At 73.8% G+C, this 104,987-nt stretch carries 88 protein-coding genes and 5 pseudogenes (1 of these 93 running past the window's edge); 52 read left to right on the top strand and 41 right to left on the bottom strand.

The genetic code is table 11. From position 1 onward, the window contains the following. Positions 1–114: 114 nt before the first annotated feature. The 5 genes from ACFWTC_RS14130 to ACFWTC_RS14110 all read right to left on the bottom strand — a co-directional run bounded on the left by ACFWTC_RS14130 (position 115) and on the right by ACFWTC_RS14110 (position 3,527). A complete protein-coding gene (locus tag ACFWTC_RS14130) occupies positions 115–813 on the bottom strand; it encodes a DUF4191 domain-containing protein (RefSeq protein WP_267720805.1) in 699 nt (232 codons plus the stop codon). 9 nt (positions 814–822) lie between these two features. Continuing rightward, positions 823–1,020, bottom strand: coding sequence for a hypothetical protein (locus tag ACFWTC_RS14125; protein WP_383922370.1), 198 nt, complete (start codon positions 1,018–1,020; stop codon positions 823–825). Between the two features lie 247 nt (positions 1,021–1,267). Further along, positions 1,268–2,221 (bottom strand): lipoyl synthase, encoded by a 954-nt coding sequence (gene lipA / locus ACFWTC_RS14120; protein WP_384027840.1) that lies wholly within the window; start codon positions 2,219–2,221, stop codon positions 1,268–1,270. Positions 2,222–2,332: 111 nt separating this feature from the next. Next, positions 2,333–3,130: a lipoyl(octanoyl) transferase LipB gene (gene lipB / locus ACFWTC_RS14115; protein ID WP_383922375.1), complete on the bottom strand. Its 798-nt coding sequence runs from the start codon at positions 3,128–3,130 to the stop codon at positions 2,333–2,335. 76 nt (positions 3,131–3,206) lie between these two features. Beyond that, entirely contained in the window at positions 3,207–3,527 is a 321-nt protein-coding gene (locus ACFWTC_RS14110) for a hypothetical protein (protein ID WP_383922378.1), read from the bottom strand. 172 nt (positions 3,528–3,699) lie between these two features. Here ACFWTC_RS14110 and ACFWTC_RS14105 point away from each other — a divergent pair, with 172 nt between their 5' ends. Then, positions 3,700–5,139 carry a regulator gene (locus ACFWTC_RS14105; protein WP_383922381.1) on the top strand — a complete coding sequence of 480 codons (1,440 nt, stop codon included), beginning with the start codon at positions 3,700–3,702 and terminating at the stop codon, positions 5,137–5,139. Between the two features lie 61 nt (positions 5,140–5,200). Here ACFWTC_RS14105 and ACFWTC_RS14100 read toward each other — a convergent pair whose 3' ends face one another. From ACFWTC_RS14100 to ACFWTC_RS14090, 3 genes are all read right to left on the bottom strand, one after another. Further along, positions 5,201–6,472 (bottom strand): NAD(P)/FAD-dependent oxidoreductase, encoded by a 1,272-nt coding sequence (locus ACFWTC_RS14100; protein WP_384027841.1) that lies wholly within the window; start codon positions 6,470–6,472, stop codon positions 5,201–5,203. A gap of 246 nt (positions 6,473–6,718) precedes the next feature. Further along, entirely contained in the window at positions 6,719–7,606 is an 888-nt protein-coding gene (locus ACFWTC_RS14095; protein WP_383922386.1) for a TIGR01777 family oxidoreductase, read from the bottom strand. A gap of 238 nt (positions 7,607–7,844) precedes the next feature. Then, positions 7,845–8,606 (bottom strand): VIT family protein, encoded by a 762-nt coding sequence (locus ACFWTC_RS14090; protein ID WP_383922389.1) that lies wholly within the window; start codon positions 8,604–8,606, stop codon positions 7,845–7,847. Positions 8,607–8,779: 173 nt separating this feature from the next. Here ACFWTC_RS14090 and ACFWTC_RS14085 point away from each other — a divergent pair, with 173 nt between their 5' ends. Both ACFWTC_RS14085 and ACFWTC_RS14080 read left to right on the top strand, forming a co-directional pair. Beyond that, on the top strand, positions 8,780–9,949 hold the full coding sequence (locus tag ACFWTC_RS14085; protein WP_384027842.1) for a PP2C family protein-serine/threonine phosphatase: 1,170 nt from the start codon (positions 8,780–8,782) through the stop codon (positions 9,947–9,949). Positions 9,950–10,058: 109 nt separating this feature from the next. Beyond that, positions 10,059–10,307 (top strand): hypothetical protein, encoded by a 249-nt coding sequence (locus ACFWTC_RS14080; protein WP_384027843.1) that lies wholly within the window; start codon positions 10,059–10,061, stop codon positions 10,305–10,307. A gap of 57 nt (positions 10,308–10,364) precedes the next feature. Here ACFWTC_RS14080 and ACFWTC_RS14075 read toward each other — a convergent pair whose 3' ends face one another. Further along, the gene (locus ACFWTC_RS14075; RefSeq protein WP_383922398.1) at positions 10,365–10,616 is read right to left on the bottom strand and encodes a hypothetical protein; all 252 of its coding nucleotides are present in this window, start codon (positions 10,614–10,616) and stop codon (positions 10,365–10,367) included. A 107-nt stretch (positions 10,617–10,723) separates the two neighbouring features. Between ACFWTC_RS14075 and ACFWTC_RS14070 the strand changes: the two genes are divergently transcribed. The 4 genes from ACFWTC_RS14070 to ACFWTC_RS14055 all read left to right on the top strand — a co-directional run bounded on the left by ACFWTC_RS14070 (position 10,724) and on the right by ACFWTC_RS14055 (position 14,040). After that, positions 10,724–11,095, top strand: coding sequence for an ArsC/Spx/MgsR family protein (locus ACFWTC_RS14070; protein ID WP_383922401.1), 372 nt, complete (start codon positions 10,724–10,726; stop codon positions 11,093–11,095). A gap of 297 nt (positions 11,096–11,392) precedes the next feature. Continuing rightward, positions 11,393–11,854, top strand: coding sequence for a MarR family transcriptional regulator (locus ACFWTC_RS14065; protein WP_384027844.1), 462 nt, complete (start codon positions 11,393–11,395; stop codon positions 11,852–11,854). Beyond that, positions 11,851–13,362 (top strand): PLP-dependent aminotransferase family protein, encoded by a 1,512-nt coding sequence (locus tag ACFWTC_RS14060; protein ID WP_384027845.1) that lies wholly within the window; start codon positions 11,851–11,853, stop codon positions 13,360–13,362. Before ACFWTC_RS14065 ends, ACFWTC_RS14060 begins: the two co-directional genes overlap by 4 nt. Before the next feature lie 144 nt (positions 13,363–13,506). Continuing rightward, on the top strand, positions 13,507–14,040 hold the full coding sequence (locus tag ACFWTC_RS14055; protein ID WP_383922406.1) for a hypothetical protein: 534 nt from the start codon (positions 13,507–13,509) through the stop codon (positions 14,038–14,040). A gap of 42 nt (positions 14,041–14,082) precedes the next feature. Here ACFWTC_RS14055 and ACFWTC_RS14050 read toward each other — a convergent pair whose 3' ends face one another. Then, complete coding sequence (locus ACFWTC_RS14050) at positions 14,083–15,057, bottom strand: Gfo/Idh/MocA family protein (RefSeq protein WP_383922409.1); 975 nt, start codon at positions 15,055–15,057, stop codon at positions 14,083–14,085. Between the two features lie 195 nt (positions 15,058–15,252). On the opposite strand from ACFWTC_RS14050, the gene glnII reads away from it, so the two are divergent. Both glnII and ACFWTC_RS14040 read left to right on the top strand, forming a co-directional pair. Further along, positions 15,253–16,272 (top strand): glutamine synthetase, encoded by a 1,020-nt coding sequence (gene glnII / locus ACFWTC_RS14045; RefSeq protein WP_383922412.1) that lies wholly within the window; start codon positions 15,253–15,255, stop codon positions 16,270–16,272. A 537-nt stretch (positions 16,273–16,809) separates the two neighbouring features. Beyond that, positions 16,810–17,403 (top strand): winged helix-turn-helix domain-containing protein, encoded by a 594-nt coding sequence (locus tag ACFWTC_RS14040; RefSeq protein WP_384027846.1) that lies wholly within the window; start codon positions 16,810–16,812, stop codon positions 17,401–17,403. Between the two features lie 88 nt (positions 17,404–17,491). Here the strand turns inward: ACFWTC_RS14040 and ACFWTC_RS14035 are convergent, their stop codons facing one another. Together ACFWTC_RS14035 and ACFWTC_RS14030 are read right to left on the bottom strand one after the other, a co-directional pair. Continuing rightward, on the bottom strand, positions 17,492–19,024 hold the full coding sequence (locus tag ACFWTC_RS14035; RefSeq protein WP_384027847.1) for a PepSY-associated TM helix domain-containing protein: 1,533 nt from the start codon (positions 19,022–19,024) through the stop codon (positions 17,492–17,494). 86 nt (positions 19,025–19,110) lie between these two features. Then, positions 19,111–19,935 (bottom strand): hypothetical protein, encoded by an 825-nt coding sequence (locus ACFWTC_RS14030; RefSeq protein ID WP_383922420.1) that lies wholly within the window; start codon positions 19,933–19,935, stop codon positions 19,111–19,113. A gap of 65 nt (positions 19,936–20,000) precedes the next feature. Here ACFWTC_RS14030 and ACFWTC_RS14025 point away from each other — a divergent pair, with 65 nt between their 5' ends. From ACFWTC_RS14025 to ACFWTC_RS13995, 7 genes are all read left to right on the top strand, one after another. Continuing rightward, the gene (locus tag ACFWTC_RS14025; protein ID WP_384027848.1) at positions 20,001–20,612 is read left to right on the top strand and encodes a rhomboid-like protein; all 612 of its coding nucleotides are present in this window, start codon (positions 20,001–20,003) and stop codon (positions 20,610–20,612) included. A 65-nt stretch (positions 20,613–20,677) separates the two neighbouring features. Further along, positions 20,678–21,472, top strand: a complete 795-nt coding sequence (locus ACFWTC_RS14020; RefSeq protein WP_384027849.1) for a tyrosine-protein phosphatase — start codon at positions 20,678–20,680, stop codon at positions 21,470–21,472. Positions 21,473–21,532: 60 nt separating this feature from the next. Beyond that, on the top strand, positions 21,533–23,449 hold the full coding sequence (locus ACFWTC_RS14015; protein WP_383922429.1) for a hypothetical protein: 1,917 nt from the start codon (positions 21,533–21,535) through the stop codon (positions 23,447–23,449). Positions 23,450–23,542: 93 nt separating this feature from the next. Continuing rightward, on the top strand, positions 23,543–24,439 hold the full coding sequence (locus tag ACFWTC_RS14010; protein ID WP_383922432.1) for a metal-dependent hydrolase: 897 nt from the start codon (positions 23,543–23,545) through the stop codon (positions 24,437–24,439). After that, the gene (locus ACFWTC_RS14005) at positions 24,436–25,482 is read left to right on the top strand and encodes a PDR/VanB family oxidoreductase (protein WP_383922435.1); all 1,047 of its coding nucleotides are present in this window, start codon (positions 24,436–24,438) and stop codon (positions 25,480–25,482) included. Before ACFWTC_RS14010 ends, ACFWTC_RS14005 begins: the two co-directional genes overlap by 4 nt. 86 nt (positions 25,483–25,568) lie before the next feature. Beyond that, positions 25,569–26,279 (top strand): TetR/AcrR family transcriptional regulator, encoded by a 711-nt coding sequence (locus tag ACFWTC_RS14000; RefSeq protein WP_383922438.1) that lies wholly within the window; start codon positions 25,569–25,571, stop codon positions 26,277–26,279. Positions 26,280–26,422: 143 nt separating this feature from the next. Next, on the top strand, positions 26,423–26,959 hold the full coding sequence (locus ACFWTC_RS13995) for a GNAT family N-acetyltransferase (RefSeq protein WP_383922441.1): 537 nt from the start codon (positions 26,423–26,425) through the stop codon (positions 26,957–26,959). Between the two features lie 40 nt (positions 26,960–26,999). Here the strand turns inward: ACFWTC_RS13995 and pulA are convergent, their stop codons facing one another. Together pulA and ACFWTC_RS13985 are read right to left on the bottom strand one after the other, a co-directional pair. Further along, the gene (gene pulA, locus ACFWTC_RS13990; RefSeq protein ID WP_384027850.1) at positions 27,000–32,354 is read right to left on the bottom strand and encodes a pullulanase-type alpha-1,6-glucosidase; all 5,355 of its coding nucleotides are present in this window, start codon (positions 32,352–32,354) and stop codon (positions 27,000–27,002) included. Positions 32,355–32,446: 92 nt separating this feature from the next. Then, a complete protein-coding gene (locus ACFWTC_RS13985) occupies positions 32,447–34,177 on the bottom strand; it encodes a carbohydrate-binding module family 20 domain-containing protein (RefSeq protein ID WP_384027851.1) in 1,731 nt (576 codons plus the stop codon). A 187-nt stretch (positions 34,178–34,364) separates the two neighbouring features. Between ACFWTC_RS13985 and ACFWTC_RS13980 the strand changes: the two genes are divergently transcribed. After that, complete coding sequence (locus ACFWTC_RS13980) at positions 34,365–34,820, top strand: VOC family protein (protein WP_384027852.1); 456 nt, start codon at positions 34,365–34,367, stop codon at positions 34,818–34,820. On the opposite strand, the gene ACFWTC_RS13975 is transcribed toward ACFWTC_RS13980, so the two are convergent. Genes ACFWTC_RS13975 through ACFWTC_RS13955 form a run of 5 tightly spaced genes read right to left on the bottom strand, consistent with a single transcriptional unit; the run spans position 34,769 to position 40,666 of the window. Next, positions 34,769–35,860, bottom strand: coding sequence for a LacI family DNA-binding transcriptional regulator (locus tag ACFWTC_RS13975; RefSeq protein WP_383922453.1), 1,092 nt, complete (start codon positions 35,858–35,860; stop codon positions 34,769–34,771). The genes ACFWTC_RS13980 and ACFWTC_RS13975 overlap by 52 nt on opposite strands. After that, a complete protein-coding gene (locus ACFWTC_RS13970; protein WP_383922456.1) occupies positions 35,848–37,449 on the bottom strand; it encodes a glycoside hydrolase family 13 protein in 1,602 nt (533 codons plus the stop codon). Before ACFWTC_RS13970 ends, ACFWTC_RS13975 begins: the two co-directional genes overlap by 13 nt. Before the next feature lie 47 nt (positions 37,450–37,496). Continuing rightward, positions 37,497–38,336, bottom strand: a complete 840-nt coding sequence (locus tag ACFWTC_RS13965) for a sugar ABC transporter permease (RefSeq protein WP_384027853.1) — start codon at positions 38,334–38,336, stop codon at positions 37,497–37,499. A gap of 2 nt (positions 38,337–38,338) precedes the next feature. Then, positions 38,339–39,379, bottom strand: coding sequence for a carbohydrate ABC transporter permease (locus ACFWTC_RS13960; RefSeq protein ID WP_383922461.1), 1,041 nt, complete (start codon positions 39,377–39,379; stop codon positions 38,339–38,341). 6 nt (positions 39,380–39,385) lie between these two features. Next, positions 39,386–40,666 (bottom strand): extracellular solute-binding protein, encoded by a 1,281-nt coding sequence (locus ACFWTC_RS13955; RefSeq protein WP_383922464.1) that lies wholly within the window; start codon positions 40,664–40,666, stop codon positions 39,386–39,388. Between the two features lie 222 nt (positions 40,667–40,888). Here ACFWTC_RS13955 and ACFWTC_RS13950 point away from each other — a divergent pair, with 222 nt between their 5' ends. The 3 genes from ACFWTC_RS13950 to ACFWTC_RS13940 all read left to right on the top strand — a co-directional run bounded on the left by ACFWTC_RS13950 (position 40,889) and on the right by ACFWTC_RS13940 (position 44,617). Beyond that, the gene (locus ACFWTC_RS13950) at positions 40,889–42,568 is read left to right on the top strand and encodes a glycoside hydrolase family 13 protein (protein WP_383922467.1); all 1,680 of its coding nucleotides are present in this window, start codon (positions 40,889–40,891) and stop codon (positions 42,566–42,568) included. A gap of 25 nt (positions 42,569–42,593) precedes the next feature. Beyond that, positions 42,594–43,625: a LacI family DNA-binding transcriptional regulator gene (locus tag ACFWTC_RS13945; RefSeq protein ID WP_383922470.1), complete on the top strand. Its 1,032-nt coding sequence runs from the start codon at positions 42,594–42,596 to the stop codon at positions 43,623–43,625. Positions 43,626–43,717: 92 nt separating this feature from the next. Further along, positions 43,718–44,617, top strand: a complete 900-nt coding sequence (locus tag ACFWTC_RS13940; protein ID WP_384027854.1) for a phosphatase PAP2 family protein — start codon at positions 43,718–43,720, stop codon at positions 44,615–44,617. 62 nt (positions 44,618–44,679) lie between these two features. Here ACFWTC_RS13940 and ACFWTC_RS13935 read toward each other — a convergent pair whose 3' ends face one another. The 3 genes from ACFWTC_RS13935 to ACFWTC_RS13925 form a co-directional block, all read right to left on the bottom strand. Beyond that, positions 44,680–46,749, bottom strand: a complete 2,070-nt coding sequence (locus tag ACFWTC_RS13935; RefSeq protein WP_384027855.1) for a phosphocholine-specific phospholipase C — start codon at positions 46,747–46,749, stop codon at positions 44,680–44,682. A gap of 336 nt (positions 46,750–47,085) precedes the next feature. Continuing rightward, positions 47,086–48,684, bottom strand: a complete 1,599-nt coding sequence (locus tag ACFWTC_RS13930; protein WP_384027856.1) for an amidohydrolase — start codon at positions 48,682–48,684, stop codon at positions 47,086–47,088. Then, positions 48,606–50,306, bottom strand: a complete 1,701-nt coding sequence (locus tag ACFWTC_RS13925) for an APC family permease (protein ID WP_384027857.1) — start codon at positions 50,304–50,306, stop codon at positions 48,606–48,608. Before ACFWTC_RS13925 ends, ACFWTC_RS13930 begins: the two co-directional genes overlap by 79 nt. A gap of 119 nt (positions 50,307–50,425) precedes the next feature. On the opposite strand from ACFWTC_RS13925, the gene ACFWTC_RS13920 reads away from it, so the two are divergent. Continuing rightward, entirely contained in the window at positions 50,426–51,136 is a 711-nt protein-coding gene (locus tag ACFWTC_RS13920) for a TetR/AcrR family transcriptional regulator (RefSeq protein ID WP_383922485.1), read from the top strand. Here ACFWTC_RS13920 and ACFWTC_RS13915 read toward each other — a convergent pair. Continuing rightward, positions 51,107–51,523 carry a hypothetical protein gene (locus ACFWTC_RS13915; RefSeq protein WP_383922488.1) on the bottom strand — a complete coding sequence of 139 codons (417 nt, stop codon included), beginning with the start codon at positions 51,521–51,523 and terminating at the stop codon, positions 51,107–51,109. The genes ACFWTC_RS13920 and ACFWTC_RS13915 overlap by 30 nt on opposite strands. A 175-nt stretch (positions 51,524–51,698) precedes the next feature. On the opposite strand from ACFWTC_RS13915, the pseudogene ACFWTC_RS13910 reads away from it, so the two are divergent. After that, positions 51,699–52,381, top strand: a pseudogene (locus ACFWTC_RS13910) (serine/threonine-protein kinase); the annotation flags it as partial. Positions 52,382–52,424: 43 nt separating this feature from the next. Then, on the top strand, positions 52,425–53,201 hold the full coding sequence (locus ACFWTC_RS13905; protein ID WP_383922490.1) for a hypothetical protein: 777 nt from the start codon (positions 52,425–52,427) through the stop codon (positions 53,199–53,201). Between the two features lie 39 nt (positions 53,202–53,240). Here the strand turns inward: ACFWTC_RS13905 and ACFWTC_RS13900 are convergent, their stop codons facing one another. Continuing rightward, positions 53,241–53,507, bottom strand: a complete 267-nt coding sequence (locus ACFWTC_RS13900) for a DUF397 domain-containing protein (RefSeq protein WP_383922493.1) — start codon at positions 53,505–53,507, stop codon at positions 53,241–53,243. Next, positions 53,504–54,258 (bottom strand): annotated as a pseudogene (locus tag ACFWTC_RS13895) (helix-turn-helix transcriptional regulator). Before ACFWTC_RS13895 ends, ACFWTC_RS13900 begins: the two are co-directional and overlap by 4 nt. A gap of 582 nt (positions 54,259–54,840) precedes the next feature. On the opposite strand from ACFWTC_RS13895, the gene ACFWTC_RS13890 reads away from it, so the two are divergent. Continuing rightward, on the top strand, positions 54,841–55,671 hold the full coding sequence (locus ACFWTC_RS13890) for a helix-turn-helix domain-containing protein (protein WP_384027858.1): 831 nt from the start codon (positions 54,841–54,843) through the stop codon (positions 55,669–55,671). On the opposite strand, the gene ACFWTC_RS13885 is transcribed toward ACFWTC_RS13890, so the two are convergent. Then, on the bottom strand, positions 55,659–58,646 hold the full coding sequence (locus tag ACFWTC_RS13885) for a bifunctional [glutamine synthetase] adenylyltransferase/[glutamine synthetase]-adenylyl-L-tyrosine phosphorylase (protein ID WP_383922499.1): 2,988 nt from the start codon (positions 58,644–58,646) through the stop codon (positions 55,659–55,661). The two genes, ACFWTC_RS13890 and ACFWTC_RS13885, sit on opposite strands and share 13 nt — an antisense overlap. Positions 58,647–59,649: 1,003 nt before the next feature. Here ACFWTC_RS13885 and ACFWTC_RS13880 point away from each other — a divergent pair. Beyond that, positions 59,650–61,803, top strand: a complete 2,154-nt coding sequence (locus tag ACFWTC_RS13880) for a PIG-L family deacetylase (protein ID WP_383922502.1) — start codon at positions 59,650–59,652, stop codon at positions 61,801–61,803. A gap of 437 nt (positions 61,804–62,240) precedes the next feature. On the opposite strand, the gene glnA is transcribed toward ACFWTC_RS13880, so the two are convergent. After that, positions 62,241–63,602, bottom strand: a complete 1,362-nt coding sequence (glnA, locus tag ACFWTC_RS13875) for a type I glutamate--ammonia ligase (protein WP_073914665.1) — start codon at positions 63,600–63,602, stop codon at positions 62,241–62,243. Between the two features lie 218 nt (positions 63,603–63,820). Here glnA and ACFWTC_RS13870 point away from each other — a divergent pair, with 218 nt between their 5' ends. The 4 genes from ACFWTC_RS13870 to ACFWTC_RS13855 all read left to right on the top strand — a co-directional run bounded on the left by ACFWTC_RS13870 (position 63,821) and on the right by ACFWTC_RS13855 (position 66,202). Beyond that, positions 63,821–64,147, top strand: a complete 327-nt coding sequence (locus ACFWTC_RS13870) for a hypothetical protein (protein ID WP_383922505.1) — start codon at positions 63,821–63,823, stop codon at positions 64,145–64,147. 53 nt (positions 64,148–64,200) lie between these two features. Continuing rightward, a complete protein-coding gene (locus ACFWTC_RS13865; protein ID WP_383922508.1) occupies positions 64,201–64,881 on the top strand; it encodes a DUF3105 domain-containing protein in 681 nt (226 codons plus the stop codon). Beyond that, positions 64,878–65,627: a DUF305 domain-containing protein gene (locus ACFWTC_RS13860; RefSeq protein WP_384027859.1), complete on the top strand. Its 750-nt coding sequence runs from the start codon at positions 64,878–64,880 to the stop codon at positions 65,625–65,627. Before ACFWTC_RS13865 ends, ACFWTC_RS13860 begins: the two co-directional genes overlap by 4 nt. 155 nt (positions 65,628–65,782) lie before the next feature. Beyond that, positions 65,783–66,202: a CBS domain-containing protein gene (locus ACFWTC_RS13855; RefSeq protein WP_383922513.1), complete on the top strand. Its 420-nt coding sequence runs from the start codon at positions 65,783–65,785 to the stop codon at positions 66,200–66,202. Here ACFWTC_RS13855 and ACFWTC_RS13850 read toward each other — a convergent pair. Further along, positions 66,187–67,059 (bottom strand): alpha/beta fold hydrolase, encoded by an 873-nt coding sequence (locus tag ACFWTC_RS13850; protein ID WP_384027860.1) that lies wholly within the window; start codon positions 67,057–67,059, stop codon positions 66,187–66,189. The two genes, ACFWTC_RS13855 and ACFWTC_RS13850, sit on opposite strands and share 16 nt — an antisense overlap. Further along, on the bottom strand, positions 67,056–67,757 hold the full coding sequence (locus tag ACFWTC_RS13845) for a DUF998 domain-containing protein (RefSeq protein WP_383933480.1): 702 nt from the start codon (positions 67,755–67,757) through the stop codon (positions 67,056–67,058). Before ACFWTC_RS13845 ends, ACFWTC_RS13850 begins: the two co-directional genes overlap by 4 nt. 364 nt (positions 67,758–68,121) lie before the next feature. Here ACFWTC_RS13845 and ACFWTC_RS13840 point away from each other — a divergent pair. From ACFWTC_RS13840 to ACFWTC_RS13830, 3 genes and pseudogenes are all read left to right on the top strand, one after another. Then, positions 68,122–68,500: pseudogene (locus tag ACFWTC_RS13840) on the top strand (multicopper oxidase domain-containing protein); the annotation flags it as partial. Positions 68,501–68,725: 225 nt separating this feature from the next. Further along, positions 68,726–70,009: a DUF4190 domain-containing protein gene (locus tag ACFWTC_RS13835; protein WP_384027861.1), complete on the top strand. Its 1,284-nt coding sequence runs from the start codon at positions 68,726–68,728 to the stop codon at positions 70,007–70,009. A gap of 63 nt (positions 70,010–70,072) precedes the next feature. Then, positions 70,073–71,827 carry an NAD+ synthase gene (locus ACFWTC_RS13830; protein WP_383924951.1) on the top strand — a complete coding sequence of 585 codons (1,755 nt, stop codon included), beginning with the start codon at positions 70,073–70,075 and terminating at the stop codon, positions 71,825–71,827. Between the two features lie 86 nt (positions 71,828–71,913). Here ACFWTC_RS13830 and ACFWTC_RS13825 read toward each other — a convergent pair whose 3' ends face one another. Continuing rightward, complete coding sequence (locus tag ACFWTC_RS13825; protein WP_384027862.1) at positions 71,914–72,942, bottom strand: endonuclease/exonuclease/phosphatase family protein; 1,029 nt, start codon at positions 72,940–72,942, stop codon at positions 71,914–71,916. 287 nt (positions 72,943–73,229) lie between these two features. Here ACFWTC_RS13825 and panB point away from each other — a divergent pair, with 287 nt between their 5' ends. The 3 genes from panB (at position 73,230) to ACFWTC_RS13810 (ending at position 76,120) form a co-directional block, all read left to right on the top strand. Beyond that, on the top strand, positions 73,230–74,099 hold the full coding sequence (panB, locus tag ACFWTC_RS13820; protein WP_383924957.1) for a 3-methyl-2-oxobutanoate hydroxymethyltransferase: 870 nt from the start codon (positions 73,230–73,232) through the stop codon (positions 74,097–74,099). Between the two features lie 165 nt (positions 74,100–74,264). Beyond that, positions 74,265–75,275, top strand: coding sequence for an ATP-binding cassette domain-containing protein (locus ACFWTC_RS13815; RefSeq protein WP_383924960.1), 1,011 nt, complete (start codon positions 74,265–74,267; stop codon positions 75,273–75,275). Beyond that, positions 75,272–76,120, top strand: a complete 849-nt coding sequence (locus ACFWTC_RS13810) for an ABC transporter permease (RefSeq protein ID WP_383924963.1) — start codon at positions 75,272–75,274, stop codon at positions 76,118–76,120. Before ACFWTC_RS13815 ends, ACFWTC_RS13810 begins: the two co-directional genes overlap by 4 nt. 56 nt (positions 76,121–76,176) lie before the next feature. On the opposite strand, the gene ACFWTC_RS13805 is transcribed toward ACFWTC_RS13810, so the two are convergent. Next, positions 76,177–79,737, bottom strand: a complete 3,561-nt coding sequence (locus ACFWTC_RS13805; RefSeq protein ID WP_383924966.1) for a BTAD domain-containing putative transcriptional regulator — start codon at positions 79,735–79,737, stop codon at positions 76,177–76,179. Here ACFWTC_RS13805 and ACFWTC_RS13800 point away from each other — a divergent pair. After that, positions 79,736–80,536 (top strand): site-2 protease family protein, encoded by an 801-nt coding sequence (locus tag ACFWTC_RS13800; protein ID WP_383924969.1) that lies wholly within the window; start codon positions 79,736–79,738, stop codon positions 80,534–80,536. The genes ACFWTC_RS13805 and ACFWTC_RS13800 overlap by 2 nt on opposite strands. A 23-nt stretch (positions 80,537–80,559) precedes the next feature. Here the strand turns inward: ACFWTC_RS13800 and ACFWTC_RS13795 are convergent, their stop codons facing one another. Then, complete coding sequence (locus ACFWTC_RS13795; protein ID WP_383924971.1) at positions 80,560–80,751, bottom strand: hypothetical protein; 192 nt, start codon at positions 80,749–80,751, stop codon at positions 80,560–80,562. A gap of 232 nt (positions 80,752–80,983) precedes the next feature. Between ACFWTC_RS13795 and ACFWTC_RS13790 the strand changes: the two genes are divergently transcribed. Both ACFWTC_RS13790 and ACFWTC_RS13785 read left to right on the top strand, forming a co-directional pair. After that, positions 80,984–81,160: a TerD family protein gene (locus tag ACFWTC_RS13790; protein WP_383924974.1), complete on the top strand. Its 177-nt coding sequence runs from the start codon at positions 80,984–80,986 to the stop codon at positions 81,158–81,160. A gap of 47 nt (positions 81,161–81,207) precedes the next feature. Continuing rightward, positions 81,208–81,447, top strand: a pseudogene (locus ACFWTC_RS13785) (hypothetical protein); the annotation flags it as partial. Between the two features lie 77 nt (positions 81,448–81,524). Here ACFWTC_RS13785 and npdG read toward each other — a convergent pair. Then, positions 81,525–82,241, bottom strand: a complete 717-nt coding sequence (npdG, locus tag ACFWTC_RS13780; RefSeq protein ID WP_384027863.1) for an NADPH-dependent F420 reductase — start codon at positions 82,239–82,241, stop codon at positions 81,525–81,527. A gap of 113 nt (positions 82,242–82,354) precedes the next feature. Here npdG and ACFWTC_RS13775 point away from each other — a divergent pair, with 113 nt between their 5' ends. Continuing rightward, entirely contained in the window at positions 82,355–82,960 is a 606-nt protein-coding gene (locus ACFWTC_RS13775) for a hypothetical protein (RefSeq protein ID WP_383924980.1), read from the top strand. A 153-nt stretch (positions 82,961–83,113) separates the two neighbouring features. On the opposite strand, the gene ACFWTC_RS13770 is transcribed toward ACFWTC_RS13775, so the two are convergent. Continuing rightward, complete coding sequence (locus ACFWTC_RS13770; protein ID WP_383925061.1) at positions 83,114–83,359, bottom strand: hypothetical protein; 246 nt, start codon at positions 83,357–83,359, stop codon at positions 83,114–83,116. 71 nt (positions 83,360–83,430) lie between these two features. Between ACFWTC_RS13770 and map the strand changes: the two genes are divergently transcribed. Continuing rightward, the gene (map, locus tag ACFWTC_RS13765; RefSeq protein WP_383924982.1) at positions 83,431–84,288 is read left to right on the top strand and encodes a type I methionyl aminopeptidase; all 858 of its coding nucleotides are present in this window, start codon (positions 83,431–83,433) and stop codon (positions 84,286–84,288) included. Between the two features lie 135 nt (positions 84,289–84,423). After that, entirely contained in the window at positions 84,424–85,071 is a 648-nt protein-coding gene (locus tag ACFWTC_RS13760; RefSeq protein ID WP_383924984.1) for a heme oxygenase (biliverdin-producing), read from the top strand. 281 nt (positions 85,072–85,352) lie between these two features. Here ACFWTC_RS13760 and ACFWTC_RS13755 read toward each other — a convergent pair whose 3' ends face one another. From ACFWTC_RS13755 to ACFWTC_RS13745, 3 genes are read right to left on the bottom strand one after another with little or no spacing between them, the layout of a single operon-like run. After that, positions 85,353–86,012, bottom strand: a complete 660-nt coding sequence (locus ACFWTC_RS13755; protein WP_383924987.1) for a PhzF family phenazine biosynthesis protein — start codon at positions 86,010–86,012, stop codon at positions 85,353–85,355. Positions 86,013–86,031: 19 nt separating this feature from the next. Then, positions 86,032–87,549 (bottom strand): HtaA domain-containing protein, encoded by a 1,518-nt coding sequence (locus ACFWTC_RS13750; RefSeq protein WP_384027864.1) that lies wholly within the window; start codon positions 87,547–87,549, stop codon positions 86,032–86,034. Positions 87,550–87,598: 49 nt separating this feature from the next. Beyond that, positions 87,599–89,035 (bottom strand): HtaA domain-containing protein, encoded by a 1,437-nt coding sequence (locus ACFWTC_RS13745; protein ID WP_384027865.1) that lies wholly within the window; start codon positions 89,033–89,035, stop codon positions 87,599–87,601. 143 nt (positions 89,036–89,178) lie between these two features. Between ACFWTC_RS13745 and ACFWTC_RS13740 the strand changes: the two genes are divergently transcribed. The 6 genes from ACFWTC_RS13740 to efeU all read left to right on the top strand — a co-directional run bounded on the left by ACFWTC_RS13740 (position 89,179) and on the right by efeU (position 96,045). After that, positions 89,179–90,207, top strand: a complete 1,029-nt coding sequence (locus ACFWTC_RS13740; protein WP_383924995.1) for a hemin ABC transporter substrate-binding protein — start codon at positions 89,179–89,181, stop codon at positions 90,205–90,207. A 100-nt stretch (positions 90,208–90,307) separates the two neighbouring features. After that, positions 90,308–91,507 (top strand): iron chelate uptake ABC transporter family permease subunit, encoded by a 1,200-nt coding sequence (locus ACFWTC_RS13735; protein WP_383925063.1) that lies wholly within the window; start codon positions 90,308–90,310, stop codon positions 91,505–91,507. An 8-nt stretch (positions 91,508–91,515) separates the two neighbouring features. Continuing rightward, positions 91,516–92,463 (top strand): ATP-binding cassette domain-containing protein, encoded by a 948-nt coding sequence (locus tag ACFWTC_RS13730; protein ID WP_384074200.1) that lies wholly within the window; start codon positions 91,516–91,518, stop codon positions 92,461–92,463. A 177-nt stretch (positions 92,464–92,640) separates the two neighbouring features. Further along, positions 92,641–93,777 (top strand): iron uptake system protein EfeO, encoded by a 1,137-nt coding sequence (gene efeO, locus ACFWTC_RS13725; protein ID WP_383924997.1) that lies wholly within the window; start codon positions 92,641–92,643, stop codon positions 93,775–93,777. 34 nt (positions 93,778–93,811) lie between these two features. After that, entirely contained in the window at positions 93,812–95,137 is a 1,326-nt protein-coding gene (gene efeB, locus ACFWTC_RS13720) for an iron uptake transporter deferrochelatase/peroxidase subunit (RefSeq protein ID WP_383925000.1), read from the top strand. A 26-nt stretch (positions 95,138–95,163) separates the two neighbouring features. Next, entirely contained in the window at positions 95,164–96,045 is an 882-nt protein-coding gene (gene efeU, locus ACFWTC_RS13715; protein WP_383925003.1) for an iron uptake transporter permease EfeU, read from the top strand. Positions 96,046–96,066: 21 nt separating this feature from the next. Here efeU and ACFWTC_RS13710 read toward each other — a convergent pair whose 3' ends face one another. Both ACFWTC_RS13710 and ACFWTC_RS13705 read right to left on the bottom strand, forming a co-directional pair. Beyond that, positions 96,067–96,927, bottom strand: a complete 861-nt coding sequence (locus ACFWTC_RS13710) for a PhzF family phenazine biosynthesis protein (protein WP_383925006.1) — start codon at positions 96,925–96,927, stop codon at positions 96,067–96,069. 57 nt (positions 96,928–96,984) lie between these two features. Then, the gene (locus tag ACFWTC_RS13705; protein WP_384027866.1) at positions 96,985–97,746 is read right to left on the bottom strand and encodes an SDR family oxidoreductase; all 762 of its coding nucleotides are present in this window, start codon (positions 97,744–97,746) and stop codon (positions 96,985–96,987) included. 107 nt (positions 97,747–97,853) lie between these two features. Here ACFWTC_RS13705 and ACFWTC_RS13700 point away from each other — a divergent pair, with 107 nt between their 5' ends. Both ACFWTC_RS13700 and ACFWTC_RS13695 read left to right on the top strand, forming a co-directional pair. Then, entirely contained in the window at positions 97,854–99,155 is a 1,302-nt protein-coding gene (locus tag ACFWTC_RS13700; protein ID WP_383925012.1) for a Bcr/CflA family multidrug efflux MFS transporter, read from the top strand. Positions 99,156–99,297: 142 nt separating this feature from the next. Further along, positions 99,298–100,308 carry a small ribosomal subunit Rsm22 family protein gene (locus ACFWTC_RS13695; RefSeq protein ID WP_383925014.1) on the top strand — a complete coding sequence of 337 codons (1,011 nt, stop codon included), beginning with the start codon at positions 99,298–99,300 and terminating at the stop codon, positions 100,306–100,308. Between the two features lie 90 nt (positions 100,309–100,398). Here ACFWTC_RS13695 and ddaH read toward each other — a convergent pair. Next, positions 100,399–101,229, bottom strand: a pseudogene (gene ddaH, locus ACFWTC_RS13690) (dimethylargininase); the annotation flags it as partial. A gap of 124 nt (positions 101,230–101,353) precedes the next feature. Between ddaH and ACFWTC_RS13685 the strand changes: the two are divergent. Further along, complete coding sequence (locus ACFWTC_RS13685; protein WP_383925016.1) at positions 101,354–101,965, top strand: TetR/AcrR family transcriptional regulator; 612 nt, start codon at positions 101,354–101,356, stop codon at positions 101,963–101,965. 175 nt (positions 101,966–102,140) lie between these two features. Next, positions 102,141–102,893 carry a bifunctional DNA primase/polymerase gene (locus ACFWTC_RS13680; RefSeq protein WP_383925019.1) on the top strand — a complete coding sequence of 251 codons (753 nt, stop codon included), beginning with the start codon at positions 102,141–102,143 and terminating at the stop codon, positions 102,891–102,893. Between the two features lie 105 nt (positions 102,894–102,998). On the opposite strand, the gene yaaA is transcribed toward ACFWTC_RS13680, so the two are convergent. Continuing rightward, the gene (gene yaaA, locus ACFWTC_RS13675) at positions 102,999–103,802 is read right to left on the bottom strand and encodes a peroxide stress protein YaaA (RefSeq protein WP_383925022.1); all 804 of its coding nucleotides are present in this window, start codon (positions 103,800–103,802) and stop codon (positions 102,999–103,001) included. A 102-nt stretch (positions 103,803–103,904) separates the two neighbouring features. On the opposite strand from yaaA, the gene ACFWTC_RS13670 reads away from it, so the two are divergent. Further along, positions 103,905–104,987: the 5' portion of an RNB domain-containing ribonuclease gene (locus tag ACFWTC_RS13670; RefSeq protein ID WP_383925023.1), read on the top strand. Its footprint extends 360 nt past the window's final position; the window shows 1,083 of its 1,443 coding nt (coding positions 1–1,083); the start codon lies at positions 103,905–103,907; its stop codon lies beyond the right edge, outside the window.

Here is a 104,987-nt window from a genome sequence, read left to right as displayed (position 1 = left end):
AATTCTCTTCCTCCCCTTTTCTATCCCCCACCGGCCTCGGGCCCCCCCCCCGACCCCGGCGCCGGGGCCCCGCCCCCGTGTCGTATACGAAAAGCGGGTGAGCGGCTGATCCGCTCAGCGCATCTTTCCGCCGCGCGGCATCTTCATGCCCTTGGGCATGGGGCCCTTCGGCAGCGGCATGTTGCTCATGAGGTCGCCCATGGCCCGCAGCTTGTCGTTGACCTGGGTGATCTGGGGGCCGGCCAGCACGCGCGGCAGCTTGAGCAGCGTGGTGCGCACCTTCTTGAGCGGCACCTCGTTCTCGCCCGTGCCCACGATGAAGTCGTGCACCGGCACGTCCGGCATGATCCGGGCCATCTTCTTCTTCTCGTTCGCGAGCAGAAGCTTGACCCGGTTGGGGTTGCCCTCGCCGATCAGCACCACACCGGCCTTGCCCACGGCCCGGTGGACGATGTCCTGGCTCTTGTTCATCGCGATGGCCGGGGTGGTCGTCCAGCCCCGTCCCACGTTGTCCAGTACGGCCGCGGCCGCGCCCGGCTGTCCTTCCATCTGCCCGAAGGCAGCGCGCTCGGCCCGTCGCCCGAAGATGATCGCCATTCCGAGGAACGCCACCAGGAAGCCCAGGATGCCCAGGTAGACCGGGTGGCCGATCAGGAAGCCGATCGCGAGAAAGACACCGAAGGTGACGATTCCCACGCCCGCGACGATCAGACCGACCTTCGGGTCGGCCTTGCGCGTCATCTTGTACGTCAGGGCGATCTGCTTCAGTCGCCCGGGGTTCGCAGCAGTCTCTGCGTTTGACTTCCTCGCCATAGGGCGAGTTTACGTGGCCTGAGGGGTACGGGTCGCCGCGGCCTCAAGTACGTGTTCGGTTTCGACCCGGTCCTTGGCCCGGCGGCGGTCCTCCAGGACGGCCGTCCAGGCGTTGCGGCGGGCACCGCTCATGAGCAGGGACTCGACGCCCCGGAAGGCGTCGGTGAAGGAGGGAATGGCGATGGCGCGTACGGGCGCGGCCTGCATGATGGCGATCCCTTTCACGGAAACACGTCGGCAGAACGGTTGCGGTGCGTGGGTCCAGCGTCACTGACTGGTGTTACCAGGGCGTGACCGGCCCGTCAAATGTGATGGACACGTTGCAAACACGCAGACGCGGCCCGCCGGGCACTCTTCCCTGAAAAGAGCCTAGGGGCCGCGTCGATGCGGTGTTACTCCTTGGTAAGACTTTGTGCGCGAATTCACACAGTCCGTGTGGTAGCGCGCGTCACACCTACACCTCGGCGTGGCTGCGCTTCTCCATCGCCTGCTGGTACAGGCGCCCGGCCCGGTACGAGGACCGGACCAGCGGGCCGGACATCACGCCGGAGAAGCCGATCTCCTCGGCCTCCTTGGCCAGCTCCACGAACTCGGCCGGCTTCACCCAGCGCTCGACGGGGTGGTGCCGCGGCGAGGGCCGCAGGTACTGGGTGATGGTGATGAGCTCGCAGCCGGCCTCGTGCAGGTCCTTCAGGGCCTGCGAGACCTCCTCGCGCTCCTCGCCCAAGCCGAGGATCAGGTTCGACTTGGTGACCAGGCCGTACGCGCGGGCCCGGGTGATCACGTCGAGCGAGCGCTCGTAGCGGAAGCCGGGACGGATCCGCTTGAAGATGCGCGGCACGGTCTCGACGTTGTGCGCGAAGACCTCGGGGCGGGAGGCGAAGACCTCCTCCAGCAGCTCCGGGACCGCGTTGAAGTCGGGGGCCAGCAGCTCGACCTTGGTGTGGCCGCTCTCGCGGCCCGCCGTCTGCTCGTGGATCTGGCGCACGGTCTCGGCGTACAGCCACGCGCCGCCGTCGGCCAGGTCGTCGCGGGCGACGCCGGTGATGGTGGCGTAGTTCAGGTCCATCGTGACCACGGACTCGCCGACACGGCGCGGCTCGTCCCGGTCCAGGGCCTCGGGCTTGCCCGTGTCGATCTGGCAGAAGTCACAGCGCCGGGTGCACTGGTCGCCACCGATGAGGAAGGTGGCCTCGCGGTCCTCCCAGCATTCGTAGATGTTCGGACAGCCGGCCTCCTGGCACACCGTGTGCAGTCCTTCGCCCTTCACCAGGGCCTGCATCTTGGTGTACTCGGGGCCCATCTTCGCCCGGGTCTTGATCCACTCGGGCTTGCGCTCGATGGGCGTCTGGGCGTTACGGACTTCCAGGCGCAGCATCTTGCGTCCGTCGGGTGCGACTGCGGACACGACCGGCTCCCTGTGACTTCGATTCTTCGGCGCCCACCAGGGTACGCCCGTAATTTCGTACGCTCTTCATTCCGCCAACCTGGGGGCTGCCGGACGCATTCCCGCGGGCGGTCAGCCGGCGGCGGGCTCGATCTCGCGGGGTCGCAGCTCGGCGTGCCGCAGGACGTCCTTCAGGTGCCGCTCGATGACCGGCAGCACCTCGGCGATGGTGATCTCGCGGCCCAGTTCGTACGAGAGCGAGGTCACACCGGCGTCGCGGATGCCGCAGGGCACGATCCGGTCGAACCAGGTGTTGTCGGGGTTCACGTTGATCGCGAACCCGTGCATCGTGACGCCCTTGGCGACGCGGATGCCGATGGCGGCGAGCTTGCGGTCCTCGCGGCGCTGGCCGGCGTTGGACGGGGCGTACTCGGGGCCGTTCAGCCGGGCGTCGAACTCGTCGTCGTGCAGGCGCGGGTCGAAGTCGAGGGAGAGCCCGCCGATCCTCGGGCGGTCCTCCACCGGGTCGCCCAGCACCCACACGCCGGAGCGGCCCTCGATGCGGGTGGTCTCCAGCCCGAACTCGGCGGCGGTGCGGATCAGCGCGTCCTCCAGGCGGCGGACATGGGCGACCACGTCCACCGGGCGGGGCAGCTTCATGATCGGGTAGCCGACCAGCTGCCCGGGGCCGTGCCAGGTGATCTTGCCGCCGCGGTCCACGTCGACGACGGGGGTGCCGTCGAGCGGGCGCTCGCTGGGGTCGGTGCGCCGGCCCGCGGTGTAGACCGGCTGGTGCTCCAGCAGCAGGCAGGTGTCGTCGACCTCGTCCGCGAAGCGGGCGGCGTGCACCCGGCGCTGTTCCTCCCAGGCCGCGGTGTACTCGACGGCTTCCGGCCCGAAGCCCAGATGGACAAACCCAAGCTCAGCCACCGCGGCGCCTCCTCGTTGAACCTGCTGTGTGCACGTATCGCACCAGCCAAGGGTACGGCGGCCCGCGCGGGCCCCTTCAGGGCCCCGGCCCGCGCCCCGCACGCACCGGTGCGACGGCCGGTGCGGGCGCCTCCGGCGGGGGTCCCGGGAGCTGCCGGGGCCGGCGGCGGCCCTTCGGCGGGCGGTCCGGGTCCTCGTCGGCGCGCGGCAGCCGGCGGTGGCCCTCGGCGTGGTCGTTCACCCAGCCGCACACCCCGCACGCGTACCGCCCGTCGAGCCCCGCGATGTAGGTGCCGCAGCGGCGGCACTCCGCCTCGGTCAGCTCGGGCGGCGGCAGCGGAGCGGTGGACTCGGGGCGCTCCGCGGCGGGGTGGGCCCCGAGGGGCCGGCGGGTCATGGGCGCAGCGTACGCGGACGAAAGGGTCCAGTCCGTAAAGGGACCCACCGATTCTGCACACGATCGGATGAATGTGGGGCAGACAGGGCGGTCTGAGGGGAGTTCGCCGCTACATTCACGCCGTTCACAGGGCCGGGACCCCGGTCCGTCACGTCAGGAGACCGTGGAGCCGATGACGGAACGACCTGCCCAGCGCGTCCCCAACCGGCAGCTCGCGGCGCTGATCGAGGAGGCCGGGTTCTCCAACGCCGGGCTCGCCCGCCGCGTGGACCAGCTCGGTCTGGAGCACGGTCTCGATCTGCGGTACGACAAGACCTCCGTGACGCGGTGGCTGCGCGGGCAGCAGCCCCGCGGCACCACCCCCGCGCTGATCGCGGAGGTCTTCACCCGGCGGCTCGGCCGGCGGCTGTCCGCCCAGGACCTGGGGCTGGACGCCTGCGCACCCGTGTACGCGGGGCTGGAGTTCGCCGCCACCCCCGAGGAGGCCGTGGACATCGCCGCCGGCCTGTGGCGCAAGGACTCCGGCTCGCACGCCGAGCTCCGGAAGATCGCCTTCACCCCGGCCGGGCTGGTGGTGCCCAGCCGGGACTGGCTCATCGGGAGGGCGGACGAGCGGGTGGGCCGCGGCGCGGACCCGGCGGCGGCCCGCGTCCCGGTCCAGGGGCGGGCCTCGGTGCCCCGGCAGCGGCAGATCGACCGCGGGCCCGGGCAGCGGGTGACCGGCGGCGACATCGCGGCGCTGAGATCGGTGAGCGAGCTGTTCCGCAGCCTGGACCACGCGTACGGCGGCGGCCACGCCCGGCAGGCGCTGGTGCGCTACCTGGAGCACGAGGCGGAGCCGATGCTCCGCGGGACCTACGGGGAGACGACCGGGCGGCGGCTGTTCTCCGCCGCCGCCGACCTGACCCGGCTCGCGGGCTGGACCTCCTACGACATCGCCGCGCACGGCCTGGCCCAGCGGTACTTCGTGCAGGCGCTGCGGCTGGCCCAGGCCGCCGCGGACCGGCCGTACGGGGCGTACGTGCTGGTCACGATGAGCCGCCAGGCGGTCTACCTCGGCCACGGCCGCGAGGCGGTGCAGCTGGCCCGGGTGGCCCAGCAGGGCGTCGGCTCGGGCCCGCCGCCGGTGGTGCAGGCGCTGCTGCACTCGGCGGAGGCGCGCGGGCACGCGGTCCTCGGCGAGGTCCGGGCGGCGACGGCGTCGCTGGTGCGGGCCGAGCGGGCCCTGGGCGCGGCGCGGCCGGGGGACGACGTACCGCACTGGGCGCGGTTCTACGACGAGGCGCAGCTGGCGGACGAGTTCGGGCACTGCCACCGGGACCTCCAGCAGTACCGGGCCTCGGCCCAGCACGCGGAGCGGTCCCTGCAGCTGCGGGCGCCGGGGTACGCCCGGTCGCGGCTGTTCTGCCGGGTGGTGCTGGCCACGGCCCGGCTGGGCCTGGGCGAGCTGGACCAGGCGTGCGCGCTGGGGGCGGAGGCGGCGCAGCAGGCGAGCGAGATGCGGTCGGTGCGCGCGGTGGAGTACGTACGGGACTTCGAGCGGCGCCTTGAGCCGTTCCGGGACGCCTCGGCGGTGCGGACGTACCGGGACCGGGTGGCGGCGCTGTCCTGATCCGGCGGCGCCCCTCCGGGGTCCGGGCCCGGGTCGGGCCGGGCCCCGGAGGGGCGGTGGCTCAGGCCGCCACCCGGAGCGCGCGCTCCGGGGCGGCCGGGACCGGGATGCCGAAGTCCCGCAGGACGGCGGTGGCGGCGCGGCGGGCCGAGTGCAGGGCGCCCTGGACGGTGTTGGTGTCGCGGTGGTCCCCGCACACGTACAGCCCGGCGAGGACCCGGACCGGGCGGCGGGCGTCGTACGGCGGGGGCATGGCGGGGACGGCCTCCGGGGTGTGGTGGACGGCGAGCAGTTCCCAGTCGCGGGTCGGGGTTTCGTAGAGCCGGGCCAGGCGCGAGGCAATGGTGCGCGGGGGCGGCGGCGGGCCGAGCACGGTGGTGGTGACCAGGCTCCGGCCGGCCGGGGCCCGGGTCGGGTCGACGGCGCTCATCACGGCGGTGTGGGAGACGGGCCACTCGCGGGCGGCGTCGAGGAGCAGCGAGCCGTCCCAGGGCAGCGCTCCGGCGGTGGCGTGGTGCAGGACGGTGACCTCGTGGAAGGCGGGCACGCGCAGGCCGGGCAGGAGCCCGGCGGCGGCGCGGGCCCCGGTGGCCAGGACGACGGAGCGGCAGCTGAACTCGCCGTGCTCCTCGGTGGTGACCAGGTTCGTCGCCACCGACCGGACCCGGACCCCGGTGTGCACGGTGCCGGGCGGCAGGGCGGCGGCGAGCAGGCCGGGCAGGGCCGCGGCGCCGCCCTCGGGCACGGCGAGCCGGCCGCGGGCGAAGGTGCGCAGGGCCAGGTCGGCGACGCGGCTGGACGTGGTGAGCTCCGGATCGCGGAGCAGGGCGGCGAGCAGCGGCCGCAGGACGCCGTTGACCGTGCGGGGCGGCAGGCCGCGGGAGCGCAGGGCGGCGTGCGCGGTGCGTTCGGGACGGGCGAGCAGCTTCTCCTCGGGCAGGGCGGCGAGCCGGCCGAGGGCGGCGCTGAGCCGGGCCTGGTCGAGGGAGCCGCTGGCCAGGGCGCGGGCCGGGGTGAGGGCTCCGGCCCGCAGCTGTTTGCCGTCGGTGTGGACCAGGACGCCGGGCGCGAACGGGCGCAGGGTCAGGGTCTCCAGGCCCGGGGTGCGGGCCAGTTCGGTGTACGAGGTGTTGAGCAGCTGGCCGATCCGGTCCAGCCGGAACCCGTCGGCCGACGTGGTGGCCATCCGCCCGCCGGGGTCGCCCGCGGCCTCCAGGACGGTGACCGTGACCCCCGCTGCGATCAGGTGCTGCGCGGCCGCGAGTCCTGAGACCCCGGCTCCTACGATGACGACGTCCGCATGGTGTGCGGCATGGTGTGAGCTGCTGAGCACGTGCCCCTCCCCGAGGTCGGCGCGGCTGTGTCTCACCGTCCTTCCCCCAACCGGCTCCAGCGGAACCCAAGTTGGTTGGGGTATTACGGTCAACTCCGGTCGCACAGCGGTCGCATACGGGTCACGAACGGTCGCACGACGGTCGCGCACCGGTCGCGGGGCGAAGGCCCGGGCCTGGGCCCTCGCGGGGCCTGGGCCCGCGCTTGCGCTTGCGCCTGGGGGCTGCGCCCGGCCCCGAGTTCGGGCCTAGAGGGCGGCGCGGATCGCCTGCTCGATGCTCGGGTCGCGGAAGACGAAGCCGGACTCCAGCAGCCGGGCCGGCCGCACCCGCTGGCTGCCGAGCACGTCCTCGGCGAACTCCCCGAGCACGACGCGCAGGGCGACGGCCGGCACGGGCAGTACCGCGGGCCTGCGCAGCACCCGGCCCATGGCCTCGGTCACCTGGCGGTTGGTCACCGGATCGGGGGCGGTGAGGTTCACCGGGCCGGAGAGGGACGGGGTGTCGATGATGTGGCGCAGGGCCGCGACCTCGTCCCGGAGGGAGAGGTACGACCAGTACTGGCGGCCGTCGCCCAGCCGGCCGCCGATGCCGGCCCGGAAGATCGGGAACAGCCGCCCCCACGCCCCGCCGTCGCGGGCGACGACCAGGCCGGTACGGGCGTACGCGGTACGGATCCCCGCCGCGGCCGCGGGCTCGGCGGCCGCCTCCCACTCCACGCACACGGAGGGCAGGAACCCCTGCCCCGCGGGGGCGTCCTCGTCGACCGCGCGCCGGCCGGTGTCCCCGTAGTAGCCGATGGCGGAGCCGCTGACCAGCACGGCGGGCGGCTCGTCGAGGGCGGCCGCGGCCCGGGCGATCGCGGCGGTGCCGAGGACCCGGCTGTCGCGGATCTCCCGCTTGTAGGCGTCGGTCCAGCGGTGCTCGCCGACCCCGGCCCCGGCCAGGTGGACGACGGCGGAGCACCCGGCCAGCCCGGCGGGGTCCACCTCGCCCCGGGCCGGGTCCCAGCGCGCCTCGTCGGCGGCGGCGGGCGCGCGCCGTACGAAGCGGACCACTTCGTGGCCGTCCGCCCGGAGGGACTGTACGAGGGCCTTGCCGATGAGGCCGGTGGAACCGGTGACCGCGATGCGCATGCCCCCATCCTGCCGGGTCGCCCCGCCGACCCGTCCGAACCGGGCCGCACCGCTCCCCGCCCCCGGGCCGAATCAAGCCCCGCCGGCGTTCGAGGCGCGGGGCCCGGGGCGGGGCCCCATGGTGCGGAGGAGGGGCCGGTCCGGGCCGGTCCCGGTGGCGGGGGCCGGGCCGGTCCGGGTGGCGGGGGCCGGGGCCGGGCCGGTCCGGGTGGCGGGGGCCAGGGGCAGGCCCCGGTGGTCAGGCGGAGGTGCCGAGCCAGGTGCCCACCGCGTACGTGACCGCCATGGCCAACGCCCCGCCCCCCACGTTCCGCAGGACCGCCCGCCCCTTCGGCGCCCCGCCGAGCCGGGCGCTGACCACCCCGCACAGCGTGAGCGCGGCCAGCACCGCCGCCACCGTGACCGGCACCCTTGCCGACGGCCCCGGCAGGATGATCGCCAGCAGCGGCAGCAGCGCGCCGACGGTGAAGGCGACGAGGCTGGCGAGGGCCGCGTGCCAGGGGTTGGCGAGCTCGTCGGGGTTGATGCCCAGCTCCACCCGGGCGTGCGCCCGCAGCGCGTCCCGCCGCGTCAGCTGTTCGGCGGCCTCCCGGGCCAGACCGCGGCTCAGCCCCCGGGCCGCGAGCAGGTCGGTGAGCTCGTCGAGTTCCGCCTCGGGCTCCTCGGCCAGCTCGCGCCGCTCCAGGTCGAGCGCGGCCTGCTCGGAGTCCCGCTGGGAGCTGACGGAGACGTACTCCCCCGCCGCCATCGACAGCGCGCCCGCCAGCAGCCCGGCGATGCCCGCCGCGAAGATCGCGGGGCGGGAGGTGGTCGCTCCGGCGACGCCGACCACCAGACCCGCGGTGGAGATGATCCCGTCGTTGGCGCCGAGCACCCCGGCGCGCAGCCAGTTCAGACGCGTGCTGATCTCCGCGCTCTGCGAGCCGCCCGCGCGCCCGCCGCCGTGGGCCTCGATGTGGGCCCGCGTCGGCGGCCTGCTCGGGACTTCGTCTTCCGTCACGCCCCCACTGTCCCCGCTCCGGGCCGTACCCGGCCACCGCACCGCCGGTCCCGGGCGTACCTGCGCCGGGCCGCGGGTCGGCGCGTGCTCCCGGCCGCCCGTACGGAGCCGGACGGCCCACCCGGCCGCCGGTCCGGGGTGCGCGGGTCCTGCGCCGGTACCAGGGTGGAGGGGTGAGAGGCCGAAGCGAGCAGCCGGGCTGGTTGCGGGGGCAGCCGCCGCCGGTCTGGGCCCGGATCGCCCCCGCGGCGGCCCTGGTCGTGCTCGTCCTCGCCCAGGCCCTCACCCCCGGGGACGTGGAGCTGGGGTACTTCCTCGCGGCCCTGCCCCCGGTGGCCGCCTTCGCCTACGGACCGGCCGGGACCGCCTGCTTCGCCGCGCTGGTGCTGGTCCTGCTGGGCGCACCGAGCATCGGCGTCGCCCACGCCCGCGGGTCGGACCTGGCCGCCGTGGCCGCGGTCGGGCTGCTGGGCGTGGTGATCGCCTGGGTGCGCCGGCGCCGCGACGCCCAGCTGGTCACCGTACGGACGGTGGCGGAGGCGGCGCAGCTCGCCATCCTCCCGCCGCTTCCGGAACGGGTCGGCCCGGTGCGCTGCTCCGCGCTCTACCGGGCGGCCCAGCGCGGCACCCTGGTCGGCGGCGACCTGTACGACGTACGGGCGGGGCCGTACGGCGTACGGGCGCTGATCGCGGACGTGCAGGGCCACGGGCTGGCGGCGGTCGGCACCGTGGGGGCGCTGCTCGGCGCCTTCCGCGAGGCGGTGCTCGACGACCCGGAGCCGGCGGCGGTGGCGGCCCGGCTGGACCGGCGGCTGCTCGCAGACACGGCGCACGCGACGGACGCCTCCGCGGAGCCCCCGGAGCTGTTCGCGACGGCGGTGCTGCTGGAGTTCCCGCCCGGGCTGGACCTCGTACGGATCGTGTCGTGCGGGCATCCGCCGCCCCTGCTCGTGCACGGATCCGCGGTGGACGAGGTGGTCGTGGAGCCGGGTCCGCCGCTGGGCCTGGGCGTCGCCGGGCCGGCCGAGCCGGTGGCGGTCGAGCTGCTGCTGCGGCCCGGGGACCGGCTGCTGCTGTACACCGACGGGGTGACGGAGGCCCGGGACCGGGCCGGGTACTTCTACCCGCTGGCGGCGCGGGTGCCCGTGCTGGCGCGGGACCCGGAGGGACTGGTCGAGGCGGTGTGGCGGGACCTGGCGGCCTTCACGGACGGCGGCCCGCGCGACGACGTGGCCCTGTTGCTGCTCTCCCTGGACGGGGCCGGCCCCGCCGGTCCCGACGCCGGTCCCGACTCCGGCAGCGGCCCCCGACGCGGCGACGGATCCGGCCCCCGCCCGAGATGACCGCCCCGTACGGATCATGTGACCGAACAATGACAAGGGACCCATTTGCCCGGTTTCTGTGGTGTGCTCGGCCCTGTCGTTCCTGTACCCGACGGAGAGGAGCCCCCCGGTGCGCGCACCGCGCAAGCACCGCAGGCGGATAGCTGCGATCACGACGGCGGCGGTCGTGACGGCCGCCGCCGGCCTGTTCTCGGCCGCCGTCCTCCTCGGCTCGCCGCTCGACGGGGCCGGTTCCGGCGCCGGGACCGGCGGGCGCGTCGCGATCGAGGCACCCGCGCGGCCGGCGGTGGACGGCGGCGACCCGGCCCCGCCCGCCGGTACCGGAACCGTCGAGGCCTTCGGGGAGCCGCTGCCGTGACCCGCCGGCCCGGCGCACAGCACCCCGCCGGGCCGGGCGAACGGCCGCCGACGCCCCCTACGCCTCCTTGATGAAGTTGCGCACCAGCTTGCAGGTGACGTTCGAAGGGCGGTGGATGCCCGTCCGGACGGCCATCGTCCGGATCTTCCGGTTGGTGGCGCGCCGTGCGTCGTACGTCCCCGAGTCGAGCAGGAATATCGCCAGCCGCATCGCCTTCAGACGGCGGTTGTGGCTCTCGTACCACTCGCGGGGCAGGCCCGCCGGCAGCGGCTTCTTCTTGACGTGCTGAATGGTTGTGGCAGTGGCCATCTACAGCCTCCCAAACGGTAGTTGGCTTCCTGTCGTTCTCCTTCGATTTTACCGGGGACCACTGACAAAAGCCCCTGGCCAGACCAGTCCTGGTTAGGGTTTGCGGCATGGAGATCTGGATCAATCCCGCCTGTTCCAAGTGCCGCGCCGCGCTGACGCTGCTGGACGCGGAGGGCGCCGACTACACCGTGCGCCGCTACCTGGAGGACGTGCCCTCCGAGGACGAGATCCGCACGGTGCTCGGCCGGCTGGGGCTGGAGCCGTGGGACATCACGCGCACCTCGGACCCGCTGGCGCGCGAGACGGGCGTACGGGACCTGCCGCGCGAGGCGACCGAGGCGGCCCGGGGGCGCTGGATCGCCCACCTGGCGGCCCACCCGAAGCTGATCCAGCGCCCGATCATCACCGCGGAGGACGGCACGGCCGTGATCGCCCGCTCCGACGAGGCCGTACGCGAGGCCCTGTCCCGCACGGCCTGAGACCGCGGCCGGGCGGATACCCCGCTCAGCCCCGGCCCGGCGGCGCCAGCTCCGGGGCCTCGGCCGGGCCGCGGCGGTTGACGCGCGCGGAGCCTTACGGGATGGGCACGTCGGCGGCGTCCACGGGTCGGGCCATCCGCCGAGCACCTCGTCGCAGGCGGGCCCGGAAGGACGCGGCGGAGGACGCCGGGGACGGTTTCGGGGACGTATTCGGGAACGGCTTCGGCACGACGGCCCCGCTTCACTGCCTCGTCGGGCGATAATCTCGCTGAGCGAGAGATCCTGGGCGGAGGCGAAGTGAACGACAGCCGGCGGGGCGAGCATGCCGGACTCGTGCACCTGTTGCGGGCGGTGACCGTGGAGTTCGGGCTGCGCCAGGCGGAGTTCGCCGCCCGCAACGGCATGCACCCCACCGATGTGCGCGCCCTGATCTGCCTGCTGGACGCGGCCCGCGCGGACGAGCCCGCCACGGCGGGCCTGCTGGGGGCCCGGCTGGGCCTCAACTCGGCGGGCACCACGGCCGTCATCGACCGGCTGGAGCGGCTCGGCCACGTGGCGCGCGTCCGCGACGACCGCGACCGGCGCCGGATCCTGCTGCGCGTGGAGCCGGAGGCGGTCCGGCTGGGGCGGGAGTTCTTCGGCCCCCGGACCGACGCGGTGCTCGACGTGCTGGACGCCTTCGACCCCGCCGAACGGGACGCCGTGCGCCGCTTCCTGACGGCCGCCCTCGGCGCGTTCGCCCCGGAGCCCCGCGCATGACCGCCCCCCGCACCCCCTCCGGAACCCCGCACACGCCCCCCGCCCGCGCGGTCCCGGCCGCCGACCGCCCCGCCCCCGGCACCGACCTGCACCTGGAGCTCCCCGCCGGGGGCGCCCGGCGGACCGCGCTCGCAAGGGCACTGCGCGACGCCGTGCGCAGCGGACGGCTGGCCGGCGGGACCCTGCTGCCGCCCTACCGGGCGCTCGCCGCCGACCTGGGCCTCGCCCGCAACGCCGTCGCCGACGCCTACGCGGAGCTGGTCGCCGAGGGCTGGTTCACCGCCCGCCAGGGCTCCGGCACGCGGGTCGCCGAGGGTGCGGCGGCCGCCGCCGCACCGGCCGGCCCGGGCGGGCCCGCGCCCCAGCCGGCGCTCCACGACCTGTTGCAGGGCAAGCCCGATCCCGCGTCGTTCCCCCGGGGTCCGTGGGCCGCCAGCGCCCGCCGGGCCCTGGCCGGGGCCCCAACCGAGGCCTTCGGCCCCGGTGACCCGCGGGGGCGCCCGGAACTGCGGCGCGCGCTGGCCGCGTACCTCTCCCGGGCGCGGGGCGTGCGGACCGGCCCCGAGAACGTCGTGGTCTGCTCCGGCTTCGCGAACGGGCTGCGGCTGCTCGCCGCCGTACGGCCCCGGGAGTGGGCCGTGGAGGCGTACGGACTCCCCTTCCACCACGGCATCCTCGACGCCGCCGGGGTCCGCCCGTACCCCGTCCCGGTCGATGACGACGGTGCCCGCACCGGTCAACTCCCGGACCGGGCCCGTACGGTGCTGCTCACCCCGGCGCACCAGTTCCCGACCGGCGGCCGGCTGCTGCCCGCACGGCGCGCTGCGGCGGTGGAGTGGGCCCGGCGCACCGGCGGGATGATCGTGGAGGACGACTACGACGGGGAGTTCCGCTACGACCGCAAACCGGTCGGGGCCGTCCAGGGGCTGGCTCCCGGGCACGTGGTGTACGCGGGCTCGCTCAGCAAGAGCCTCTCCCCCGCGCTCCGCCTCGGCTGGCTGGTCCTGCCGGACCACCTGGTCGAGCAGGTGCTGGCGGCGAAGGGCCTGCGGGAGTCCTGGGCGAGCGCGCTGGACCAGCTGGCGCTGGCCGACTTCATCGAGTGCGGTGCGTACGACCGCCACGTCCGCCGGATGCGCGGGCGCTACCGGGACCGGCGCGACCAGCTCGTCTCCTTCCTGGCGGAACGGGTCCCGCAGGCCCGGGTCACGGGCATCTCGGCCGGGCTGCACGCGGTGGTGGAGCTCCCGGCGGGCGGCGAGGCCCCGGCCCTGGCGGCGGCCCGCGCGGCGGGCCTGGCACTGGACGGCCTCTCCTCCTATCGGCACCCGGCCGACCCGGCCCCGGCCCGCGAGGGCCTGGTCGTCGGCTACGCGGCGGCGCCGGACGCGGCCTTCGCGCGGGCCCTGACGGCGCTGGCGGACGTACTGGCCACCCCACCGGCGGAGCCATTGACGGGGTCACGGGCGGGGGCGCCGGGCGGCGCGGGCGGCACGCCGGGCGGGTGAGTGCGGGCGCGCCGGCCGGCCCACACCGACAGCGCACTGCACCGCATCGCACTGCACCGGGCTGCACTGACAGCGCCCTCACACGGGATCTCTATAGGGTGATCACATCAATATACCCCCCTATACCGCATCAAAGGACCCGGAGTGAACGAGCATCAGCACCCGCAGCCCCTGCCCGGCGGGGCGCCGCTCCCGCCACCGCGGCGGGGCGCCGACTGGATGTTCGGCGGGGTCTACGGAACGGTCCTGGCCAGCGGCCTGCTCGCGGCCCTGGACCAGAAGGGCGGGGAGTACACGCCCTTCTACGACGCCAGCTGGGTCCTCGTGACCGCCGTCACGGCCGGCGCCGCGCACGGCTACGCGCACCACATGGCCACCCATCGGGACGGCGGACCCGGTCACCGGTGGCGGCTGCTCGCGCTGGCGCTGTGGAACGAGTGGCCGATGGTCGTGGCCACCCTCCCCACCGTCCTGCTCCTGGTCTGCGCGGGCCTCGCCGGCTGGGAGTCGTACGGGGTGACCGCCGTCGGGCTCGGCCTGAACACGGCGCTGCTGTTCGGCTGGGGCGCCTTCGTGGCGATCCGGGTCGGCTACCGGCTCCGCTCCGCGCTGCTCATCGGGCTGGCGGACGCCACGATCGGCCTGGCCGTCATCGTGGCGAACGCCCTGATCAAGTAGCCCGTGCCGGGGCGCCCGGGCCGGGCGCCGCGCCGGCGGCCGTCATTGCGCCGGGAGCTGCTCCTCCGCCTCGGCCAGGATCTCCGTCAGCCGGGCCCCGAATTCCGCCCCGCGCGCGTCCGGCACACCGGTGCGGGCGGCGGTGAGCAGCGCGTCCAGGGCCCGCCCGTAGGCGGCCGGAACGTCGCTCCAGCCGGGCAGCTCGTACACGCCCCCGGTCCCGCGCAGTTGCAGCCCCACCCCGGCGGCGGCCTGCGGCGCGCCCAGGCTTAGCACGGCGGTGCTGGACGCGCCGGAGCTGTGCCGCAGGGCCAGTTGGACCACGTCGGAGGGCCCTCGGGTGGCGCTGACGGCGGTGACGTCGCCCAGGATCGGGATCAGGACGGACAGGGCGTGCGGGCCGACGTCCCACAGCCCGCCCTTGGACTTGCGCCAGGGCGAGTCGGCGTACGCGCTGGGCGAGCCGTCGGGCGGGAAGACGGCGCCGAGCCAGTGGGCTGCGGCGGTGAACCAGCCCGGCCGGGCGGCCTGTTCCCCGACCCAGCCGGCGGTGGGCTCGGCGAAGCGCAGGGTGAGGAAGACGACGGAGGCGACTTGGTGGAGGCGTACCGCGTCCGCGACGGCCCGGGCGTCCCCGGGGGTCGTCGCTACGGGCTTGTCGAGCAGCAGGTGGCAGCCGGCGGCGGCCGCCCGCACGGCGAGCGGGGCCTGCACGTCCGGCGGCAGGGCGAAGGCGACGACGTCACAGTCGGCGAAGAGCGCGTCGGGGTCTTCGTACACCTTCACGCCGTGCGCGTGCGCCAGCTCGGCGGCGGCCTCCGGGCGCCGGCCCCACACTCCGGCGAACTCGGAGCCGGGGTGCGCGGCGAGCGCGGGGGCATGGGTGCGGTGCGCCCAGGGACCGGTGCCCAGCAGTCCGACCCGGGGTCGGCGGCCTGCGGGGGCCTGGTCGGCGGCACGTTCGGCGGGGCCCTCTGCGGGGTCTCCGGCAGGGTTCACATCAGACAAAATGCTCACCCGACCAGTCTGCCCCACCCGAGCGGTCGCGCTGCCACCAACCCGCACAACCCGCCCGACCTGCGGGGTAAACCTCGGTAACACGGGGTTCACACACGGGCAACGGAAGGGAAATCGCGGGCGGGCACGCTGCGGTCATCACCGCAGCGATGAAGCAGCGACCAGCAGCACCCGCAGAGTCTGAGGATGGGGCCCGTGAGCTACAAGGCTGAGTACATCTGGATCGACGGCACCGAGCCGACGGCGAAGCTTCGCTCCAAGACGAGGATCCTCGGCGACGGCGACGCGCTGCCGATCTGGGGCTTCGACGGATCGAGCACGAACCAGGCCGAGGGCCACGCCTCCGACCGCGTGCTCAACCCGGTGTTCTCCTGCCCGGACCCGATCCGCGGCGGCGACAACGTCCTCGTCATGTGCGAGGTCCTCAACATCGACATGACCCCGCACGAGTCGAACACCCGGGCCCTGCTGCGCCCGGTCGCGGAGAAGTTCGCCGGCCAGGAGCCGATCTTCGGCATCGAGCAGGAGTACACCTTCTTCGACGGCGCCCGCCCGCTCGGCTTCCCCGTCAACGGCTTCCCGGCCGCGCAGGGCGGCTATTACTGCGGCGTCGGCTCGGACGAGATCTTCGGCCGCGACATCGTCGAGAAGCACCTCGACCACTGCCTCGCGGCGGGCCTGGCCATCTCCGGCATCAACGCCGAGGTCATGCCCGGCCAGTGGGAGTTCCAGGTCGGCCCGGTCGGCCCGCTGGAGGTCTCCGACCAGCTGTGGATCGCGCGCTGGCTGCTCTACCGCACCGCCGAGGACTTCAACGTCTCCGCGACGCTGAACCCGAAGCCGGTGAAGGGCGACTGGAACGGCGCCGGCGCGCACACCAACTTCTCCACTAAGGCGATGCGCGAGGACTACCGCGCGATCATCACCGCGTGCGAGTCGCTGGGCGAGGGCAGCAAGCCGCTGGACCACGTGAAGAACTACGGCGCGGGCATCGACGAGCGCCTGACGGGTCTGCACGAGACCGCCCCGTGGAACGAGTTCAGCTACGGCGTCTCCGACCGCGGCGCCTCGGTCCGCATCCCGTGGCAGGTGGAGAAGGACGGCAAGGGCTACATCGAGGACCGCCGCCCGAACGCGAACGTGGACCCGTACGTGGTGACCCGCCTGATCACGGACACCTGCTGCACGGGTCTGGAGAAGGACGGCCTGGCCTGATCCCGTCGGCCCGCCCGCTCAAGGGTGGGGCCGGACCGAACGCCCGCCGCGTCCGAGAGGAGCGGCGGGCGTTCGGCGTTGCCCGCGAGCGCGACCACGACACTGCCCAGGCCCCTGCCCACGACCCTGCCCACGACCCTGCCCACGATGCGGTACTAGGGGCGGCCGCGGGCACGCGGAAGCCTGTGTCTATGTCGGGAATGTGACGGTGTGACGTCACGATGAACGCTGAACATGAGATTCCGCTCCACGAGGTGAGACGGGGTCTGCCCCGGCGGGCCGTCATCTGCTTGAATGGGCGCATGGCCAGCCACTCGTACACCTCGTCAGGTCGCAGCGACCTCGAGCCGTTCTGGCCGTCTCGTCAGCATGACGATTTCGACCGGGTGTGTTGCCGCGCGAAGAACGCGCCGGCCCTCTAAAGCCTCCGGGATCTCCCACCAGAACTCCCCCGAGGCCTTCGGTCTGTGCGGTACCGACATCGATGACGTATGTGCGTCTCCTGCCGACTACTCCGCGTGAAAGAGCTGACCACTCATGGCGAACACCCGAACCCTCACCTCTGCCGCGACCGCCGCTCCCCTGACCTTCCCCCCCAGTCCGCGCCACCGGCTGCGCGCCGTGGACCGGGACGAGGTCGCGCGGGTCGTGGACCTGCTCCCGCCGGGCGCCACCTGGCTGCCCGCCCCCCAGCACACGCTGCCCACCCTGCCGGGGCAGCCCCCGATGGTCGGCTACCTGGTCCTCGTGCCCGCCGACCAGCAGCCGCAGATCGCCTTCGCCCCCCACGCCGTCGCCGCCCCCGCCCCCGCCCCGCAGGCACCCGAGGGCGGGGCCGGCACGAGCGGTGACGCGCTCGTACGGATCGACTCGGCGCAGCGCACCGCCGAGGTGGACGGCGAGGTGCTCGACCTGACGTACCTGGAGTTCGAGCTCCTGGCGCACCTGGTGAAGCACCCCCACCGGGTGCACAGCCGGGACCAGTTGGTGACCACGGTCTGGGGATACGGCCACGTCGGTGACGGCCGGACCGTGGACGTGCACATCGCCCGGCTGCGCCGCAAGCTCGGCGCGGCCCACCGCGGTGCTATCCAGACCGTGCGCCGGGTGGGCTACAAGTACGCGCCGTGACCGGCGGGTGCGCGCCCCGACCGGCCCGGCGAACGCGCAGCGGGGCCCCTACCCACGAGGGGTACGGGCCCTTCGGCCGTCCGGTCGGCTAGACCGCGCCCGGGGCGGTCTTCGCGGCGGCCGCGGCCCGGCGTCCGGCAGCGAAGCCGAGGACGGCGTCGAGCACGAGGAAGGCCACCAGGCTGATCCCGAGCATCGGGACGAACCAGCCGACCACGGCGGTCACCGCGGCCAGCGGCAGCAGCACGGTCACCGGCAGCTTCCGCCAGGCTCCGCGCGGCTGGGCGCGGCCCACGGAGAGCGCGCGGTCCTTCGTCGGCCGGCGCAGCCACCACATCCGGTAGCCCCAGAAGACGAGGAGCATCACCGCGACGGCGAGCGCGGCCAGCGCGAGCTGGTTGGCGAGGCCGAAGGTCATGCCCATGTGCAGGTCGATGCCGAAGCGGGTCAGCTGGGCGAGCAGCGGGTAGTCGGCGAAGCGGAGTTCGTCCATGACGCGGGCGTCGGCGGGGTCGACGGAGACGGCGTCCAGGTGCACCGGCACCAGCTTGTCCTTCTCCTTGACCACGTACCCCTTGCCCTGGGACGGGAGCGTCACCTGGAGGGACTCGGTGACCCCGGCGGCCCGGGCGGCCTCGACGGCGCGGTCGATGCCGAGGTCGGCGGAGGGCGCGGGCGGGGCCATCTGCGTGCCGTCGGGCATGACGTGGCCCGCGTGCTCGTCGGCGCCGCCGTCCGGCCCGCCGTTCACCGAGGCGGAGACGGCGGGGGTGGCGCCGCCGAGGCGGTCCTGGAGCTGCCCGATGTTCTCGCCCGCGTACCGCGACCAGGTCAGACCGGTGGCGGAGAGCACCACGAGGCCGGCGACGGCCCAGAGTCCGACGGTGCCGTGCCAGGACAGGGTGCGGCGCCGGCCGGTGGCCGTGCGGTCGGGGACGACCAGGTCCGACGCCCGCTTGCGACGGCGGCCGATCCACAGGGCGAGGCCGCCGAGGGCCACCACCCACAGCCAGCTCGCGGCGAGCTCGCTGTAGTTCCTGCCGATCTCGCCCAGGTGGAGGCTGGAGTGGAACTCGCTCAGCCAGGCCCGCAGCGGGAGCGCGTCGCCCACGGTGGTGAGCTGCCCGCGCACCTCGGCCGTGTACGGGTCGACGAAGACGGTGAGGGTCTCGCCCTCGGGGAGCCCCGGCCTCTCCATGATCACGCGGGTGGTGGCCTCGGCGTCCGGCGCGGGCCACACGGACACGATCTCGCCCCGGGGCGCGGCGTCCTTGGCCGCGGCGACCTGGGCGCTGAGGGCCAGCGGGCGGTCGTCGACGCGGTCGACGGTCAGCTCGTCGGCGTAGACGATCGCCTCGGCCTGCCAGGAGGCGGCGTAGAGCAGCCCGGTGGCGGCGGCGACGAACAACAGCGGGGCGATGAGCAGGCCCGCGTAGAAGTGCATGCGCAGGAGCAGCGGGCGCAGGGCGGCCCAGCCGCTGCCGGGGCGCTTGCGCGCGGCGCCGGTGGTGGCGCTGTCGGTCCCGGTGCCGGTGTCGGCGGTGGTGCCGGCGGCAGCGGTTCTGTCGGCGGCGGTGTCGGCGTCCGGGGTGCGGACGTCCTGAACCTCTTCAAGGGACATGGGGGTCCTCGGTGTTGGCGGAGACATGGGGAAATCGGCCCCGGGTCCCGCTCCACCGCCGGCGCGGGGCCGGGAAGGCGCGCCGGTCAGGCGCGGGCGGGACGGCCGGGGGCCGTGGTGCGGAAGGCTCGGCTCCCCGGCGGCCCGCGCCGGACCACGGCGTGGGCGTGCACCGCCCCGCGCAGGCGGCGCGGTCGTACGTGCGCGGGGCGCGGGGCGGGCGGAGCCGGTACGGGTACCACCCGCGCCCGCACCAGGGCGACCGCGCGGGCCAGCGGGCGGGCGGCGTGCAGCGCGGCGGAGCCGAGCACCCGGGCCAGCCGGAACACGGCGGCCTCGCCCCGGGCCAGCCAGAGGGCGCAGAACAGCCCGGCGAGCACGTGCGCGGCCAGCATCCCGAACCCGCCGTGCCCGGCCATCGCGACCATCCCGGCCACGCCGTCCATCGCCCCGGCGCCGGCCGTGGAACCCAGGTCGGCCACGCCGGCCGTGTCGGCCATGCCGTCCATCGCCCCCGCGCCGGCCGCGCCCGGCGTCCCCGGCATCCCGGAGGTTCCGGCCGCGCCCGTGGCGTCGGCCGTCACGGCTGCCGTCGGGGCGGCGGCCGCCGCGTGGTCGTGGCCGTGGCCCGGCGCCGCCGCGGGCGGCGCCTGTGCGGTCTGGCTGCCGCTGAAGACGAGGTGCAGGACACCTTGCACGGCGAGCAGCGCGGCGGTGATCCCCACCGGGCCCCGCCGCCGTCCGGCTCCGAGCCAGGCGAGTCCGGCGGTCACCCCGAAGGCCCCCAGGAGCCCCGCGATCGGCACGTCCGTGCCGGACATGTGCGCGTGACCCGCCGCGCCCAGCGCCACGCACACCGCCGCGAACAGCGCGGCTCGGGTGGCGCGCATCGGCGCGGGGTTCTCTGACATGGCCGGGCCATGTTCCCACGGGCCCCGGTGATGCCCCCACGGGGGCGGTATCCGATCATGGAAGCGTGAATCCATTGCCATGGCCGTCGCCCCTGAGCACGGTGTACGCGGCCGGGGTCCAGCTCGGGGCGTACGCCCTGGAGCGAATGGGGACGGCCGAGCGGGAGCAGCTGCTGCGCGGATGCTCGACGAACGTCGACAACCTTGCCGCCGGCCGCTGGGAAACGCTGCTGACCAGCGCCTTCGTGGTCGAGGAGCCGATGCCCCTGCCGTACGCGCTGCTGCTCGTCGCCGTGCTCGGGTACGCCGAGTACGCGTACGGGGCCTGGTGGACCGCCGGGGTGTTCCTGCTCGGGCACGCCTCGGCGACCCTCCTCGTGTACGGCGTGCTGCGCAGGACGGCCGAACCCCGGACCCGGCAGGCCCTGGACGTGGGGACCAGCTACGGGTTCAACGCCGTCCTCGGGGCGCTGACCTCGGCCCTGCCGCGCGGGACGGTGCGCACGGCGGCCCGGGCGGGGCTCCTGGCGCTCGCCGCGGCCCCGGTGCTCAAGCGCGGGCGGACCTTCACCGACGCCGGGCACTTCGCGGCGCTCGGGATGGGCATCGGGATCTCGCTGGCCGTCGATTGTCTTTCCGCGCCGACCCGTCGGAAGATGGCCCGAATCACCGCATGACACGAGTAACCACGACCGTCCGGTCCCGTTGCCCACACCCTTCGCCGACCGCTGGAGCCGACACGATGACCGCCACCCCGTCCACCACCGTCGCCAACCTCCGCGACCTCGGCGGCACCCCGCTGTCCGGCGGCCGCACCGTCCGGCCCGGTCTGCTCCTGCGCTCCGGCCAGCTCGACCGGCTCGACCTCGGAGCCGACCCGGCGGTCGCCGCGCTGGGCCTGCGCACGGTCATCGACTTCCGCACCGACGCCGAGCGCGCCGACCACCCCGACCGCCTCCCGGCCGGTGCCCGGCTGCTGGTCGGCGACGTGCTCGCGGACAAGGTGAACTCCGGCAGGATGCCCGCCGCCGCGCAGCTCAAGGACCTGCTGTCCGACCCGGTGGTCGCCGAGGAGCACCTGGGCGGCGGCAAGGCGCAGGCACTGTTCGGGGACGTCTACCGGTCCTTCGTGCACTCCGGGTCCGCGCAGGCCGCGTACCGGATGCTGCTCACCGAGGCGGCCGACCCCGCGTCCGGCCCCCTGCTCTTCCACTGCACGGCCGGCAAGGACCGCACCGGCTGGGGCGCGACGGTGATCCTGTCGCTGCTCGGCGCGGACGACGACACCCTGATGGCCGAGTACCTCTCGGTGAACCCGGCGGTGAAGCGCGCCTTCGCCCCGATGATCGAGGGCTTCACGGCGGCGGGCGGCGACCCGGACATCGCGCTCGCGCTGATCGGGGTCTTCCCCTCGTACCTGGAGGCCGCGCTGGACGAGGTCGCGACGCGCTACGGCTCCGTGGAGAAGTACGCGCGCGAGGGCCTCGGCGTCCCCGACGAGACGGTCGGGGCGCTGCGCGCCCGCCTGGTGGCCTGAGGCCCGAACGTGTGCGCTGGCGACGGGTGACCATCCGACGATTCGCTCGTTCTGCTGAACGTGACTGCGCCGGATACCGCCACCCGCCCCCTGTCTCCCGACGTCGAACAGGCCGAGGCCGCCATCGTCGAGCACTACCCGCGGCTGGTGCGGCTCGCCTACCTGGTGCTGCCGCCCGCCCTGGGCCGCAACCGGCGGGTGCTCACCGCCCATTCGCTCACCCAGCGGGCACTGCCCCGCGGACGGCGGGAGACGACGGCCGCCGTCCGCGGCGGGGTCCCGGGCCAGCGCGACGGGGCCGCGGGGGACTCCGGTTACGCCTACGTCCGGCTGCGCGTGCTGCGCGCGGCCCTGGAGGCCGGGGTCCCGCTGACCTTCCGCGCCCTCCCCCGGCGCGCGCAGCTGCCGCCGGCCCTTCCCCAGGTGTGGGGGCTGCGGCTGTTCCCCCGCTCGGGCGGGGCCGAGGAGCTCGCCCTCGACCAGTGGCTGGCCACCCTCGGCGGGCCCGGCCGGGCCGCCTGCGTGCTGCGCGCCCTGGAGCGGCTGTCGGAGCCCGAGGTGCTCCAGGTGCTGGACGACGCCGGGGTGGCCGACCCGGCCGCCGCCGTCGCGGAGTCCGGTGGCCCGGCGAACGACGCGCTGTTCGCCTCCCCCGAGTTCGATCCGTGCGTCCTCCAGGCCCGCCCGACCGACCTGTTGCGCCGGCGCCGGCTCACGCGGGCCGCGCTCGCCGCCGGGGCCGCCCTCGCCGTCTGCGGGGTGCTCCTCGCGCTGCCGGGCGGGGGCTGGGGGTCGGACGGACCCGCCGCGCCGCCGTACGCGCTCAACGCCGCCGCCGAGCAGGCCCTGGACCCCGGGAAGCTGGTCCGGGCCGCGCCGACGCTGTGGCGCACGTCCTCCCGTACGGGCTTCTCCACCTGGCCCGCGCGCGGTGACCGCGCCGGCGACGCGGCGCTGCTGCGCCGGGCCCTGGCCGTGTGGGCCCGGCCGGGTTCCCCGGTGGTCGTCTCGGCCACCCCGGGCACCCCCACCGGACCGGCGATGGGACCGGCCCAGCTGCTGTACGCGGGCACCGTCGACCAGGCCGTGGTGGTCCTCCTCCACGACGGCCTGCGCGTGGTGCGGTACGCGGAACCGCGGTCCGGGAGCACCGGCGCCGCCCTCGATTTCGCCCGGACCGACGGGGCCTCGGCGGACACCGCGGCGGCCCTGGTCCTCAGCCGGGTCGACGGCAACGTGCGCTACCTCACGGCCCCCTGGGTCACCGGGGCGGCCCTGCGGGACCTGCTGAAGGCGGGCGCGGCCCCGACACCCCTGAAGCTGACCCCGGACGGGGTGACCCCGCCGGTCGCCGGCCCCGCGCCCGCGGGCAGCTGCACCAGCTGGAACGCGCTGGCGCTGACCGGCGCCGGCGCCACCCGGCTGATCACCGACCTCGGCGAACTGACGGCGGCCCGGCTGACGTCGGGCGCGCCGGGCGCCGAGCGGGACGTGACGGAGGCGGCGGAGCTCGGGGACTGGCAGCGGATCGCCTGCCTGCTGCCGTCGGTCCGCTCGCACGGCGTCCGTACGGTCAACGCCTGGACGTACGCCAAGCAGCCGCTCCCCGAGGGCGGCGGGACGGCGGCCTGGCTCTGCACCCGGGCCGAGACCTGGCAGGGCGCGGCGGACCGGGTCCAGGCGCAGTTCCTCGCCCCCGGCGCCCCGCTGGCCGTGCAGGCGGCCCGGGCGGAGGGGACCCCGGCGTGCGGGCCCCGGGAGCCCCGGGTGCTGGCGGGCGTGCTGTGGCAGTCGCGGGCGGGGCAGTGGTACGTACTCGCTGCGGGCAGCGCGCAGTTCGCCTCCCTGACGGCGTCGGGCGGCGGGGTCAGCGGTTCGGCGAACGGCAGCCGGCTGGCGGTCAAGGCGCCGGCCGGGGCGCAGGTGGACCTGTCGGGCAAGCTCACGGACGGCTCGAAGGCGGAGTCGCTGCGCTGAGCCCCCGGCCGGCCCCGCCGTCGCGGCGGGGCCGTGTCAGGAAGTGCGTGCAGAGGGGTTCTCCTGGCCCCTACCCATCAGTACATTGACGCCATGTCTAATACGCCGCCCGCGCCCGCTCCCGTGGCGTCGGAACACATAGACCTGAGGCCCCGGAACGTGTCCTTCGGCTGGGAATACACCCCGCTCCACTGGCTGCCCCGGGACCCCTTCGCCGGACACATGATCAACGTGCTGCACCTGCTGCTCCCCGCGGGCGAGCGCTGGTTCGTCCACGTCTACAAGCAGGTGCTCCCGTACATCGAGGACGAGCAGCTGCGCGCGGACGTCGTCGGCTTCATCGGCCAGGAGGCCATGCACGCCGCCGCCCACGACGCCGTGCTGCCCCACCTCAAGCGCCTCGGCCTGGACCCGACCCCGTACACGGCGCAGGTGGACTGGCTCTTCGAGAAGCTGCTCGGGGACCGGACCCTGCCGCCGGGCCGGGCGCGGCGGTGGTGGCTGATGGAACGGGTCGCGATGATCGCGGCGATCGAGCACTACACGGCGTTCCTGGGCGACTGGGTGCTGAACGCGGACGAGCTGGACCGGCGGGGCGCCGACCCGACCATGCTGGACCTGCTGCGCTGGCACGGCGCGGAGGAGGTCGAGCACCGCTCGGTGGCCTTCGACCTGTTCATGCACGTGGACGGCAACTACCGGCGCCGGGCGCGGACCTGGGCGACGGCGTTCTCCGCCCTGGTCTTCCTCTGGCAGCGCGGGGTCCGCTTCTTCATGGAGAACGACCCCTCCCTCGTGGACGGCAGGGCCTCGCTGGGGCAGTTCTTCCGCGCCGGGCAGCAGGGCGTCCTGCCCTCCACGGGGGCGATGCTCAAGTCGATCCCCACCTACCTCTCCCGTACCTACCACCCCTCTCAGGAGGGCTCGACGGCCCAGGCGACCGCCTACCTGGCCTCCTCCCCCGGCGCGAACGGCGGCGGCGCCGCATGAGGCGCGCCCTCGTGGTCACCGTCGCGGCGGGCGCGGCCTGGGCGGCCAGGCGCGCCCTGGGCCGGCGCATCCGGAACTCGCCGCTGTGGCCCCTGCCGGCCCTGGAGACCCCGGTCTCCGGCTACTCCCCGCGCCGCGCGCTGCGCGCGCTGGTCGTCTCCCGTACGGAACCGGCCGACGGGGTCCTGCACCTGGTCCTGGAATCGCCGGAGCTGCCCGCCTGGGCGCCGGGCGCGCACGTGGACGTCACGCTGCCGTCCGGGCTGGTCCGGCAGTACTCACTGTGCGGGGATCCGGCGGAGGGCGGCCGGTACACGATCGCGGTCCGGCTCGTGGAGGACGGCCGCGGCGGCTCCCGGGAGGCGCACGCGCAGCTGGTCGAGGGCGCCGAGCTGGAACTGCGGCCGCCGCGCAACCGCTTCGAGCTGGTCCCGGCCCCCTCGTACGTCTTCGTCGCGGGCGGCATCGGAATCACGCCGATCCTGCCGATGCTCCGCGCGGCCACCGCGGCGGGCGCCGGCTGGAGCCTTCTGTACGGGGGCCGCTCGCGCGCCTCGATGCCCTTCCTGGCCGACCTCGCGGCGTACGGCGACCGCGTCACCCTCTTCCCGCAGGACGAGACGGGCCTCCCGGACCTGGCCCCGCTCGCCGCGGCCGGGCCCGGCACCCTGGTCTACTGCTGCGGCCCGGAACCGCTGATGGACGCCGTCGTCGCGGCGGCCGCCGACCCGGCGGCGGTGCGCCTGGAGCGGTTCACCGCGGCGGCCGCGACGGGACGGGCCCGGCCGTTCACCGTCGAACTGCGCCGCTCGGGGCGGACGGTCGAGGTGGCCGCGGACGAAACCGCCCTGGCCGCGGTGCGCCGGGAGCTGCCCGACACCCCGTACTCCTGCGAGCAGGGCTTCTGCGGGACCTGCCAGCACCGGGTCCTGGCGGGCCCGGTGGACCACCGCGACACCCTCCTCACCGACCAGGAGCGCGAGGACTCGATGCTGCTGTGCGTCTCGCGCGCGCGGGACGACCGCCTGGTGCTGGACCTGTAGCGGCACCGGCGCGGCCGGGGCCGCCCGCCACCGGCCGCGATCCGCGGGGGGGGCTCCGGGCCGACCGGAGAAGTTAGGGTGTCGGCATGACAACCGGGGTGCGGCGCAGGATGGGTGTCGAGGAGCGGCGGCAGCAGCTGATCGGGGTTGCCCTGGAGCTGTTCAGCAACCGGTCGCCCGACGATGTGTCGATCGACGAGATAGCGGCGGCGGCCGGGATATCGCGGCCGCTCGTCTACCACTACTTTCCTGGCAAGTTGAGCCTGTACGAGGCCGCGCTGAGACGGGCGGCCGACGAGCTGGCGCTGCGCTTCGTGGAACCCCAGGAGGGTCCGCTCGGGGCCCGGCTGCTGCGGGTCATGGGCCGGTTCTTCGCGTTCGTCGACGAACACGGCCCCGGCTTCTCCGCGTTGATGCGGGGCGGTCCGGCCGCCGGGAGCAGCCGGGCCAACGCCATGATCGACGAGGTGCGGCAGGCGGCGTACGAGCAGATCCTCGCGCACCTGGACGTCTCCGAGCCGCCGGCGCGGCTGCAGCTGGTCGTGCGCTCGTGGGTGTCGCTCGCCGAGTCCACGGCGCTGATCTGGCTGGACGGCCGGAAGATCCCGCGGGGCGAACTGGAGTTGCAGCTGGTGCACGACTTCGCGGCGCTGGCCGCGGTGAGCGCCGCGTACGACGCGGAGATGGCCGGGATCCTCGTACGGATCCTCGCGGACGAGCCCGCCGACGGGACGTTCGGGGAACTGGTCGGGCGGCTCGGCGGCCTGATGGCGGGCCCGCCGCCCGGCACGGCGTAGGCCGCGGGGCCGAGCGGGGCCCGGAGCGGCCCCGTGCGACGGGCCCGGCGGGGCCTCCGGCCGTACGTCCGGGCGGACTTGGGGCGGGGAGGCGGGTGGGGTGCCGGTTCCGTGATGATCACCGCAGTGGCGATAATGCCCGCGTGATCATTGACGACGGGATCTTGTTCCGGCCGGCCGCGGAGAAGGACGCCGACATCCTGGTGCAGCTGTACGACCAGGCTGCCCGGTGGATGCAGAAGAACGGGATCCAGCAGTGGAAGCCCGGCGAGAAGGACGCCGCGCACTTCCTGGCGAAGATGCGCGAGGGCGAGGTGTGGCTCGCCGGAGACAGCGACGGGCGGATCATCGGCGGGTACGAGCTGTGGTGGTCCGACGAGGAGGCCTGGGGGGTCCAGCCCCCCGTCGCGGGCTACGTGCACCGGCTGATGGTGGAACGCCGGACGGCGCCCGCCGGAGCCGGGCGCCGCATGCTCGAACACGCCGAACGGCGGATCGCCCGGTCCGGGCTGGCCCGCGCGCGGCTGGACTGCGTCTCCACCAACCCCCGGCTGCTCGCGTACTACCGCGGCGCGGGCTACCGCGTGGTCGGGGAGTTCCCCCACAAGGAGGCGCAGGACGGCAGTGTCTACGGGGTGATCCTGCTGGAGAAGCGGCTGGACCGGCTCACCGTCGTGTGAGCCCCCGGGTGCCTCGGGATCGTGAGGCACCCGGGGCGCCTCACCGCCGTGTCAGGTCGCGGGTGAAGACGGCGACCGTGCGGGCCGGGGTGCTGAACTCCCCCGTCGCCGCGTCGTAGGAGGCCCGGCGGACCGTGGCGTCGACGCCGGCGGCCTGGACCGGGTGCAGGGCGTACGCGCCGCCCGCGAGGTCCGGGACGCGCGGGGACTGGTCGGCCGGGGTGGCGTTGAAGACCACCACCAGGTCTCCCAGGGTCATCGTGATCACGCCGGGGGTCTCGTCCTTGCCCGAGAGCGGGAAGGCCAGCTGCGCCTGGACCGCCTCCGGGGTGGTGAGGGCGAAGGCCCGTTCCGTCGTACGGATGCGCTGGAGGTCGCGGAAGGCCGCGGCGGCTCCGGTGATGTCGGCGCAGGTGGGGGCGGGCAGGGTCAGCAAGGGCTTGGCGTAGGTCCACTTGGAGGCGTTGTCGGCGGCCGGGGGCAGGCCGCGGCCGGAGCCGTTGCCGTCGCGGCAGTCCCAGTGGACGGCGTTGAACCAGTCGCCGCTGTCGTAGGAGTTGCGGTCCAGGGACTTGGAGCGGAGCAGGTCGGAGCCCGCCTGGGAGAGGGACGGTCCCTGCGAGAGGGTGGCCGTCGCCATGGCCAGGACCTGCATGCGGGCCTTGTCGGCGGGGCTGGTGGCGGGCGGGAGCTTGTAGGTGAGGGCGTCCGCGAGGGTCTCGTTGTCGTGGGCGTCGGCGTAGGCGAGGGCGTCGCCGGGGGCGGCCGCGTAGCCGGCCGGGGAGCCGTTGTAGTCCACTTCGGAGCCCTTGGTGCGGCGGCCGGAGGTGTCGGTGAAGGCGTACGAGGCGAGGTTCCCGGACAGGCCGACCTTGATCAGGTCCTGGGCGTGCAGCAGCCGGGCCTTCTGCTCGGCGGGGGTGCCGTTGGCCGGGGAGCCGTTCGGCTCGGTGAACAGGCCCGAGGCGAAGCCCTGCACGCGCGGGTCCTCGTCGAAGGGGCCGCCGCCGCGGACCGCGTCGCGGGCCCGGTCGGAGAAGGTGGCGATGCCGGTGCCGGCCATGTTCTTCTGGCTGGCCTGGACGAAGCGGGCGTCGTCGGCGACCTCGCCGAAGTTCCAGCCCTCCCCGTAGAGCACGATCTTCTTGCCGTCGACCCCGTCCTTGGCGGGGGTCAGGGCGTCCAGGGCGGCGCGGACGGCCAGGATGTTGGCCTTGGGGTGGTGCGCCATCAGGTCGAAGCGGAAGCCGTCGACCTTGTACTCCTTGGCCCAGGTGACGACCGAGTCGACGACCAGTCGGCCCATCATGGCGTTCTCGGGCGCGGTGTTGGAGCAGCAGGTGGAGTTGGCGACGCTGCCGTCCGGCAGCAGCCGCTGGTAGTAGCCGGGGACGACGCGGTCCAGGACCGACTTGTCGGACTGCCCGGAGGCGACGGTGTGGTTGTAGACCACGTCCATGACGGTGCGCAGCCCGGCCCCGTTCAGGGACTGGACCATCCTGCGGAACTCGGTGGTGCGGGCGGTGCCGTTCGGGTCGCCGGCGTAGCTGCCCTCGGGGACGGTGTAGTGCAGCGGGTCATAGCCCCAGTTGTAGGCGTCCTTGGCGGCCGCGGCGGCCACACAGGCCTGCTGCTGGTCGGAGTCGGGGGCGTAGACCTTCAGGTCGCAGGCCGGTTCGGTGCGGTCGGCCGGCTTCTCGGGGATGGTGCCGATGTCGAAGGCGGGCAGGAGGTGGACGTACGAGGTGCCGGAGGCGGCCAGGTCGCGCAGGTGGCGCATGCCGGCCGAGGCGGTGTCGGTGAAGGCCAGGTACTGGCCGGGGTGGGTGCTGGTGCGGTCGGCGACGGAGAAGTCGCGGACGTGCAGCTCCTGGATCTGGGCGGTGGTGAAGGGGACGGGCGCGGGCTTGCGCAGGTCCCGCCAGCCGGGCGGGGCGAGCTTCGGGTCGGCGAGGTCGACGGCCAGGCTGTGCGTCGAGTCGGCGGTCAGGGCGGTGGAGTACGGGTCGGTGACCAGGTTGCGGACCACCTGGCGGACGCTGGGCGCCCATACGGTGACGGCGTAGCGGTAGGGCTTGCCGGCCCAGTTCCGCTCGCCGCGGACCGACCAGACGCCCGTGGCGTCGTCGCGGCGCATGGCGACCGTGCGGCCGTCGAGTTCGAGGGCGACCTCGCGGGCGGTGGGGGCCCAGACGGAGAGGGTGGGGCGGCCGTCCTTGAAGACGGGCCCGAGGGCGGCGCCGGTCGCGTACAGGTCGTCCAGTACGCCGGCGAGCTGGACGCCGGTGGCGGCGAGGACGGCGCCGTTCGCGGCGCGGGCACTGGCGACGAGCTGGCCGCGCAGGGCCTCGCGGACCCGGCCGCGGTCGCGGGGGTCGACGGTGTGGGCGGCGTACGCGGCCAGGTGCGGGAACTTCTGCTTCTGCGCGGCGGTGAGCTCGGACCGGGTCAGGCGCAGCCGGGCGGCGCCGGCCTCCTGGAGCGTGCCGTCCCGCGCGGTGATCCGGCCCTCGCGGGAGGCGAGGAGCTGGACGGAGGCGGCGGCCGCGGGGGCGTTCCAGGCGAGGGTGTCGCGGTCGATCCAGATGGCCTCGGATGTGGCGAGGTCGACGGCGGCGGCGGAGCCGGCGGGCTGCGGCAGCAGGTACTTCTCGCGGCCGCCGAGCATCCACACCTCATGGCCGGTGGCCTTCAGGTCGAGGGACTGGTCGGTGGGGAGGTCCTTCTCGTCGCCCTTGTGGAGGATGTAGCTCAGGCTGGTGGCGCCGGCGGCGAGGGGGACCTCGTAGACCGCGCCGTAGGAGTCGGTGCGGGCGGGCGGCAGCGGCTTGGACCAGTCGGTCGGGGTCGCTGCGCCGGTCCAGACGTGCAGGCCCCAGCCGTCGTACGCGCCGTCGGGGCGGTGGTGGTGCAGGACGGCCTTCGTGGTGTCCTGCGGCGGCTGGGCGGGGCGTTCGGTGCGGGCGGGCTCCTTGCCCTGCTCCAGCCAGATCTCCCCGGTCTTCGTGACGTCGATGGTGCGGTCGGCGGCGACGTCCTTGTTGCCGTCCTTGTCGATGACGAGGTAGTTGACGGCGGAGGCGCCGGGCTTGAGCTTGACGTACGCGAAGGCGCCGTAGGCGTCGCGGCCGGTGAAGGGGTGGCCCTCGGGCCAGGGGGTCGTCTCGCCCTCGGCGATGTCGCCCCAGGCGTAGAGCCGCCAGTTCGTGTAGTCGCCGTCGGGCCGGTTGTAGTGGACGACGGCGTAGTCGCGCTGGGTCGCGGTCGGCACCTCGACGGGCGGGACCTGGCCGGCGACGGACGCGGCGAGCGCGCTCGCGGTGCGGCCGGCGGAGTCGACGACGACCGCCTTGTAGCGCAGGGCGGTGCCGGGGGCGGCCTCGACGTGCTGGGTGACCTTGTACGGGGCGTGGTCGGCGGAGCCGAGGACCTGCCACTTCCCGGTGCCGGTCTGCGCGGCGAACACGACCCGGTTCAGGCCGCCGCCGGTGACGTCGGCGCTCAGCTCGACGGTGCCGGTCGCGCCGGGCGCGGGGGCCTTGAGGGTGAGGGAGGGCTTGACGGCGGGCCGGGCCAGGGGCGCGGCGGCCTGGAGGACGACCGAGCCGTAGGCGGGCACGGTGACGGCGAGCTTGCCGGCCGCGGAGGCGCGGACCGTGGCGGAGCCGCCGTACAGGGTGCGGTACGAGGCCCCGGCCGGGGCGTCGAGCTCGACGGTGCGGGACTCGGCGGCGTTGTTCGCGGCGACCAGGTACTCGGTCCGGCTGCGGGGGTCGGTACGGGCGAAGGCGTACACGGAGCCGTCGGCCAGGCGCTCGCTCTGGATCCCGTCGCGCAGGGCCGGGTGGGCCTTCGTCAGCTTCGAGAGCGCGCTGATCTGCCGGTACAGCGGGTGTCCCGGATCGTAGGCGGCGCTCGCGTGGGTGCGCTCGGTGCCCAGCTGGTCGTCGTCGAGGTAGTCGGCGACCTGTGAGGCGAAGAGCGGCTGCCGGGCGTCCTTGTCGCCGCCGGCGCCCGTGAAGCCCTGCTCGTCGCCGGAGTAGACGACGGGGTTGCCCCGGGAGAGGAACATCAGCTCGTTGGCGAGCCGGTAGCGGTCCAGGAGCTCCTGCTCCCCCGCCCCCGGCCGGTCCTGCTTCAGGAAGGTGCCGAAGCGGCCCATGTCGTGGTTGCCGAGGAAGGTGACCTGCTCGTAGGCGTTGGCCTTGTCGGTGGTGTACCGGTAGTCGTCGGCCAGTACGGAGCCCAGCCGGGCGGCGCCAGCGCCCTGGGAGGCGTACGCGCGGATCGCGTCCTGGAGCGGGAAGTCGAGGGTGGCGTCGAGGCGGCCGCGCGTCACGTACGGGGAGGTGACGGCGGTGTCGGCCGAGTAGACCTCGCCGAACATGAAGAAGTCGTCGCGGCCGCGCTTGGCCGCGTAGGCGTCGAGGGCGGTCGCCCACTGGGTCCAGAAGCCGGTGTTGACGTGCTTGACCGTGTCGATGCGGAAGCCGTCGATGTCGAAGTCCCGGACCCACTTCTCGTAGATCTCCTCCATCCCCTCGACGACCTCGGGACGCTCGGTCCACAGGTCGTCGAGCCCGAAGAAGTCGCCCTGCTCGGAGGACTCGCCGGCGAAGGTGGAGTCGCCCCGGTTGTGGTACATCTGCGGGTCGTTGAGCCAGGACGGCACCTTGAGGTTCTTCTTGGCCTCGGGCACGAAGGGCGTCCGCGGGAAGGACTCCGGTCCGGTCTTCGGGAACTTGCGCCCGCCGGCGGCGTAGTCGGCGTCGTCGAACGGCACCCCGTCCCTGGTGAGGTAGGGGAAGGCGCCCTTCGACAGGTAGGAGTACGAGGCCTCCCGGTAGTCGACGACGTCGGCGGTGTGGTTGGTGATGACGTCGAAGAAGACCTTCATCCCCTTCCCGTGCGCCTTGTCGATGAGCCGCTCCAGGTCGGCGTTGCTCCCGAAGTGCGGGTCGACCTGGGTGAAGTCTGTGATCCAGTAACCGTGGTAGCCGGCCGAGACGTCGTCGCCCTTGCCCTGCACCGGCTGGTTCTTGAAGATCGGCGCGAGCCAGATGGCCGTGGTGCCGAGGTCCTTGATGTAGTCGAGCCGCTCCGTCAGCCCCTTGAGGTCGCCGCCCTGGTAGAAGCCCTTGTCCGTCGGGTCCAGGCCGGTCTGGAGACGGGAGCCGGTCAGGCCGCCGCGGTCGTTGCGCGGGTCGCCGTTGGCGAAGCGGTCCGGGAGCACGAAGTAGAACTGCTCGCGGGTCAGGTCGTGCCGGGCGGGCTCGGCGGCCAGTTTCGCGTCCGAGGGCGGGGCCGGGGGCCGCGCCGGGGCGGCGGCGGCCGGGAGGGCGGGCAGGAGCGTCACGGCCAGAGCGGCGGCGAGGGCTCCTGCGGCAGGGCGCATCAAGGCGTTTCTCCTTGTGTACGGGTATGAGGGCCGCCCGGCCCGTGGCGGGGTCGGGTGGTGCCGGGCGGCCCTGGTCTGTGGGACGGCGGTCAGCCGCGCCAGGTGTCGGTCAGCGCGACCTTGCCGGTCGCGGGGACGGTGGCCGTGCGGTTGGCCCCGCTCTCCCAGGTGACGTTCCCTGCGGCGTCCTTGCGGACGTACTTGTACGCGAGGACCGTCCCGGGCGGGAGCGGGACGTCGAGCTTCCAGACGGGATAGGCCGCCGGGTCGAGGCGCAGGGCGCTGCCGGTGTTCCAGTTGCCGAGCTCGGCGCGGTCGCCGGTGACGTACACGCTCTGGCCGGGCACGGTCGTGGCGTTGACGGCGAAGGAGGCCCCGGTGGCGGTGGCGGGCGGCGGGGTGGAGCCGCCGGAGCAGGTGCGGGCGTTCACGTGCAGGGCGACGGCGGTGCCGGCGCCGAGGGTGGCGGTGAACTGGCCGGAGCCGCCCACGGTGACGGCGCGGCCGCTCTGCACGTCGCAGTAGTCGCCGGCCGGCAGGAAGGTCTGGAAGGTGCGGGTCAGGGCCGAGCCCTCGTGGTTGATCGCCACGTACGCCTTGGAGCCGCGGCCGAAGGCGATCTGGTCGCCGCCGTTGTCCCACCAGTGGGTGACGGCCTGTCCGCGGGCCGCGTTGCGGAAGGCGACCATGGAGGAGATCTCCCGCCAGGAGTGCTGGCACTTCCAGCCGTCGGCGTAACAGGCGCTCACCGCACCGCCGTTGGGGGGCCCGGCGTCCTTGTCGGTCCACTCGTAGCCGGAGTGCACGTCCGGGGAGCCGTAGGGCCAGGCCAGCATGAAGACGTTGGCGAGGGTGTAGGCGGAGCCGTCCTTGTAGCTGAGGGTGTCGCCGCCGCGCTCGGTGTCGTGGTTGTCGACGAAGACGCCGGACTGGCCGCCGGGCATGTACCCCCAGGCCTCGCCGAAGTTCTTCAGGTAGGCCAGGTTCTCGTTCTGGAACACCCGCTTCAGGTCACGGGCGTAGCGGAACTCCTGCACGTCGCCGTTGCCCAGGTACTCGGCCGGTCCCACGGCCTCGCCCGCCCCGAAGATGGCCTCCTGCTTCCAGTAGGCCCCCGGGTTGGTCAGCCGGGACTTGATGTCGGCGAGGTCGGCGGCGGGCATGTGCTTGGCGGCGTCGATGCGGAAGCCGTCGACCCCGAGGGAGAGCAGGTCGTTCAGGTACCCGGCGATGCGGCCCCGCACGTACGCCTCGCCGGTGTCGAGGTCGGCCAGCTGGACCAGCTCGCAGTTCTGGACGTTGCCGCGGTCCTGGTAGTTCGAGATCGTCGCGCGGCAGTCGTCCATGTCGGCGCCGGAGTAGATGCCGGGGTAGCCGTACTTCGTGTACGAACTCCCGCCCGTTCCGGTGCCGTCGGAGGCGGCCATGTGGTTGATGACGGAGTCCGCGACGACCTTGACGCCGGCCGCGTGGCAGGTGTCGACCATCCGCTTGAAGGCGGTGCGGTCACCGAGCCGGCCGGCGATCTTGTAGCTGACGGGCTGGTACGAGGTCCACCACTGGGGGCCCTGGATGTGCTCCTGGGGAGGCGAGACCTGGACGAAGCCGTAGCCGGCGGGACCGAGGCTGTCGGCGCAGGCCGCGGCCACCGAGTCGAACTTCCACTCGAAGAGGACGGCGGTGACGTCGCGCTCCCCGGGGGCGGCCGCCGTGGCCGGGGCGGCGGGTGCGACGAGGGCGGCGGCCGCGACGGCCAGGACCGCGAGGGCGGCTCTGCGGTGGGGGGCTTGCGTACGGCGTCGGACGCGAGTGCGGGGCATGCGGGTGCCTCCTGGCGAAAGAGGTGGGGATGGCTGCGACCGTAGGGCGCGGACCCACACGCTGCAAGACTTTGCGCAAGAGATTGCAGAATTGTTTCCGGCGGGTAGCGCGACGCGGCGGGACGGCGCCGTCGCACCCGCATCGGCCGCGTCCCCGCCGGGCGTTGCCGGCTGCGCCCCTGCCGACATGGAGATGACCCTGCAACTGACCGTCGACTGCGCGGACCCGCGGCGGATGGTGGCCTTCTGGGCCGAAGCCCTGCACTATGTCCCCGACCCCCCGCCCGGGGGTCACCCCACCTGGCGCGCCTACTGGCAAGAGCTGGGGGTGCCCCCGGGGGAACTGCCCGACGGCGCCGGGGAGACGCCGGAGTCGATCGTCGACCCGGACGGCCGGAACCCGCGGATCTGGTTCCAGCAGGTCCCCGAGCCGAAGAACGGGAAGAACCGCCTCCACCTCGACCTGAAGGTCGGCGGCGGGCGCGACGCGGCCATCGGGGTGCGGACCGGGCGGGTCACCGCCGAGGTGACCCGCCTCACCGAGGCCGGCGCGACCGTCCTGCGGATCATCAACGAGCCGGACATGCCGTACTACGCGGTCGTGCTCCAGGACCCCGAGGGCAACGAGTTCTGCGTCGTCTGAGCCGGGCCGCCCGCCGAACCAGCCACCGGGCCCGGGGCCTGGGCCGTCGAGCCGCGGACCACCAGCTCCGGCTGGAACACGTACTCCGTGCGCTCGACGGGGGTCCCGCCCACCGCCTCCAGCAGCGCCCCCACGGCGGCCGTCGCCATCGCGCGCACCGGCTGGCGCACCGTCGTCAGCGGCGGATCCGTGAACGCGATCAGCGGCGAGTCGTCGAAGCCGACCACCGACACGTCCTCCGGCACCCGCAGCCCCCGCTCGCGCGCCGCCCGCACGACGCCCAGGGCCATCATGTCGCTCGCGCACACCACACCCGTACAGCCCCGGTCCAGCAGGGCGTTGCCCGCGGCGTGACCGCCCTCGACCGTGAACAGCGTGCGCTGGACGAGGCCTTCGGCGTCCGCGCCCGGCAGCGCCGCGAGGAACCCCTGCTCCTTGCGCGCCGACGGCACGTACCGGGTCGGCCCGATCGCCAGCCCGATCCGCCGGTGCCCGAGGTCCTCCAGGTGCCGTACCGCCATATCGGCCGCCGCCCGGTCGTCCGGCGACACGAAGGGCGCGCTGATCCGCTCGTTGAAGCCGTTGACCAGGACGAACGGCACCCCCCGCGCCGCCAGCCGCCGGTAGCGCGCCGGGTCGGCCGCCGAGTCCGCGTGGAGCCCCGACAGGAACACGATGCCCGTGACACCGCGCTCCTCCAGCTGCTCCACCAGCTCGTCCTCGGTGGCCCCGCCCGGCGTCTGCGTGCACAGCACCGGCGTGTACCCGTGCCCGGCCAGCGCCTGCTCGATGACCTGGGCGAACGCCGGGAAGATCGGGTTGGTCAGCTCCGGGATGAGCAGCCCGACCAGCCCGTTGCTCCGGCGCTTGAGCCGCACCGGACGCTCGTAGCCCAGCAGGTCGAGCGCGGCCAGCACCTTGTGCCGGGTGCCGGCCGCCACGCCCGACTTGCCGTTGAGCACGCGGCTCACCGTCGCCTCGCTGACCTCGGCCTGCGCGGCGATGTCGGTGAGCCGCAGCGGGGAGGTCACCCCAGCCACCACACCGCGCTGTCGGCCGGGAGCACGTCCGGGTCGCCCTGCGCGGCGCTGGCCAGCAGCACCTCGCCCGGCGCGGGCAGGCGTACGGGCGCGCCCGTGGTGTTCACCGTGCACACGAACGCCCCGCGCCGGAAAGCCAGGACGCCGGCCGGCGCCTCCAGCCACTCCACCGCGTCGCCCGCGCCCAACTCGGCCCGCTCCCTGCGGATCCGCAGCGCCGCCCGGTACAGCTCCAGCGTGGACGCCGGGTCCCCGCTCTGCGCCTCGACGCTCAACCCCGCCCACTCCGCCGGCTGCGGCAGCCAGCTGCCACCGTCACCGAAGCCGTACGGGGCCGCCGTACCGGACCACGGGATCGGCACCCGGCAGCCGTCGCGGAGCCCGTCCTGCCCGTTCGCCTTGAAGAACGACGGGTCCTGGCGCACCTCGTCGGGGAGGTCGACGACCTCGGGCAGCCCCAGCTCCTCGCCCTGGTACACGTACGCCGAACCCGGCAGCGCCAGCATCAGCAGCGCCGCCGCCCGCGCCCGCGCCAGACCCTGCGCACCGCCCCCGTACCGGGTCACGTGCCGCACCACGTCGTGGTTGGACAGCACCCACGTCGTCGGCGCACCCACCGGCCGCATCGCGTCGAGCGAGTCGTCGATGGCGCCGCGCAGCGCCTCCGCGTCCCAACCGGTGTTCAGGTAGTGGAAGTTGAAGGCCTGGTGCAGCTCGTCGGGGCGCAGGTAGAGCGCCGTGCGGTCGGCGCTGGGCGTCCACGCCTCGGCGACGCCGATGCGGTCCCCGGCGTACTCGTCCAGGACGGTCCGCCAGGAGCGGTAGATCTCGTGGACGCCGTCCTGGTCGAAGAAGGGCAGCACCTGGTTGCCGAGCAGCTTGAGCTGCTCGTCGCGGCCGAGGTCGGGCAGGCCGGGGGCCTTGACCAGGCCGTGGGCGACGTCGATGCGGAAGCCGTCGGTGCCGAGGTCGAGCCAGAACCGCAGGATGGAGCGGAACTCGTCCTGGACGGCGGGGTGTTCCCAGTTGAAGTCGGGCTGCTCGGGGGCGAAGAGGTGCAGGTACCACTCCCCGTCCGCGACCCGGGTCCAGGCGGGGCCGCCGAAGATGGACTCCCAGTCGTTGGGGGGCTCGGAGCCGTCCGCGCCCCGTCCCGGCCGGAAGTGGAACCGCTCGCGCAGCGGGGTGCCGGGGCCCTCGCGCAGCGCCTGCTTGAACCACTCGTGCTGGTCGGAGCAGTGGTTGGGGACGAGGTCGACGATGATCCGCAGGCCCAGGGCGTGCGCCTCGCGGATCACTGCGTCGGCGTCGTGCAGGGTGCCGAACATCGGGTCGATGGCCCGGTAGTCGGCGACGTCGTAGCCCGCGTCGGCCTGCGGGGAGGCGTAGAACGGGCTGAGCCACACGGCGTCGACGCCGAGTTCCCTGAGGTAGGGCAGGCGGCGGCGGATGCCTTCGAGGTCCCCCATGCCGTCCCCGTTGGAGTCGGCGAAGCTGCGCGGATAGACCTGGTAGATCACCGCTTCTCTCCACCATCCGGGCCGGGTGCCGGAGGGGGTGGGAAGTGCGTCGGCGAGGTGCTGGGTCATGTCGTCCTTGAAGAGATCGGGCCGGTGATGCGGAGGCAGGCGGGTGGTCAGCCCTTGGTGGCGCCTGCCGTCATCCCGGCGACGAGGTGACGCTGGGCGAAGACGAAGAAGATCGCCGCGGGGATCGCGATGAGGACCGAGGCGGCGCTCATCGCACCCCAGTTGGAGGTGTACTGCGTGACGAAGGTCTGCAGGCCGCCGGCCAGGGTGAGGTTCCCCTCGCCGACCATGAAGGCGGAGGCGTACGCGACCTCGCCCCAGGCGGTGATGAAGGCGTAGAAGCCGGTGACGGCGAGGCCGGGCTTGGCCAGCGGCAGGATCAGCCGCCAGAAGGTGCCGAAGGGGTTGAGCCCGTCGACGCGGCCGGACTCGTCGATCTCGATCGGGATCGTGTCGAAGAAGCCCTTCATCATCCAGGCGCAGAACGGCACGGCGATGGTGAGGTAGGTGATGATCAGGCCGACGGGCTGGTTGAGCAGCCCGAGGTCGCCCATCAGGTTGTAGAGCGGCACGATCAGGATCGCCATCGGGAACATCTGCGTGATGAGCAGGGTCCACATCAGCGGCTTCATTCCGGGGAACTTGAAGCGGCTGACCGCGTAACCGGTCGTGGCGGCGATGAACACGCCGAGGACCGTGGTGACGCCGGCGACGAGGACGGAGTTCGCGAACCAGCTGAGGAAGTGGCTCGACTCCAGCAGGTACGTGTAGTTGCCGAGCGTCGGTTCCTTGACGAAGTCCGTGGTGATCGCGTCCTGCGCCGGCTTGAGCGAGGTCAGCAGGATCCACAGCACCGGGAAGACGGCGACGACGGACGCGACGAGCAGCGTCGCGTGGAGGCCGACGGAGGCGAGCGGGGCGCGGCGGCCCCGAGTGCGGGTGGTCATGGTCACCACACCTCTCCCTGCTTGCGCAGCGAGCGCCGGTAGACCAGCGCGAAGATCATGAGCAGGGCCAGGATCAGCACGCCCCACGTCGCGGAGGCGGCGAAGTCGCGCGGGCTGGTGATGAAGGCCTCGCGGAAGGCCTGGGTGACCAGGATCTCGGTGGAGTCGCCCGGTCCGCCCCGGGTGAGCAGGAAGATCACCGGGAACATGTTGAAGGTCCAGATGGTGGAGAGCAGGATGACCGTCATGCTCACGGCGCGCAGGCCGGGCAGCGTGATGTGCCGGAACCGCTGCCAGGCGCTGGCGCCGTCCATCTCGGCGGCCTCGTAGAGCTCGCCGGGGATGGACTGCAGCCCGCCGAGCAGGGCGACCATCATGAAGGGGACGCCGAGCCAGACGTTGACGGTGATGACCGCGAACTTGGCCCAGGTCGGGTCGTCGAGCCACGGGACGGCGGAGATGCCCCCGCCGTCGAGGATCTTGTTGAGGATGCCGTTGTCGCGGTTGAAGAGGAACCGCCAGGCGAAGACGGAGACGAAGCCGGGCACCGCCCAGGGCAGGATGAGCGCCATCCGGTAGGCGGCGCGTCCCTTGAAGTCCCGGTTGAGCATGTTGGCCAGGGCCAGGCCGAGCGTGAAGGTGATGGACACGCAGGCGACGGTCCACACCACCGTCCACACCAGCCGCTGCAGGAACACCGGGTCGCTGAGCACGTCCACGTAGTTGTCGAGTCCGACGAACTCGTACGTGGCCTCGATGTGGCGGACGCCGATCGTGCGGGAGACGTTGCGCTCGTTGGCGTCGGTCAGCGACAGGTAGACGCCGCGGACCAGCGGCCATCCGATGATCACGCCGAGCACGAGCACCACCGGGGTGACCATCGCCCAGGCGTACCAGTGGGTGGCGAGTGCGCGCCGCAGCCCGCCCCGGCCGCCGGCCCTGTTCCCGCGGTCAGTCCTGCGGCTCAGGCCGCGGGCGACGTCGTTGTCCTCGACGTCGTCGCCCGCGGCCTTCGCCACCGACTGGCTGGTGTGAGCAGCCATGGTTCGCTACTTCCAACCCTTGAGGATCTTGCGGAACTCGGCGCCGGCCGTCTTGGCCGCGTCCTCCGGGGTCGAGGCCCCGGTGATCGCCTTGGTGTACTCGACCTTCAGCGGCTCGAAGAGGGAGCCGTTCTCCGGGATCCAGGCGCGCTCGACGGCCTTGTCGACGGCCGGCTTGAAGAACTGGACCATCTCGCTGCCCTTGACGTCCGGCTGCTCGTAGGCGGCCGTGCGGGTGGGGAGCAGGCTCAGCTCCTTGGCGGACTGGACCTGGACCTCCTGGGAGGTCATGTAGTCCACGAAGGCGTGCGCGGCGGCGGTGTTCTTGGAACCGGCGTAGACCGCGAGGTCGTGGCCGCCCTGCGGGGCCCCGGCCTTGACGGACCCGGCCGGGACGGCGGCGACGCCGAGGTTGGCCTTGTCCTTGAACTGGTCGCCCGCGTAGGTGTCGGCGACGGCCCAGGGACCGTTGATCATCATGGCGACCTCCCCGGACTTGAAGGCGGTCTGCATGTTGACCCAGCCGTCGGTGGCGTTGGTGAGCGCCGCCCCCGAGGTGACCAGGTCACGTGCGGTCTTGAAGGCCTTGACGCCCGCCGCGTTGTCGACGGTGACCGTCTTGTTCTTCGCGTCGACCAGGTCGCCGCCCTCGCCGTAGATCAGCGGGAGGAACCAGTAGGAGTCGTCGCCGCGCAGGTAGAGGCCGGCCTTGCCGGTCTTGGCCTTGACGGCGGCGGCGGCGGTCTTGACCTCCTCCAGCGTGGTGGGGGGCTGGACGCCGGCGTCGGCGAGCATCTTCTTGTTGTAGAAGAGGCCGAGGGTGTCGATGACCTGCGGCACGGCGTAGGTCTTGCCCTCGAACTTGCCGCTGGCCGCGGCCTGCGGGAGGAACTCCGCGTCGACCTTCTTCGCGGTCTCGGCGGGCACCTCGTCGAGGTACTGCAGCGAGGCGAAGTCGGCGACCCAGCCGACGTCGGCGCGGATCACGTCGGGGGCGTCGGAGCCGCTGCTGAAAGCGTTCTTGACCTTGTTCTGCGCGTCGCCGTACGGGATGTTGACGTACTTGACGGTGACCTTGGGGTGCTTCGCCGTGAACGCCTCGGCGATCTTCTGGAAGCTGGCCTTCTCGGCGTCGTTCGAGGTGTCCCACCACGTGACCGTGCCGGAAAGCTCCCCGCCCGCGTTGTCGCCGGACGCCTTCTTGCCGTCCGACGCGTCCCCACCGCAAGCCGTCGCCGCGAGTGCCAGGGCCGCGACCAGCGCGGTGGCCGCTATGCCACGCCGCATATGAACTCCTTCGATGATCCCGGCCGCATCCTCGCGGTCCCGAGTTGCCAGGAACGTAACAAGCCCGCAAGGAGTCCGAAAGAGCTTGCGGAAAATTTCTGCAAGACGAGCTGATCGTTACATCCGTGTGTCCGTACGGTTGCCGCAGCTTGCTGTTAGTTCGAGTCACCTTCGACCTTCCGGGCCCGCAACCAGGGGGCACGTGTACGCGTTGACCCCGATATGACCCACGAGTTGACGGCCGTCCCGCTTGCAAGCTCTTCCAGCAAGGCCGACGCGCGCGGCGGCTGGTGGCGCGATGCCGTCATCTACCAGGTGTACGTCCGGTCCTTCGCCGACAGCGGCGGCGACGGCGTCGGGGACCTGCGCGGGGTGCGCGAGCGCCTCCCGCACCTGGCCCGGCTGGGGGTCGACGCCGTGTGGCTCACCCCTTTCTACGTCTCCCCCCAGGCCGACGGCGGCTACGACGTCGCCGACTACCGGGCGGTCGACCCGCTCTTCGGGGACCTCGCCGACGCCGACGACCTCGTCCGCGGCGCGCACGCGCTCGGGCTGCGGGTCATCGTGGACGTGGTGCCGAACCACACCTCCGAGGAGCACCCGTGGTTCCGGGCCGCCCTCGCCGGGGACCGGGCCGCCCGTGCCCGCTACCTCTTCCGCCCGGGGCGGGGCGCCGGCGGCGCGGAGCCGCCGAACGACTGGGAGTCCGTCTTCGGCGGGCCCGCCTGGACCCGGGTCGCGGACGGGGAGTGGTACCTGCACCTCTTCGCCCCCGCGCAGCCGGACCTGGACTGGGCGCATCCTGAGGTCCCCGCCGAGTTCGCCTCCGTCCTGCGGTTCTGGCTGGACCTCGGCGTCGACGGCTTCCGCGTGGACGTCGCCCACGGCATGGTGAAGGCGCCCGGCCTGCCCGACATCGGCCGCGGCGCCCAGGCCACCCTGATCGGCACCGAGCCGCTCCCCTTCTTCGACCAGGACGGGGTCCACGAGATCCACCGCTCCTGGCGCCTGCTCCTGGACTCCTACGCGGGTGACCGCATCGGGGTCGCCGAGGCGTGGGCCCCGACGTCCGAGCGGCTCGCGCTGTACGTCCGGCCCGACGAGCTGCACCAGGCCTTCAACTTCCGCTTCCTGAACTGCCCGTGGGACACCACCGCGATGCGCGCCGTCATCGACGAGTCCCTGGCCGCCACCGCCTCGGTGGGTGCGCCGACGACGTGGGTGCTGTCCAACCACGACGTGGTGCGGCACGTGACCCGGTACGGGGGCGGTGCGCAGGGTCTGGCGCGGGCGCGGGCGGCGGCGCTGCTGATGCTGGCGCTGCCGGGTTCGGCGTACGTGTACCAGGGCGAGGAGCTGGGGCTGCCCGAGGTCGTCGACCTCCCCGCTGCCACCCGCCGGGACCCGGCCTTCCACCGCGGCGCCGGGCAGGACGGGCTCCGCGACGGCTGCCGGGTGCCGATCCCGTGGTCCGGCACGGAGCCCCCGTACGGCTTCGGGCCGGCCGGGAGCTGGCTGCCGCAGCCCGCCGGCTGGGGCGGGCTCAGCGTCGCCGCCCAGACCGGCGACCCGCACTCCACGCTGGAGCTGTACCGCGCGGCCCTGGAGCTGCGCCGGGCCCTGCCGGGGCTGGGGGCGCCGGAGGGCGGGCGGTCCGGGCCCGCCGGGGACTCCGGGCCCGCCGGGGACTGGGACGGCCCGGCGACCGGGATGCGGTGGCAGTCCGCGCCCGAGGGGGTCCTCCTCTTCACCCGGCCGGGCTTCGTCTGCACCCTCAACAGCCGGCCCGTTCCGGTCGAGCTCCCTGCGCCCGGGCGGCCCGTGCTCTCCAGCTCTCCGGTGCGTACGGACGGCCGTACGGTGGTGCTGCCCCCGGACTCGTGCACGTGGTGGGCAATGTGACGTGCGACCGGTACAGTCCAATCCCGTGACCGCACGGCTAGCCGACATCGCAGCCCAGGCGGGGGTCAGCGAAGCCACAGTCAGCCGCGTGCTCAACGGCAAGCCCGGTGTGGCCGCAGGCACCCGCGAGTCCGTGCTGGCCGCGCTCGACGTCCTCGGCTACGAACGGCCCGTACGTCTGCGCCAGCGCAGCGCGGGGCTCGTCGGCCTGATAACTCCGGAGCTGGACAACCCCATCTTTCCGGCGCTCGCCCAGGTCATCGGGCAGGCGCTGACGCGGCAGGGGTACACGCCGGTGCTGGCCACGCAGACGCCCGGCGGGTCCACCGAGGACGAGCTGACCGAGATGCTGGTCGACCGGGGGGTCTCCGGGATCATCTTCGTCTCGGGGCTGCACGCCGACACCACGGCCGACATGGGCCGCTACGACCAACTCCGCGGGCAGGGCGTCCCGTACGTCCTCATCAACGGGTTCTCCGACAAGGTGCGGGCCCCCTTCGTGTCGCCCGACGACCGGGCCGCGATGCAGCTGGCGGTGACGCACCTGGCCGCGCTCGGGCACACCCGGATCGGGCTGGCGGTGGGGCCGAAGCGGTTCGTGCCGGTGCTCCGCAAGATCGAGGGCTTCCGGCTGGGGATGAAGGAGCGCCTCGGTCTCGACGGGGCGGAGGTCGAGGAGCTGGTCCAGCACTCCCTCTACTCGCTGGAGGGCGGCCAGGCCGCCGCGACCGCGCTGATCTCCCGCGGCTGCACGGCGGTGGTGTGCGCGAGCGACATGATGGCGCTCGGCGCGATCCGGGCGGCCCGGCAGCAGGGGCTGCGGGTGCCGCAGGACGTCTCGGTGGTCGGTTTCGACGACTCCCCCCTCATAGCGTTCACCGATCCGCCGCTGACCACGATCCGGCAGCCCGTGCTGGCGATGGGGCAGGCGGCGGTGCGGACGCTGCTGGAGGAGATCGGCGGTACACCGGCCCCGCACAGCGAATTCGTCTTCCTCCCGGAACTGGTGGTGCGCGGTTCCACGGCCTCCGGTCCGGGGCAGCACCGCAGGCCGTAGGGGCGTCGTAGTCCCCAGGGCGGACCGGCTGCGCCGAAGACCGTCCCGAGGGATGATCGGAGGCGAGATCGCATCTGGCAGACTCTTGGCCCATGGGTGAAGCGAGCGTGACGACACTGGACACCCGGACGGATGTCCCGGCGCCCAGCGCTGCCGGGAGCGAGGCCCGTCCGGTCCCCGAGCGCACCCTGCTGGAGCGGCTGCGGAGCCCGCGCCGCCCCAGGATCTGGTTCGAGATCCTGCTCATCGCGATCAGCTACTGGACGTACTCGCTGATCCGCAACGCGGTGCCCGAGCAGAAGGCCGCGGCCCTGGCCAACGCCGACTGGATCTGGAACGTCGAGCGGGACCTCGGCATCGCCGTGGAGCAGACCGTCAACCACGCCGTGAACTCGGTGACGTGGCTGATCGTGGGCATGAACTACTACTACGCGACGCTGCACTTCGTGGTGACCATCGGCGTGCTGGTGTGGATCTACCGCTTCCACCCCGGGCGGTACGCGGCCACCCGCCTGGTCCTCTTCGCCACCACGGGCGTGGCCCTGGTCGGCTACTTCTTCTACCCGCTCGCGCCGCCCCGCCTGATGAACGGGCAGGACTTCATCGACACCGTGCTGGTCCACCACACCTGGGGCTCGATGGCCTCGGGGAACCTCAAGCACATGTCGAACCAGTACGCGGCGATGCCGTCCATGCACATAGGGTGGTCGCTCTGGTGCGGGCTGACGATCTTCGCGGTCGCCTCCGCCCCCTGGGCCCGGATCCTGGGCCTGCTCTACCCGACGGCGACGCTCGTGGTGATCGTGGCCACCGCCAACCACTTCTGGCTCGACGCCGTGGGCGGCATGATGTGCCTCGCCTTCGGCTACGCCGTCTCGCGGTCCTGGTACGGCGCACTGCCGCACCGGCTGCCCCGCCACCCCGAGCACACCGACCGGCACCCGGCGGCGGCGGCGCTGCTGAACCGCTTCCGCGCCCGCGCCCGCGCCTGAGCCCAGCCCGCCGGACCACGCACGCGCCCGCCCCCGGGGGAGTCCGGGAGCGGGCGCGCGTGTCAGGAAGACTGCTCGGTCAGGATCGCCGGGTCGGACTGGCCGGCGGCGCCGGTTTCGACCTTGCCGGCGAAGCGGCGGCCGAAGTCCGCGACCTCGGACGCGGTGACCGTCACGTCGTACCAGCGCTTCGTGTTCCTCAGGGAGACGCTGTGCGTGACGGTGGCGCCCTTGGCGACGGTGAGGCGCTTGGGCCCGCCGCCGTAGGCGTTGGTGACCGTGAGCGTCACCGCGGACGTCCCGGCGTTACCGAGGGTGAGGTCGAGGTTGCCGGTCGTGGCGTTGTGGCGTGCGGTGACCTCGGGGCCGGGGGTGGTGCCGGGGTTGCGGAATCCGCGCAGGAAGCCGTTGGGGCCGTGGACGGTCAGATCGGTGACGCCGGCCGAGTAGCGCGTGTTCCAGGTGTCCGAGATCGACTTGCCGGCCTCGGTGGTGTACGTCCAGGGGGCATCGGTCCGGTTGCCCGCGGTGACGTAGAACTGCGCGCCCAGGTCCGGTCCGCCGCTGAAGGTCAGCCGGAACGTGCCCGCGGCGGTGAGCGCCGCGCCGTCCACGTACGGGGCGTACCCCAGCGGGCGGGTACGGCACAGGCCCTTCTCCTGGCGCGGCATGCTCGCCACGGCCGGCGGGGTGGCCCGGAAGTCGGGGTGGCGCTCCCGGTCCTGCGGCTGCCAGGCGCCGGTGTCGGGCAGCGACACGGTGGCGGTGTCCTTGCGCGCGAAGTCGAAGGCCGAGGTCAGGTCACCGCAGACGGTGCGGCGCCAGGGCGAGATGTTGGGCTCGTGCACACCGAAGCGCTGTTCCATGAAGCGGATGACGGAGGTGTGGTCGAAGGTCTCGGAGCAGGAGTAGCCGCCGGTGCTCCACGGCGAGACGACGAGCATGGGAACGCGCGGGCCCAGCCCGTACGGTCCGGCGACGTAGCCGGCCTTGCCGGGGAAGACGTCGAGCGCGCTCGGCACGGTCGACAGGCCCTGGCCGGCGTCGGCCGGGGCGTACGGCGGGACGACGTGGTCGAAGAAGCCGTCGTTCTCGTCGTAGGTGATGAACAGCGCGGTGCGGGCCCAGACGTCCGGGTTGGAGGTCAGCGCGTCCAGCACCTGCGCGATGTACCACGCGCCGTAGTTGGAGGGCCAGTTCGAGTGCTCGCTGAAGGCCTCGGGGGCGGCGATCCAGGAGACCTGGGGCAGGGTGCCGGCGGCGACGTCCGCGCGCAGCCGGTCGAAGTAGCCCTCGCCGGCCTTGGCGTCGGTTCCGGTGCGGGCCTTGTCGTGGAGCGGGTCGCCGGGCTGGGCACTCCGGTAGTTGTTGAAGTAGAGGAGCGAGTTGTCTCCGTAGTTGCCGCGGTAGGCGTCGTTGATCCAGCCCCAGGATCCAGCCGCGTTCAGGCCGTCGCCGATGTCCTGGTAGACCTTCCAGGAGATCCCGGCCGCCTCCAGGCGCTCGGGGTAGGTGGTCCAGCCGTAACCGGCCTCGGCGTTGTTGAGGACCGGGCCGCCGCCCTTGCCGTCGTTGCCGGTGTGGCCCGACCAGAGGTAGTACCGGTTGGGGTCGGTCGAGCCGATGAACGAGCAGTGGTAGGCGTCGCAGAGGGTGAACGCGTCGGCGAGGGCGTAGTGGAAGGGGATGTCCTCGCGCGTCAGGTGGGCCATGGTGGCCGGCGTCTTGGCGGGCACCCAGTTGTTGTACTTGCCCTTGTTGAAGGCGCTCTGGCCTCCGGCCCAGTCGTGGTTGAGGCCCTGGAGGAACTCCATGCCGAGGTCGTCGGAGGGCGGACGGAAGGGCAGCGTCTCCTTGCCCGCGTTGTCGGCCTGGTGCCAGACCGACTTGCCGCTGGGCAGCGTCACGGGGCGCGGGTCGCCGAAGCCGCGGACGCCGCGCAGCGCACCGTAGTAGTGATCGAAGGAACGATTCTCCTGCATCAGGACCACGATGTGCTCGACATCGGCGATGGTTCCGGTCGTCCCCTGCGCGGGGATGGCGGCGGCGCGCGCGATGCTCTCGTTGAGCAGGCTCAGGGCGGCGGCCCCGCCGGTGAGCTGGAGAAAACGGCGGCGGTTGAGTTCTGCCATGGCGAGAGGGTCCTCTGCTTTGTCCGAGGGTGCTTGACCTTCCCCAAGGACAGCGGGTCCGGAGTACCGGAGAGGGAGCCGGGTGTGACGGCAGCGGGTACACCAGGCGAACGGCGGCCGGATTCCTGTGGAGTTCGCTGCCGGACGTCCGTCAGGACGACGACGGTCCGCGCAGCCGTCCCCGGCGAACGGCGGGCACGGGTACGGGGACGGGTACGAGCTCCTTCGACGGCGCCGCTGCGGGGCGGCCGGCCGCACCCGTCGCGATCCCCGAGGCGGCGGACGGCCTCCCGCACCGGCGCGGCCGGGATGCCCGTCCAGGCCGATCCACCCCGGTCACGAGGGGGAGGGCCCCTGGTCGCGGTGGGTGATCCGGCCGCCCGACATCGTGAGGCGTACGGGGGCCTCGGCCAGGTCGTCCACCCCGGCGGTGACCGGGTCGAGGGCGAAGGCCGTCAGGTCGGCCCGGTAGCCGGGCGCGATCCGGCCCGCCACCTGCTGCTCCCCCGCCGCGAGCGCGGCGTGCGAGGTCAGTCCCTCCAGCGCCATGAGCCCGGTCAGGGCGGGGCCCGCGGCGGCCGCGCCGAGCGGGCTGCGGGCGGTCGTCAGGATCTGGCGGGCGTCGTAGTGGGCGATGGGCCAGTCCGAGCCGAGCGCGAGGACCGCTCCGGCGTCCCGCAGGTCGCGGCAGCGCCAGGCGTGCGAGGCCCGTTCCCTCCCCAGCCGCTTCGACCACTCGTCGGTGTGGTCGGCCCGGGTGTACGCGGTGTGCGGCGGCTGCATCGAGGCGATCACGCCGAGCTCCGCGAACCGTGCCAGCTGGTCGTCGGGGACCGTCTCGATGTGCTCGATCCGGTGCCGCATCCGGGCCGGTGCGCCCAGGGCTGCCACGGTGTCCAGGACGTGCCGGACGGCCGCGTCGCCGATGGCGTGGGTCGCGGTGCGGACGCCGGCCGCGTCCAGGACCCGTACGGCGCGGGCGTAAGCGTCGGGGTCGGGCCAGAAGGCGTCGGTGCCCTGGCCGTGGCAGTCCGCGTGCTCCAGCCAGGCGGTGCCGCCCTCGACGGTGCCGTCCATGAAGAACTTCACGCCGCCGATCCGCCAGTGGCGGCCGCCGGTGCCCTGGAGGGCGATCAGTTCCGCCAGCACGTCCTCGTCCGCGCCGGGCATGCACCAGGGGGCGAGGTTGAGGCGCAGCGGCAGGTCGCCCTCGTACTCGACGGTGGCGAGGAGGGCCGGTACGTCGCCGTCACCGAGGTCCATGACGTGCGCGCCGGTGAGGCCGGTGGCGGCCATGGCGCCGAGCAGCTCGACGAGGCGGGTCCGGCGCTCGGTGTACGAGGGCTTGGGGACGAGGTTGCCGACGAGGGTCATCGCGGCGTGCTCGACGAGGTGGCCGGTGGGGCGGCCGTCGCCGTCGCAGACGATCTCGGAGCGCTGGGCGAAGGTGCGGGGGCCGGTGACCCCGGCGGCGGCCAGGGCGGCGCCGGAGACGAGGGCGGAGTGGCCGTCGTAGAGGCGCAGGAAGGCGGGGGCTCCGGCGAGCGCCTCCTCGATCAGTGCCCGGTCGACGGGGTGCCCGCCGAAGGCGTTGTGGTCGAGTCCGTGGCCGGTGACCCAGCCGCCGGGGCCCCGGTCGGCGGTGCGCAGGGCGGCCCGCAGCTGGTCGGGGTCGCGGACGGCGGAGAGGTCGGTGCCCCCTGCCATCTCGATGCCCCAGACGGGGTGGCTGTGGGCGTCGGTGAGGCCGGGGGTGAGGGTGGCGCCGCGGAGGTCGAGCACCTCGGTACCGGGGCCGAGCCAGTCGCGTACGTCGGCTACGTCTCCGACGGCCGTGATCTCGCCGCCGCGGACGGCTACCGCGCGGGCTTCGGGGCGCTCGGGGTCGAGGGTGCGGACGCGGGCTCCGGTGAGGACGGTGTCGGCAGCGGGCACGGCGCTTCTTCTCCTTGGGCGGGGGCGGCGGTTTCGGTGGGGGCGGCGCTTTCGGTGGCGGCGGCTTCGGTGCCGGGTTCCGCGGCGAAGCGGGCGTACACCTCGGGGCGGCGGGTCCCCAGCCACTGGGCGAGGGCGAGGCCGGCGAGGAAGACGGCCGGGACCAGGGTGACGAGGACGGTGTTGACGGTGGTGGAGGCCGCGGTGAAGAGGCCGACCTTGGAGACGACGAGGAAGATCGCCACGGCGAGCAGGACGGCGGCCGTGACGGGTGCGACGACCGTCCTCCAGGGGCCCTCGTCGTGGGGGGACCGCCGGAAGTAGACGGGTACGGCGATGGCGGCGAGCAGCATCAGTGCCATGAGGGCGATCATGCCCGGGGTGTTCACCCAGAGCAGCAGCTGCTGGTACGGGTCGGCCCCGGCGAGGGCGAAGGCGAGGACGACGACCGCGCCGATGACGGTCTGGACGAGGCCCGCGAGGTACGGGGAGCCGTGGCGGGGGTGGACGCGGCCGAGGGCGGCGGGCAGGACGCCCTCCTCGGAGAGGGCGAGCGCGTAGCGGTTGATGGCGTTGTGGAAGGCGAGGAGTGAGGCGATGACGCTGGTGACGATGAAGATGTGCATCAGGTCCGCCGCCCAGGGGCCGACGTAGGTGGTGATGGCGGCGAAGAACAGGCCGCCGGGGTCTTCGGCGGCGGCGGCGACCACCTCCTCGGCGCCGAAGGCCTGGATGACGGTCCAGACGATGAAGGCGTAGAAGAGGCCGAGGAAGGCGACGGCGATGTAGGTGGCGCGCGGGACGGTGCGGTCGGGGTCGCGGGCCTCGCGGCGGTAGATGACGGTCGACTCGAAGCCGGTGAAGGCGGCGAACGCGAAGGCCAGGACGGCGGCGGTGCCGGGCACGAGGACGGCGCCGGGGGCGAAGGAGCCGGCGGAGAGGCCGTGGGCGCCGCCCTCGGCGAGCACTCCGGCGGCGAGGAGGACGAGTATTCCGGTCTCGGCGACGAGCAGGAGTCCGAGGAGCTTGGCGCCGAAGTCGATGGAGCGGTAGCCGCCGTACCAGACGAGCAGGAGGCCCGCGAGGGAGACCGGCAGCCAGGGGACGTCGAGGCCCCACAGGGCGTGGCCGGTGTCGGCGGTGGTGGTGCCGAGGAGGCCGTAGACGCCGATCTCCATGCCGTTGTAGCCGATGAGGGCGAGCAGGGCGGCGCCGATGCCGACGCGCTTGCCGAGGCCGCGGGTGATGAAGGCGTAGAAGGCGCCGCCGCTGCGGACGTGGCGGCTCATGGTGGTGAAGCCGACGGCGAAGACGGCGAGGGTGAGGCCGGCGAGGAGGTAGCCGGCGGGGGCGCCGACGCCGCCGAGGAGGATCGCGACGGGGGCGACGCCGGCCATGACGGTGAGCGGGGCGGCGGCGGAGACGACGAAGAAGGAGATGTCGGCGGTCCCGAGGGCGCCTTTCCGTAGGACTCCGGTCCCGGGCGGGGCGGCGGAAACGGGCCCGGCGGCGGCTCCGGTGGCGGTCCCGGTGGAGGTGGCGGCTCCGGCGGCGGTCCCGACTCCGGTCGCGGGTCCGGCGCCGGTGGTCCCGGCTGCTGGTGGCTCTGGCGTTTCAGGCATGCGGAATGCACCCTTCTGCGAACGCAGGCGACAGGGGGCGAAAACCTAAAGGCTTTCGGTTTGCGGCAATGTAGCCTCCGGTTTCGGCGTACGGGAAGACCTGACGGTGGGAGAAACCGATGGCACGGCCGCGCACCCCCCTCCTCGACCGGGAGCGGATCGCCGCGACCGCCCTGCAACTGGTCGCGGAACACGGGGAATTCAGCGTCCCGCAGATCGCCCGGGCGCTCGGCGTGCAGACCGCCTCGCTGTATCACCACGTGGACGGCCGGGCGGGCGTCGTGGAGCTGGTGCGCGAGCTGGTCAGCGAGGGGATCGCCGGCGAGGCCCTCGCCCAGGCCCCCTGGGACCGCGCCCTGGAGGAGTGGGCGCGCTCCTACCGGTCCGCGTTCGCCGCCTACCCCCGGGCGATCCCGCTGCTGATGACCACACCCGTACGGGCCCCCCGGGTCCTCGCGCACTACGAGCGGGCGGTGGAACTGCTGCTGGCCGCCGGATTCCCCGTGGAACGGGTCATGCCGCTGCTCACCGGCCTGGAGAACCTGGTCCTGGGCTCGGCGCTCGACCTAGCCGCTCCGGAGGCCATGTGGGAGCCGACGGCCCGGACCCCGCTGCTGGCCGGGGCGCTGGCCGCGGGCGGCCCCGGGCGCGCGGACGCCGCCTTCGACCTGGCCCTGACCGGCTTCCTCACGTACGCGCGCACCCTTCTGGGCAACGCCGACGCCGATGCGGCAGCCGACCCTGCCGGGGCCGGGCCGGAAGGGGCCGGGCCCGGCAGGCACCGGCCCGGCAGGGACCCGCTAGCTCCTGGGGGCCCAGGCGGGCTCTGAGGGCTCCGGGCCGTCCAGGGCCTGGCGGACCTTCTCCTTGAGGGTCTTCGGCGGGGCCTGCGTCTCCTCCTGCGCGTGCACGAGGCGGGCAGCGGTCACGCGGACGTGGCACGCGCGGTCGCGCTGCCGCAGCCAGACCAGCCAGGCACCGTCGGAGGTGAGGAAGGCGCTGCGCGCCGGGGTGTCGCCCGGGCGGGCGTGGCGGGCGATGAGGGCCGGCACGTAGTGCAGGGCGGCGTCCTCGGCCACGGCGAGGGCCTGCGCCTCCGTACCGCCGACGGGGTGCCTGGCCACCAGCTCCCAGCGGTGCAGTTGCAGCTTGCCGCCGTCGGCGGCTCGCGTCACACGGGTGTCCTCCTCGATGAGGACGTACCACTGAGCAGTCATGGCCGGAGCCTAACCACCCCCCGGTGGAGCGGTGCACCGACCCTGGGAGCGGCGTGCGGAAGACGACGCGGATTCATTGGCCCCGGAGCGTCAAGTCCGCTGGGGGCAGGCCTCCTTGCCGCCGGGGCCATCGGGTAGGTTCCCAGAGACTGTTTCCCATTCTGACGGGGCTGACGTGTGGGAGCTGACGGGGAGCGGGGCCGGGCCGCTGGAGGCGGGGGATCCCCGGCGGATCGGGTCGATCCCGCTGGCGGGCCGGCTCGGGGCCGGCGGTATCGGGCGGGTGTACCTCGGCGTCCAGGACGGCCGGTACGTCGCCGTCAAGCAGCTGCTGGCCTCGGTCGTCGGCGAGGACGAGGACTTCGTGCGCCGCTTCGGGCACGAGCTGGACAATCTGGCCCGCCTGCCCGAGGGGGCGACGGCGCCGTTGCTCGCCAGCGACCGCACGGCCCGGCCGCCGTGGTTCGCCACCGCGTACGTCCCCGGCCTCACCCTGAAGGAGGCCGTCGAGCTGCACCGCGGCCCGCTGCCCGCCCACCCGCTGTGGCTGCTGCTGCGGGAGGCCGCGGCGAGCCTGGCGGCGGTGCACGCGCTGGACATGGTGCACCGGGACCTGAAGCCGTCCAACGTCATGCTGACCCTCGACGGGCTCACCCTGATCGACTTCGGCGTCGCCCGGGTCGCCGAGCAGAGCCAGCTGACCAGGACCGGCATGGTCGTGGGCACCCCGCGTACATGGCCCCGGAGCAGGCCTCGGGCAAGCGGCGGCTGAGCGGCGCCACCGACGTGTTCGCGCTGGGTTCGGTCCTCGCGTACGCGGCGTGCGGGCGGCCGCCGTTCGGCGACGAGGCGGGGCACGGTGGGCGGGGCGGTCGCCTAGGCCCCGCACCGCACGCCCTTCGTGCGGGATCCCAGCGCGTGGCCGTCCTCACCAAGGGCGCGCGCACCGTCGTCCGCACCGGCCCCCAGCGCACCTTCACCGAGAACAAGCAGTCCTTCGTCGACGACTTCCAGCGCACCCTCCCCGATCTGGCGCACCGGACAAGCCTGTTCGTACGCCCTGTCCTTCGGCTACCAGGACACGCACAACAACTACCGGGCCCGGCTGTCCTTCCTGACCTCGGGTGCGGTCGAACTGCGCGTGGAGAAGGAAGTCGCCGACACCGTCACCCAGTTGACGTCGGCCACCACCCTCGCCACCGGCGTCCCGGCCGGCACGAACTGGACGATCCGCGTACGCCGCGAGGGGTCGCGCATCCAGGTCAAGGCCTGGCGCACGGACACCGCCGAGCCCGCGGGCTGGGCCGTGGACGTCACGGACGGCACCTTCACCAAGGGCCGGGTGGGCCTGCGGGCGCTGGCCAACCAGGGCTGCACGAACCTGCCCGTCAAGCTGGTGGTGAGCCGCCTCCAGGTGGACGCCGCGACCTGGCAGCAGCCGCCGACGGTCACCCACAGCACCTGGGTGCGCGTCCTGCCCGCCCCCTTCGACGGGACCTGGACCCCGGCCCTGGAGCAGACCCTCCGCGGCTGGGCCGGCTCCCCGAGCCCCGACCTGCTCCTGTTCAACGCCGACTCGGGCGACGACACGGCAACCGTCACCGTCGACCACGTGGGGATCTACCTCGGCGTGGACACCGCGTACGCGAAGAAGCTCCACACGGTCCACCGCATCTGACCCGGTGGGCAGCGGGCGGCGGGGCGTTCCCGCTGCCGGTTACGCGCGCGGCCCGGCCGCGTACCCCAGGAAGCCGGTCCAGGCGGTGGGGGCCACGGCCAGGTGGGCGCCGTCGACGTCCTTGGAGTCCCGTACGAGGACGGCCTCGGGCAGCAGCGCGATCTCGACGCAGTCGTTGCTGCTGCTGGCGCTGTAACTGCTCTTCACCCAGGCGACCTCGACGCACTCGTTGCTGTCGCTCGCGCTGTAACTGCTCTTCACCCAGGTCGGGGCGGAACGGCCGCCGTTCGAGGGCTTGATGCTCATGTCTCCCCCAGCAGTTTCTCGATGAGGGCCCTCGACTCCCGTGGGCTGAGGGCCTGTGAACGGATGATCCCATACCGGAGTTCGAGGAGCTGGATGTCCTTGACCTCGGTGATCAGACGGGTCGGCAGCTGCGCTTCGACATACCCGACCGCCGAACCGTCCCTGAGCTTCAGGACCTGGATGTGGCCCCCCATGCCCGCGTGGTCCTCGCAGTCCGTCGGCATCACCTGGATCTCGACGTTGCGCAGCCGTCCCAGGTGGAGCAGGTGCTCCACCCGGCGCCGCAGGACCTCGCGGCCGCCGATCGGCCGCTCCAGCGTCACCTGCTCCAGCACGAACGTCAGGGCCGGAGACGGCTGCCGGTGGAACATCTCCTGGCGGGCCATGCGGGCGGCCACGTACCGCTCCACCACGTCCGGCGGGAAGGCCGGGCGCCGGATCTCGTACAGCGCCCGCGCGTATTCCTCGGTCTGGAGCAGGCCGTGCAGGTTGTGGTTCCCGTACGCACCCAGCTCGACCGCATCGGACTCCAGCTTGGCCAGGTCCCGGACCTTCTTGGATAGCGGGCCCTTTCCACGTCGGCCTTCATGGCGGCGATCTTTCCGGCCGCTCCGAGGATGTCGTCCGCCTTGTCCAGGAACTCGGGGCGCGGGATGCGGGATCCGCGTTCGATCTTGTAGATCAGGTCGGATCCGTATCCCATGCGCGTACCGAACTGCGTGCGGTCGAGCCCCGCGGCCTCCCGCCACATTTTCAGCTGGCGTCCGACGGTGGCGACCACCGCTCCTGCCTCGTCCTCCGGGTCGAGTGCCCAACTCGACTCGCTCGACTCACCGGAGTCACCGGAGTCACCGGAGTCACCGGACTCATCGGAAACGCCTGCACGGTCCACTTCCACACCTCCGGGGACGGCCTCGTTCCCGTTCAGATTACGCACGCACAAAGCCGCCGGGGCAGGCGAATCGGAAACTCGGGTCGGGCCGAAATCCCGCTCACCAGGGCCTTGTTCACCGGGTCTGGCTTTCCGCGTTCCGGTGGGCTGAGAGGCGGTCGGGCACGACGTCAAACCCTTTCAACAACCTCGGGAAATGACCTCTCCCAACCAAACCCCGCCCCGCTCACTCGGTCGGGTGAACGAAGCCAACCTGGCTGGCGCATATGCCAATTCGGGGTGCAGGCTCAGCCTCGACAACCCCAGACATGCGAACGGCCCCCGGACGGGACTGCAATCCCGCCGAGGGCCTCACCGCTCAGGAAGAGAGACCTTCCCGTGGCTGAACAGCAGCTTAGCGCGCCACCGCGCGCTCCGTACGGCATTCCGAGGCCCGGTGTCATGCACGAGAACGAACGCCACCCCGAGCGCTACGTCAAGATCGGCAACCATCTCGCCCAGCACCGCGAGTTGAGCCTGACGGCGATCGGCCTGTCCACGCACATCCAGTCCCTGCCCACCGGCGCCAAGGTGTCCATCAAGGCCCTGTCGGAGCGCTTCTCGGAGGGCGAGACCCGTATCGCCGCCGCCCTGCGCGAACTGGAGGCGCACGGCTACCTGTCCCGCACCCGGGAGCGGCTGCCGTCCGGGCAGGTCGTCACCCGTACGGTGTCGTACAACAACCCGCCCGCCACGCGGCTGAGGGAGTCGCAGGCCGCTGCCGGCCGGGGTCCCGGCCGCGCGCCGGCGCCGAGCGCGCCCCCGTCCCCGCCGCCACCGGCGCTGGTTCCCGTTCCCGGGCCCGTGGCCGTGGCCCCGCCCGCCGCTGGCCCGGCCCCGGACGCTGAACCCGAGGCGGAGCCCGAACCGGAACCGGAACCAGAACCGGAACCGGAACCGGCGGCGGCGTACCCCCGGGCCTGGCGCGGGCCCTGCTCACCTTTCGGGCCGGTCCCCGCCGAGCACCGGGAGGGCGCCGAGCTGCTCGCCCGGCTGCGGCTGCGCGACCCCCGGCTGCTGCTCTCGGAGCGCGACGTGGCGCGGCTCGCGCCCGCCGTGACCGTCTGGCTGGAGCGCGGCGTGACCCCCGCCGCCGTCAGCGGCACCCTGGCGGGCTGCCTCCCGGCGGAGCCGATCCGTTCGCCCGCCGCCCTCCTGGCGCACCGGCTCGCGGAGCTGCGGCCGCCCCACCGACCCCGGCGGGGGTGCGGCGGCGCCCGTCAGCCGCTGTAGAACAGCTCGTCCACGACCGCCCGCGCGCGGCGGGTGATGCGCCGGTAGTCGTCCAGCATCTCGCCGGCCGTGCCCTCGGCGTAGCCCAGGTAGCGGCCCACCGCCCCCAGTTCGCGGGGCTCGGTGGGGAAGGTGTCCCCCGCGCGTCCGCGCACCAGCATCACGGCGTTGCGGACGCGGGTGGCCAGCACCCAGGCCTCGTCGAGGATCTGCGCCTCCTCGGTGGGGATCAGCCCGGCCGCGTGGGCGGCGGCCAGGGCGTCCCGGGTACGGGTGGTGCGCAGGCCGGGCTCGGCCCAGGCGTGCCGCATCTGGATCAGCTGGACGGTCCACTCGACGTCGCTGAGGCCGCCGCGGCCGAGCTTGGTGTGCAGGGTCGAGTCGGCGCCGCGCGGCATGCGCTCCGACTCCATGCGGGCCTTGAGCCGGCGGATCTCCCGTACGGCGTCCTCCCCGAGGCCCTCCACCGGGTAGCGCAGCGGGTCGATCAGCTCGATGAAGCGGCGGCCCAGCTCCTCGTCGCCGGCGACGGGCTGGGCGCGCAGCAGGGCCTGGCTCTCCCAGGTCAGGGACCAGCGGCGGTAGTAGGCGGCGTACGAGGCGATGGTGCGGACCAGCGGCCCGGAGCGGCCCTCGGGGCGCAGGTCGGCGTCGATCAGCAGCGGCGGGTCGGCGGTGGGCAGCTGGAGCAGCCTGCGCATCTCGGAGATGACGGCCTGGGCGGCCTTCGCGGCCTCCTGCTCGTCGACGCCCACGCGGGGCTCGTGGACGAACAGGACGTCGGCGTCGGAGCCGTAGCCGAGCTCGTGGCCGCCGAAGCGGCCGACGCCGATCACGGCGAAGCGGGTGGGGAGGGTGTCGCCCCAGTGGTCCTGGACGGCGGCGCGCAGGGCGCCCGCGATGGTCGCGGCCGTCAGGTCGGAGACGGCGCCGCCCACCCGGTCGACGAGGGCTCCGTGGTCCTCCTCGGCCGGGTTGTCCTCCGTACCGTACGAGCCGATGATGTCGCCGGCCGTGGTGCGGAACAGCTCGCGGCGGCGGACGCCGCGGGCGGCGGCCACCCCGGCCTCGGGGGTCGCGGCCCGGCCGACGGCGGCGAGCACCTCCTGCTCCAGGGCCTCGTGCGTACGGGGCTGGAGGCCCTCGGGGTCACCGAGCAGCGCGACGGCCTCGGGGGCGCGCAGCAGCAGGTCGGGGGCGAGCCGGCCGGCGGACAGGACGCGGGCGAGGTTCTCGGCGGCGGCGCCCTCGTCGCGCAGCAGCCGCAGGTACCACGGGGTCTTGCCGAGGGCGTCGGAGACCTTGCGGAAGTTCAGCAGGCCCGCGTCCGGGTCGGCGGAGTCGGCGAACCAGCCGAGCATGACGGGCAGCAGGGTGCGCTGGATGGCGGCCTTGCGGGTGACGCCGGAGGCGAGGGCCTCCAGGTGGCGCAGGGCCGCGCCCGGGTCGGCGTACCCGAGTGCTTCGAGGCGCTGGCCGGCGGCGCGCGGGGAGAGCCGGGTCTCGCCGGGGGTGAGCTGGGCGACGGCGTCGAGGAGCGGCCGGTAGAACAGCTTCTCGTGCAGGCGGCGCACCACGGAGGCGTGCCGGCGCCAGGCCTTGTTGAGTTCGGCGACGGGTTCGGTGCGCAGGCCCATGGAGCGGCCGAGGCGCCGCAGGTCGGCCTCGTCCTCGGGGACGAGGTGGGTGCGGCGCAGCCGGTAGAGCTGGATGCGGTGCTCCATGGCGCGCAGGAAGCGGTACGCGTCGTTCAGCTGGGCGGCGTCGGCGCGGCCGACGTAGCCGCCGGCGGCGAGGGCGTGCAGGGCGTCGAGGGTGGAGCCGGAGTGCAGGGTGGCGTCGCTGCGGCCGTGCACGAGCTGGAGCAGCTGGACGGCGAACTCGACGTCGCGCAGGCCTCCCGGGCCGAGCTTGATCTCGCGGTCGACCTGGGCGGCGGGGATGTTGTCGACGACGCGGCGGCGCATCTTCTGGACGTCGGGGACGAAGTTCTCGCGCTCGGCGGCCTGCCAGACGAGGGGGCTTATGGCCTCGATGTACTCGGCGCCGAGCGCCTCGTCGCCGGCGACGGCACGGGCCTTGAGGAGGGCCTGGAACTCCCAGGTCTTGGCCCAGCGCTGGTAGTAGGCGAGGTGGGAGGCGAGCGTCCGGACGAGCGGACCGTTTCTGCCCTCGGGGCGGAGGTTGGCGTCGACGGGCCAGATGGCGCCCTCGACGGTCGTCTCGGAGCAGATCCGCATGAGGTGGGAGGCGAGGCGGGTGGCGGCCTGGACGGCCTTGCCCTCGTCGTCGCCGTCGGCGCTGTCCCCGACGAAGATCACGTCGACGTCGGAGACGTAGTTGAGCTCGTTGCCGCCGCACTTGCCCATCGCGATGACGGCGAGCCGGCACCGGGCCGCGTCCTCGGGGGCGGCCGCGGAGGCGATGCGCAGGGCCGCGCGGAGGGTGGCGGTGGCGAGGTCGGCGAGCTCGGCGGCGGCCTGGGCGACGTCGGTGGTGCCACAGACGTCGCGGGCGGCGATGGACAGCAGGCAGCGGCGGTAGGAGACGCGCAGCTGGACGGGGTCGTGGGCGTCGGCCAGCCCCTGCTCGAACTCGGGGAGCCCGGGGTGCAGGTCGGCGGCCTCGTACGTGACGAGGGACCGCCAGTCGCGGGGGTGGCGGGCGAGGTGGTCGCCGAGCGCCTCGGAGGCGCCGAGCACGCCGAGGAGGCGGTCGCGGAGCGGCTTGGCGCTGACGAGGGTGTCGAGGAGGACGGGCCGGTCCTCCTCGGTCTGGGCCTCCGCGAGCCGGACCAGCCCGAGGAGGGCGAGGTCGGGGTCGGCGGTCGCGCCGAGGGCGTCGAGGAGGACCGGATCGGTGCGTACGGAGGCCAGCGCGTCGGCGTCGAGGAGCCGGGCCGCGGTGGAGGGGTCGGTGAAACCGCTGCGCAGCAGCCGGATGAAGGTGCTGCTCCTGCGTCCCGGGACTGTCATCCCCGTGGCCTCCCGCGGTCGTCGCCGCCACTGCCCTGGCGTACCTGTCGTGCCTGTCGGCCCTGGGGGGGAGCCTATCCGGAGCAGGCGTTCGACTCACCGACGCGCACGGGGCGCCGGTCGGTGGCGTCCGGTCATCCGCGAGGTGCGGGGCGGGGGCCCATGGGGGCGGGGCGGGGCGGCCCGTGGGGGCGGGGGCGGCCGGGGACGGCCGGGACGCGGGACGCCGGGTGGCGGGAGCTGCGGGTGCGGGAGCTGCGGGGCCGGAGGCCGGGCGGGACCGCCGGGGCGGGACGCGGGACCGCCGGGGGTGGCCCTGGGGGCCGTGGGGAGGCGGGGCGGAGCTGCCGGGGGCGGGGCGTACGGGGACTGCGGGGCGCGAGCTGCGGCCGGGGGCCCGGGCGGGACCGCCTGGAGACGCGGGAACTACGGGGCCGGGGCCGGGGCGAGACCGCCAGTGGTGGGCGGGACGCCCGAGGGCGGGCGGGGCCCGGCTGCCGGAGACGGGGAAGCACGGAACCGCCGGGGCGGCCCGTGGGGAGGGGACCGTCGGACGCGGCCCGTCGAGGACCTCCGGCGCGGCCCGTGGGGCGGCGTCGCCGGGAGTTGTCCCAGAATTCCGCGGACGGCTGCCGGAAGCGCACCCCGGACGGCCGGACGTCTCGCAGGGTTTCTCGAACAGCGACAGCCAACAGGGCTGCTGGAGAACCAAGTTCCCGATATCGGCCTCTCTCTGACTGCCGGCGGTTTCCCCGCCCGGACCGAACCCGAGGCGTGACCGATGCCGAATTCGAGGCCGATCCCGAGGCGGTTACCGATGCCGATGCCGAGCCCGAGCCCGAATGCGAGCCCCATACCTGGGCTGCGGCAGATGCCCGAGCCCAGGCGGATACCCGGGCCGAGGCCGGCACCGGTGCCCGCGCCGGGGCAGGCATCCGCGCCCGGGCTGAAGCCGGTGCCCGCGCCCGCGCCCGGGGCGGTGTCCGTGCCCGGGACGGTGTCCGTGCCCGGGCCGAAGCCCGCGCCCGCGGCAGGGTCGGCGCCCGTACCCCGGCCGGCACCGGCACCGGCAGCCGGGACCCGGCCCCGGGCCGCCGTCAGCCGGCGCGTCCGGCTCGGCGTACTGCTCGCCGCGCTCACCGCCGGCGCCACCGGAGTCCTCTCCGTGGCGTCCGGCCGGCAGACACCGGCCGGGGCCGCCCAGGAGCAGGGCCCGGCCGCGCTCCCCGCCAGCACCACGGCCGGCTCGGTCGTCCAGATCGTCGCCCACCCCGACGACGACCTGTTCTTCATGAACCCCGACCTGAGCCGCTCCCTGCTGTCCGGCACCCGCGTGACCACCGCGTACCTCACCTCCGGCGAGTCCGACGGCCGCAACGCGGCGAACGGCAAGCACCTCAAGGACCCCGAACAGCCCGCCGACCGCGCCCACTACGCGGAGGCCCGGCAGAACGGCATCCGTGCCGCGTACGCCCAGATGGCCACCGGCGACCGCACCAGCACGTGGCGCCGTACGGTCGTGCCCACCGACGGCGGCGGGCGGGCCGAGGTCGACGTGCTCCTGTCGAAGCCGCAGGTGAACCTGGTGTGGCTGCAGCTGCGCGAGGCCCGCAGCACCACCGGGGACAACCCCGACAGCCTGCGCGGCCTGTGGAACGGCCGGATACCGGCGCTGGGATCCCAGCTCGCCTCCGGCACGCCCGTCCGGGAGCCGTCCGCGTACACGAAGGACCAGGCGGTGCGGGCGATAGCCGGGGTCCTGGAGCGGTACCGGCCGACGACGATACGGATGCAGGACCCGACCCCGGGCCGGTACCCGGAGACCGGCCGCTACACCGACCACCAGGACCACATGTACGGGGCGCGCTTCGCGCAGGCCGCGGCCGCCTCGTACGCGGAACGGGTGCGGGACCGCCCGCGGTTCACGGTCCAGAACTACCTCGGCTACCACAACGGCGCCCTCCCGCACGCGCTGGACCCGCAGACGGCGGCGACGAAGACGGGCTTCCTGAGGACGTACGCCTGGCAGGACCGCGAGAACCACTGCGGCAGTCCCTCGGGGTGCGGCGACCGCAAGGTCGCGGGCAACCCCACCGGCCGCAACTGGGCCCAGTCGCTGCGCTACACCCGCGCCGACCACTCCTCCTGGCTGACGGAGGGCACGCCGGGCCGCCTCTGGGCGTTCGCCACCCTGGACGGCCGGACCGCGTACTGGACCCGGTCCCCCGGCGGCGCGTGGGCCGGGCCCGACCTCCTCCCGGGCACGGGCATCGACCCCGGCGCCACCGGTGTCCGGCTCCCCGGCGGCCGGATCGCGGTCCTGGCCACCCGTACGCACCTGGGCGCGGGCCCGGGCGACTACCGGCGCGAGGTCGTGTACGCCGCCCAGTCCGCGCCCGACGGGCCGTTCGGGCCGTGGCGCTCGCTCGGCACCCCCGAGACGGCCGACGAGGACGGCACCTCGGCGATCAGCGCGCCCGCGGCGGCCGTGGACGCCGACGGCCGCCTCACCGTCTACCTCCGCGACGCGGGCCGCACCCTGCGCGCCACCGTCCAGCAGCCGGACGGCGACTTCTCGCCGTGGCAGCGCCTGGGCGGCCACGACCTCCAAGGCGACCCGGTGGCGGCGGTCGACTCCGCCGGGCGGCGCCACGTGTACGCCACGACCGCCCGGTCGGTCACCGCCTGGACGCAGCGCACCCCGGACTCCCCCCTGTACGGCCCGTTCCCGACGGGCCTGCCCGCGACGACGGTCCCGCTGTCGGCGGCGACGGACGGCGCGGGCGTCCGGCTCGTCTTCCGCCGCCCGGACTCGGGGGTCGTCCGTACGGCCCTGGTCACGGCGGGCCCGGCGGCGCCGCGGGTCTCCAGCCTCGCGGAGGCGGGCGGCCGGGCCGGGTACGGCGCGGTGGGCGTGGCGGGCCGCCACCTGGCGGGCCGCGCCGGCACGGGCACGATCGGCGGCACGGACCTGGGCGGCCCGCCGGCCTGGGCGGAGTCCCGGCTGCTCTACGCGGGCGCCCCGGCGGCGGTCCTGGAACCCACCGGCACCACCACGACGGCGGTCCTGGGCCTGGACGCCCGCCTCCACGTCACGACGACCCCGCCGAGCCGCACCCCACCACCCCCACCCACCTGGCACCCTGCACTGCGCTGAGGCGGTCCGGCCCGTGCCGGTGGCGGGTCCGGTCGGCTTGGCGGCGGAGCCGAAGCCTTCCCCGGCGGGGCCCCGCTTTGATGGCCTCACCTGGCTGCTCCTGCTGGTGCACGAATGGAACGCCTCGCCCCGCTGTTCGGGAGGAACACGGTCCCGACCCACAGCCGCCACTCGTGCACGAAGGGGGACCTGCCGTCGGGACGGGCGTCGTTCCATGAACGCACCGAAGATCCGGCTGTTGGCTTCCGTGAGGGCGAACAGCGGCCCGTGGAAGTCGCCGAGTTGGCGGTTAGTGATCACGGCCACGCCCCCGACGCCGCAGGCCCCGGATCCCGGCCGACGGCCCACGGCAGGGCCGGTGAGCGGCTCCGGGCCGGTAGTCAGTGACCACCGGCCCGGAGTGTCGCGCGTGCCCCAACAGTGCTGCTGACCTGCGGTTACAGCACCGGCATCATCTTGCGGAGCTCGAAGGCCGTGACCTCGCTGCGGTACTCCTCCCACTCCTGCTTCTTGTTGCGCAGGAAGAAGTCGAATACGTGTTCGCCCAGGGTCTCCGCCACCAGTTCGCTGCGCTCCATCAGGGAGATGGCCTCGCCGAGGTTCTGCGGGAGGGGTTCGATGCCCATCGCGCGGCGTTCCGCGTCCGAGAGGGCCCAGACGTCGTCGTCGGCGCCCGCCGGGAGTTCGTAGCCCTCCTCGATGCCCTTCAGGCCGGCCGCCAGGAGGACCGCGTACGTCAGGTACGGGTTGGCGCCCGAGTCGATCGAGCGGACCTCCACGCGGGAGGAGCCCGTCTTGCCCGGCTTGTACATCGGGACGCGGATGAGGGCCGAGCGGTTGTTGTGGCCCCAGCAGATGTACGAGGGGGCCTCGCCGCCGGAGCCGGCGGTGCGGGAGGAGCCGCCCCAAATGCGCTTGTAGGAGTTGACCCACTGGTTGGTCACCGCGGCCGTCTCGGCGGCGTGCCGCAGCAGGCCCGCGATGAAGGAGCGGCCGACCTTGGAGAGCTGGTACTCGGCGCCCGACTCGTAGAACGCGTTGCGGTCGCCCTCGAAGAGGGAGAGGTGGGTGTGCATGCCCGAGCCCGGGTACTCCGAGAACGGCTTCGGCATGAAGGTGGCCTGTACGCCCTGCTCCAGGGCGACCTGCTTCATCACCAGGCGGAAGGTCATGATGTTGTCGGCCGTCGAGAGGGCGTCCGCGTAGCGGAGGTCGATCTCCTGCTGGCCCGGGGCGCCCTCGTGGTGGCTGAACTCCACCGAGATGCCCATCGATTCGAGCATCGTGATCGCCTGACGGCGGAAGTCCATGCCCACGTTCTGCGGGGTGTGGTCGAAGTAGCCGGAGTTGTCCGCCGGGACCGGGCGGGACCCGTCCAGCGGCTTGTCCTTCAGCAGGAAGAACTCGATCTCCGGGTGGGTGTAGAAGGTGAAGCCCAGGTCGGAGGTCTTGGCCAGGATGCGCTTGAGGACGTAGCGCGGGTCCGCGAAGGACGGCGAGCCGTCCGGCATCAGGATGTCGCAGAACATCCGGGCGGTCCCGGGGGCCTCCGCGCGCCACGGCAGTATCTGGAACGTGCTCGGGTCCGGCTTGGCGATCATGTCGGACTCGTAGACCCGGGCGAAGCCCTCGATCGCGGAGCCGTCGAAGCCGATGCCCTCGTCGAAGGCCTGCTCCAGCTCGGCCGGGGCGACCGCGACGGACTTCAGGAAGCCCAGTACATCGGTGAACCACAGGCGCACGAAGCGGATGTCGCGCTCCTCGAGCGTCCGGAGGACGAATTCCTGCTGCTTGTCCATGCCTTCATCCTCGCAGTTCAGACGGCCTGTGCACCACCGCCCCGAGGGCCGGGGGCACAGAGGGGCCGGCCCAGTATCGCCAGCGGTGGTTTCCGCCACATTACGCACCCGCCAAAGCCCGCGGCACCCCCGCACTGACCGTGGGCCCGACATGAGCATTACCATCTGCGCCCATGGGGGGCCGGGAGCACACGCGGGCAGGGCGTCACGTACGCCCCGTGCCCCGGCGCGCCCTCCTCCTGGCGGCCCTGGGCCTGCTCGTCGGTGCGCTGTTCCTGTGCGCGCGGCCCGGTGAGGTGTCCGCCCCCGCGGCGGCGCCGGACCACGGGACGCACGCCGTCTGCACGTCCCCGTACGATCTGCCCGGCTGCTCGCCCCTCGCGCACGTGGTCCCGGCCGTGCTGCCCGTGCCCCCGCCCGCCGTGGTCCTGGCGGGCGGCGGACCCCCCGCGGCGCCCGCGGCGTCCGCACGGGGGCTCGTCGGGCCGCCGCGGCCGCTGGCGCGCGCCCCCGACCTGCATGCCCTCCAAGTGCTGCGGACCTGACGGGTCCGGCTTTCGCGTCCACCCACCCCCCTCAGCAGAAGGAACCAGGGCACATGGCCAGCCAGCCCAACAAGTCCGACCGGACTTCAGACGACCAGTCCCGCCAGGCGCGCATAGCCCGGATGCGCCGGGCCGACCGAGCGCGCGACCGCCGCAACAAGGCCATCGCGATCACCACCTCCGCCGCCGTCGTCGTCGGCCTCGTCGGCTTCGGCGCGTGGGTGCTGATCGACCGGCAGGAGGCCCAGGAGCGCGCGCAGGAAAAGGCCGCGGCCGCCCGCAAAGCCCCCGTCGACGGCGAGCAGACCTGGGAGGCCAAGAAGCTGGGCCGCAACCACGTCGAGACCCCGGTGAAGTACGAGATGAACCCGCCGGTCGGCGGGGACCACCACCCCCGCTGGATGAACTGCAACGGCGACGTCTACAAGAACCCGGTGCCCGAGGTGAACGCGGTGCACTCGCTGGAGCACGGCGCGGTGTGGGTGACGTACAACGAGAAGGCCGCCAAGGGCGAGGTGGACAAGCTCGCCGGGACGGTGGCCAAGACCCCGTACACGCTGATGAGCCCGGTCAAGGAGCAGGCCGGCGCGATCATGCTCAGCGCATGGGGCAAGCAGCTCACGGTGGAGACGTCGGACGACCCCCGGGTGGCGCAGTTCTTCACCAAGTACGTGCAGGGCCCGCAGACCCCCGAGCCGGGCGCCGCCTGTACGAGCGGACTGGCGGACAAGTGAGCCGTACGCCCCGTACGTACTGGGTGGCCGGCACCGCCGTCCTGCTCGCGCTGCTGTTCGCGGCGGCCGCCACCGTGGCCGCCGCGAGCGGTGACCCGGACCCGGCGGACCGGACCCCGGCGCTGCACTCGGCCGACGCCGGCTTCGCGCGGGACATGGCGGTGCACCACCAGCAGGCGGTGGAGATGTCCTTCGTCGTCCGCGACCGCACCCAGGACGAGGCGGTGCGCAGCCTCGCCTACGACATCGCCAACACGCAGGCCAACCAGCGGGGCATGCTCCTCGGCTGGCTGGACCTGTGGGGGCTGCCGAAGGTGGTGGCGGGCGAGCCGCCCATGGCGTGGATGGCCCCGTCCGAGGGCTCCGGCGGGCACGACCAGCACGGCGGCAGCAGCAGCGGCAGCGGCAGCAGTGGCAGCGGTGACGCCGGCGCCGCCGCGGCGGGCGGCAGCGGCGGGCACGGCGGGCACGGGGCGGCCAGGCCCGGCGCCCTGATGTCCGGCATGGCCACCAAGGAGGAGATCGCGCAGCTGGGCGCAGCCTCGGGGCGGGACGCCGAGGTGCTCTACCTCCAGCTGATGACCGACCACCACGTGGGCGGTGTCGCGATGGCCCGGGGCTGCGCCGAGCAGTGCGAGACCCCGGCAGAGCGGGACCTCGCCCGGGGCATGGTCGAGGCGCAGCGGTCCGAGCTCACCCTGATGGCGGACATGCTGAAGCAGCGCGGGGCCGCGCCGCGCGGGTGACGGGACACGCCCGTACGGTGAGGGGAGGGCGTCCTCTCCCCCGTACGGGCGTACGCGCGCACGGAGCGCGCCGCCCCCGGGAGGGCGCCCGGCCGGGCGCGCCCGCGCCCGGCCGGTCACGGCGCGCGCCCAGCGGCGCACTCAGGAGGTACGCGATGACCACCGCCGGAGAGATCATGCACCCCGGGGCCCAGTGGATCCCCGACACCGAGACCCTGGACCGGGCGGCTCAGCTGATGAGCCGGCTCGGCGTGGGCGCGTTGCCCATCAGCGACACCGGGCAACGGCTCTGCGGCATCCTGACCGACCGGGACATCGTGGTCGGCTGCGTGGCCATGGGGCACGACCCCGCGAAGGTGACGGCGGGCGACATGGCCAAGGGCACCCCGCGCTGGATCGACGCGGGCGCGGACGTCTCCGAGGTGCTGGAGGAGATGCAGAGCCACCAGATCAAGCGGCTTCCGGTGATCGAGGACAAGAAGCTCGTCGGCATGATCAGCGAGGCCGATCTGGCCAAACACCTCAGCGACGCGCAGATCGCGGGCTGGGCGGAGAAGGTCTACGCCCGCGGCTGACCCGCGGCGTACCGGACCGCCCGGGCCACCTGGTCCGGGCGGTCCAGCATGACCAGGTGCCCAGACGGATCGGCGACCTCGAAGCGGGCGCCGATCCGGTCGGCGAGCGCGGCCTGCCGGGACAGCCAGCCGAGCCCGCTCCGGCCCGCGGACCCGTCGTGGCCCGCGAGCACGGTGGCGGGCGCGGTCAGCGGGTGCGCGGCCCGCAGGGCCGGGAGTTCGGCGGCCATGTCCGGGTAGCGGGAGTTCTCCAGCAGGGCCCCGCGCCAGACCCGGCCGGTGCGGTAGCAGCGGCGTACGAGGTCCCGTGCGGCCGGGTCGCGGCCGCCGGTCCGCGAGAGCCGTACGGTGGCCCGCCGGGCGGCGGGCCCCAGGGCGGCCGGCAGCCCGGCCGCGGCCGCCGCCCGGCCGAGCGCGCGGGCGGCCGCGGTGCGCAGGGTGGCGGGGAGCACCGTACGGGGGTCCTCCTCGACGCTGGAGTCGAGCAACACCAGGGCGGCGGTACGGGTGGGGTACAGGCGGGCGAAGGCCTCGGCGTGGAACCCGGCGAGGGAGTGCCCGACGACGGTGACGGGGCCGGGCAGGTCCAGCGCGTTCAGCAGGGCGGCGATCCGGTGCGCCTCCCCGGCGGTGGTCGGCGCGGTGCGCGCCGGGCCGCTCAGGCCGTGCCCGGGGCGGTCGAAGCGGACGACGGTGCGCCCGGCGGAGGCCAGCAGGGCGGCGACCGGGTCCCAGTCGAACCAGGCCATGGCGAGTCCGGCGCTGAGCACGCAGACGGGCCCCCGGCCCTCGACGACCACGTGCAGCGGAACCCCGTCCACCCGGACGAAGCGGCCGCCCCGTGCGGGGCCGGTCACGTACGGTGCTCGTGGTGGACGGAGTACGCGAGCAGCCCCAGCCAGAGGGCCACCAGCAGCACCTGGAGGCGCTGCCCGGCGCCGAGGGCCCAGTTCCCGTGCCCGGCGGTGAACATCGCGATGGAGGTCAGGGTCCAGGCCGTGGCGAGCAGTTCGAGGGCGACGATCGCCGGCCCGTAGCGGGCGAGCGGGGCGAACCAGCCGTAGCGGCGCGCGGCGACGGTGAGGGCGACGATCCCGACGAGGGCGCCGCACATGGCGAGGCTGCTGCTGATGGCGTGGGCCTGGTGGGTGGCGGGGACCAGCCCGGCGGTCTCGCGGGCGGCGCACTCGGGGTCGACGGTGGGCGTGCAGCTCAGCGGCAGCCACGCGTCGGCGGCGGTGGCCGCGCCGAACAGGGCGATCCCGGCCCAGCCGAGGACGGCCCACGGGCGGCGGGACTCCGCGTACCGCACCAGCCGCAGCAGGGCGAGCAGCCCGCCGGCGAACGCGAGCAGCCCGGCGACGAAGTCGGTGGCCCGGAAGAGCCCGCCGAGGGGCTGGTTCTGGGCGGCGAGCTCGCTGACGTAAGTCTGGACGGGGTTGAGGCCCGTGGAGAGGACGACTTCGAGGACCCACGCGGTGTAGGCGGCGGCGCCGAGTCCGATGAGCAGCGCGACCGGCCAGGCGGTCCGCTGAGGGGGGCCGTGTGGGGACATCGTGTGACTCATCCTAGGTAGACGCGGGGTCGGCCCTATGGCCGGATACCCACCCCGGGTAGGGTTCCGATCATGAAGCGCGGGGCCCGGCGAGCCGCCCCGTGGCGCCGCCTGCTGCTGCTCGCCGCGCTGCTGCCCGGCATCGTCACCATGCGCACCCTGGGTCATCCCGCTGAGTCCCCACGCCATGGAAGACGGCGCCGCGGCCCACTCCGTTGCCCCGGCGGCCCCTTCGGCTCAGGCCGCCCGCCGTGAGCCTCACCACTGCGCGTCGGCGCCGCCGCCCCCGCAGGCCCGGCCGGAACCGGCCACGGCCCTCCCGGGCAACCCCGCCGAACCGGCCGCGGCCTTCCCCGGCGCCCTCCTCGACCTCGGCGGCGGCCGCACCGTCCGCTCCCGGGCGTACGGGGACACGCTGCCGGGCCGGGAGGTCCGGGCCACCGCGGGCGGCACGCTCGCGCTCCACCTGGCCACCAACCTCCCCGAGGCCACCTCCCTGCACTGGCACGGCCCCGCCCTGCGCAACGACATGGACGGCGTACCGGGACTGACCCAGCGGGACATCGCGCCGGGCGGCTCCTTCGCGTACGCCTTCACCGTCCCGCACCCCGGGACGTACTGGTTCCACCCGCACACCGGCGTGCAGCAGGGCCGCGGGCTCTACGCCCCGCTCGTATCGAGGACCCCAGGGAGCCCCTCGCCTACGCAAGGAGTGGGTGGTCGTCCTGGACGACCGGCTGGACTCCGACGCCGACAACCGGGCCTGTGGATGATGCACCGCCACAACGTCTACCACTCCGAGTCCGGAATGACGACGGTGCTCGGCTACCGGCTCTGACGCGGCGCCGTACGGTACCGGTCCGGCCCCGGCCGGTCCGGACGGTACGGAAATCAGCTGGACGCGGGGCGGCGGCGTGGGACTCTTACGGAGATCACGACAGCCGCAACAGAAGGACGTCTGCGCCGGTATGAGCACTCCGCCGAATCCGCCCAGCAACCCGACCGGCCCGCCGACGGAGCCGGACGGTACGCCGATACCCGAGGCGGCCTCCATACCGGCGCCGCCCGCGCGGACGCTGTCGTTCGACAAGACCCCGTCCCCGGAGCCGACTCCGGCCGCCGAGCAGGCCCCGGCCGCGCCCGGGACCCCGGCGGACGTCCCCGCCGGCGCCCCCACCCCCGGCGCGCCGCCCGTGCAGGAAGCTGCCGCCGCGCCCGAGGCGCCCGCCGCCGGGACCGGGACCGCCGCCGACGCCCCGGCCGCGCCCGCCGGCGCCCCCGCCTTCGGGCCGGCCCCCTCGCCGTTCGCGCCGCCCACCCCGCCCGCTGCCCCGGCCCCGCCGCCGTTCGGCGCGGCCCCCGGCGGACCGGCAGCCCCCGCGGGCCCCGGCGGGCCCGCGGGCCCCGGCGCGGGCAACCCCTGGGCGCAGCCCGGCCCCGGCTACGGGTACAGCGGCGGCGCCGCCTACGCCGGGTACGCGCAGGGCCCGCCGACCGCCAACGGCATGGCGGTCGCCTCCCTGGTCCTCGGCATCGCCGGCGTCCTGCTCGGCCTCGTCCCGCTGTTCTTCTGGGTCGGCGGGCTCCTGGCCGCGACCGGCCTGGGCCTCGGCATCGCCGCCCTCGTCCGCGCCTCCAACGGCGCCCCGCGCAAGACGATGTCCATCGTCGGCACCGTCCTGGGCGTCCTCGGCCTCGGCGCGTCCGTCGGCGGCTTCTTCCTCACCGCGTACGTCATGGACGAGGCGACCGACCGCATCGAACGCAGCGTCGACCGCCAGCAGCGCGAGCTGGACGAGCTCTACCCCGACGACGAGGCCTGGCCGTCGGCGTCGCCGTCGCCCTCCCAGGTCCCGGGCCTGGACACCGCGCTGCCCTTCGGCGAGACCTTCGCGTACGAGGACGGCGTCAAGGTGAGCCTCTCGGGGCTGAAGAAGTACAAGCCGGAGACCCTGTACGGCCAGGAGAAGGTGAAGAACGCGGTCCAGATGACCATCACCATCACCAATGACTCCACGAAGCCGCACGAGGTGGTCTACGCCGTGCCCAACGTCCGTGACGACAAGGGCATGACGGCCAAGCTCCTCTTCGACGGCACCGTGCCGAAGATGATCAGCGGCACGATCCTGCCGGGCGCCTCCGCGAGCGGGCTCGTGGCGTTCGAGGTGCCCGAGGGCACCAAGACCATCAGCGCGGACGTCTCCGCGGGCTCCCTGCTCGACGACGTGCAGTACACCGGGCCGATCGGCTGAGCCGACCCCGGAAAAGGGCGGGGGCCCGGACATCGCGTCAGAAAGACGATTAGACTGGGCCCCGTGCCTCAACTACGCCTCGCTCTGAATCAGATCGACTCGCACGTTGGCAACATCGCCGCCAATGCCGACTCGGTCGTCCACTGGACCCGGCACTCCGCCGAGCAGGGCGCCCATCTGGTGGCGTTCCCGGAAATGATGCTGACCGGGTACCCCGTCGAGGACCTCGCGCTGCGCGGGTCCTTCGTCGAGGCGTCCCGCACCGCGCTGCGCGAGCTCGCGCAGCGCCTCGCGGCCGAGGGCTTCGGCGAACTGCCGGTCGTCGTCGGCTACCTCGACCGCACCGAGCAGGCCGTACCCCGGCTCGGCAAGCCGGCCGGCTCGCCGGAGAACGCGGCGGCCGTCCTGCACCGCGGGCGGGTGGCGCTCCGGTTCGCCAAGCACCACCTCCCCAACTACGGCGTGTTCGACGAGTTCCGGTACTTCGTGCCGGGCGACACCCAGCCGGTCGTCAGGGTCCACGGCGTGGACGTCGCCCTGGCCATCTGCGAGGACCTGTGGCAGGACGGCGGCCGCGTCCCGGCCACCCGCTCCGCCGGGGCCGGGCTGTTGATCTCGATCAACGCCTCCCCCTACGAGCGCGACAAGGACGACGTGCGCCTCGACCTGGTCCGCAAGCGGGCCCGGGAGGCCGGCTGCACCCTCGCCTACCTCGCCATGATCGGCGGGCAGGACGAGCTGGTCTTCGACGGCGACTCGATCGTCGTGGACGGCTCCGGCGAGGTCCTGGCCCGCGCCCCGCAGTTCTCCGAGGGGTGCGTGCTCGTCGACCTCGACCTGCCGGCGGCCCGCGCCGACGCCCCCGAGGGCATCGTGGACGACTGCCTGCGCGTCCACCGCGTGATCCTCTCCGAGGAGCCCGTGGAGCCGTACGAGCCGGTGGTGGCCGGCGGCTACGCCGACCGTCTCGACGACGACGAGGAGGTCTACGACGCGCTGGTGGTGGGACTGCGTGCGTACGTCCGGAAGAACGGGTTCCGTTCCGTCCTGATCGGGCTCTCCGGAGGCATCGACTCCGCGCTCGTGGCCGCCCTCGCCTGCGACGCCGTCGGCGCGCAGAACGTGTACGGCATCTCCATGCCCTCGAAGTACTCCTCGGAGCACTCCAAGGGCGACGCGGCCGACCTCGCCGACCGCACCGGCCTGAACTTCCGGACCGTGCCGATCGAGCCGATGTTCGACGCGTACATGGGCTCGCTGGGCCTCACCGGGCTCGCCGAGGAGAACCTCCAGGCCCGGCTGCGCGGCACGCTGCTGATGGCGCTCTCCAACCAGGAGGGCCACATCGTGCTGGCCCCGGGCAACAAGTCCGAGCTGGCCGTCGGCTACTCCACCCTCTACGGCGACTCGGTGGGCGCGTACGGCCCCATCAAGGACCTCTACAAGACGGACGTCTTCCGGCTCGCCGCGTACCGCAACCGGGCCGCGGCCGAGCGCGGCGAGATCCCGCCGATCCCGGAGAACTCGATCGTGAAGCCGCCGAGCGCCGAGCTGCGCCCGGGCCAGGTGGACACGGACTCGCTGCCGGACTACCCGGTGCTCGACGCGGTCCTGGCGATGTACGTGGACCGCGACCAGGGGCTGGACGCCATCGTCGCGGCCGGCTTCGACCCGGAGATGGTGGCCGGGACCCTGCGGATGGTGGACGCCGCCGAGTACAAGCGGCGCCAGTACCCGCCGGGCACCAAGATCTCCGCGAAGGGCTTCGGCAAGGACCGCCGGCTGCCCATCACCAACGGCTGGCGCGAGCAGGCGTAGGACCACGCGAAGGGGCCCGGCCGCTCTCCGGGAGAGCTGCCGGGCCCCTTCGCGTGCGGAACGGCTGCGGTACGGCTGCGGTACGGCTACGGCTTGGCGGTGACCCGGGCCGCGACGGGCAGGTGGTCGCTGCCGGTGCGCGGGAGGGTCCAGGAGGCCTCGGGCTTCATCCCGCGGACCATGATCTGGTCGATCCGGGCCATCGGGAACTGCGCCGGCCAGCTGAAGCCGAAGCCGTCGCCCGCCGCGCCCTGCGTGGAACGCATCTGCGAGGTGACCTCGGACAGGGCCCGGTCGTTCATGGTGCCGTTGAGGTCGCCGAGCAGGACGACCTTCTTCAGCGGCTCGGAGGCGAGCGCGGCGCCCAGCGCGTCGGCGCTGTCGTCGCGCTGGTTGGCGGTGAACCCGGCGTTCAGCTTGACCCGTACGGAAGGCAGGTGCGCGACATAGACGCCGATGTCGCCGACCGGGGTGGTCACGGTGGCCCGCATGGCGCGGACCCAGCCCATCTTGATGTCCACGGGGCTGCTGGAGGACAGCGGGTACTTGCTCCACACACCGACGGTGCCCTCGACCGAGTGGTACTTGTACGTGGCCGCGAGGGCCTTCTCGTAGACGGGGACGGCGCCCGACTTCAGCTCGGTCAGGGCCAGCACGTCGGCCCCGGCCGCCGCCACCGACTCGGCGGTGCCGTGGGGGTCGGCGTTGTCCGCGTCGACGTTGTGGGTGGCGACCGTGAGGTTGCCGCCGGTGCCGGACTTGTCGGTGAACAGGCCGCCGAAGATGTTCGCCCAGACCACGGCCGTCAGCAGTATCGCGATCAGCGCGGTCGCGGACTTCCGGTACACCGCGCAGGCCAGCAGCACCAGGACGGCCAGGCCGAGCCAGGGCAGGAAGGTCTCGGTGAGGCTGCCGAGGTTGCCGACGTCGTTGGGCAGGTCGGCGTGGAAGATCATGACGAGTGAGATCAGCGCGGCGACGGCGGCGAGCACCAGCCCGCGACGCCAGATCCCCCGGTCGCCGCGCAGGGCGACCAGACGCCGCCGGAGGCGGGATTCGGAGGGCTCGGGCTCCGAGCCGCCGTTTCCCGTTTCCGTCATGTACGCCTGTGCCATGCCACTGCCCTCACTGCCGTGCTTGCGCTGCGTCCCCGCCCCTTGACCCTAGGCGATGGACGCGGCCTTCCGTGCCGTACGTCACGGCCGCCTGTCGCGGCCGTACGTCCGGGAGGACGAACGGCCGTGCGCACGGGGTTCCGCTTGTCACGAAACGCGCACATTGGACCGCGCGGGTCGGGCGTGCCTGCGTACCACTTCCGTCCGGGGCCGCCCGGATGCCACCATGGTGGGTGAGTCCGGGGACGCCGTGAGGGCGCCTCGAGATGACACAAGGAGCAGTTGCCATGACGCATGCCGTTTCGCCTGCCCGCGAACCCGCATCAGCGGCCTCCCCCACCCTGTACGGAGGCACGGGCACCCGGCGCATCACCGTCCGCGACCTGACCCTCGCCAAGGAACGCGGCGAGAAGTGGCCCATGCTCACCGCCTACGACGCGATGACCGCGTCCGTCTTCGACGAGGCCGGCATCCCGGTCATGCTCGTCGGGGACTCGATGGGGAACTGTCACCTCGGCTACGAGACGACCGTCCCCGTCACGATGGACGAGATGACCCTGCTGTCGGCCGCCGTCGTACGCGGCACCAGCCGCGCGCTGATCGTCGGCGACCTGCCGTTCGGCTCGTACCAGGAAGGCGCCGTGCAGGCGCTGCGCAGCGCCACCCGCCTGGTCAAGGAGGCCGGGGTCGGCGCGGTCAAGCTGGAGGGCGGGGAGCGCTCGCTGGCGCAGACCGAGCTGATCGTGCAGTCCGGCATCCCGGTCATGTCCCACCTGGGCCTGACCCCGCAGTCCGTCAACGCCATGGGCTACCGGGTCCAGGGGCGCGGGGACGAGGCCGCGCACCAGCTGCTGCGCGACGCCAAGGCGGCGCAGGACGCGGGCGCCTTCGCGGTGGTGCTGGAGCTGGTCCCGGCCGAGCTGGCCGCCGAGGTGACCCGGTCGCTGCACATCCCGACGGTCGGCATCGGCGCCGGCTCGGAGTGCGACGCGCAGGTGCTGGTGTGGACGGACATGATGGGCCTGACCGGCGGGAAGATGCCGAAGTTCGTCAAGCAGTACGCGAACCTCCGCCGGACGATGGGCGACGCGGCGAAGGCCTTCGCCGAGGACGTGGTCGGCGGGACGTTCCCGCAGGCGGAGCACGCCTTCCACTGACGGGGTGAGCGGTGCGCGACGGCCCGCCGGCAGCGATGTCGGCGGGCCGTGCGCCGCCCGGGCCCCCGGCGGTCGGTGCCCTGTCGGTTTCCCGTCGGTCCCCCGTCGGTTCGCTGTCGGCCATCTGTCGGTGCTTTGTCAGTGGCGGATGGTCCCATGGTCGGCATGACGCGAAACGACAAGAATCCCAACGCCGTGGTGGTGCGGGGACTGGTCAAGCACTACGGCGAGACCAAAGCCCTGGACGGGGTCGACCTGGACGTCCGCGAGGGCACCGTCCTCGGGGTCCTCGGCCCCAACGGCGCGGGCAAGACCACCCTGGTGCGCTGCCTGTCCACCCTGATCACCCCGGACGCCGGCACGGCCTTCGTCGCCGGCTTCGACGTGGTCCGCCAGCCCCGGCAGCTGCGCCGCACCATCGGCCTGACCGGCCAGTACGCCTCGGTCGACGAGAAGCTCTCCGGCTGGGAGAACCTCTACATGATCGGCCGGCTGCTGGACCTCTCCCGCAAGGGCGCCCGCCTGCGCGCGGACGAGCTGCTGGAGCGGTTCTCCCTCACGGACGCCGCGAAGAAGGCCGTGATGAACTACTCCGGCGGCATGCGGCGGCGGCTCGACCTGGCCGCCTCGATGATCGGCAGCCCGGCCGTGCTGTACCTGGACGAGCCGACGACCGGGCTGGACCCCCGTACCCGCAACGAGGTGTGGGACGAGGTGCAGCGGATGGTCGCCGAGGGGGCCACCGTCCTGCTCACCACCCAGTACATGGAGGAGGCCGAGCAGCTGGCCAGCGAGCTGACGGTCATCGACAAGGGCAAGGTCATCGCCAACGGCAAGGTCGACGAGCTGAAGGCGCGCGTCGGCGGCCGGACCCTGCGGATCCGCCCCAGCGACCCGGCCGACCTGCCGGGCATGGCCCGCTCGCTGGCCGAGGCCGGTCTGGACGGGGTGGCCGGTTCCCAGGCCGTCCCGGACGAGGGCGCCCTGCTGGTCCCGATCCTCGCCGACGAGCAGCTGACCGCCGTGGTGGGCCTGTTGGCCGCCCGGGGGTACGGGATCACCGACATCAGCACCTACCTGCCCAGCCTGGACGAGGTGTTCCTGTCCATCACCGGACAGAAGCCCTCCGCCGAGGACTCCGTTCCCACCGAGAAGACCCAGGAGGTCGCGGCATGAGCACCGTCACCACGAAGCCCAGTCCCGTCGCGGCCGCCCCGGCCGGGGGGCCCGTCCTCGCCGACGAGGGCCGGATCGGCCTGCGCGGCAACCTCCGCCACATCGGCGCCCTGGCCCGGCGCAACGTCCTGCAGATCAAGCAGGACCCGGAGTCGATGTTCGACGTCCTGTTCATGCCGATCATCTTCACGCTGCTGTTCGTGTTCGTCTTCGGCGGCGCGATCGCCGGCAAGGGCAACCAGAGCGAGTACGTCAACTACGTGGTCCCGGGTCTCATGGCCATGATGGGCATGAACATCGCCATGGGTGTCGGCACCGGGGTCAACGACGACTTCAAGAAGGGCGTGATGGACCGCTTCCGGTCCATGCCCATCGCCCGCTCCTCCGTGCTCATCGCCAAGATCGTGGTCGAGCTCGGCCGGATGATGGTCGCCATCGCGATCCTGCTCGGCATGGGCTTCCTGCTCGGCCTGTCGATCAAGTCCTCCGTGCTGGACCTGTTCCTCTCCATCGGACTGGCGGCGGTCTTCGGGTCCTCGCTGATGTGGATCTTCATCCTGCTGGGTCTCACCATGAAGACCCCCCAGGCCGTCCAGGGCGTGGCGATGCTGGTCCTGATGCCGCTGCAGTTCGGCAGCTCGATCTTCGCCCCGACGACGACGATGCCCGGCTGGCTGCAGAGCTTCACCGACGTCAACCCGCTGTCCAACCTGGCCGACGCGGCCCGTGGCCTGATCAACGGGACCCCGCTGGGGAACTCCGTGTGGATCACGCTCGCCTGGTCGGTCGGCATCACGCTGGTGACGATGCCGCTGGCCGTCCGCAAGTTCCGCCAGAAGACCTGACCCGCGGACCGGTCCGTTCCGGATCGCGTCCCGGACGGACCCCGGCGGAGGCCGGGTCAGATGAGGGCGGTGGCCTCCTCCAGGGTGAGGCCACCGCCCTCGGCGTACGCCGCCTCGTACGCGGCGTCGCCCAGCGCCGCCCGTGCCAGCTTCTCGGCGAGGGCGGCTTCCGCGCGTTCGGTGGTGACCGGGACGTGCCCCGGCGGCAGGTGGCGCCGGTAGGCGCCGACGAGGCGCGCGGCGTCGTGCACCCGCTCCGGGCCGCCGGGGGAGGCGAGGGAGACGGACGCCGTCAGCAGGTAGACGGCGGGCAGTTGCGGCGCCACCATCAGGGCGAGCGGGTCGCGGGCCGCGAGCGCCCCGCCGCGGAGCACGCGGAGCGCGTCCTCGACCTTGCCCTCCTGGTTGTCCAGCCAGGCGATCGTGGCGAGGAGGAACACGTCGAAGACGGCGTAGGCGCCGAAGGAGAACTCCTCGCGCAGCGTCTGGAGCTGGACGCGGGCCTCGGGAATGCGCCCGGTCCGGCCGAGGATGCCCGCGAGGAACATCCGGGCGGCGGGCATGGCCTCGTTGCCGTGCCGCCGGACGGTGGCGGTGATCTCCGTGAGGATCTCCTCGGCCTCCTCGGACCGGCCGGCCTCGGTGAGGGTCCCGGCCATCCGTACGCGCAGGACCGTGACCTGGGCCTTGGCTCCGAGCCGCTCGGCGTGCTCGATCGCGGCCCGGAAGTCCTGGGTGGCCGCGGGGTACAGGCCGCGCTTCTCCAGGGACTCGGCGCGGGCGGACAGCGCCTCGGCGCAGCCCCAGTCGTCGCCGAGCGCCCGGAAGAGGGCCAGGCTCTCGTCGGCGTCGCGGGCGGCGTCGCCGCCCCAGTCGGCGCGGTTGGCGAGGATGTTGGCGCGCAGCTGGAGGGCCGAGGCCAGCTCCCAGTCGTAGCCGAGCACGCGGGCGACGTCCACGGTCTCGTCGATGACCCGGCGCAGCAGCTCGGCGTCACCGGCGATCATGACGGCGTACACCCAGAGGCCGGCGGGGGGCCGGCAGGTCTGCGGGAGCCCCGGCCGGTACACGGCGAGCATGCGTTCGACCTGGGTGCGGACCTCGGGCGTGTCCCAGGAGCCGTCGCCCTGGTCGCGGGAGGCCAGGCGGATCATCTGGATGCCGCGCCATCCCTCGGTCAGCAGCTCCCCGGTGTAGGGCGGCGGTGCGTCCACGATCCGCCCGTACACCGGCCCGGCCGGGACTGCGGGCTCCGCGAAGGGGTCGGGGCCGAGGGCGGCGGCCGCCTCGGACCAGTGGCGGGACTCGGCGCGCAGGTCGTGCATGTGCCAGTACCAGACGAGGGAGTGGACCAGGCACAGCACCTCTCCGGCGGCGTGGGCGGCGACGCCCCGGCGCAGGGCGGTGCGCAGGTTCTCGTACTCGGTGGCGATCAGGTCGGCGGCGGCGCGCTGGCCGTGGCCGCGCAGCCGGGGTTCGGTGGTGCGGGCGAGTTCGCGGTAGTGGACGAGGTGGCGGCGCTCGGTGGCCGCGCGGTCGTGGCCGGTCCCGGCGAGGCGCTCGGCGGCGTACTCGCCGACGGTCTCCAGGAGGCGGTAGCGCATGCCGGAGCCGTCCGGGCCGGGTGCGGCGACGACGAGGGACTTGTCGACGAGGGAGCCGAGGACGTCGGCGACGTCGTACGAGGGGTCGGCGCAGACGGCCTCGGCGGCGGTCAGGTCGCAGCCGCCGGCGAACACAGAGAGCCGGCGCAGGACGGCGCGCTCGGGCCCGTCGAGGAGGTCCCAGGACCAGTCCACGACCGCCCGCAGCGTCTGCTGGCGGGGCAGGACCGTACGGGCGCCGCTGGTCAGCAGCCGGAAGCGGTCGTCCAGCCGGTCGGCGATCTGGCGCGGCGTGAGCAGCCGCAGCCGCGCCGCGGCCAGCTCGATCGCCAGCGGCAGACCGTCCAGGCGCCGGCAGATCTCGACGGCGGCGGCCGGGTCCTCGTCCACGCTGAACCCCGGCCGGGCGGCGGCCCCGCGGTCGTTCAGCAGCCGCAGCGCGACGGGGTCGGGCAGCGGCTCCACCGGGCGCAGGGACTCCCCCGGTACGCCGAGGGGCTCGCGGCTGGTGGCCAGGATCTGGACGCCGGGGCAGTGGGTGAGGAGCCGCTCGGCGAGTGCGGCGGCCGCGCCGATGACGTGCTCGCAGTTGTCGAGCAGCAGCAGGAGGCGGCGGCGCGCGCAGTGCTCGACGAGGCGGCCGAGGGCGTCGTCGCCGGCCCGGTCGGTGAGCGCCCGCATCTCCTCGACGGAGGCGCCGCGCAGCTTGGTCTCGCGGGCGCCGAGCGCGGCGAGGGCGGCCTCGGCGACGTCCTCCGGGTCGTCGACGGGGGCGAGTTCGACCAGCCAGACCCCGTCGGGCCAGACCCCGTCGGGGCGGCCGGTGCCGGCGTGCGCCTCGGCGGACTCCTGGGACAGCCGGGTCTTCCCGGCTCCGCCGGGCCCGAGCAGGGTGACGAGGCGGGCCCGCGCGAGGTCGGCCCCGATGACGCGTATGTCGTCCTCGCGGCCGACGAAGGTGGTGAGCCGGGCCCGCAGGTTCCCCGGCCGGTCCGGACCGCCGGGCGGCGCGTCGGCGGGGTGCGGGCCGGGGGCGGGGGTCCGCGGTCCGGCCCCCGGGACGGCCGGCCCGGGTCCCGGCCCGGAGCCTTCCCGGTGCGGGTCGGCGGCGGGGTGGGGGTCGGCCGGGTGCGGGGCGGGCGGGTAGGAAGCGGCCGGGTGCGGGGCGGCGGGGTAGGAAGCGGCCGGGTAAAGCGCGGCCGGGTGCGGGGCGGCGGGGGGTGACAGGAGCGCGGTGTGCAGGGCGCGCAGCTCCGGGCCCGGGTCGGCGCCCAGGCGGGCGGCCAGGTCCCGGCGGACCGCTTCGTAGGCGGCCAGGGCCTGCGCCGGCCGTCCGGTGTCCCGCAGCGCGCGGATGCGCAGCGCGTGCAGCGGCTCGTCCAGCGGCTGCCCGGCGCACAGCGCGGTCAGCTCGGGCAGGACGCGCTCCGCCTCGCCCAGGGCGAGGGCCGCGGCGAGCCGGCCCCGGCGCGCGTCCGTCCGTACGGTCTCCCAGCGCGCGGACTCCGCGGCCGACGGGTCCGGGAGGTCGGCCAGGGCGGGGCCGCGCCACAGCGCGAGCGCCTCCTCGTACAGGGCGCCCGCCTTGGCCGCGTCCCCGTCGGCGAGCGCCGAGGCGCCGGCCCGGGCGAGGCGCTCGAAACGGTACAGGTCGACGTCCTCGCGCTCGGCGGCCAGCAGGTAGCCGCCCTCCGCGGACCGCACGGCCGTGTGCCCCAGGGCCCGCCGCAGCCGGGCGACCAGCGCCTGGAGGGCGGCCGGGGCGTCGGCGGGCGGGTCGCCGTCCCACACCTGGACGACCAGCAGGTGCGCCGGCACCGCCCGCCCAGGCCGCAGCGCGAGGGCTGTCAGGAGCGCCCGCAGGCGCGCTCCGCCGACGGCGACGGGGCTCCCGTCGTCGCGGAGGGCCAGGGTGGTGCCGAGGATCGCGTAACGCACCGGGCCATTGTCCCCGCAGCGGGACCTGGACCCGCACCCCTTTATCGGCGGGCCCCGGGATAGGTTTCGCCGCATGGGTCATCAGGGAAGCCGCGGCGAGCGGCAGATCAGCGCAGTGTTCCTCGGCATCGCGGCCGTCATGGCGGTCACCGGGTGGGCGGTGTGGACCGGGTACTCGACGAGCGCCGGCCTGGCCGTGTTCCTCTTCGTGACCTCGGCGTGGATCGTCTCCCTCTGCCTGCACGAGTACGCGCACGCCCGCACCGCGCTGCACGGCGGCGACCTCTCGGTGGGCGCCAAGGGCTATCTGACGCTGAATCCCCTGAAGTACACGCACGCGCTGCTCAGCATCGTCCTGCCGGTGCTCTTCGTGATCCTGGGCGGGATCGGCCTGCCCGGCGGCGCGGTCTTCATCGAGCGCGACCGGATCCAGGGCCGCTGGAAGCACAGCCTGATCTCGGCGGCGGGCCCGCTGACGAACGTGGCCTTCGCGGTCGTCTGCACGGCCCCGTTCTGGCTGGACGCCCTGGACGGGGTACCGCTGGAGTTCCGCTTCGCGCTCGCGTTCCTCGCCCTGCTCCAGGTCTCGGCGGCGATCCTGAACTTCCTGCCGGTCCCGGGCCTCGACGGCTACGGGGTCATCGAGCCGTGGCTCTCGCACCGGGTCCGCCGCGAGATGGCGCCGCTGGCACAGTTCGGCCTGATCGCGGTGTTCGCGCTGCTGTGGATCCCGGAGGTGAACACGTTCTTCTTCGACGTGGTGCGCGGTCTGCTGTCCGGGCTGGGCGTCCCGGACCTGGACACGTACTGCGGCCGCCGGCTCTACACCTTCTGGCAGGACCCGGACGGCATCTGCGCACTCCCGCAGAGCTGACCGGTCGCGGGCCGGACGGGCGTCTAGCCGGCGGTGCGGGTGGCGGTGGCCTTCCCGGCCTTGGCCTTGCGCTGGTAGTACCAGGCCAGGTTCGAGGTGAGGCCGGCCAGCAGGACCCAGACGATCCCGAGGAAGCTGCCCTCCACGAAGGCGACGACGGCCGCGGCCACGGCGAGGACGCAGACGATCACGGCGAAGACGGCAAGGCGGGGCATGGGGAGAGCTCCTCGGAAACACGGGACGGGGTAGAGCCCCACCAGTGTCCCCCATGCGCCGCCGTGCTTCCGTAAAGACACCTTCGGTCACATCCGGTCCCTTTTGACCCTTTCCCGATCTTCCGGATGGCCCGGCACTACGGTTCGGCGGTACGCCTCGCACGGGCGTGCACGGAGCGACAGCCCGGCCCCGCCCGGCCCGTGCCGACGGCGCCGGGAGTGGGGGGAAGACATGCAGGAGATCCCGAAGGGTGCGAACGTCAGCCTGGCCGCCCTCGGCGAGGACGCCGGCTCGGTGGTCGTGAGCCTGGGCTGGACGAGCGCCTCCGGAGCCGGCGACGCCGACGTGTCGGTGCTGCTCCTCGACGGGAACGGCCGCGTCCGCGTCCGCAGCGACAATGACTTCTAGGAGCGCGAGGTACGGGCGACCTCGGTGCTGCTGTCCGTCATGGCGCATTCCAGAACACGGGCCCCGCGTGGGTGCCCGTGCGCAACGGGATCGAGGACGAGACCCTCTGCCTGGGCGACGCCCGCGCCGTGGACGTGGTGGAGAACTGGGAGCGTCCGATCCGCCAGGTCTGCCTGCGCCTCGGCGGGGAGCTGGGCCAGAAGGCCCTGCCCGTGCAGCGCGCCCGGCGCGGCAGCGATCCGCGGGCGCGGCGTGAGGAGGCGGCCGAGGTGCTGTGGGCGGAGGGATCGCGCACCTGGGCGCCGCCGAGGGCCGTCCGGGCCGCCGGAGCTGACGGCCTTCGGCGCCCCGGCGGCCGTCCGGCTCAGACGTCCGTGACGCGCAGGCCCGCGTGGGCCTTGTAGCGGCGGTTCGTGGAGATCAGGTTGGCGACCAGGGACTCGACCTGGTGGGCGTTGCGCAGGCGGCCCGCGAAGACCCCGCGCATGCCGGGGATGCGGGCGGCCAGGGCCTGGACGAGGTCGGTGTCGGCGCGGGACTCGCCCAGCACCATCACGTCGGTGTCGATGTCGTCGATCGACTCGTCCTGGAGCAGGACCGCCGAGAGGTGGTGGAAGGCGGCCGTGACCCGGGAGTCCGGGAGCAGAGCGGCCGCCTGCTGGGCCGCGCTGCCCTCCTCGACCGGGAGGGCGTACGCGCCCTGCTTGTCGAAGCCCAGCGGGTTGACGCAGTCCACCACGAGCTTGCCGGCGAGGTCCTCGCGGAGCGATTCGAGGGTCTTGGCGTGGCCCTCCCACGGGACGGCGATGATGACGATGTCGCTGCGCCGGGCGCAGTCGGCGTTGTCCGCGCCCTCCACGCCGAGGCCCAGTTCGGCGGCGGCGCCCTGCGCGCGGTCGGCGGCGCGGGAGCCGATGATCACCTTCTGGCCGGCCCGGGCGAGCCGGTACGCCAGGCCCCGGCCCTGGTCGCCGGTGCCGCCGAGGACGCCGACGACGAGGCCGGAGACGTCGGGGAGGTCCCACGGGTCCTTGGCGGGCGCCTTGGCCGGGGGCTGCTTCGTGCTGTCTGTGGAGGTCATGGGGGCGAGGGTAACCCCGAGATCCACAGAGTCGAACGGCGCGGCGCCCGCCGTCCGGGCGGGGAGGCGGGAACCGGTCCCGGGCGTCCGGCGCATGGTGCAGGATGCCGCTTATGGATGCCGTGAGAGTCGCGCTGCTGCGCGAGGTCCTCGCCGGTACGCGGTGGCCGGGTGCCGCGCGCCGCTTCGCCGGGTCGCTGCGGCGTTCGGTGGCGCCGGCGGGCGGGAGCCTGCTGCTGGTGGGGACGGAGCAGTACGAGCCCTGGCACCTGGCGGCGCACCTGGTGGACGAGGCCGCCTGGTCGGGCCTGCCGGCGCTGGCCCCGACGCTCGTGCGCCATCGGGTGCTGCCCGGGGAGCCGCCGCACCTGTCGGTGGGGCTGGGCAGGCTGGAGGCGGCCCGGCGCGGGCACACGCTGCTGGTGGTGGCCCCGGAGTCGCCCGGCGAGGGGCTGCTGCAACGCGTTCACGACGCCCGGCGCGCCGGGGCGACCGTCCTGTCCCTGGACGGCGGGGACCCGGATCTGGGGACCCTCGCGCACGACGCGCTGTCGGTGCCGCAGGACGGCGCCGAGCTGGACCTGGACACGGTGCAGCACCTGGTCAGCGCGGCTGCCGGGGAGAACGGCCTGCCGGCGCAGCGCGGGCCGCGCCGCTTCCGGGACCGGCTGGCGCGGCTGGCCGACCAGCTGACGGCCCCGCCGCCCAGCCGCTGGTAGGAGCCGGGGCCGGCCGGACCGGGAGCGGGGGCCAGCCGGACCAGGAGCGGGGGGCCGGCCAGCCAGGAGCCGGGACCGGCCCGGGCCGGCCTCCGGGGGCGTTCCGGGGAACCTCCCACCGGCCGCCCCACCGCGGCCGTCCCTCGGGACTGGCTACGGGGTGGCCGCGCCCCCGCCGTTCTCTTCCCCGCGCGTCTTGTCGTTCCACTTCGGGTCGTTCTGCCATTCGAGGTTGCGCTCCTGCGCCGTCTCCATGGCGTGAGTCGCCTCCTCGGGCGTCCCGTACGGACCGAAGCGGTCCTTGGCCGGGCAGTCGGGGCCCTCTTCGACCTTTTTGTGGACCAGGCAGTAGTACCACTCGCCCGGTTTGCCCACCTGTCGCTTCTTGAACAAGGCCATCGCCTTCAGGCTCCTCTCGATGCCGCTCTTGCCGCCATGCTGCCCCATACCCGCTGGATACACTCGCTTGCATGTCCGGTCAGTCACTGCTCGTACCAGGCGAGCTCTCTCCCGTCCGTTCCGTTCCCGGAAACATCCGCCGGCCCGAGTACGTGGGCAAGCCCGCGCCCACTCCGTACACCGGACCGGAGGTGCAGTCGGCCGAGACCATCGAGGCCATGCGCACCGCCGGCCGGATCGCCGCCCAGGCGATGGAGGAAGCCGCCAAGCTGATCGCGCCGGGGGTGACCACCGACGAGCTCGACCGGGTCGCCCACGACTACATGTGCGACCACGGGGCCTACCCCTCGACGCTCGGCTACCGGGGCTTCCCCAAGTCGCTGTGCTCCTCCGTCAACGAGGTCATCTGTCACGGCATCCCCGATTCCACCGTCCTGCGCGACGGCGACATCGTGAACCTCGACGTGACCGCGTACATCGGCGGGGTCCACGGCGACAACAACGCCACCTACCTGTGCGGGGAGGCGGACGAGGAGTCGCGGCTGCTGGTGGAGCGCACCCGCGAGGCCCTCGCCCGCGCCATCAAGGCCGTCAAGCCGGGCCGCCAGATCAACATCATCGGCCGGGTCATCGAGTCGTACGCGAAACGGTTCGGCTACGGCGTGGTCCGGGACTTCACCGGGCACGGCATCAACTCGTCCTTCCACTCCGGCCTGATCGTCCCGCACTACGACAACCCGCACGCCACCACCGTCATCGAGCCCGGGATGACCTTCACCATCGAGCCGATGCTGACCCTGGGCACCCACGAGTACGACATGTGGGCGGACGGCTGGACGGTCGTCACGAAGGACCGCAAGCGCACGGCGCAGTTCGAGCACACGCTGGCGGTGACGGACACCGGGGCTGAGATCCTGACCCTGCCGTAGGGGGCGGGGCCGCCGTAGGAGGCGGATTTTTTACCGACAAGACGTCGGGAACACATTGACTTAGGCAAGCCTAAGTAGGAAGATCGGTGTGGCGGCTGGGCCGCCACGCCTGTTTCCCCTTTTTGGAGGTCCGTCTTGGACGCCTTCTCTACGGTCATCCGCGTCGCGTCGCACGAGCAGCACACCGAGGCCGAGACGTCGACCTTCATGAGCGACCTGCTGGGCGGCCGGCTAGGAGTGGACGCGTACACGCGCTACACCGAGCAGCTGTGGTTCGTGTACCGGGCCCTGGAGGACGCGGCCGAGTCCCTGAAGGACGACCCGGTCGCGGGTCCCTTCATCCAGCCCGAGCTGATGCGCGTCGCGGAGATCGAGCGCGACCTCGAACACCTGCTGGGCTCCGACTGGCGCGAGAACGTGGTGGCGCTGCCCGCGACCGAGGCGTACGCCGCCCGCGTCGCCGAGTGCGCCGCCCAGTGGCCGGGCGGGTACGTCGCCCACCACTACACCCGCTACCTGGGCGACCTCTCCGGCGGGCAGATCATCCGCGACAAGGCGGAGCGGACCTGGGGCTTCGAGCGCAAGGGCGACGGCGTCCGCTTCTACGTCTTCGCCGCCATCTCCAACCCCGCCGCCTTCAAGCGGACCTACCGCGAACTGCTCGACGCGATCGCCGCGGACGACCTGGAGAAGCAGCGCATCATCGACGAGTGCAAGCGCGCCTTCGACTTCAACGGCGCGGTCTTCCGCGAGCTGGGCGAGCAGTTCCCGCTCAGCGCGTAGCCGCAGCCGTTACGGGTCCGTACGGAGGAGGGCCGACCTGGTGCACCGAGCACCGCGCCGGCCCTTCTTCGCACCCTCCGCGCGAACGGCGACTACGCCGCCGGCACCTGGAGCCCCTTCGCCCTCGTCGGCGACGCCTCCGGCTTCCAGCAGATCAGCGCCACCCCCGGAGCCTGACCCCGGCACCGGCAGGGCCCCGTACCTCCGCGGGGGGGGGAGGTACGGGGCCCGGGTGCGTGTCCGGCGGGGCGGCCGCTACCGGGCTCCCCGCCCCGACGCCGTCAGGCGCCGCTCGACGCGAAGCGGACCCGGCCGCCCACCTCGACGGTGCCGTCCGGGCCGGGCGCCGTGAGGATCTGGGAGCCCGCGCCCTGGGTGATGTTCAGGGCGCGGTTCAGCTGGGCCGTCAGCAGGATCGCCGCCGACCCGGTGGCCTCGTCCTCGACGACGGCCCCGTCCGGGCGGCGCGGGAAACCGCGGGCGCGCACCCGGCCCGCGGTTTCGTCCTCCCAGGCCCAGGCGTACAGCCAGCCCTCGCCCGCGGGCGGGGCGGGCAGCGCCTCGACCTCGGCCGCGCTCGCGTACTGCTCGGTGCGCTTGCCCTCGACCCACTCCGGGCGGGCCGTGATCCAGGTGAACTCCCCGTCGTCACGCGCCCATACGGAGCCCGCCGGCGGGTGCAGCTCCTCGATGTCCAGCAACCACGCGACCCCGACCAGCGGGTGTCCCGCGAAGGACATCCGCGTGCCGGGGGTGCGGATGTCGACGACCCCGCGCTCGGGGTCGTCGACGAACACCGTCTCGCTGTAGCCGAGTTCGGCGGCCAGGGCCTGCCGCGACGCATCGTCGGGGCAGGTCCGGCCGTCGCGTACGACTCCGAGCGGGTTGCCGTGGCGGCCGTCACCCGCGCAGAAGACCTTGAGGACGTCGAGATCGTTCACGCGGGCATTGAAGCACGGCTCAGTTGCGGGCCGTACGGCGACGGCGGGCGAAGTACACCGCGCCCGCGCCGGCCGCGATGACCGCGCCGGAGGCACCGAGCAGGGCGCCGGCCGGGATCTCGGCGCCGGTGGCGGCGAGGTTGCCGCCGACCGAGCCAGCGCCGCCGACGGAGCCGCCGCCCGCGGTGCCGCCCGTACCACCGGTACCGCCGGTGGAGGAGGAGGCGCCGGTCGAACCGGCCGTGGTCGGGAGGGTGGCGTCCTTGTCCACGGCCACCGAGAAGCTCAGCGGGTCGATGGCGTCGCCGGCCTTGTACATGGAACTGGTGGTGTCGTTGGCGAAGACCGCCGCACCCTGGGCGGTGAAGGCCGCCGGGACGCCGCCCAGGGTCAGCACGCCGCCCTTGGTCTTGTAGTCGGTCTTCGAGAGGTCGAGCGTGGCGAACGGGACGGCCGTCTTGCTGCCGGAGGCGTTCTTGACGTCCACGTACAGGGTGCCGGTCTTGCCGGTGGTGTCGACGCGGGGGTTGGCGAAGCTCATGTCGATGCCGTGGCCCGTGTACTGGAAGCGGAGGCTGCCCTCGAAGGAGACGTTCAGCTTCTGCTTCGCGGCGTCGAGCTCGCCCTTGGCGAGGGCGAAGTCGTACAGGTCGCCGCTCTTGGCGGCGCCGCCGGACGGTGTGATGGAGCCCGCGCTCAGGACGTACGTGCGGAAGGACTCCTTCACGCCCCACGTCAGCTTGGCACTGAGGACCTTCTGCGCGCCGGCCGGGGCCGAGGGCTGCCCGGTGGTGATGGCGGTCGCGGTGGGCGTCGGCTTCGTCGCAGTCGCAGTCAGCGTCGGAGTGGGCGTCGGCTTCGTCGCGGTCGGCGTGGGGGTCGGGGTCGGCGTGGGGGTGGGCTTCGGGGTCGGGTTGGTCTTCTCGAACTCCAGCTTGACGGTGAGCGGGTCGCCGGCCTTGTTCTCGTAGCCCGCCGAACCGAGCGCGTCGGCGGCCTCCTTGGTGAGGGTGGTCGCGAGCTTGTCCATCGCCTGGCCGCCGAAGGCGACCGCGGCGAGCGGCACGTCCTGGGCCGTGTCCGCGCCCTTGGTGACGTCGGCGGTGAGCTTCTTGGTGCCGGTGTCGATGCGGAAGTCGGAGAGCTTGACCGTGAAGCCGTGGCCGGCCGGCGGGGCGGGCGAGGAGAAGGTGACGCTGCCCTTGAAGGCGGCCTTCACCACGTGCCCGGCGGCCGGGTCGTACTGGCCGGTGGCCTCGCCGAACTGCAGGGTCCCGTCCGGGTTGGCCTTGGCGCCGTCGGCCGGGGTGATGGTGCCCTTGGCCATGCCCGTCACGTACGCGCGGTAGCTGGCGAGGACGCCCCAGTCGAGGGTGCCGCCGACGATCTTGATCGGCGCGGTCGGGGCGCCGCCGGCCTGCGGGGCGACGGCAGGGGCGCCGGCGGCCGTGGCGGGCAGGACGAAGACGGTGGTGCCCAGGGCGGCGGCGGTGAGGATGGCGGCCGCGACGGCTGTCGGGCGGCGGGTGGACGACATGGCGGGGTACTCCTGAAGCAAGAGGAAGGGAAAGGGGAAGGGGGTTGCGCTACTGCGCGTCGGTGGGCGCGGGGCCGTCGGCGGGCGCGGCCTCGGCCGCCGCCGTACGGCGCTTTCGCACCACCAGGGAGGCCGCGCCGCCGGCCAGGACCAGCAGGGCCACGGCCAGGGCGGCGTACAGCCCGGTGTTCGAGGACTCCTGCGCCCGGGCGGCCGGAGCCGGGGCGGGAGCGGGGGTCGACGGCGCCGGGGCGGGCGCGTCCGCGGAGCCCAGGTCGGGGAGGGCCGGGAGCTTCGCGGTGGCGTCGAGTACGACGGCGAGCGAGACGGGATCCATCTCGGTGCCCGCCTTGTACATGGAGTTGAAGGCCTGGGAGCCGCCTTCGGTGAGCGTGGCCGGGGCCTCGGTGAGGGTGGCGAGGCCGCCCTCGGTCTTCAGGCCCTTGGCATCGAACTCGACCAACGCGACGGCGGGCTTCGTGCCCGCACCGGTGGTGACGTCGGCGGACAGGACGCCCTTGCCGTTCTCCACCTTGACGCTCACCTTGCCGAGCTTGAGGTCCAGGTGGGCCCCGGTGAACTGGACGCTGCCCGCGAAGGCCGCGTCAAGGGTGCCCTTCTGGCCGTCGTACGCGCCCTTGCCCTGGGGGAAGCGGAACAGCGCGCCACCGTCCTGGGCGCCCTCGGCGAGGGTCCACCTGCCCTGGCCGATGGAGCCGGTGACGTACTCGCGGAAGGTGCGCCGGACGCCCCAGTCGACGGCGGCGTCGGTGAAGGCGCCCGCCGTCTGCGGGGTCTCGGCGGAGGTGCTCGGCTGCGCGCTGGGCGAGGCGGCGGGCTGCGCCGGGTCGGCGGCCGGGGCCTTGACGTCGGCGGAGAGGGAGACGGGGTCGAGCTGCGCGCCGGCCGCGTAGTAGCCGGCGAAGGCCTGGGCACCCTGGGCGGTGAGAGTGGCCGGGACGTTGGAGAGGGCGATCGGGGTGCCGCCGCCCTTCATGTCGATGCCGCCGAGTCCGAGCGAGGCGAAGGCGACCTGGGACTGGTTCGTGACCGATCCGCTGCCCTTGGCCTTGCTGGAGACGTCCACGTACAGCGTGCCGCGGCCGCCGGAGATCTTGACGCTGGGGCGGCTGATGGTCATGTCCAGCTCGTTCGTGCCGTCGGGCCTCTGGTGGCCCTGGAAGGTCACCCCGCCGCTGAAGGAGGCGCTGAACTCACCGCTGTCCGGGTCGTAGGACCCGGCCGCCGAGTGGAAGCGGAAGAGGCTGCCGCCGACGGTGGCGGCGCCGCTCTTCAGCTTGAATCCGCCTTTCGCGATGGGCCCGGTGACATAACTCTGGAACGACGATTTGATGCCCCAGTCCAGCCTGCCCCCCTGCACGACGCGGTCGGCGGCCCGGGCGGCGGTGGCGGGGAGCAGGGCACCCAGCAGGGCCGCCAAAAACAGGGCGACTGCGAACCAACGGGCGGGCCGTCGTGCGGGCATGGGTCCCCTCCAGGGGCTAGCAACTCAGGTTAGGCTAACCTAAGCTATCTCGGGCCGGGTGCGGAACCCCCCAGTCGTTGAAGGTTCACCAGTCAGCCAGTCAGCCAGCAGTCAGCCGGCCGCACGAACAGGACGGTGCATTCGTGCCCACGCCCGCCGCGTCTTCCCGCCCCTCCCGCACGCGCCTCGCCCTGACGACCGCCCTGGTCGCCATGGCCCTGGCCGCGACAAGCTGCGGGGGTACGGCGACGCCCGCGGACAAACCCGTCCACTCCGCCCCGTCCACCCCGGACCGGGTCGAGCCGCTGTCCCCGTCGCCCGACCCGGTCCTGCCCGTCACCGTGCCTTCGGTGGACGGCGCCCGGGTCACGGTCGCCTCGGCGGACCGCGTCGTCCCGCTGACCGGCAGCCTCAACGAGATCGTCCACACCCTCGGCCTCGGCAAGCGGGTCGTCGCCCGGGACATCACCGCCACGTTCGAACAGGCCGCGCGGCTGCCCGTGGTGACGCGCGGCCACGACGTCTCAGCCGAAAGCGTGCTCTCGCTGCGCCCGACGCTGGTGCTCGCGGAGACCACCAGCGGACCGGCGGAGGCCATCCGGCAGATCCGCGACGCCGGCATCCCGCTCCTCGTCATCGCCCCGGCCAAGAGCCTGGAGGACGTACCGAAGCGCATCGACGCGGTCGCCACCGCGCTCGGCGTCAAGGAGGCGGGCACGCAGTTGAACCAGCGCACCGCCGAACGGATCGCCGCCGTCCGCAAGGGCATTCCGGCCGCCTCCGGGAAGAGGCCCCGGGTGGCCTTCCTCTACCTGCGCGGCACCGCCTCCGTCTACCTGCTCGGCGGCTCCGACTCCGGCGCCGCCCCGCTGCTGGAGGCGGCCGGCGCGGTCGACACGGGCAAGGACTCCGGCCTCGGCAAGGACTTCACCCCGATCACCAGCGAGGCCCTGGCGGCCGCCGCACCCGACGCGATCCTGGTCATGTCCAAGGGCCTCGAATCGGTCGGCGGCGTCGACGGCCTCGTCAAGATCCCCGGCGTCGCCCAGACACCGGCCGGCATGGACCGCCGGGTGCTCACCGTCGACGACGGCGTCCTGCTGAACTACGGCCCGCGCACCGACCAGGTGCTGGCCTCCCTCGTCGCCCAGCTCTACGGCAAGGGCGCCTGACGTGACCCTCTCCCCCGACTCCCCCACCACGCGGCCGGCCGACCCGGGCACCTCCCACAGCCCGGCGACCGTCACGCAGCGGGCCGCCGGGTCCGGGCCGGTGCCCGGGCGCTCCCCGCAAGGTGCCGAACACAGCGCCGCGTCACGGTCCGACGCCCCGTCACGTTCGGCATCCGAGGAGACGCCCCGGCGCACGCCCGGACCCGGCACCCCGGCCGCCGCAGGCCCCGTCGCCCCCGGACCCGGCACCCCGGCCGCCGCCCGGAAGCCTCGCCGCCGCAAGGCCCTGCTGCTCACCGCGGCCCTGGTGGCCGCCCTCGTCGTGCTCGCCCTGGTCTCCGCGGGCATCGGCGCCTACCGCATCCCCCTCGGTGGCGTCCTCGCCTCCGTCCAGCACCGCGCCGGGCTCGGCGGGGCGCCGCTCGACCGGGTCGGGGAGAGCGTGCTGTGGAACGTACGCCTTCCCCGCGTCGTCCTCGCCCTGCTCGTCGGCGCCGGCCTCGGCTGCGCGGGCGCACTCATGCAGGGCGTCTTCGGCAACCCCCTGGCCGAGCCCGGCGTCATCGGGATCTCGGCCGGAGCCGCCGTCGGCGCGGTCGCCGCGATCGGCCTCGGGCTCAGCTTCTTCGGCAACTGGACGATCACGGTGTGCGCGTTCGTCGCGGGCCTGATCACCGTCAGCGCCGTCTACCTGCTCTCCCGCAACGGCGGCAAGACCGAGGTCGTCACCCTCATCCTCACCGGCATCGCCGTCAACGCCTTCGCCGGCGCCCTCATCGGCCTGTTCGTCTTCTTCGCCGACAGCGGCCAGGTCAACCAGATCACCTTCTGGCAGCTCGGCTCCCTCGCCCAGGCCACCTGGCCCAAGGTCCTCGCCGTCCTGCCCTGCGCCCTCGCCGGCCTGATCGTCGCCCCCTTCTACGCCCGCCGGCTCGACCTGCTGGCCCTCGGCGAACGGCCCGCCCGCCACCTCGGCATCGACGTGGAGCGGCTGCGCCTCGCCCTTGTCCTGGTCGTCGCGCTGCTGACCGCGGCCGCCGTCGCCGTCGCCGGCGTCATCACCTTCATCGGCCTGCTCGTCCCGCACCTGCTGCGCATGGCCAACGGCCCCGGCCACCGCTTCCTCGTCCCCGGCAGCGCCCTGGCCGGCGCGGTCGTCCTCGTCGCGGGCGACCTGGCCGCCCGGACCATCGCCCAGCCCGCCGAGCTTCCGCTCGGCGTGCTGACCGCCCTGATCGGCAGCCCGTTCTTCTTCTGGCTGCTGCGCCGCACCCGCCGCAAGCAAGGAGGCTGGGCGTGACCAGCAGGCTGACCGGACTGCTCGGCCGGAACAAGCGCACCGTCCCGGCCCGGCCCGCCCCCGGCGCGGCCCTCGCCGAGGCCACCGGTCTGCACGTACGGCTCGGACAGCGCGAGGTCCTGGCCGGCATCGACCTGACCGCCCGCGCCGGGGAGGTGCTGGCGCTGGTCGGCCCGAACGGCGCCGGCAAGTCCACCCTGCTGGCCGCGCTCGCCGCCGACCTGCCCGCCGCCTCCGGCGAGATCCGCATCGACGGCCGGCCGGTGGGCGACTGGAGCGCCGCCGACCTCGCCCTGCGCCGCTCGGTGCTCCCCCAGTCGGCCGCGCTGTCCTTCCCCTTCCCGGTGGAGGACGTCGTACGGATGGGCCGCGCGCCCTGGGCGGGCACCCCGTTCGCCGAGTCCGACGAGGAGGCGGTGGCCGCGGCCATGGCCGCCACCGAAGTCACCGACTTCGCCGAACGCCCCTTCTCCGCCCTGTCCGGCGGCGAGCGCGCCCGCGTCGCGCTGGCCCGCGTCCTGGCCCAGCGGGCCCCGCTGCTGCTGCTGGACGAGCCCACCGCCGCCCCGCTGGCCCGCGTCCTGGCCCAGCGGGCCCCGCTGCTGCTGCTGGACGAGCCCACCGCCGCCCTCGACCTGCGCCACCAGGAGCTCGTGCTGCGGATCTGCCGGGAACGGGCGGCCGCCGGGGACGCCGTGGTCGTCGTCCTGCACGACCTGGGGCTGGCCGCGGCCTACGCGGACCGGGCCGCCGTCCTGCACGACGGGCGGATCGCGGCGGACGGACCGCCGTCCGAGGTCTTCGGGGACGCCCTGCTGAGCCGGGTCTACCGGCAGCCCGTGGAGGTCTTCGCGCACCCCCGCTCCGGGGCCCCGCTCGTGGTTCCCGTCCGCGCGGCGGCCCCCCTCGCAGAGCCTGCCCGGCCACACCCCGAGCCGGGCTTGACCAGTCCTTGACCTGCCTGTGGTGCCTTCGTGGGGGGTCCGTGACGGGCCCGTGTCCGGTGCGGGCATCTGAGAGCTGAATCACTGTACGGGCGGGTATGAGTGAGGTAAGCCTCGGTTAAGTTAGGTCCGCCTCACCGGCCTCCCCTTCCCCTGGGACGGCCCTCGTCCGAAGCCCAGGAGTCCCGTATGCGTCCCGCCCGCCTCACCGTCGTCGCCGCCTCCCTGGTGGCCGCGCTCACCGCCGTCACCGGTTGTGCCGAGAAGAGCGCCGGCGGCGGCGACGGCGCGATCAAGGTCGCGGCCTCCGACACCGCCTGCGACGTCTCGAAGACGGAGTTCCCGGCCGGCAAGGTCCAGATCGACGTCGAGAACAAGGGCGCCAAGGTCACCGAGCTGTACGTCCTCTTCCCGGACGACCGGATCGTGACCGAGCGCGAGAACATCGGCCCCGGCACCAAGGCCTCCATCACCGCCGAGATCAAGGCGGGCGACTACGAGATCGTCTGCAAGCCGGGCATGAAGGGCGACGGCCTGCGCACCCAGGTCAAGGCCACCGGCCAGGGCGCCGTCGAGAAGCGCAGCCCCGAGGCGGACGCCGCGGTCGCCGCCTACCGCCAGTACGTGGTCGCGCAGTCCGAGGAGACCCTCCCCAAGGCGCAGGTCTTCGCGGACGCGGTCAAGGCCGGCGACGTCGAGGCCGCGAAGAAGGCGTACGCGCCCTCGCGCATCGGCTGGGAGCGCACCGAGCCGGTCGCCGAGTCCTTCGGTGACATCGACCCGAAGGTCGACGTCCGCGAGGACGGCCTGGAGCCCGGCCAGGAGTGGACCGGCTGGCACCGCCTGGAGAAGGCGCTGTGGGCCGACAACAAGATCGGCGACGAGGAGAAGAAGCTCGCCGACACCCTGATCGCGGACCTCACCGACTGGCAGAAGAAGGTCGGCCAGGCCGAGATCACCCCCACCTCGATGGCCAACGGCGCCAAGGAGCTCCTCGACGAAGTCGCCACCGGCAAGGTCACCGGCGAGGAGGAGCGCTACTCCCACACCGACCTGGTCGACTTCAAGGCCAACGTCGAGGGCGCGGAGAAGGCGTACGAGCTCCTGAAGCCGATCGCCGCGAAGAACGACCCCGCGCTGTCCAAGCAGCTGGACACCCAGTTCGCGGCCTTGAACACGCTGCTGGACAAGTACCGCGCCGACAAGACCGGCTACGAGTTCACCGCGTACGACAAGGTCGGCGAGCCGGAGCGCAAGGAGCTCTCGGACGGCGTCAACGCGCTCGCGGAGCCGCTCTCCAAGCTGGCCGCGGCAGTCGCGAAGTAACAGGTACGGGCAACGGAGCAGGCGGGAGAGCACGATGACCGAGCCTCAGCCGGCGCAGCGGCCGGAGCCGGAAGACCGCGGCGCGAGCCAGGACACCCCCGCGGCCGCAGCCCCCGCGGCCGCGTCCTCCGCCGCCGCGCCCTCCCGGCGTGCCGTACTGGGCTGGGGCGGTGCCGGGCTTGCGCTCGGCGCCGCCGCGGCCGGTGGCGCGGCGGTGGCCTTCGGCGGCTCCCCGGACGCCGTACCGGTCGCCGCGGCCGGGGGCGCCGTACCGTTCCACGGCGCGCACCAGGCGGGCATCGCCAGCGCCGTGCAGGACCGCCTGCACTTCGCGGCCTTCGACGTGAAGACGAAGGACCGCGCCGAGCTGGTGGCGCTCCTGAAGGAGTGGACGCAGGCGGCCCGGCTGATGACGGCCGGCCTCCCGGTCGGCGAGGGCGGCTTCGGCGGCCTGCCGCAGGCCCCGCCGGACGACACGGGCGAGGCGCTGGGCCTGAAGGCCTCCCGCCTCACCCTGACCGTCGGCTTCGGCCCGGGGCTCTTCGCCAAGGACCGGTTCGGGCTGGAGGGCAGCCGCCCCGCCGCCCTGGTCGACCTGGAGCAGTTCCCCGGCGACAACCTGGACCCGGCCCGCTCCGGCGGCGACCTGTGCGTCCAGGCCTGCGCCGATGATCCCCAGGTCGCCGTGCACGCCATCCGCCAGCTCGCCCGCATCGGCTTCGGCCGGGTCGCGGTCCGCTGGTCGCAGCTCGGCTTCGGCAAGACCTCCTCGACCACCCCGGACGAGCAGACGCCCCGCAACATGATGGGCTTCAAGGACGGCACCCGGAACATCGCGGGCACCGACGCCGCCGCCCTGGACAAGCACGTGTGGGCCGGGGCCGGCGACGGCAGCGCCTGGATGGCCGGCGGCTCGTACCTGGTGGCCCGGCGCATCCGGATGAACATCGAGACCTGGGACCGCACCTCGCTGCAGGAGCAGGAGGACATCTTCGGCCGCGACAAGGGCGAGGGCGCCCCGGTGGGCAAGTCCAAGGAGCGCGACGAGCCGTTCCTGAAGGCGATGAAGCCTCAGGCGCACGTGCGCCTCTCGCACCCGGACAGCAACGCCGGGGCGACGCTCCTGCGCCGCGGCTACTCCTTCACCGACGGCACGGACGGGCTGGGCCGGCTCGACGCGGGCCTGTTCTTCCTGGCCTACCAGCGCGACGTCCGCACGGGCTTCGTCCCGATCCAGCGCAACCTCGCGCGCCACGACGTACTCAACGAATACATCCAGCACGTGGGTTCGGCCGTCTTCGCCGTCCCGCCGGGCGTCCGCGACAAGGACGACTGGTGGGGCCGGACGCTGTTCGCGTAAGCACCCGCCGGAGAGGAAGAACCGCCGTGTTCGGCAACTATCTGATCGGCCTGCGCGAGGGACTGGAAGCCAGCCTGGTCGTCTGCATCCTGGTGGCCTACCTGGTCAAGACCGACCACCGGGACGCGCTGCGCCCGGTGTGGACGGGCATCGCGACCGCCTGCGGGATCTCGCTGGCCTTCGGCGCGATGCTCGAATTCGGCACGCAGGAGCTGACCTTCGAGGCGCAGGAGCTCCTCGGCGGCGCGCTGTCGATCATCTCCGTGGGCCTGGTGACGTGGATGGTCTTCTGGATGAAGCGCACCGCGCGGCACCTGAAGGCCGAACTGCACGGCAGGCTCGACGCCGCGCTGGCCATGGGCACCGGCGCGCTGGTCGCCACCGCCTTCCTCGCGGTCGGCCGCGAGGGCCTGGAGACCGCCCTGTTCGTGTGGGCGTCGGTCCGGGCGAGCGGCGAGGGCTCCTCGGCGCCGCTGATCGGGGTGCTGCTGGGCATCGCCACCGCGATCGTGCTGGGCTGGCTGTTCTACCGGGGCGCGCTGCGGATCAACCTGGCGAAGTTCTTCACGTGGACCGGCGCCATGCTGGTGGTCGTGGCGGCAGGCGTGCTGGCGTACGGGGTCCACGACCTCCAGGAGGCCCGCTTCCTGGGCGGCCTGGGGAACAAGGCGTTCGACATCAGCACCACGGTCCCGCCGGACAGCTGGTACGGGACGCTGCTCAAGGGCGTCTTCAACTTCCAGCCGGACCCGACCGTGCTCCAGCTGACCGTGTGGGTGCTGTACCTGGTGCCGGTGCTGACCCTGTTCCTGGCGGGGCCGCGCACGCCGCGCACGCCGTCCGCACCGCCGGTGGCGCCGCCCGCCCCGTCCGCGGGCGCGGGCGCGGGCGCCGCGCAGGGCGGCTGAACCGCGCCGGGACCTGTCCCGTCAGGGGATCCGCACGCCCGCGCCGCCGACCCGCACCCGCGGGTCCCCGGCGCGCAGCTCCACGGTGAGCACCCCCGGGCGCCCCATGTCCTCGCCCTGGTGCAGCGTCAGCACCGCGTCCTGCGGGACCAGGCCCAGCTCCCGCGCGTACGCCCCGAACGCGGCGGCGGCGGCCCCCGTCGCCGGGTCCTCGACGACGCCGCCGACGGGGAAGGGGTCCCGCACGTGGAACTCCGCCGGGCCCGCCCGGTGCACCAGCTGGACCGTGACGAGGTCCAGGCGCCGCATCAGCGCCTCCAGCCGGGCGAAGTCGTAACGGAGGTCGGCGAGCCGGGCGCGGGTGGCGGCGCCGAGCACCAGGTGCCGGGCCCCGGCGTAGGCGATCCGCGGCGGGAACGCCGGGTCCAGGTCCGCCGCCGGCCAGCCGAGCGCGGCCAGCGCCTCGGCGAGGTCGGCGTCGGCGATCTCCTCGGTGTGCGGCTCGACGCTGGTCAGCACGGCCCGCAGCCGGCCCTCCTCGGAGGTGACCGAGACCGGAACGGCCCCGGCCCGCGTGGCGAACAGCAGCTCCCCGGGGCCGATCCGCTCGGCCAGCGCCACCGCGGTGGCCACCGTGGCGTGCCCGCAGAAGGGGACCTCGGTCTTGGGGCTGAAGTAGCGGACGGTGAAGGCCCGGCCCGGCTCGCCGCCCAGCCCCTGCGGGGGCGCGGTCAGGAAGGCCGTCTCGCTGTAGCCCAGCCCGGCGGCGATCTCCAGCATCGCGGCGTCGTCCAGCCCGGCCGCGTCGGGCACGACCCCGGCGGGGTTGCCGCCCGCAGGGTCGTCGGAGAAGGCGGTGTAGCGCAGCACTTCGGTCGTCATGACCGGCTCAACCTCCGCCGCCCGCACCCCATTCCCGGATCCGCCGCCTCAGCCGGCTCAGCCGCGCCCGACGTACGGCATGTTCGTCGCCATCACCGTGGCGAACTGCACGTTGGCCTCCAGCGGGAGCTCCGCCATGTGCAGCACCGTGCGGGCCACGTCGGCCGCGTCCATCACCGGTTCGACGGCGAGCTGCCCGTCGGCCTGGAGGATGCCCGTCTGCATCCGCTCGGTCATCTCGGTCGCCGCGTTGCCGATGTCGATCTGGCCGCAGGCGATGCGGTACGGACGCCCGTCCAGCGACAGGGACTTCGTCAGGCCGGTCACCGCGTGCTTGGTGGCCGTGTAGGCGATGGAGTGCGGGCGGGGCACGTGCGCCGAGATGGAGCCGTTGTTGATGATCCGGCCGCCCTGCGGGTCCTGCGCCCTCATCTGGCGGAAGGCCGCCTGGGCGCACAGGAACGCGCCGGTCAGGTTGACGTCGACGACCGAGCGCCAGGCCTCGTAGGTGATGTCCTCCAGGGCGACGCCGCCCGGGCCGAAGGTGCCCGCGTTGTTGAAGAGGAGGTCGAGGCGGCCGTACCGCTCCCGCACCGCCGCGAACAGGGCGGTCACGTCGCCCGGATCGCTCACGTCCGCCCGTACGGGGAACACGTCGGCGCCCGCCCCGGCCGCCCCGGCCGTGTCCTCCAGCGGCCCGGTCCGGCGGCCCGCCGCGGCCACGGCCCAGCCGGCCGCCGCCAGGGTGAGGGCCACGGAGCGGCCGATCCCGGAGCCGGCCCCGGTCACCACGGCGATCTTCTTCCCACTTTCGTTCATGGGGCCGCAGGGTACGTCACACCGGGCGCCCGCCTCCGGACGTTCCGATAGCTGAGAGCATGGGTCGGCCAGGGGTCAAAAATCAGACGAGATGACTGGAGTTCCGCATGTCGGAGAGAGGCCCCGCGACGGCCCCGTCGCACGAGTCGTCGCCCGAAACCACCTCCGCCCCCGCGGCCACCGCACCCCTGACGGCCGCCCGCCGCACCGGTCTGCTGGTCACCTTCATCCTCGGCGGGCTCACCGCCCTCCCGCCGCTGTCGATGGACATGTACCTGCCGGCCCTGCCGCAGGTCACGACCGCCCTGAACAGCCCGGCCGCGACCGTGCAGCTCACCCTCACCGCCTGCCTCGCCGGCATGGCGCTGGGCCAGCTCGTCATCGGCCCCATGAGCGACAAGTGGGGGCGCCGCAGGCCCCTGCTCGCGGGCATGGTCGTCTACGTCCTCGCCACCGCCATCTGCGCGCTGGCCCCGACCACCGAGCTGCTGATCGCCTTCCGGCTGCTCCAGGGCCTGGCCGGCGCGGCGGCGATCGTCATCGCCCGGGCCGTCGTGCGCGACCTGTACGACGGGGTCGAGATGGCCCGGTTCTTCTCCACCCTGATGCTCATCTCCGGGGCCGCCCCGATCGTCGCCCCGCTCATCGGCGGCCAGGTGCTCCGCTTCGCCGACTGGCGCGGGGTGTTCGTCGTCCTCACCGCCGTCGGGCTGGTGCTCACCCTGGTGGTGTGGCGCAGGCTCGACGAGACGCTGCCGCCCGAACGGCGGCACACCGGCGGCGTCGGCTCGGCCCTGCGCACCATGCGCGGGCTGCTCGGCGACCGGGTCTTCGCCGGCTACACCCTGGCCGGCGGCTTCGCGTTCGCGGTGCTGTTCTCGTACATCTCCGCCTCCCCCTTCGTGGTGCAGGAGATCTACGGCGCCTCACCGCAGACGTTCAGCCTGCTCTTCGGCCTCAACTCCGTCGGCCTGATCATCGTCGGCCAGGTCAACGGCAAGCTGCTGGTCGGCCGGGTCAGCCTGGACAAGGCCCTGGCCGTGGGCCTCGGGGTCATCACCGCCGCCTCCGTGGCGCTGCTGCTGATGTCGACCGGGGTGTTCGGGGAGGTCGGGCTGGTCCCGGTGTCCGCCGGGCTGTTCGTGCTGATGTCGGCGATGGGCCTGGTGCTGCCGAACACCAACGCGCAGGCGCTGATGCGGACCCCGCACGCGGCCGGCTCGGCCTCGGCGCTGCTGGGCACCTCCTCGTTCCTGGTCGGGGCGATCGCCTCGCCGCTGGTGGGGATCGCGGGCGAGGACACGGCGGTGCCGATGGCGGTGGTGCAGCTGGTCTGCTCGCTGCTGGCGGTCGGCTGCTTCCTCGGGATGTGCCGCCCCTGGCAGAGCCGCGAGCCGCAGGCCGCGTAACCGGCCGGGTACGGGTACGGGTCGGGTTCGGGGCCTGCGCCGGTACGGATACGGGTCGGGTACGGAGCCTGCGCCGGGCCGGCCGGGTACGCGGGCCCCGCGCGCGGCCCGGGGCCCCGCGGGGGCGCCGTAAACTTCGCGGGTGAACGCCACCACCCCCACCACCAGCGCCGAGACCCTCCGCAGCGTGCTCGGCGGGCTGCTCGACGGGCTCCCGCCGAAACAGGCCACCGCCGCCGTCGAGCGGCTCATCGCCAGCTACCGGGGGCAGACCCCCACGGACGCGCCCGTCCTGCGCGACCGCTCCGACGTGGTGGCGTACGCGGCCTACCGGATGCCCGCCACCTTCGAGGCCGTACGGGCCGCCCTGCACGCACTCGCCGAGGCGGCGCCCGGCTGGTCCCCCGCCTCTCACGCGGACGTGGGCGGCGGCACGGGAGCCGCGACCTGGGCGGTTGACGCCACCTGGGACGGCCCCCGCGAGACGACGGTGCTGGACTGGGCGGAGCCCGCGCTGGCCCTGGGCCGGGAGCTGGCGGGCGCCTCCTCCTCCCCGGCGCTGCGCGCGGCCGGGTGGCGGCGGGCCGTCATCGGCTCCGGGCTGGCCGTACCCGACGCAGACCTGGTGACGGTCTCGTACGTGCTCGGCGAGCTGACCCCGCAGGCGCGCACGGCCGTCGTCGCCGAGGCGGCGCGGGCCGGGCAGGCCGTGGTGCTGATCGAGCCGGGCACGCCCGAGGGGTACCTGCGCATCCGCGAGGCCCGTGAGCAGCTGATCGCGGCCGGGATGCGGGTGGCCGCCCCGTGCCCGCACGACGGGACCTGCCCGATCGAGGTCGGCCAGGACTGGTGCCACTTCTCGGCGCGCGTCAGCCGGTCCTCCCTGCACCGCAAGGTCAAGGGCGGCTCCCTCGCGTACGAGGACGAGAAGTTCAGCTACGTCGCCGCGACCCGCTTCCCGGTCGAGCCCGCCGCGTTCCGGATCACGCGGCGGCCGCAGATCCGCAAGGGGCTCGTCCTGCTGGAGCTCTGCGGTCCGCAGGACGGGGACGCGCCGGGCCTGACCCGGGCCACCGTGACCAAGCGCCACGGCGACCTCTACAAGGCCGCTCGGGACGTCGACTGGGGCCGGGAGTGGCCGCCGGCCCCGTAGGACCGGCGGCCCGGAGCCGCCCGCGGCGGGCGGCTCCGGAGCTGTCCGCGGCCTGTCCGCGGCGCGGGCCGCGGGCAGCCGCACCCGGCCCTAGGGCCGCAGCTCCTGGGTGCAGCACTTCACGCTGCCGCCGCCCTTGAGCAGCTCTCCCAGGTCCATCGGGACGGGCTCGAACCCCCGGTCCCGCAGCGGCTCCAGCAGTCCGGTGGCCGCTTGCGGGAGCAGGACGTGCCGACCGTCGGAGACGGCGTTCAGGCCGAGCGCGGCGGCGTCCTGCCCGTCGGCGATCAGGGCGTCCGGGAAGAGCCTCCGGAGCACGGCCCGGCTGCCCGGCGAGAACGCGTCCGGGTAGTACATGATCTCGTCGCCGTCCAGCACGCTGAGCGCCGTGTCCAGGTGGTAGTAGCGCGGATCGACCAGGTCGAGGCCGATGACCGGGCGGCCGAAGAACTCCTGGGCCTCGTCGTGCGAGAGCGGGCTGGAGCGGAAGCCCCGCCCGGCCAGCAGGTAGCCGGCGGTCACGGCGAAGTCGCCCTCGCCCTCGTTGACGTGGGCCGGTTCGTGGACGTCGCGGTACCCGTGGGACCGGAACCAGTCGAGGTGGATCGCGGCCTCGGCGGTCCGTTCCGGGTGGGCGAACCGGGCGCCGAGCACCCGTCCGTCGACGACCAGGGCGCCGTTCGCCGCGAAGACCATGTCGGGCAGCGCGGGGTCCGGTACGAGGGTCTCGACCGTGTGCCCGAGCGAGCGGTAGCGGTCCCTCAGGTCCTCCCACTGGGCGAGGGCGAGGGGCAGGTCCACCGGTTTCGTGGGATCCATCCACGGGTTGATGGAGTAGGTGACCTTGAAGTGTGCCGGTGGGCACATCAGGTAGCGCCGGGGTGTGGCGTCTCTGCGCAAAGAAGGCTCCTCACGACTTGCACGACTACGCGTCGCGTGTGGAGAGAATCGTCTCTCCTCCGGGGGAACGGCGCAGTCAACTGACCGGGTGGTTTAAGGGACCGCCGGGAAAAGACGAGACGTCTCGGGTTGGTACGTTCCCGGCATGACCAAGACCCCTGACGCCGCCCGCCGCAGCGACCGCTCCCGGCGCGCCATCCTCGACGCCGCGCTCGCCCTGGTCGGGGAGGTCGGCTACAACCGGCTGACCGTGGAAGCCATCGCGGCCCGCGCCGGGGTCGGCAAGCAGACCATCTACCGGTGGTGGCCGTCGAAGGCCGCGGTCCTCCTGGACGCCTCGCTGGCCCTCGCCGGGGACGCGGAGACGGAGGGCGGGTGGACCGGCTTCCCGGACACCGGGGACCTCGCGGCCGACCTGAAGTACGTACTGCGGGCGACCGTGGACGAGTTCGGCGACGCGAAGTACGAGGCCCCCGCACGCGCCCTGGCCGCCGCCGGGGCGACCGATCCCGGGCTCGGCGCCCGCTTCACGGAGCAGCTGCTGGAACCGCAGCTCGCGCTGTACGAGGAGCGTCTGCGCACGGCGCGGGAGGCGGGCCAGCTCGCACCGGACACGGATCTACGTCTGACGGTGGAGATGCTGCTCGGGCCGCTGACGTACCGCTGGCTGCTGCGCACGGGCCCGCTCACGCACGCGTACACCGACGCGCTCGTGGACCGGGTGCTGGGCGGGGTGTCAAACGTCACCGAGGGCTAGGCGGGGCGGGACGGACGGCACCTCGGGAACATATGCCCGAATAGTGTGCTTATCTTGGGGTTGTCCACTGCCCCTCCCCAACCCCCCGGTTGAGGAGTCCGGTCACCCGGGGCGCAGGATGGTGGGAGCATGTGAGCGTCTGCCGGGTTAACGGTTCGGTTTGGTGAGGGGATAGATGGGGTCTGAGTCCGGCCGCGTCAAACGCGGCGAGCAGAGCAGGATGTCCCAGTGGCTGCGCCGGCGGCAGAAGCCCACCGCCGAGGATCCCGGACGCGAGCGCGAGGCGCTCCTCCTGGCCGCCGCCGCCGCCGGCCTGCCGCTCTCCCCCGCCGCCCACCCCGTCGGCTACCGGTGTTCGTGCGACCGGATCGGCTGTCCGACGCCCGCGCGGCACCCCGTCTCCTTCGCCTGGCAGACCCAGTCCACCACCGACCGCGCCCAGGTCGAGCGCTGGGCCCGCAACCAGCCCCAGGCCAACTTCATCACCGCGACGGGCATGGTCCACGACGTGCTCGACGTGCCCCTCGAAGCCGGCGCCGGCGCACTGGCCCGCCTGCTGGAGGCCGGGATCGACGTCGGTCCGGTCGCCGAGTCGGGCGGTACGGGCGACCAGGCCCGGATGCTGTTCTTCACGGCCACCCGCGGCACCCCCGAGGACGAGGACGAGTGGTGGCCCTGCGAGCTGGACTGCCACCCCGAGACGATGGACGAACACCCCGGCCTGCGCTGGCACTGCCGCGGCAGCTACGTCCTGGTACCGCCGGCGGCGCTCCCCGGTGACGAGGCGGTGACCTGGCTCCGCGGCATCGAGCACCCCCTCCCGGACCCGCTGACCCTGCTGGAGACCCTGACCGACGCCTGCGCCCAGTACGCCGGCGCCTCGGACCAGGTCCCGGCCACGGTCGCCTGGCCGCTCGGCCGCGCGTAGCCCCTGCGGGCAGCGGGCCGGCGACGCGCGCGGCCCCGTCAGACGGCGGGGCGGGGCAGCAGCGCAAGTGGCGGATCGGGCGGTCCGGCCCGGTGCCTCAGCGGCTCAGTGGATCTGGGACACGACCACGTCGAGCGACCAGGCCTTGCCGGCCTTCGCGGGGGCCCCGGCCTCGACGGTGTAGCCCAGGTCCCGCAGGGCCTCGACCAGCTCGGCGGGCGCGGCCGGAACGGCCCCCGCCAGCAGCAGGTCCCGGACCATCCGGCCCTTCGTCGCCTTGTTGAAGTGGCTGACCACCGACCGCTTCTCCACGCCGTCGACGATCTGCGCGTGCAGCACCCGCACGGTCGCGGTCCGCCCCGCCACCTCGCCCTTCGGCTTCCACGCGGACGCGTACGCCGACGAGCGCAGGTCCAGGACCAGGCCCTCCCCGGCTGTCTGCGGCAGAACCTGCGCCATCGGACCGCGCCAGTACGCGCCGAGCGCGCCCAGCCCCGGCAGTTTCACGCCCATCGAGCAGCGATACGAGGGGATGCGGTCGGTGACCCGGACCGCGCCCCACAGGCCGGAGAACACGAGCAGCGCGTCATCGGCGAGCTTGCGCGCCTCCGGGGTCAGGCCGGCGAGGTCCAGGGCGTCGTACAGGACGCCTGTGTAGACCTCGCCCGCCGGGCGGGCGGCCGCCGTGCGCAGCTCCGCGTTCTTGGCGACCTCACCGCGCAGTCCCTCGCTCAGGCCCAGCACCTCGCGCGCCGCGGTGTCGTCGTCCGCGCCGCACAGGGCGACCAGCTCCTCCAGTACCGCGGCACGGGCCGGGGCCAGGCCGGGCAGGGACAGCGACCCGGGCGTCAGCGGTGCGCCGGAGCCGCCGGCGGCCTTTCCCTCGGAGGGCGGCAGCAGCACGAGCACGGTGGTTCTCCTTCGGTACGACACGGCGCAGGGGATGCGGCCCCGGAGCCAGGGTAGACGGCTCGCCGTGCCGCTCCGGCCGGACGGCCCTACGCTCGGTCCATGCCACGCCGTCACCTGCACATCACCGGCGCAGACGGGGCCGCCCTGCGGGCGGCGCTGCGTGACCTGCGGACGAAGCCGGAGGTTCCGCAGGAGTTCCCGGCCGAGGTGCTCGCCGAGGCGGAGCGGGCCGCCCGCGGCCCCCGGCTGCCGGAGTACGACGCCACCGAGCTGCCCCTCTTCACCATCGACCCGCCGGCCTCCGTCGACCTCGACCAGGCCATGCACCTGGCGAGACGGCCCGGTGGCGGCTACCGCGTGCACTACGCGATCGCCGACGTGGCCGCCTTCGTCACCCCCGGCGGCCCGCTCGACGCGGAGGCCCACCGCCGCGTCACCACCCTGTACTTCCCCGACGGCCGGGTACCGCTGCACCCGGCCGTGCTCTCGGAGGGGGCGGCCAGCCTGCTGCCCGACCAGACCCGCCCGGCGCTCCTGTGGCGCCTCGACCTCGACCCGGACGGCCGCACCGAGGCCGCCGACGTACGCCGCGCGCTGGTCCGCAGCCGGGCCAAGCTCGACTACGACGGGGTCCAGAAGGCCATCGACACCGGCGCAGCCGAGGAACCCCTCGCCCTCCTCGCGGACATCGGCCGGCTCCGCGAGGCCCTGGAGCGCGAGCGCGGAGGCATCTCGCTGAACGTGCCCGAGCAGGAGGTCGTCGGGCACGACGGCACCTACCGCCTCGCGTACCGCGCCGCGCTGCCCGCCGACGGCTGGAACGCGCAGATCTCCCTCATGGCCGGCATGGCCGCCGCCGACCTGATGCTCGCCGCCGGGACCGGCATCCTGCGCACCCTGCCCACCGCGCCGGACGGCGCCGTCGGGCGGCTGCGCAGGGCGGCGAAGGCCCTGGGGATCGACTGGCCGCACCACGTCCCGTACGCCGAACTCGTCCGCTCCCTCGATCCGCACCGCCCCGCCCACGCCGCCTTCCTCCAGGAGTGCACCACCCTGCTGCGGGGCGCGGGCTACACCGTCTTCACCGGCGGCCAGACCCCCGATCCGGCGGTCCACGCGGCGGTGGCGGCCCCGTACACGCACTGCACGGCGCCGCTGCGCCGGCTGGTCGACCGCTACAGC

This window comes from Streptomyces sp. NPDC058619, from assembly GCF_042717785.1.
Lineage (GTDB): Bacteria > Actinomycetota > Actinomycetes > Streptomycetales > Streptomycetaceae > Streptomyces.
Note: the sequence above shows the minus strand (reverse complement) of the source record. Positions and strands in the feature narration are given on the sequence as shown.

Bases quoted from the DNA above. Each gene is read 5' to 3' on its own strand.
- ACFWTC_RS14130 (WP_267720805.1), bottom strand. From the start codon at position 813: ATGGCGAGGAAGTCAAACGCAGAGACTGCTGCGAACCCCGGGCGACTG.
- ACFWTC_RS14125 (WP_383922370.1), bottom strand. From the start codon at position 1,020: ATGCAGGCCGCGCCCGTACGCGCCATCGCCATTCCCTCCTTCACCGAC.
- ACFWTC_RS14110 (WP_383922378.1), bottom strand. From the start codon at position 3,527: ATGACCCGCCGGCCCCTCGGGGCCCACCCCGCCGCGGAGCGCCCCGAG.
- ACFWTC_RS14105 (WP_383922381.1), top strand. From the start codon at position 3,700: ATGACGGAACGACCTGCCCAGCGCGTCCCCAACCGGCAGCTCGCGGCG.
- ACFWTC_RS14095 (WP_383922386.1), bottom strand. From the start codon at position 7,606: ATGCGCATCGCGGTCACCGGTTCCACCGGCCTCATCGGCAAGGCCCTC.
- ACFWTC_RS14075 (WP_383922398.1), bottom strand. From the start codon at position 10,616: ATGGCCACTGCCACAACCATTCAGCACGTCAAGAAGAAGCCGCTGCCG.
- ACFWTC_RS14070 (WP_383922401.1), top strand. From the start codon at position 10,724: ATGGAGATCTGGATCAATCCCGCCTGTTCCAAGTGCCGCGCCGCGCTG.
- ACFWTC_RS14060 (WP_384027845.1), top strand. From the start codon at position 11,851: ATGACCGCCCCCCGCACCCCCTCCGGAACCCCGCACACGCCCCCCGCC.
- ACFWTC_RS14040 (WP_384027846.1), top strand. From the start codon at position 16,810: ATGGCGAACACCCGAACCCTCACCTCTGCCGCGACCGCCGCTCCCCTG.
- ACFWTC_RS14035 (WP_384027847.1), bottom strand. From the start codon at position 19,024: ATGTCCCTTGAAGAGGTTCAGGACGTCCGCACCCCGGACGCCGACACC.
- ACFWTC_RS14030 (WP_383922420.1), bottom strand. From the start codon at position 19,935: ATGTCAGAGAACCCCGCGCCGATGCGCGCCACCCGAGCCGCGCTGTTC.
- ACFWTC_RS14020 (WP_384027849.1), top strand. From the start codon at position 20,678: ATGACCGCCACCCCGTCCACCACCGTCGCCAACCTCCGCGACCTCGGC.
- ACFWTC_RS14010 (WP_383922432.1), top strand. From the start codon at position 23,543: ATGTCTAATACGCCGCCCGCGCCCGCTCCCGTGGCGTCGGAACACATA.
- ACFWTC_RS14005 (WP_383922435.1), top strand. From the start codon at position 24,436: ATGAGGCGCGCCCTCGTGGTCACCGTCGCGGCGGGCGCGGCCTGGGCG.
- ACFWTC_RS14000 (WP_383922438.1), top strand. From the start codon at position 25,569: ATGACAACCGGGGTGCGGCGCAGGATGGGTGTCGAGGAGCGGCGGCAG.
- pulA (WP_384027850.1), bottom strand. From the start codon at position 32,354: ATGCGCCCTGCCGCAGGAGCCCTCGCCGCCGCTCTGGCCGTGACGCTC.
- ACFWTC_RS13985 (WP_384027851.1), bottom strand. From the start codon at position 34,177: ATGCCCCGCACTCGCGTCCGACGCCGTACGCAAGCCCCCCACCGCAGA.
- ACFWTC_RS13980 (WP_384027852.1), top strand. From the start codon at position 34,365: ATGGAGATGACCCTGCAACTGACCGTCGACTGCGCGGACCCGCGGCGG.
- ACFWTC_RS13970 (WP_383922456.1), bottom strand. From the start codon at position 37,449: ATGACCCAGCACCTCGCCGACGCACTTCCCACCCCCTCCGGCACCCGG.
- ACFWTC_RS13965 (WP_384027853.1), bottom strand. From the start codon at position 38,336: ATGACCACCCGCACTCGGGGCCGCCGCGCCCCGCTCGCCTCCGTCGGC.
- ACFWTC_RS13960 (WP_383922461.1), bottom strand. From the start codon at position 39,379: ATGGCTGCTCACACCAGCCAGTCGGTGGCGAAGGCCGCGGGCGACGAC.
- ACFWTC_RS13955 (WP_383922464.1), bottom strand. From the start codon at position 40,666: ATGCGGCGTGGCATAGCGGCCACCGCGCTGGTCGCGGCCCTGGCACTC.
- ACFWTC_RS13950 (WP_383922467.1), top strand. From the start codon at position 40,889: ATGACCCACGAGTTGACGGCCGTCCCGCTTGCAAGCTCTTCCAGCAAG.
- ACFWTC_RS13940 (WP_384027854.1), top strand. From the start codon at position 43,718: ATGGGTGAAGCGAGCGTGACGACACTGGACACCCGGACGGATGTCCCG.
- ACFWTC_RS13935 (WP_384027855.1), bottom strand. From the start codon at position 46,749: ATGGCAGAACTCAACCGCCGCCGTTTTCTCCAGCTCACCGGCGGGGCC.
- ACFWTC_RS13925 (WP_384027857.1), bottom strand. From the start codon at position 50,306: ATGCCTGAAACGCCAGAGCCACCAGCAGCCGGGACCACCGGCGCCGGA.
- ACFWTC_RS13920 (WP_383922485.1), top strand. From the start codon at position 50,426: ATGGCACGGCCGCGCACCCCCCTCCTCGACCGGGAGCGGATCGCCGCG.
- ACFWTC_RS13915 (WP_383922488.1), bottom strand. From the start codon at position 51,523: ATGACTGCTCAGTGGTACGTCCTCATCGAGGAGGACACCCGTGTGACG.
- ACFWTC_RS13900 (WP_383922493.1), bottom strand. From the start codon at position 53,507: ATGAGCATCAAGCCCTCGAACGGCGGCCGTTCCGCCCCGACCTGGGTG.
- ACFWTC_RS13890 (WP_384027858.1), top strand. From the start codon at position 54,841: ATGCACGAGAACGAACGCCACCCCGAGCGCTACGTCAAGATCGGCAAC.
- ACFWTC_RS13885 (WP_383922499.1), bottom strand. From the start codon at position 58,646: ATGACAGTCCCGGGACGCAGGAGCAGCACCTTCATCCGGCTGCTGCGC.
- glnA (WP_073914665.1), bottom strand. From the start codon at position 63,602: ATGGACAAGCAGCAGGAATTCGTCCTCCGGACGCTCGAGGAGCGCGAC.
- ACFWTC_RS13865 (WP_383922508.1), top strand. From the start codon at position 64,201: ATGGCCAGCCAGCCCAACAAGTCCGACCGGACTTCAGACGACCAGTCC.
- ACFWTC_RS13855 (WP_383922513.1), top strand. From the start codon at position 65,783: ATGACCACCGCCGGAGAGATCATGCACCCCGGGGCCCAGTGGATCCCC.
- ACFWTC_RS13845 (WP_383933480.1), bottom strand. From the start codon at position 67,757: ATGTCCCCACACGGCCCCCCTCAGCGGACCGCCTGGCCGGTCGCGCTG.
- ACFWTC_RS13835 (WP_384027861.1), top strand. From the start codon at position 68,726: ATGAGCACTCCGCCGAATCCGCCCAGCAACCCGACCGGCCCGCCGACG.
- ACFWTC_RS13825 (WP_384027862.1), bottom strand. From the start codon at position 72,942: ATGGCACAGGCGTACATGACGGAAACGGGAAACGGCGGCTCGGAGCCC.
- panB (WP_383924957.1), top strand. From the start codon at position 73,230: ATGACGCATGCCGTTTCGCCTGCCCGCGAACCCGCATCAGCGGCCTCC.
- ACFWTC_RS13815 (WP_383924960.1), top strand. From the start codon at position 74,265: ATGACGCGAAACGACAAGAATCCCAACGCCGTGGTGGTGCGGGGACTG.
- ACFWTC_RS13810 (WP_383924963.1), top strand. From the start codon at position 75,272: ATGAGCACCGTCACCACGAAGCCCAGTCCCGTCGCGGCCGCCCCGGCC.
- ACFWTC_RS13800 (WP_383924969.1), top strand. From the start codon at position 79,736: ATGGGTCATCAGGGAAGCCGCGGCGAGCGGCAGATCAGCGCAGTGTTC.
- ACFWTC_RS13805 (WP_383924966.1), bottom strand. From the start codon at position 79,737: ATGCGGCGAAACCTATCCCGGGGCCCGCCGATAAAGGGGTGCGGGTCC.
- ACFWTC_RS13795 (WP_383924971.1), bottom strand. From the start codon at position 80,751: ATGCCCCGCCTTGCCGTCTTCGCCGTGATCGTCTGCGTCCTCGCCGTG.
- ACFWTC_RS13790 (WP_383924974.1), top strand. From the start codon at position 80,984: ATGCAGGAGATCCCGAAGGGTGCGAACGTCAGCCTGGCCGCCCTCGGC.
- npdG (WP_384027863.1), bottom strand. From the start codon at position 82,241: ATGACCTCCACAGACAGCACGAAGCAGCCCCCGGCCAAGGCGCCCGCC.
- ACFWTC_RS13775 (WP_383924980.1), top strand. From the start codon at position 82,355: ATGGATGCCGTGAGAGTCGCGCTGCTGCGCGAGGTCCTCGCCGGTACG.
- ACFWTC_RS13770 (WP_383925061.1), bottom strand. From the start codon at position 83,359: ATGGCCTTGTTCAAGAAGCGACAGGTGGGCAAACCGGGCGAGTGGTAC.
- map (WP_383924982.1), top strand. From the start codon at position 83,431: ATGTCCGGTCAGTCACTGCTCGTACCAGGCGAGCTCTCTCCCGTCCGT.
- ACFWTC_RS13750 (WP_384027864.1), bottom strand. From the start codon at position 87,549: ATGTCGTCCACCCGCCGCCCGACAGCCGTCGCGGCCGCCATCCTCACC.
- ACFWTC_RS13745 (WP_384027865.1), bottom strand. From the start codon at position 89,035: ATGCCCGCACGACGGCCCGCCCGTTGGTTCGCAGTCGCCCTGTTTTTG.
- efeO (WP_383924997.1), top strand. From the start codon at position 92,641: ATGCGTCCCGCCCGCCTCACCGTCGTCGCCGCCTCCCTGGTGGCCGCG.
- efeB (WP_383925000.1), top strand. From the start codon at position 93,812: ATGACCGAGCCTCAGCCGGCGCAGCGGCCGGAGCCGGAAGACCGCGGC.
- ACFWTC_RS13710 (WP_383925006.1), bottom strand. From the start codon at position 96,927: ATGACGACCGAAGTGCTGCGCTACACCGCCTTCTCCGACGACCCTGCG.
- ACFWTC_RS13705 (WP_384027866.1), bottom strand. From the start codon at position 97,746: ATGAACGAAAGTGGGAAGAAGATCGCCGTGGTGACCGGGGCCGGCTCC.
- ACFWTC_RS13700 (WP_383925012.1), top strand. From the start codon at position 97,854: ATGTCGGAGAGAGGCCCCGCGACGGCCCCGTCGCACGAGTCGTCGCCC.
- ACFWTC_RS13685 (WP_383925016.1), top strand. From the start codon at position 101,354: ATGACCAAGACCCCTGACGCCGCCCGCCGCAGCGACCGCTCCCGGCGC.
- ACFWTC_RS13680 (WP_383925019.1), top strand. From the start codon at position 102,141: ATGGGGTCTGAGTCCGGCCGCGTCAAACGCGGCGAGCAGAGCAGGATG.